Here is a 97,131-nt window from a genome sequence, read left to right on the forward strand (position 1 = left end):
ATCCTGAGCCAGGATCAAACTCTACATTCAAATTTATATCCTAACTTCATAAATGAAGTTTAGCTATCTATTAAAAGATAATTATTTTTATAGTGGTTCATTCCACTGTACACCTTAATCGATTGTTTGAAACAAGTTTCAAACGACAATTGAGTTTTTAATTTACACTTTCTTTCTCTATTTAATTGCTAATGTCCTGTTGTCTGCTTCAAAGATATTTCTCTGATGCACAAGAAGAAGTATACCGCGTTTACAGCTTTTCGTCAAGGATTTTTTTATTTTTTTATTGCTTTTTCAAAACATTTTTTAAAACAGAACTAATAAATCAAATACTTCTCTAATTTCCCTTATTTTATTGACTTACAGCCGATAAAACAAATGTGTTATCGGTTATGAAAAACATTTGAAATTATTTAGTTTTATTTTTTTAATAATTCTGTATCTTCTAACTCTTCTTTGTCATCTTCATTAATTTTCTTTATTTATAGACCTTAATTATATTGTTCGGCTTTAGATTTTTTCACTTTTCCCATGACCATATCATACATGACCCCTGTTAGTATAAGGGTACACCCTAATATTTTTTTCATTGATATATTTCCAATTATAATATATTCCATTATATTCCCTGTAACTAACTGTCCTATCATTATAAATAATGTAACATAGACCGCCGTCATCCTGGGAATAGCATAGTTACATATAGATAATATCAATATTCCCAAAATACCTCCTGCAAACATCCAAATCTGTCCATCAGAAATTTTGCTCAATCCTTCTTTAAAATTGGTTATATTAAAAACAAAAAATATTCCCATGAGCAGAGTTCCTGTAAAAAAATTATAAAATATTCCATTTAGTTTTCCTACCTTACACGAAAGTATTGAGTTCATCATCATCTGAAATATAATTATACCGCCTACCAAAAATGCTATTAAATAGTACATCCTTCACCTCTTCCTATATTCAATCGATAATTTTTATACTACCAGATATATCCCTGCAAAAATAAATACAAATCCTATTATTTTATGTAACCCTATCTTATTTTTTTCCCGGTTAAATAATCCAAAATGATCTATCAATGCCGAAAAAAAAACCTGGCCTGTCAACCCTAAAGCTATGGTATTGGAAATACCTATATTTTTAAATGTGGCCACATTACAGGCAACTACACTTACCCCTAAAAAGCCTGTAAAATAAAAATAAAAAGGCAGCTCCTTAGAATATTTTATTTTTTCTCCTTTTAGCAGTATCCCTAGACAAATCACAATAAGTCCCGTAAAATGTATTAAAAAAACAGACATATTATTACCTACAAGATTAGCCAGGCTTCCATTTATCCCCAGCATAATTGCTATGAGCATCCCTGATCCAAGTATCATAATTCCTTCCATTATTATCTCCCCCCTGTAAAGAAGTATAACAGTTTTTCAACAACAAGCAAGCGGACAATTGTCCGCAAGGAGATCTCTATGAAAAAAATACATGATATAGAAAAATTAAAATTATACATTAAAAAAGTTAATATATCCCATATATTTAAGCCAAATGCTATAGACCATCTCGAACTTCATTTTTTTGAACAAGGGGAATCTATATATTTTGCTCAGGATAGATGTGAATATCTACACGTCCTAGTTTCTGGAAAAGCTAAAGTTTTTCTTTTAAATGACGAAGGCAATTTTATGCTCTTAGATATTTCTAAACCCTATGATTTCATTGGTGATGTTGAGTTTATCCAGGAAAAGAATATCTATCATAATGTAGAAGCTATTACAGAGTGTATCCTCATCGCTATCCCCATAATTAAAATCCATGAGATCACAATTTCAGATGAACTTTATCGTCTTTTAAGTAAAGATATCTGTGATAAATTAATTAAAACCTCAAAAAAATTTTCCCAGGTCATACTCTATCCTATAAAAAACAGATTGGTTACGTGTCTTGTTGAAATTAGCGACAAGGATAGAATAAATAACTTTAAAACTCAAGAGATTGCTGATTATCTGGGAGTTACCGCCCGTCATATAAGAAGGGTCATAGGTGAATTATACGCAGAAAAGATAATCGAAAAACAGGGACAATCTATATACATATCAAATAAAAAATTACTCCATAAATATATTATAAAGGATTAATTTTTTATATTGATACTTTCTTACCGTAATAAAAAAAGGTTCTAAGAATTTTCATCTTAGAACCTTTTTTGTTTTTATATAAATCCTTTATACTCTTTCATCACTAAATGAGCATTGATTTGTTGTACAGTGTCTAATGCGACTCCTACAACGATGATTATACCTGTTCCACCAAAGAATACAGGTAACCCTGCTGCTGTGAATATAAAGGCAGGTAATACTGCGATGGCAGCTAAAAATACAGCTCCCCCCCAAGTAATTCTAGTTATTACTTTTTCTAAGTATTCCACAGTCTCATTTCCAGGTCTGATTCCAGGGATTGTTCCTCCACCCTGCTTTAAGTTGTCCGCAATTTTTTCCGGATCAAACATCATAGCCGTGTAGAAGAATGAGAAAAATATTACTAATGCTGCATATAAAATTAAATATACAGGATGATTTCTTCCCAGCATCCTATTTAGCAGAGCATAGTATGGCATAGTTGATGGTAATGAATTTACCAGTAACGACGGTATCATCATTATTACAGATGCAAAGATTACCGGCATTACCCCTGCTGAGTTTAATTTTACAGGCAAGAAGCTACTGTTTGCAGCATTTCCTTTACCTTGGAATCCTCTCCCTACATAGTGAATAGGAATCCTTCTCTGTGCCAATTGGAATATTACTATTCCTGCTACAGTTAATAGAGCTGATGCTCCTACAGCTATTAAAACAGGTATCAAGAATTTATTCCCCTGCATTGTTTGTATCGTTTGAATAACTCCTGAAGGCATTCTGGCAATTACATTTAAGAAGATGATAAGTGAGATCCCGTTACCTATTCCCTTAATAGAAATTTGCTCCCCTACCCACATAAGGAATACAGTACCGGCTGTTACTGTAATTACAGTTGTCAGCACAAACATAAATCCAGGTGTCATAACAAGTCCCATAGATTGTAACCACATAGTCACACCAAAAGCTTGTATAAAACCGATTACTATTGTTAAATATCTAGTCCATTGAGTCATCTTACTTCTTCCAGATTCTCCTTCTTTTTGAATTTCATCTAATTTCGGTATAATAACTGCTAATAAACTCATTACAATTGAAGCATTGATATACGGCATAACTCCCAGTGCAAAAATAGACACCCTTTGGAAAGCTCCTCCTGAAAACATGTTTATAAACCCTAAAACACTGTTATTATTTACCATAGAAGCTAATCTGTCCAGGTCTACTCCTGGAACTGGAATTAATGTCCCTATCCTAGCTACTAAAAACATCAACAACGTATAAATTATTCTTTTTTTAAGTTCAGGCGTATTCATTACAGCCTCGAGCTTGGCATTAAATTGATCATATAACGACATCTGTCCACCCCTTGTTGCACAATATAATTGTGTGTAGTATATATATTTCCCTAAAAATACGGATACTATAAGTATAGCACATTTTTTTTCTTTTTAATATCTTCTAAATAATCTAATTATTATTAGTTACTGAACTTTTGCGATGGTACACGCCTTTAAAACCAAGAAGTTTGACCGCATCCGGCGGGCAAACAAATCTCTACTTTCTTTAAAATCAACAAAATATTAAATTTTATATAAAATTTTAAAAAAATTAAAGCATAACCTCAATATTTACAGAGCTTTAAATAGTGCGAAACATCAGTTAGTTGTATATTACAAAAGGTCTGCAAAATTGCAGACCCTTTGGTTAAGCTAATAAAACTTATTTAGTCTTGTTAGCGTGCTTGTCAGTGTTTCCAGCTACATCTTTAAAAGTCTTAACAGCGTGAACTGTAACAGTTCCACCATTAGCTTCTACAGCTGCTTGTGCTGATGCAGATACTTTGTTAACAATAACTGATACGTTCTTGTCTAAAGTTCCGCTTCCTAATAACTTGATTCCAGATTTAACATTTTTGATTAATCCAGCTTCAACTAACATGATTGGAGAAACTTCAGTTCCTGCCTCAAATAAGTTTAAGATATCTAAATCAATGATTGCGAAATCTTTCTTGAATCTAAAGTTTGAGAATCCTCTCTTAGGAACTCTTCTGATTAAAGGCATTTGTCCACCTTCGAATCCAGCTCTTAAGCTTGATCCAGAACCAGATCTTGATTTTTGTCCGTTGTGTCCTTTTCCAGATGTTTTACCAGTACCAGAAGACATACCTCTTCCAACTCTTTTTCTATCTTTTCTAGGAACAGAAGGTTGTAATTCATTTAATTTCATTATTTTACCTCCTCAACGTTAAGCATATATCCAATTTGGTGTAATTTACCTTTGATATCTGCTGTATCGTTGTGTTCTACTACATCATCTATTTTTTTTAAACCTAAAGATTGTAATGTAGCAATGTGTCTTGGTTTTCTTCCAATCGGACTCTTAACAAGTCTAACTAATAATTTTGCCATGTCTTTGCTACCTCCTTAGTTTAATATTTCCTTAACTTCTTTTCCTCTTAATTTTGCAACTGATTCAGCTGATCTAAGAGCTTTTAATCCTTCGATAGTAGCTCTTGCAACGTTTATCTTGTTCTTAGATCCTCTGATCTTCGTTAAGATATCTGTAACTCCAACTAATTCTAAGATTTCTCTTGCTGATGATCCAGCAATTACTCCAGTACCTTCAGATGCAGGCTTCATCCACACCTTAGTACTTAAGAACACACCATCTTGTTGGTGAGGAATAGTAGCACCTCTTAAAGAGATAGTTACCATGTTCTTTTGAGCAGTAGCTATAGCTTTTTTGATAGCATCAGGAACACCGTTGGCTTTTCCTAATCCTAAACCTACTCTACCTTTTTCATCACCTATTGCTGCTAAAACTGAGAAAGATATTGATCTTCCACCTTTTGTAGTTTTAGAAACTCTAGAGATTTTTAATATTTTTTCTTTAAATTCTTTTTCTTCTCTTTTAAACTTAGACAAAATATATCCTCCTCTCTACTAGAATTTTAATCCAGCTTCTCTAGCAGCATCAGCTAATGCAGCAACTCTACCAGTGTATACATAACCACTTCTATCGAATACTACAGTTTCTAATCCTTTTGCTACAGCTAGCTCAGCAATTTTCTTACCTACTAACTTTGCTGCTTCTATGTTTCCACCGTGCTTAACTTCAGCTTTTACATCTTTAGATATAGTTGAAGTTGCAACTAATGTTACTCCATTTACATCGTCAATTAATTGAGCGAATATGTTATTGTTTGATCTAAAAACATTTAATCTTGGTCTTTCAACAGTACCAGAGATCTTGTTTCTAATAGACAATTGTTTTCTTCTTCTTAAAGCTTTTCTATTAACTTTTTTAAACAACTGACTTACCTCCTTTTAGTTAAGGTAAATTACGCTTTCTTACCTTCTTTTCTTCTTACAACTTCATCCGAGTACTTAACTCCTTTTCCTTTATAAGGTTCAGGCTTTCTGTTTGCTCTGATTTCTGCTGCTACTTGTCCAACTACTTCCTTTGATATTCCATCAATATGAATTGTAGTATTACCTTTTTCAACTGTAAATTGAATTCCTTCAACTTCAGGAACTAATACTGGATGAGAGAAACCTAATGCGATTTCTAATCCTTTTCCAGCTTCTTTAGCTCTGTATCCAACACCAACTAAGTTTAATGTTTTTCTGAATCCTTCAGTTACACCAACAAGCATGTTGTTGATGTTAGCTGATGCAGTTCCGTGCATAGCTCTTTCTGTTGGAGTGTCTCCAGCTCTTTCTACAGTTAATTCATTATTTTCAATTTTAACAGTTAAACCGTTAAAAATTTCTCTAGTTAAAGTTCCTTTAGGTCCTTTTACAGTTACTACATTTTCATTGATAGCAACCTCTACACCAGCAGGGATAACTAGGGTTTTATTACCTATTCTTGACATTTAAAATGCACCTCCTAGTTATTTCTTACCAAACGTAACAAAGTACTTCTCCACCAATATTAGTCTTTCTAGCAACTCTGTCTGTTACAAGTCCGTTAGACGTTGAAACAACAGCAATTCCTAATCCAGATAATACTCTTGGCATATCTTCAGCTGAAGAGTAAACTCTTCTTCCTGGCTTAGATATTCTTTTAATTCCTTTGATTACTTTTTCTTTTCCTACATACTTTAAATATACTCTGATGTTCTTCTTGTTTCCATCAGTGATTACTTTATAGTTAGAGATATACCCTTCTTCTTTTAATACAGCAGCTAAAGCTACCTTCATTTTTGAATGTGGAATATCTACTTTGTCGTGCATTACTGAGTTAGCATTTCTAACTCTTGTTAACATATCTGCAATTGGATCAGTTAAAAACATATCTACAAATCCTCCTTCCTAGTTTCTTATATGATGTTACGATCGAATGGATATTACCAAGATGATTTAGTTACACCTGGTATTAATCCTGCTCCAGCTAATTGTCTAAACTTAATTCTAGAGATTCCAAATTCTCTCATATATCCTCTAGGTCTTCCGTCTATTTGACATCTATTTCTTTTTCTTACTGGAGAGGCATTCTTAGGAAGCTTGTTTAATTCTGCAACAGCTTCTACGTCTCCAGCCTTAATTCTAGCTTTTAATTCTGCTCTTTTCTCAGCAAATTTATCTACTAGTTTAGCTCTTTTAACGTCTCTTGCGATCATTGACTTTTTAGCCATGTGCTTTTCCTCCTACTCCTACTTTTTAAAAGGCATACCAAATGCTTTTAGTAACGCTCTTCCTTGCTCATCAGATTTTGCTGATGAAACGATTGATATTGACATTCCGAATAACTTATCTACTTTATCGAATTCGATTTCAGGGAATACTAATTGATCTCTCATTCCAAGAGAATAGTTTCCTCTACCGTCGAATGCTTTTGCAGAAACTCCATCGAAGTCTCTTACTCTTGGTAAGATTACATTTACTAATCTATCCATGAAATCGTACATAGCTTCTCCTCTAAGAGTTACTTTTGTTCCGATTGCTTGACCTTCTCTTAATTTGAATCCAGCTTCAGACATTTTAGCTGTAATTACAACTGGCTTTTGACCAGAGATAGTTGCTAAGTCTGCTGCTGCAGCATCCATTAATTTAGAGTTTTGAGTCGCTTCTCCAACACCCATGTTTAAAACAATTTTGTTTAATTTTGGACATTCCATTATATTTGTTAATCCTAACTCTTTCATAAGAGCAGGAGCTAATTCATTTGTATACTTTGTATGACATCTAGAAACATATTTAGCCACTAGTTACCCTCCTTTCTTATAAAGTTTCTCCAGAAACTTTAGAGTATCTTACTTTTTTACCATCTACTACCTTAGATCCAATTCTAGTTGGCTTTCCAGTTTTTGCATCAAAGATCATTACCTTTGAAGAAAAAATTGGTGCTTCCATAGTTACAACTCCACCTTGTGGGTTTGCTTGGCTAGGTTTTAAATGCTTAGTAACAACATTGATTCCTTCAACTAAAACTTTACCTTTTTTAGTAAATACTTTAGTGATTTTTCCAGTTTTACCTTTATCCGATCCAGAGATTACCATTACTGTATCTCCAGTTCTAACGTGCATTTTTGTAGGCACGAATTTGATTTTAGGTTTAGCCATGATTTAAGCCTCCTTCCTTATAATACTTCAGGAGCTAAAGAAACTATTCTCATAAAGTCTTTTGCTCTTAATTCTCTAGCAACAGGTCCAAATATTCTTGTTCCTCTTGGCTCTTTTTTGTCGTTGATTACAACTGCTGCGTTGTCATCAAATTTGATATATGATCCGTCTTGTCTTCTTATTTCCTTTTTAGTTCTAACTACTACAGCTTTGATTACGTCTCCCTTTTTAACGTTTCCGCCAGGATTCGCTTCTTTAACTGAAGCTACAACTATGTCACCGATAGTTCCGAATCTTCTTACAGATCCACCTAAAACTCTGATTACCATTATTTTTTTAGCACCTGAGTTATCAGCAACATTAAGGACAGTTTGTTGTTGTACCATGTTGTACCCTCCTCTCAATCTCTAACTAATTAAGATTACTTAGCTTTTACTATTACTTCAACTAATCTCCATCTCTTATCTTTAGATAATGGCTTAGTTTCCATGATTCTTACTTTATCGCCAGTTTTAGCGATGTTGTTTTCGTCATGAGCCTTAAATTTGTTAGTTCTTTTCATTCTTTTTTTATATAAAGAGTGTAATTTCGTAGTTTCTTCCATAACAACGATAGTTTTATCCATCTTGTCCGAAACAACGATTCCTTCTCTAACTTTTCTTTCGTTTCTCAAGAACCCTACCTCCTCGTTGTACAATGAGTTACTTAACTTTATTAAGCTGTTCTCTCATTTAAAATAGTTTTGATTCTAGCGATGTTTCTTCTAACTTCTCTTATCTTAGCAGTGTTCGCTAATTGACCTAATGAAAGTTGAAACTTTAAGTTAAATAATTCTTCTTTTAATTCTTTTGCTTTCACTACTAATTCCTCAGTAGCTATTCCTCTGATTTCTTTAGCTTCCATTATTTCTCACCACCATCTTTTTTTACAATTTTACAAGCGATTGGTAATTTCATAGTAGCTTTTCTAAGAGCTTTAAGTGCCAACTCTTCAGATACTCCAGAAACCTCAAACATGATTCTTCCTGGTTTAACTACTGCAACGTAACCTTCTACGTTACCTTTACCTTTACCCATTCTAACTCCAGCAGGTCTTGCTGTGATAGGCTTGTCAGGGAATATTCTAATAAATACAGTTCCTTCTCTTTTGAAAGTTCTGTTCATAGCTACTCTACAAGATTCAATTTGTCTGTTAGTGATCCACTTTGGTTCAAGGGCTTGTAATCCCCAGTCTCCGAATGCTACAGTATTTCCTCTTTGAGCAGTTCCTTTCATTCTTCCTCTGAAACTTTTTCTATGTTTTGTTCTTTTAGGCATTAACATAATTACTTAACCCCTCCTTCCATCTTAGTTGGAAGCACTTCACCATTAAAAATCCATACCTTGATTCCTAAAGCTCCGTATGTAGTTCTAGCAGTTGCTGTTGCGTAGTCGATGTCAGCTCTTAAAGTATGTAAAGGTACTTTTCCTGCTACATTCCATTCTGCTCTAGCGATTTCTGCTCCATTAAGTCTTCCTGAAATCATTACTTTGATTCCTTTTGCTCCAGCTTTTTCAGCTCTCATGATAGCTTGGTTCATTGCTCTCTTATAAGCAACCCTCTTCTCAATTGAAGTTGCGATTCCCTCTGCTACTAAAGTTGCGTCCTTGTTGAAGTTTCTAACTTCTTGTACTTTAATGATAACTTTTTTACCAGTCATCTTAACTAACTTTGTCTTTAATGATTCGATTTCAGAACCTTTTCTTCCAATTACAATTCCAGCTTTAGCTGTGAATATTAAAACTACAACCTGCGAAGGTGAAGTTCTTTCTATTTTAACTTTAGAAATTCCTGCATGGTAGTAAGCTTTCTTTACGAAAGATCTGATTTCCATATCTTCGTGTAAGTAATTTGCGTACTCTTTTTTTCCAGCATACCAAGCTGATTCCCAAGTTCTTGTAATTCCAAGTCTTAGTCCTCTAGGATCTACTTTTTGTCCCACAGTCTTACCTCCCTGATTTACTTCTCTGATACTGCTACAACGATGTGTGCTGTAGGTTTTCTGATTATGTCTGCCTTACCCATTGCTCTTGGCTTGATTCTCTTCAATACTGGTCCTTCGTTGATCATTATTGTAGAGACAACTAATTTTTCTTCATCCATTTCATGGTTGTTAGTTGCGTTAGCGATAGCTGATGATAAAGTTTTCTTTATTGTTACTGCTGATTTCTTGTTTGCGAACTCAAGGATATCTAACGCTTCTAACGCTGATTTTCCTCTTATTAAGTCTGCTACTAATCTTGCTTTTCTTGGAGATAATCTCACATATCTAGTTATTGCTCTAGCTTCCACTAGTATAACCTCCCTTATCATATCCTAATTGATACATTATTTTTTCTTTTTCTTTTTATCTACACCATGACCGTAATAAGTTCTAGTAGGTGAAAATTCTCCTAACTTATGTCCAACCATATACTCAGTTACGTGAACAGGTACATGCTTTTTACCGTTATAAACTCCAAATGTTAATCCGATGAAGTTAGGAAATATAGTTGATCTTCTTGACCAAGTTTTGATTACCGCTTTCATGTTATCCGCCGCTACTGCTGCTTCAACTTTCTTCATTAAGTGATGATCACAAAAAGGTCCTTTTTTTAATGATCTTGCCATTAGTCAGTGCCTCCTCTCAAATTACTTTTTCTTCTTTCTTCTTACGATGAACTTATCAGATGCTTTCTTTCCTCTAGTTTTCTTACCTAAAGTAGGTTTACCCCAAGGAGTAACAGGAGATTTTCTACCGATAGGTGATCTACCTTCTCCTCCACCATGTGGATGATCACAAGGGTTCATTGCTGATCCTCTTACGTGTGGTCTTCTTCCCATGTTTCTGTTTCTACCTGCTTTACCGATTGAAACTAATTGATGTTCAGCGTTTCCGATCTCACCAATAGTTGCCATACATTCTTTATGAATTAATCTTAATTCTCCAGAAGGTAATTCGATATGACAGTAAGTTCCTTCTTTAGCAACTAATCTAGCTGAAGTTCCTGCAGATCTTACTAATTGTCCACCTTTAGCAATTTGTAATTCAATGTTATGGATTTGCGTTCCTACTGGCATATCCTTTAACTTAAGTGCGTTTCCTGGCTTGATTTCTGCGTTAGCTCCCGCCATTACAACGTCTCCAGCTACTAATCCTTTAGGAGCTAAGATATATCTCTTTTCTCCATCTACATAATGTAATAAAGCGATGTTTGCTGTTCTGTTTGGATCATATTGAATAGATGCTACCTTTGCAGGTATGTCTAATTTATTTCTTTTGAAATCAATTATTCTATACATTCTCTTATGACCTTTTTGTCTGTTTCTACCTGTTCTGTGACCGTAGTTATCTCTACCGTACGCTGAGTTTAAAGGTACAGTCAAAGATTTTTCAGGTCTAACATTTTTATCTAATTCTTCACTAACTAGGTAAGACATATGTCTCGTACCGTTAGTCATAGCTTTCATCTTTCTGATTGCCATTTCTATTAACCTCCATTGACCTATAAATATCTTATATTTTTAAAATTTTTTTCAATTAAACTGTTTCGAAGTAAGTTATTGCATTTCCTTCAGCTAATGTTACAACAGCTTTTTTCTTAGCAGCAGTCATGTACAACTTTTGTCCATGTCTAGCTGAAACTGATTTGATGTTAGATGTAGCTACATCTGTTACCTTTACATTAAAGATAGTTTCGATAGCTTTTCTTATTTCAATTTTGTTAGCCTTCTTATTTACTTCAAAAGTGAATTTATTGAATTCTCTTCTTAAAATTTCAGATTTTTCAGTGATGATAGGCTTTTTGATGATATCGTAAGCAGTCATTATCCTAGCACCTCCTCAAGAGTTGTTAAAGCATCCTTAGTAATGATTACTTGGTTTTGCTTTAATAACCAGTATACACCTAATTCATTTGGTTGTAATACAACTGCATTTTCTAGGTTTCTAGCTGATAAATATAAGTTGAAGTCTTCTTTGTTTGCTAAGTCATTTACTACGAATAATTGCTTATTAGTAGCGTTTAAAGCAGTTGTTAACGCAACGATTGTCTTTGTTCTAGGTGCATCTAATGCTGCATCTAATACTAAGATATCTCCGTTAGCTACTTTAGCTGATAAAGCTGATTTTAAAGCTAAGCTTCTTACTTTCTTATTTACTTTCTTTTCAAATGATCTTGGTGACGGACCGAATGTAACTCCTCCACCTACCATATGAGGGGCTCTGATAGTACCTTGTCTAGCTCTACCTGTTCCCTTTTGTCTGAAAGGCTTTCTTCCTCCACCTCTCACCATTCCTCTTGTCTTAGTTGATGCAGTCCCTTGTCTTGCAGCAGCTAATTCAGCAGTTAACACTTCGTGTAAAACTGTTTTATTAGGCTCAATAGCGAATACTGTATCTTTAACTTCTACAGTACCAGTTTGAGTACCTGTAACATCATATATATTTAAAACTGACATTGTCGTCCTCCTCTCTTATTTCCTTCTAAATTATTTTTTGATAGCTGGCTTAATTACGATGTATCCGTTCTTTGGTCCTGGAACCGCACCTTTTACTAATAATAAGTTGTTTTCAATATCAACTTTTACTAATTCTAAGTTTTGAACAGTTACTTGTGCATTACCATATCTTCCCATCATTTTCATACCTTTGAATACTTTAGAAGGGTTTGAAGATTGACCAATTGATCCTCCAAGTCTATGATTTCTTGAAACACCATGAGTTGCTCTGTTTCCGCTGAAGTTATGTCTCTTCATTACACCGGCAGTACCTTTACCTTTTGAAGTACCTGTGATGTCTACGAAGTTAGTACCTTCTAAAACGTCTACTTTTAACTCTTGTCCTAATTCATAACCTTCTACTGAGTCTACTTTAAGCTCTTTAACAAATCTTTGAGATTTAACTCCAGCTTTGTTGAAGATTCCCATAAGTGGCTTAGTAGTGTTCTTCTCTTTCTTTTCTCCGAAACCTAATTGAATAGCTGAGTACCCTTCTTTTTCTACAGTTTTCTTTTGTAAAACATAGTTAGGACCTGCTTCGATTACTGTTACTGGAATAGCTTTTCCATCTTCGAAGATTTGAGTCATTCCGATTTTTTTTCCTAAAATTCCTGACATATTGTGTCTACCTCCATCAAATAATATATTGGTTAGCAACTTTGCCTCGTGGTTCCCACATTTTCTTTTTACAGAAAACAGCGTATTACTGCCAACTTGTATTATTCTGTAAAGCAATCTAAAATGTGATTTTTAAATTACCCAACAAAACGAAATCATTAGTAATTAAACTTGTTTGATTTCAATACCTACACCAGCTGGTAAGTTAACTGCAGTTAAAGATGAAATAGTCTTTTGAGTAGCGTCTTTAATCTCAACCATTCTTCTGTGAACTCTCATTTCGAATTGCTCTCTAGAAGATTTGTTAACGTGAACTGATTTTAATACAGTGTGCTTTTTAATCTTTGTTGGTAAAGGCATTGGCCCAGCGATTTCCGCTCCAGATTTTTTAGCAACGTCTGCGATTTTTGCTGCTGATTGATCCAATAATTTGTGATCATAAGCGTTTAAATAGATTCTTAACTTTGATGCCATTTGTATATTGCACCTCCCGTCTTGTAATGTTTTATAGTTTTAAGGTCAACTATCTTTCACAACCCAAATAGTATATCACACTTTCTGAAAAATGCAAAATGTTTTTTGTGTTATAAACCTTTTTTGTGACTGTGGGGATTACCAAGTTTTTTTTAGCTCTCCGCTTCTTAAATACCTAGTAAGTTTATCAAAAACGAAGAGAAAGATACAGGACAAATGTCCGGTTTAGAAGTTTTTGTTTTTAGCACCTTTATTTTAATGATACTAAATTTCAAGAAACCACATTCAAGGCTTTTTTCCTCTACTCTGTTTCCATATATATAGTATGTTTTTGCAGGACTCTCCCTTTTTATAGTTTCCCGATTCACGAATACCAAAATTGATTGTAGCTAAAATAAATTTTGAATGTACGTAACCTTCATACTCCACCTGTTTCCGCCTCTAGCTTTAAAGGCGGACAAAGCTAAGTTCTGGGCTTCTATCTTCGAAGTTTATAGTCGTTGAGCTTCAACTGTAATGTTCCTACAAGAACAATCGTGACTTACTCCACTAAGACAATTATAAACCTTCTTGATCCTCTTTGGTTCTGTTTCTCAGATCAAGCTGAGAAATGAACCCGTATTAAAGAGGGACTCTTTAGAACTTCTAACTTTTGCCACCATTCTGCACCAATCATCATAAATCAATAGAACACGAATTATATCTGACTTCATCTTTCTACCCCCTCTCCCACTTCGTGGACTCTCCCCCTCAAAGGGAGAAAGAAACAAAATTCAATGCTTTCCGATACTTTTCTCTTGAAAAAAAGTAACCAAAAGTTCAAGACTTATTAAAAAATTTGATTCTGTAATAAAAAACCTCCTAAAAATTAGACCGTGAAGGTCTTCACCATAACTCTAAAAAATTTATTCCATAAATTTAGAGTTGTGAGAGAATCGACTGCCCACACTTTAGTTAGTCGTCGAATATTTTTAGGAGGCTTCTTTCGTATTTCATTTACGTTATTTTTTAATACTCATTTTCATTCTTCTCTTTTTCTTTTTTTGCTTTTCTTTTATCTTTTCAAGTATTTTTGTAATTTCATCATTACAACCTTTACAAGGCGTTCCATAACTTTCTATATCAAAATTAGAGCGTGCAATCATCTCCGCTTTACTTTCCAAAGTCAAAGTAGTGACTGATGAAAGCTTTTTTAACCCTTTTCTTCTTTTTCTATAATTATTTTTAGATAACTGCACAGCAATAATTCCCATTTTTTTATCCATATTATTTATCTCCTATTTTTTTGATTTCTTCATAAACTTTTTTTATATCTCGAAAATCTCCATTTTTTCTTTGTTTCACATAGATTTCTTTAGTACACAAGTTTTTAATTTCATGAGTATACATGCCTCGAAAATTTTTTCTGTTTAATTCTTTATTCAAATATTTTTTACAAGCATAATCATAGGCATTAAAATAATTTTCAATAACACTATCTAGTAATTCTCCATCTTTAAAATTTAAAATTTCTTTATATGCATCATCAATCCTCGCCCTAATCTGTGATTCTAGCTGTAATGCAATCAATTTATTGGCTTTCCGTATATAGCATGCTGATACTCCTGCTACAAGTGCACTGATACCTGATATTATTAACGGCATCAACTTTTCCAATTCCATAACCACACCTCCTGCATCAAACTAACCCTACTACAGTACACTTACTCCTTTCTAAGATATTTCCTTTAAAATCACTAAGCCTCTCTCCCTTTTCCTCCCCAAAAGATTTTTTAACCCCTACCGCTCCTATACCCATTATAATTTTTTCTGCTCTTTTTTCAACTATTCTTCCTTTAGATACATATTAATATTAATTTTCCCTTCCCTCAATAATACCTTCCATATAGATAATTTGTTTATCTATATGAGAAGCTGTAACTTCATTAATAATCTCATGCATTGCATCTATATTTGAATTTGAAAAATCATTTTCAAGTATTTCCTTTATAAGCCTTGGGTTAGTCACTTGAAATTCCTTACCCATTCCTACCGTCATCAAAACTATCCCAATATCTTCTCTCACTTTATAAATATCATAGAAACTAGATCTCCCTATAAATGTTGTAGCTTTTTCAAATGTTAATTCTTCTTCTCCACTTTTAAACAGCATAGAATGAAATAAAACATCATAATATACAGTATATATTTCACTCTTCCCAATAATAATCGCAAAATTATTAGGGCGAATTAAAATAATTTTTTCAAATTCATTTCCAAATCTCAATTTTCCATCAAATTCTCTAATACCTACAAGTTTTTCTTCACTAAAACTAATACTAAATATTATCATGAACATCATCGCTAATAATTTTTTCATAAAAACCTCCTATTTTTACAAACTCAATGTTAATTAAAGCTTATTTTCTATATGTTTTCTAACTCAACCTCAATTTTTTTCAGTACTTTTTCGGATTTCTCTATTATTTTAAACCCCTTGCCATTTAAATTAATGTCCAACAGATGATACTTCCACATTTCTCCCCATTTTTCTTCCCGCTGTGATCCGAGAAGTTTCTCCCCTATACCTTCTATTAATTTTTTCATTTCTTTCTCGATCTTATCAGAAGGTATTTCTCCTTCTTTAGATCTAACCATATCGTATATCTCTATATCTTTAACTTTTAATTTTTCATCGCCTTTAAGAGATTCAAATAAAACTTTTCTCCTCTTTTTATTTTTCAACAAATAATTATAATCTTCCAAAGTATCAACAAGCAATCTCTCCATTTTCAAAATATCTTCTCCAATATCTTTATCAAGCTCCATTATCACATTTAGATTATTGTCAATAAATTGATTTTTAAATTTACTAAACACTTTAGATTCTTCCTTATAACTATCCCAAGAAGTTAAATATAATAAATTAAGTTGCATGTTACGTGCACAATCATTTTTTTCTGCTCCTTTAACATTCTCCTTCAATACAAACTTCAAATATTTTAAAACCCCAAGTTTTCTATTCCTTTCGTTTCTCTTCTTTTCTTTCTCTCTTTCATTTTCTTCTTCTTTTCTGTGTTTTTCCAACCTTTGTATTTGAAACCAAACTCCTCCCAAGGTCAAAATAGCCCCTACATATCCCCCTAAAAATCCTAAGTGTTCACCATCTTTAACTATAATAAAAATAAATTTTGGTATTAACACAAATATGAATATTCCCCAAAATAGTATATATTTACGATTCTTTTTTATCCATTTAATTTCTTTAGAAAATTGATTCATCCCCACCCCTCCAAAATATCACTATAATACACTTACTATTTTCTAAGGTATTTCCTTTAAATTCACTAACCATTCTCGCTTTGGTTTCCTTTACGAAGTTCACATTTTAAATTAAGTTTTAAGTACACTTAATTTTTATAATCGTGAAAAACACCATAAAAAGGAAGAGTTAACTAAAAAAGGATTAGACTCTTTAGTCTAATCCTTTCAATACATCCAGTATATCCCCTAATTTAAAACCCCTTCTCATAAAATAGGCTACCTGCTTATCCTTCTCTTTATTTTTCACCTTATGGAGTAAATCAGAGATCATCTTCTTTTCATCTGTCTCTTCCTCACCATAGATACTGTCTATAGTGGAGGAGTCTATCCCTTTTAGATGCAGTTCATATTCTATCCTCTTTCTGCCTAAACTTTTTTTGGCACTTATATAAGATTCAGCATAACTGTAGTCATCCAAGTAACCCAATTCAGATAATTTAGAAACTACTTTCTGCAGCTGGCCTTCAACCGCGGAACTTCTCCTGTATTTCATCCTCAATTTCTGCAGAAGGTCTCTCACCGTATAATCACGTTTAGACAACAAAAAATATGACTTTGAAAGAGCTGAATCGTAGATAATATTGTGATATTCATCTACACCGATCTCACCATCAGTTTTTATCCTATACTTAGCTTTTATATCCCTGTTTATATCTATAATTTCATCATTTTCAAGATAGATCTTATTCTTCTGAAATTTCAATATCTTCATTTGCGAACTTTTCCTCTACCGGTATTACTGGATATAAAATCAGATTCACGTCTTTTTCTATCTGACTCAAAAGATCCTTATCTTCATCTAATCTGGCTTTTACATTTTCCCTACCTTGACCCAGTCTGATATCACCATAACTAAACCACGCTCCTGATTTGGCTACAATATCATTCTCAATACCTAGATCCAATATTTCTCCTACTCTGGAGATTCCCTTTCCATACATTATCTGAAAAGCAGCTTCCTTAAATGGAGGAGCTATCTTATTTTTAGTTACCTTTACCTTGGTCTCATTTCCCAAAATATCATCACCCTGTTTTACAGACCCCACTCTCTTCACTTCTAATCTTACAGACGAATAGAATTTAAGTGCTCTTCCACCTGTTGTAGTTGTTTGAGGTCCGAATCCAAACCCTCCAATTTTTTCCCTTATCTGGTTGATAAAGACCATGGTAGTTTTTGATTTATTCAGGTTAGCAGTCAATTTTCTCAATGCCTTAGACATCAATCTTGCCTGTAATCCCATCTGCTGGTCACTCATCTCACCGTCGATCTCCACCTTAGGCACCAACGCTGCTACCGAGTCAACGACTATTATATCCACAGCTCCTGACCTTACCAGCATATCTGCTATTTCTAACGCCTGTTCTCCGTAATCCGGCTGAGATATCAACAACTCCTCCACATCTACTCCCAAGGCCTTTGCATATTTAGGATCCAGAGCATGCTCTGCATCGATAAAGGCAGCTATCCCGCCTATCTTCTGCGCTTCTGCTATGGCGTGGAGAGCTATAGTAGTCTTACCTGAACTCTCAGCTCCATAGACCTCAACAACTCTCCCCCTGGGAAATCCCCCAAGTCCCAATGCTCTATCTAAATTTATACTTCCACTGGGTATTACCTCTACATTCATATGGACATTTTCTCCCATTTTCATTATAGATCCGTCCCCGTATTCTTTCTTTATCTGCTTCATCGCAAGTTCTAATGCTTTATTTTTATCTACCGATTCTTTTTTCTTAGCCATCCTTTCACCTCATTTAAAATTTCTTTTCTCTCTAAGAATAGTTTACTATATTATCCCTTTCTTTACAATTAAAGTTATATTAATTTATATATACCTTTCACCACTTAATACAGATAATCCAGGGGTTTTCATTCAAAAGTAAGACGAGAAATTAAACTTTAAATAAAAAAACCAGTCAGAAGACTGGTTCAAAATTTTATAAATTGGAGGCGACGACCAGATTCGAACTGGTGATGGAGATGTTGCAGACCTCTGCCTTACCACTTGGCGACGTCGCCGTTATTTATTATTTAATCTTATAAAATGGTGCCTTGACGCGGAATCGAACCACGGACACGAGGATTTTCAGTCCTCTGCTCTACCGACTGAGCTATCAAGGCATCATATATGGCGGGAGTGACGAGACTCGAACTCGCGACATCCTGCGTGACAGGCAGGCACTCTAACCAACTGAGCTACACCCCCATAAATGATATATAAGATTTTAAATGGTGCTCACAACTGGACTTGAACCAGTGACCCCCTGCTTGTAAGGCAGGTGCTCTCCCAACTGAGCTATGCGAGCATTCGTTTTTTCAGAACTCATTTAGTATACTACAGGTGGTTTTTGATTGCAAGGTTTTTTTTATTTATTTTTAAAAAAATATTTTTCCCTCTATCAATACAGATAAATTCTCGAATTTTTATAAGAAAAATCTACATATTTTTCTTCATCTTTTAGGTGCTCATACCCAAAGTTTTCCCCTTGTTCACCTTGCCATTTGACATTTTAAATACTATACTTGTATCAACAAAACTAGGAGGTATAGCTCATGAACTCATATATAGTCGATACTAATGTTATAATTGCCAACCCATTTTTTATGAGAGATTTCAATGATTGTGAGATAATCATTCCTATCTACGTGCTAGAAGAACTGGATAAAATTAAATCCAGGGAGGGAAACAGCGGATTTCGTGCCAGACAATTTTTTAGATTCTTTAAAGAAATTGAAAAAAACGGAAACCTTATAGAGGGAATCACAGTTGATAATAAAGTTATTTTAAAAACAGAAATTCAGGGAGACCTTTCCCTGATTCCTGCCGGTCTGGATCCACACTATGTGGACAATAAAATCTTAGCCCTTATGATGATGGAAAAATATAAGGAGAAAACTCTTCTGACCAACGATGTCAGCATGAGGGTCAAAGCTTCCTCCCTGGGGATAAAGTGCCTCATCCTGGATGCTTCCGACAAACATAAATTAGATGATCTCTATACAGGTGTTATCACTTGCGAGGTTACCTCTGAGATGGTAAAAAAATTCTATACTGCCAAGGAGATCTCCCTGGAAGATCTAAAAATTAAATCTATGTATCCCAACCAATTTTTTTATGGTTATACAGAATTTTCCTATAATCAGATTGTGGGTAAATTTGATGAGAAAAGAAATAAGGTCATAAGGTTAAAATATGATGATGCCAGACTATACGGGATCTCTCCCAGGGATGTCAGACAAAAATTTGCCATGGACGTTCTCCTTGATCCCAAAATCCCCTTTGTTACAATGACCTCCAGACAGGGGTGCGGTAAAACTCTTTTAGCAGTTGCAGGAGCCCTGGAGCAGGTACTGGAAGGAAACCGTTATGAAAAAATATTGATCGGTAAAAATACAGCACCTCTGGATAAGTGGAGTTATCAGGGATACACCACTGGAGATACAGAGGAAAAATTATTGACACATTTTGCCAACTACACCACTACCCTTGAAAATATCCAGCACCTCAGAGGAAAAAAACCTCGTAAAGGGGTGGATATCTTACAGGGTCTGATAGATCAAGATAAAGTAGAAGTCCTGGATATCTCCTCTATTCTGGGATCTAGTTTTCTCAACAAAATAGTTGTAATCGATGAATCCCAGTCATTCGATATCCATGCCATGAGATCGATGATTACAAGGATCGGAGAGGGAAGTAAGCTGATCTTGATAGGAGACATTGCCCAGCAGACAATCTCCAGATTAGATCCGGACAAATCAGGACTATACGCATCTATCGAATGGCTGAAAGAACTTCCAGAGACTGCCCACATCACATTAAATCAAGTTCATAGGAGTGAATTTGTGGATAAGGCCAGCTTGATTTTTGACCAGAAGATTTTTGGATGATTTTTGTCACAGATTACACAGATTTTAAGAAGATGATAATGTCTAGTGTTATAAAAAAAAGGAGAAATTTTAAAATTTCTCCTTTTTTTATTCCGAATATAAATTTATGCAACCTGATGCTTGAATTTTTTCTGAACGTATCCCGGTAGGGTAATCCCTATTAAAATTATTAAAATTCCAACCCATTGAATCATCGATGATCTTTCGTGCAATATCGTCGTAGAGGCCAGTATGGCTACTGGCAGCTCTACCGATGCTAGGATCGAGGTCAAACCTACTCCAACAACAGGAACCCCTATGGAAAAAAACAATGGGGGGATAATCGTTCCAAACAATGCTAATGCCACCCCGTATTTTAATAGCGGTAAAACTATTTTAACATCTCCAAGAAATGTGGGAGGAAATAAAATCACTATAAAAATAAGAGATCCTGTCAGCATTAACGCACTTCTCTCCACAGGATCCACATTTGTTGCAACCTTCCCACTGACAAAGGTGAAGGCTGTATATGAACACGCTGCAAGGAGTCCGTATATTATACCTAAAAATGTTAAACTGCTTAATCCGCCGTCAAAAATATTGGATGAAAATGCCGTCCCTATTAAAAGTAATGCAATTGATATAACCTGCGTCTTAGAAGGCAGTCTCTTTTCCAAAACACACTCCACTAAGTTCCCCATCCATGTAAACTGGAAAAGCAGTAATATAGCCATGGAAGCCGGAATCTCCTGAACAGATTTATAATAAATTATACTGGTTAATCCAATTGGAATCCCTGTCAGCATCAACTTTATTGCATCGTTTCTATTAAAATTTATCCTATACTCTTTATCTGTTAATTTTTTTAAAAAGACCATGAGCCATAAAACTAAACATCCTATTCCTGCTTGAGAAAGTACAATCTGCCCCAATGTAAACCCTTCACCATAAGCTAACTTTACAAAAGTCGAAAGAACCCCATAACTTACAGCACCCAATAGAACGAAGACTATATACTTCGTTGTTGATTCATTTTTTTTCATTTTTCCATCTCCTATTTTTTTAAATAATCCTATAAAAAAAAGGGCACACACGTGCGCCCATAGAAAGAAGATTTTCGCTCTCCTAGTAGATACTCTTTTAGCATATTTAAAAGATTATATGGAATTACTTATTTTTATATCCGTTAAAAACAGTACCATAATTTCCAAGTTTTTTCAATCCTTATGAAGCTCGGTCTTCTACTAAAAAAATTATTTCAACTTTAAATTTTTCATACTTATATCCAGTGATCTATATGAATGTGTGAGGGCTCCTGAAGATATATAATCCACTTTTAATCCTCTAATCTCTGTTATCCTGGCTTCATCCACATTCCCGGATATCTCAACTATGGCTTTCCCATCTATTATTTCAATGGCTTTTCCCATGGTTTCTACATTCATATTGTCCAGCATTATAATATCTGCCCCTGCTTCCACCGCTTCCCTTACCTGATCCAGGCTTTCAGTCTCCACCTCTATCTTCTTTACAAAGGGATGGTTATTTCTCACAGCCAGCACCGCTTTGGTCAGACTGCCCCCGGCAGCCATTATATGGTTGTCCTTTATCATAGCCATATCCATCAGATTATACCTGTGATTATTTCCCCCTCCCACTTTTACTGAATATTTTTCCAAATATCTCAAATTAGGAGTTGTCTTTCTGGTATCCATAAGTTTTATCCCTGTCCCGTCTAAGATCTTCACCATCTTATTGGTTTTAGTGGCTATCCCTGACATCCTTTGGATCAAGTTGAGAGCCACCCTCTCACCACTCAGTATATTCTTCGCTGTTCCAGATATCTTAGCTATAATCTCTTTGGGTTTCACCACCGATCCTTCAGTGGTCATAAATTGTATCTCTACACCGCCTAGGATATCAAAGGTTCTTTTGAAGATCTCTAATCCGCAGATTACCCCCTCTTCCTTTGCTATCAAATCCACCTCACATACAGCCTCGGCATCTAAGATAGAGTTCGTTGTTATGTCATCTATTACAGCATCTTCCAACAGCGCATCTTTTATCACCTTATCAATTAACAGAAAGTTCATCCTTTAAATCCTCCCTAACCTTTAATATCTCATCTATAACCAGTTTTCTATTCTCTTCCTCTATTTTTTCTATATCTATGTTTCTAGGTAATTCTTGAATCACCTCTACATTATACATTTTCAATTTTACATCTTCAATTTCTCTATTTATAGACATAGCTACCCTGTTTCCAAATACCAATCCTTCTAAAAGGGAGTTACTGGCAAGCCTGTTTCTTCCATGAAGTCCTGTAAAAGCAATCTCACCACAGGCATACAGGCCATCCAGACTGGTTTTACCGTCCATATCCACTGTGATCCCCCCCATAAAATAATGCTGGGAAGTTGTTATCGGGATCAGGTCTTTAGCCAGATCATAGCCCTTCTCCAGTAAATTTTCATATATCCCTTTAAATCTTACCTTTAAATAATCACTTTTTAATTTTGTGGCATCTAAATATACATAGGGCGATCCTATCTCTTTTTTCTTTGCTTCTATACTGGCTGCAACTACATCCCGGGGCAGGAGTTCATCTACAAATCTATTTCCTTCTAAATCCCTTAACTTTGCCCCTTCTCCCCTGAGGGATTCTGAGATTAAAAATCGTCTTTCACTCTGCGGATCATAAAATGCTGTAGGATGAAATTGGATAGCCCCTACATCGGATATCCCTACTCCGTGTTTTTTAGCCAGGGCTACCCCTATTCCCTTTAGATTTCTCATGTTGGTAGAATTTTTAAACAGTCCCCCGATGCCGCCAGTAGCCAGAACCACCTTCTCTCCCCAAAATTTCAATATGTTTTTATCTTTATCATATCCCAATACTCCGCAGGAGTTTCCATCAGAAACTATGAGATCCAGGATCTCCACTTCTGAAAATATTTCTATATTCTCTCTCTTCTTCATCTCCTCTATGAGGGTCAAAAAGATATGTTTTCCAGTTTGATCGTTGGCATACAGGATTCTTCTCTTAGAATGTGCAGCTTCCCTGGTATATAATAGGTTCCCATGATCATCTCTATTAAAGGGCACTCCCATGGATACCAGTTTTTTTATATTTTCATCTGCTTCGTCGGCTATTAATCTCACCGTTTCTAAGTTATTTTCATTTCCCCCGGCATAGAGGGTATCTTCGATAAAAGACTCTCTGTCCTCTATATTTCTCACTGTAGTTATCCCACCCTGGGCCAGATATGTATTACAGTTCTCTAATTTACCATTGGTAATTATCGCTATCTTTAAATCACTGCTTATATTAAGTGCTGTATAGATACCCGCTATCCCGCTTCCACAGATTATCACATCATAATTCATATCTATCCCCCTGCATATTTATGCATATTCAGGAGGGAAACCTTAGCTTTTTTTATGAGCTCTTCATCCATCACTATCTCGCATTTTTCATTTTCCAGGGCATCTATTATCGTCTCTATAAACACTCTTTTCATAGGCGAACATATCATATACGGGAAATAAAAACTCTTCTCCGGGCTGTCTTTTTTCAGCTGGTGCTGGATCCCTCTTTCAGTTACCACAATAAATTCTTTATTGGGAGAAGTTTTAGCATAGTTTAATATTCCGGCTGTACTTCCCACATAGGTAGAGATATCTCTTATCTCTTTCTGGCACTCCGGGTGAGCCAAAATTTCCACCTCTCCGTGTTCCTCTATTAATTTTTTTATATTCTCTAAAGTCACCTTATGATGTACATTACACTGACCATCAAATGGGATTATTTTTTTATCTGTCTGTTCCGCTACATATGAAGCCAAATTTTGATCCGGTACAAATATTATCTCATCAGCATCTATGTTTTCAACAATTTTTACAGCCGAAGAAGAGGTGCAGCAGGCATCTGACACTGCCTTTACCTCACTGGATGAGTTTATATAGGTTACTACTTTGGCATTTGGATGGTTTTTTTTCATCTCCAATACCAATCCAGGGGTAGCTTGATGTTCCATACAGCAAGTGGCATCTCCATGAGCCGGAAACAATACTTTCTTTTCAGGAGAAAGTATCTTAGCGCTTTCAGCCATGAATTTCACACCGCAATATACGATTATGTCAGCGTCACTGTCTCTTCCTACTTCACTCAGATAATAAGAATCTCCTACATAGTCAGCAACATCCTGTACATCTGCATTTTGATAATAATGTGCAAGAATTATTGCATTTTTCTCTTTTTTTAATTTTTTTAACTTCTCCAATTGATTCATAGCGTCCCCCATTTTTTTAATTTAAAATATCTGTACAATTTAAATTTTAGTACCTTTTCCCAATAATTTCAAGGGGTAAAAGCGATTAAAAACATAAGTTATTTTTTTCTCAATCTCTTCTGAAGGATAAAATTAACTTTTTCTTCGGGATAAAGAGCTACAAACTATATTAGTGAAAAAATTAACTATAACGCATTTTATTTTTACAAAAAAATTCCCAGTTATTTTTATAACCGGGAATAATCTTTATTATTTTTTACTTTTTAACTCCTCAATTTTCAGCCAGGAATCGCTTTCTATCATGGCTGCATTTATTGTTATTATCTGCCCCATCTTTGTTTTAAATTCCTTAACTACCTTTTTTTCCACTCCACCTGCATCTTTAAACCTAACCTCTATAGTATGATTAACCCCCTTTATATATTCTCTTTTTTTCTTCTTTTTCTTTATCTTAATTTCTTTTTCCCCATCCAGGATATAATAAGCATTTTTAGGAGTATATTTTTCTCCTTTATTTTCTATAAAAACTTCATGTTCCTTCCCGCTTATAAATAAAAATATTCCCAAAAGGATCATAGCCAGAATAACTCCTATTCTTGCACCAATTGTTTTCATTAGTTCTCACCTCCAGAAAGCTGCATATCCATCATTTTCTTCCTTTCAGCTTTATTTTCCTGTTCCCTTCTCCACTGGTGCAGTACCAGAGTCAGGGCTATTATTCCGTAGGAGACAAATACCCTGAAAAACTCTCCTATTTGAGCTGATCCTACCAATTCCTTTCCTGCCCTTGGTGATATCACGAACATCAGATGAAATAATATTATTCCCCCTAAGGCATTTGGTATACTGGCTTTTGCAGCTGTTGCCCCGCCTATGAGGATCGCTGCGATAGAGAACATCCCTATCTGCTCATGACTGTTATATGTATTCATAGTTCCTATATTTTGTAAAAATATTATCTGTCCGACAGAAGCTAATACAGTAGATATTACAATAGATAAGATCCTGGTTTTTTCCACTGCTATTCCCGCTGATTTTGCTATCTCCATATCCTGGCCTATAGCTCTCATATCCTGGCCTAACTTAGTTTTTCTAAACCAGACTATAAAGAAACACAGAGCAGCAATTATTGATATAGTAAAAAGAGGTACTGTGAATTCTCCTACCTTTACAACCATAGACTGGTCCAGCACCTGACGGATATTCTTCAGGTCGATGGCATTTCTAATCCCGTATCCACGACTCAATATTATTTTTTTATTTGTCATGGGAATGATATTCCCCATCCCGTATAAAACTACCAGCTGGTAGACACCATTTATAAAAAATCCCATAATTATAGAAGTTATCATCTCTCTGCCCTTGGCTTTATTTAATATATACCCGCCTAATATACCCAATAAGACAGCAATTGGTAACGAGATTAAAACGGCCAACACAATCCCTTCCATCCCCACTATCCTCCAATCGGTAATAAAGATGAGTCCCAGCTGGCCGGCCATTGCTCCTAAAACTATTCCAAAGTTCAGCCCCATTCCTGCAACTACCGGTATGATGAGAGACAGTACTAAAAACGAGTTTCTGGACAATCTGGAGATCATCTCCTGAACCAGGTATCCCCCCGACAGACCGGATATGGGAGCAGCCATGACAATCATTACTAAGATTACTATTGGCACTATGTTATTTATAAGAAATTTTTTACCTTTATTTTCCATTCTTTTTCCCCCCTTTCCTAGTCAAAGCATAGAGGATCATTCCATTTGAAATTATTATCCTCAGGGTTTCTGACATATCTGTTTTGACCAAGTTATTTATTACCGAAGGTGTCATTGTAAGGATCCCCTGGAATAAAAAAGTTCCTATCATTACATTTATTACCGTTGCTTTATTTACAGAAGCGCCCCCTATAAGGATCGCTGCGATTGCCGGAAATGCCATATAGAATGGTGCTAAGTATAGCTGGATAAATCCGAAACTCTGCTGATAGACTATTATTCCTACGGCAGCTAACATAGTAGACATTATTACCGACTTAGTTCTTACCCTGTCTATATCTACCCCTGTTGCCAGAGCAAATTTCGGATTTGCTCCTACAGCCTTCATTGCCAGACCTGACTTGGTTTTGAAGAATCCCCACATCAAAAATGCCAAAAAACCAAAAAACATTATTTCGCCAAAAGGAATCTTGTCTGCCATTGGAAAGATTCCATTGAGTGCTCCCTGCCAATATTTTTCTATACTGATAGTTGTACGGAGACCAGACCCTCCATATGCCCAGATCATATCCTGACTTTTAAAAGGCAGGATAAGCCACATGATACACATAATTGCCACTGAGGAAAATCCCACATAGGTAGCAATCATCATCTCTCCACCCTTTACTCTGTTTAATATCTGTGAATACCCCCATCCAAATATAACGGCAAATGGAATTGCCATTATGATAGCTCCCCAAAATCCAAAGACTCCGGTGAGACCCATCTCTACGCTGATTACAGCTCCTATCAATCCGGCCTCTACCCCTAAAGGCAGTCCAAAGTTTAATCCTGTTCCCGAATATATCATAGGCATAAGAGATAACACCAGGATAGCATTCATTCCAAATCTTATCAGTGTATCACTTATAGACGTTCCCAGATTTAAACCCACAAACGGAGCAGCCACATACATACTCAAAAGAAATAGCGCTATTATTACCCTGGGCCACCCCATAGTTTCAACATAACTTTTAATTTTTTCCATCGGTTCCTCTCAACTCCTCAAGTTCTGAATCAGTTCCCTCTATCCCTATCATCAATTCTCCAATTTTAATTTTGTCTGCTTCTGGAGGCAGTATTCCAGCTGTTATTGCCGCTACCCCTTCCCTGATCTCTCGGAGTTCCTTCAGCTCTGAATCTCCTCCTATCCCTACCATCAATTCCCCAAATTTAATTATGTCTGCTTCTGGAGGCAGTATCCCGGCTACTTTCCCCTCTGTTATTATAGCTATCCTGTCACTGATCCCCCGGAGCTCCTCAAGTTCCGAAGAAGTTATAATTATTGTAGTGCCATATTTTTCATTGTATTCCCGAAGGGTTTCCAAAACTAATTTTTTTGCTCCTACATCTATTCCCCTGGTTGGCTCTGAAACCATTAATAATTCAGGTTTCATGGTAAATGCCTTGGCCAGACACACTTTTTGCTGATTTCCCCCACTGAGTTCCCCAGCTGTCTGCTTAGAGCTCATACACCTGATCTCTAATTTCTTTATATATTCCAATGCATTTTTTTCCACATTTTTCTCATCGACCCATTCTACCAACCCGCCGAGATATCTTTTGATGAATTCATCCTTGATCTGGATTGCAGAGTAAGCTATATTATCTTCGATAGTCCCGTCCAGGAGCAGCCCTACCCCCTTTCTATCCTCTGAAACCAGGAAAATACCTTTTTCCAAGGGTAGTTTGGGCTGATTCAACTTCAATTTTTCACCTCTAAAAGTTATCTCTCCCCCGGTCGTATACAGCCCCATGACTCCATTAGCTATCCCTAATTTTCCCTGCCCTGCCATTCCGCCAATTCCTAAGATCTCACCTTTATATACTTTCAGGTCTAATTTTTTTACCGTTTCTCCAGGCATATCCACCCAAAGCTTATCCAGTTCCAGGAGAACTTCCTTGTTTTGAGCTGCTTTTTTTACCGTTTCCGATTCACTGAAGCTCCTGCCGATCATCCATTCTGTTATCTCATGGGAGCTGGTTTTCTTCGTTTCTATCTCCTTTATCAAGACTCCATCCCGGAGCACTACCACCTTGTCACTTATCTCCATGATCTCATTCAATCTATGGGTGATAAATACTATGGAGATCCCCTCATTGGCCAGCCGTTTCATTGTTTGCAGCAATATCTCTGCTTCCGATTCTGTAAGTACTGCTGTAGGTTCATCCAGTACCAGCAGTTTGGTGTTTTCCCTCTCTATTTCTCGGGCTATCTCTGTAAATTGTTTATGTGCCACCGGCATCTCTTTTATTATAGTTTTTGGATCCATCTTTACACCCAGATGTCCCACCGCTATCCCTGCCCTGGCTTCCATCTCCAAACTGTCCAGCTGCTTTATCCTGTCACCAAATAAGATCTCTAAAAAACTATTTTTAGTCGATTCCCTATTAAGAACTATATTTTCAGTAGCTTCAAATCCAGGTATCAGGGAAAACTCCTGGTGGACCATCCCTATCCCTGCCTCTAAAGCATCAAATGGAGATTTAAAATCTATCTCCTTCCCTTCAAACTTTATACTTCCGCCGTATCCCCCGGTTTCACGAATTACAGGCATTCCAAATATAGTTTTCATTAGAGTCGACTTTCCTGCACCATTTTCTCCTACCAGTCCTATTATCTCACCCTTGTTTATACTTATATTTATATCTTTCAATACACAATTTTCACCAAATGATTTGGATAAATTTTCTATCTTTAAAAGTAGTTCACTCACTTTTATCCCCCTGTTTTGCTGATTTAATGATAAAAAAGGGGCTTTCGCCCCTCCACCTTACCTTTTTTAGGTTCTTTAGTTGATTTCAAAATATTGTTCAGGAACTTTAAGAGCTGTCATATGAAGATATCCTTTTCCAAATACATATGTATCCTGATACACTAAGAAAAAGTTCTCTCTCTCTATACCTTCAACATCTACATATTCACTTCCGTTCCAACCTGCTCCAGGACTTTGCATTCCTAAAGATGCCATAACCTGATCAAAGTCATCTACCTCTGATCTTCCATCTATTACATCTATTACATGGGTTCCTAAAGCCACTGCTGCTGCAAAGTTATATGAGTATGCCCATGTTCCCATTCTTCCAGATCCACCAGCTTTAACAACTGACTTTTCCACTTTATTTAATATTTTAGGCCAATTTCCCTTTTCGCTCTTATCAAATTTAACCCCTAAAGCTCCAGGATATCCCATTGTTGGAGAAGGCAGATCAGCTTCTACGAAGTACCCTCCATCTTCCGCTATCCTCTTCAATAAAGGTTCAGTCTGTGCATCATTTGTTGCGAAAAATGCAGTATCCTTACCGTATTTTTCTAACCATGAAGGTACTTTTTCCAGGATAAACTGTTGAGCTCCTGCTACACCGACGTCACTTACAGGATCCGGGGCAGTCATAGTTATGAATTCCATTCCTAAGTCTGATGCCGCCTGCTTCATGATATCTCTTCTTCTAGATAAAAGTTCATAACTCATATGTCTAGGAAACGATATATGCATAAATTTCTTTGCTCCCATCTCTTGAGCTGCTTTTACAATTAAGTAACCTCTAGCCACATTATCAGGATTTAATACTAAGTCTGCTACGTCTGCAATCATCTCCGGATCTTCATGGGGACTGTTTGCAACTAATATAATATCAGGATTTTTTTCCCTTACCCTCCTGAAGGCTTCAACCGTTCCAGGAACAGCTTCTGTTATCACTATTGCTTTCATCTTGGGATCATCTGCTAAACTTACGATTTGAGAAATTGTAGTTTCCATCTCCTGCATAAAGTTGTCCGGGTAAGTTATATGGATTACTTTCCCGCCTTTCTCAGCCGCTCCAAACTTCTTTATTAATTCCTGGGCTCCTCTAAGACCATCTTCCGACTGAGATACCGTCCCAGATACTACACCAATATGGTAGTCTGCCGAAAACGCAAACGCCGACATTATAAACATTGCAACTAACAAAAATAATTTTTTCATCCTTTCATCTCCTTAAAATAAAGTTATATATAAATACCATTTGGCTGGCACTATATTTCGTTAAAGAAGTACACTTTCAAACTATTAGTATTGAGTTTACTCTAATATGAACAACCTGTCAATAGTTTCGGACATTTTATTTTAAAAAACTTAAAAAGACGCTAAAGTTTTTAGCGTCTTTTTAAGTTTTTATTGTTTTTTTAATTAATCCCTGTATATCATACTTTTATCTATCTCTTCTAAACTTCCGGCACCTGTCAGTATCATACCTTGGTACAGCTGATTCTTCAGAGTTTCCAAAGTTAATTTAACTCCTTCCCTTCTGCCTCCTACACTTCCCCAAATAATAGGTCTCCCCACCAATACACAGTGAGCTCCAAGGGCTAAGAATTTAACTATATCCATCCCTTCCCTTACTCCGCCATCAGCTATTACTACCATCTTTTCTCCTACAGCTGCAGCTATTTCAGACAGAGTCTCTACAGAACTTATAGTCCCGTTTAAAACACGGCCGCCGTGGTTCGATACTATGATCCCAGCCACTCCTGCTTCCATGGCTATCCTAGCTTCTTCTACACTGAGAATTCCCTTTAATATAAATGGTAATTTTGTTGAATCCACCAATTCCTTTAATTCTTCCACTGATTTTGGTCCTACAGGCTGTCCCATAGTACTCATAACCAATAATCCGGCCCCATCTACATCTACTCCTACTGCAAGTGCCCCTGCTTCCTCTGCCATCCTTATTCTTTTTATAATCTCAGAATTTTCACGGGGTTTGATGATAGCCACACCCTTACCGTCCACTTTTTTTATAGCTTCTATCCCCCATCTATAAAAATCCGGATTTCCTCCATCACCTATCATGGCGATAGTCCCGCATTCTATACTTCCATTTACGATATCATCTATATAGTCTTCCTCTGCTATTGCTCCTCCGGCATTATAGTTTAACCCAGTTATAGGTGCTGCCATTACCGGACTGGAAAGTACCTTCCCTAAAAAATTAAATTTAACATCCGGATCCTTGGCATCATGTAGTGTTTTCATCATAATTCTGATTTCGTTTAATTTATCATAGTTTCTCTGCATAGTTGACCCGTTTCCTGCTCCCCCCATTCCCGGTACCATCCCCCTGCACCATACACCATTACATTCACGACATATAGCACATACACCTTTCATCTTTTCCCGGGCACTATTTTTTACCTCTTTTAAGTTCATATTTTACCTCCATATTTTAATTATTTTTTATCTATATTAATTTTTTTATCTATAATATTACATGTTAAAAAGACCTTAAATTTCTCTATTTTTGTCTCCTAAATCTTACCATAAAATTATAAAAGTTATAACTTTATAAGTTATTTTTCTAGTTAAAAAAATAACTAATTTTATTGTATCTTTTTTGATTCAAAGATGCTAAAATTTATAGATTTATAGAGAATTATTCTTAAATCAATAAAATTTAAAGTTTAATCAGCTTTATTACATCGGGGGGAGGTAAAATCAAATGAAAAGACATTTAAAGGGGTTATTTTTTGATTATTTTGTTATTAATTTAGGGTTGATCTTATCAGCCATTGGGATAGGTATTTTTTTGGTCCCTGGAAAATTAGTCAGCAGCGGGGTTCCAGGGATTGCCACTATACTATTTTATGGGATGGGGATTCCCATTGGTCTTACTATTCTGGTCTTTAATATTCCTATATTTATCCTAGGTGTTAAAGTATTCGGAAAGGAATACGGATTCAAAACTTTTTTCGGAATTGTGGGGTTAGCCTTTTATACCCAAACATTTCAAACATTATTAAATAATACCTCTGTAGTGGACTATGCCAAGGGCGGAAATTTACTCTTGGCTCCTATCTTTGGTGGGCTGTTTTTAGGTGCAGGAATGGGTTTAATTTTTAAATTTGGCGGGAGTATGGGAGGAGCCGATATCCTGGGACAGGTTATCAGTAAATATTCCAAACTGCCTGTTGCCCATGCTATATTGATGCTGGATATGCTCGTAATGGGAAGCGGAATAGTAGTCTTCGGAATAGAGAAGGGACTCTATGCTATCCTGTCTGCATTTACCTGTAATCTGATCTTAAACAAGATATTTGAAGGGGTAAGTAATAGTAAGATGGTATATATCACCAGTTCAAAATATCAGGAGATCCAGGAACTCCTGACTAATGATATCCAGACTCATACCACTACTATTATGACTAAGAGCCGTATCCAGGATTCTGAAAGAAAGATGATCATGGTTATCTTAAAGAATAAACAGCTCCGTGATCTACAGGTGTTTATAAATAGAATTGATCCAAAGGCTTTCATTGTTATCTCTGAAGTATATGAAGTTTTCGGTGATCCGGAAGATGATGATTAAAAGCAGCGTGACGTTTCACCCAAATTTCTAAATTATTAGAAAAAAAACCTCCTAAAAATTAGGAGGTTTTTTTATTGGTCTATTGTCTGATCTCACCCTGATACTTTTTCTTGATAAGTCCTAAGATCTTATCGATTGCTGCAGTTACTTCGTTCTCTTCCAAAGTTCCTGTTGTTTTTCTAAGAACTATATTGATAGCTATAGATTTTTTATCTGCCTCTACTTTATCACCGGTATAGATATCAAATAAATTTACACCTTCAATGATATTTGAAGATTTTTTAATATCTCCAAGCATATCTCCAACTAATTTATCCCTGTCCATTAAGATAGCTAAATCTCTATTTACTGCCGGATATTTTACTATCTTTTCATATTTTATCTTAGTTTTTCCATATTTTACTACCTTAGCTAATTCTAACTCTGCCAGATATACTCTTTCCCTTGAGATAGACATAGCTTCAGCTACATCTGGATGGATCTCTCCAAAAGTCCCGATGTACTCTCTTCCTACGAAGATGTCTACTGCTCTACCTGGATGGTAACTTTTATTTTCAGTTCTTCTCAACTGATATTTAGTCATTCCCATAGCTGTCAGGTAGCTTTCCACATATCCCTTTAAGTCATAAAAATCATAGGCTTCAGGTTTTGCATCCCATAGATTTCTTTCCTCTCTGCCGGCTAAAGCAATTCCTACTTTTACAACTTCATCTGCTAAAGTTTCTGCCTTAGTAAATGTTCTAGATACTTCAAATATCTTCAGGTCATTAATATTTCTATTGAAATTATCCCTGATATTAGTAAGTAATCCGTACATCAAAGTAGGTCTCAGTGTTACCATATCTTCATTGATAGGATTTTTGATATCTATAGTCTCTGCTTCTACCTTTAATTTTTCCAAAATTCCCCTTGGGATAAAGCTGTAGTTTATAACTTCCTGTAAACCCATATCTCTCAGATGTTTTTTAGAAGTATCGGTAGTTTGAAATTCTTCATCTACTACACCAGCTTTGATATTCTCCACCGGCATTTTATCTTCAATGTTTTCGAATCCGTACATTCTGATGATCTCTTCATATAAGTCTGCTGATCTAGTGATATCGTTTCTATATGATGGCGGGATTACAGAAATTTTGTTTTCTCCCCTGTTTTTTATCTGCATATTCAAACTATTCAAAATCTTTCCTACTGTATCTAACTCTATTTCCTTACCTACAAATTTATTTAATCTGTTGATATCCATCGAAACTTCCCTAGGAGTATAAGGATCTGTATATACATCTGCATATTCTCCTACAACTTCACAATTAGTTATAGACTGAATCAGAGATGATGCTCTTTCCAACACAACTAAGGTATTATCTCTGTCTATTCCCCTTTCAAATCTATATGAAGAATCAGAAGATAATCCCAATGTTTTAGCTGTTTTTCTTATATTTTCAGGGGTGAAATATGCTACCTCCAATAATATCTCGGTAGTGTTTTCATCTACCTCTGTGTTTTTACCACCCATGATTCCAGCTATTGCTACAGCCTTTGCCTCATCAGCAATAACTAATTCAGAGTTATTTAATTCTCTCTCTTCACCATCTAAAGTAGTGATTTTTTCACCTTTTTCAGCTTCTCTTACAGTAATCTTCGACCCCTCTAATTTAGAATGGTCAAAAGCATGCATAGGTTGGTTATATTCAAACATAATGTAGTTAGTTATATCCACAATGTTATTTATCGGCCTGAGTCCGATAGCTTTCAATCTTCTCTTTAACCATTCTGGCGACTCTTCCACCTTTACATTTTTTAATATTCTTGAACTATATCTAGTACATCTTTTATCATCATCGATATCCACAACAATTCCAGATGGTCCTGTTAAAGTTCTGATATCAGATGCAGGATATTTTACCTTTCTCTCATAATAAGCTGCTACTTCCCTGGCAATACCTATATGAGATAAACAATCCGGTCTGTTAGGAGTGATTTCTAATTCAAAAATTACGTCATCTAATCCTAAGTGTGTTCTTATATCTTCACCGATAGGTGCATCCTCAGACAGGATAACAATTCCGTCTCCATCTGTACCCATTCCTAATTCTACCTCTGAACAAAGCATTCCGCAAGACTCTACTCCCCTTACTTTAGCTTTTTTGATCTTAAAGTTTCCAGGTAAAACAGCACCTATTTTTGCTACTATTACCTTGTCTCCCAATTTGTGATTAGGAGCTCCACAGATTATTTGTAACGGAGTTTCCTCCCCTACATTTACCTTTAACAGTGATAATTTATCTGCATCAGGATGCTGACCATATTCTACAATATGCCCTACCACTACGTTATCTAGATGTTGTCCCTGCTCTTCTATTGCCTCGACCTCTTGTCCGATCATAGTCAGGGCATTTTCAAGCTCTTTAACATCTTCATTTATCTCTACATATTCCTTTAACCATTCTAAAGATATTAACATTTTTTCCTCCAAATTCTTTTTGTTACTTTCCCGATCCACGAGTACTTAATTTATTTCTATTTAGAAAAAAGTAACCAAAGTTCAAGTCTGTAAAAAATATTTATTATATAATCAAAGAAATTTAAAAAAATCGAAACTCACTTTACTTAAACAATCGAATATTTTTCAAAATTTCTTTTTTCTATTTCATTTACAATATTTTTTTAATGACATTTTTTTAATATTATTTTAATAACTATCTGTAATTTTATTCATCTTCTCCCTACGAGGTAGAAGATATATAGATGAGGGTCTCCTAAAAGTTAAACTGCTTTAAGAATCTCAGGTCATTGTCATAAAATGCTCTTAAGTCATCTATTCCGTGTCTTAACATAGCAATTCTTTCTATACCCATTCCAAATGCAAATCCGCTTATCTTATCTGCATCATAATCTACACTTTTCAGTACTTCAGGATCTACCATTCCGCATCCCATTATTTCCAGCCAACCTGTATTTTTACAAAGTCTGCATCCTTTTCCTTTACAGATTACACACTCTACATCCATCTCTGCTGATGGTTCTGTAAATGGGAAAAAATGAGGTCTAAACCTTACATTAGTTTCTCCAAATACCTTGTTTACAAATTCTGTTAAAATTGCTTTTAAGTTAGCAAATGATATATTTTCTCCTACCATCAATCCTTCCATTTGGTGGAACATCGGCGTATGAGATACATCGTAATCAGATCTATATACCTTTCCTGGACACACCATTCTAAACGGTGCTGTTTTATTCTGCATATATCTAATTTGTACTGGTGATGTATGCGTTCTAAGTACCGTATTATCATCGATATAGAAAGTATCCTGCAGATCTCTCGATGGATGAGTTTCCGGTATATTTAATGCATCAAAGTTGTTAAATGTAGTCTCTAATTCTGGTCCTGCTGCTACATCAAATCCCATCTCTATAAATATATTTTTTAAGAAATCCATAGTTTCTGTTATAGGATGCAGTCTTCCAGTTCCTGTTTCTCTTCCTGGTAAACTAATATCTATAGTTTCGTTGTTCATCCTAATCGTTTTTTCTGTGTCCTTTAGCTCAGTCATCTTAGTTTCAATTTCATTTGTAATAAAATCCCTAACTTCATTAGCTAATTGCCCAATAACAGGTCTTTCTTCCTTAGATAAATTTCTCATACCTTTCATGATGTCTGTTAATTTACCTTTTTTCCCCAAGATCTCTATTTTTAGATCTTCTAGTTCTTTTACACTAGTTGTAGAAGTTAAGCTGATAGCCACCTCATCCTTTAGAGCGTTTATTATCCCTTTCATCTTGCCTCCTAAAAACTTCTCGCAATATTCTATATTTATAAAATAATAGTATATTGGTGATGCCCTTTACGGGTACTTATATCATTAATCTCATAGTATTTTATCAAATTTTTGATAATTATCATACTTTTTTTTGCTTTACAGCTTCCTGTGCTCTATATTAATTTTATCATTATTTATCTCCAATATCCCGTACAGCCCGTCTTTTACTGCTCCCGGATTAAATAAAATCATTCCCTCTTCCTCTAAATAAGGAATATGTGTATGACCAAAGATACACAGGTCTGTTCCTCTGTCATTTGCCTCCATCCTCAGATAATCATAACTTGTCTTAACTCCGTATAGGTGACCGTGAGTTAAAAAAATCTTTTTATCCGAGAGTTCAAATTCTAAATTATCCTCTGTATTGTTATCCATATAGTCGCAGTTTCCTCTGACTATATAATACTCTGAATCTTCATATATATATGATAATTCTTCCACATCTTTGCTGTAGTCTCCAGCTGAGATCACCACATCTGGAACTTCTTTTTCCCATATTTTCATCAAATTGTCCAGCCTCGAGTGACTATCCGATACTATTAACACTTTCATAACGACTCCTTTCTCACTCTTCCTTTTGACATTGTAAATTTCTTATAGCTAGAAAAAATTTTCGTACTCGTCAATCGAGGAAAGAGTCTAGATTAATTTAGGAGGAGAACACCAGTTCTCCTCCTAAAAACTTTTTTGCTCTTATAAAGTATTATCCTATATAGATAGGAATCTCTATATTTTCCAATAATTTTAAACCTGTATTTCCTGTGAGTTTCTCCAACAGGAAGGAATGTTTAAGGTCTCCCATAATTAAAATATCAAATTCTTCACTCTTTTCAGAAATTATATCTATAGGTTTCCCCTCTAATTCCAAAGAATTCAATGTTTTTCCTGCTATCTCCATATATTTTGAAAATTCATCATCGGTTTCATCCTCTAAATTTACAGCTACAGAGGTAAAATCATCTAATTTGTGAAACATATTTAAGAAAGCAAAAATCGATTTATTTACCCTTTCACTCTTATCGTTGGCAATCATCACTTTTTCTATCTTTAAATTATTTTTTTCAGAGATCAATAGAACAGGTTTATAATGATGTCTGAGGATATCTTTTTGATTCGCTGTAATGGTCTTTGATTTCTCCACTATTACCAGATCAAACCCCAGCATTTTTTCCTGTACAATCTCCTGGGTAATCCCCTCTTCTATCAACAGATGCTCCACTGGAAAATAATTTTTAAATACTTTCTTTAGTTCTTCCACCTGAATATTTTCTGATTTCTCCCACTCTCTAATCAGGAAATTAGCTGAATTATCCACAACCAATCCCTCTACTGTAGGAGGGAGCACCTCATACTTTCTTATATCTCTAATGTATAGCCCGTATACTTCTGTTCCGTATTTTTCTTTTAAATACTGTCCTGTTTTAAGTAAGTTATTTTTGTCCAGTTCATTCCCGAATAAAATTAAAATTCTATTTAACATAAGTACCCCCCTATTTGAATAATTAATAATAAACAATTATTAATTATTTCTAATTGCTTAGTACTTATGTTTTTCTACAAAACTATATATCTTCCTTTTTTCTTATTTTTTTTCTTCTGTTATCTCTAAAAGTTCCTCTTCAATAAGTTCTTCCAGATTTCTTTTTACCTTTATAGTCGAAACTACATGTTCCGAATCCTCTACTCTCATGATTTTTACACCTTGAGTTGCTCTTCCAATTAAAGATATATCCTCCACCGGAGTTCTGATTACTACCCCATTTGAAGTGATAGCCAATAATTCTTCATCATCAGTTACAGATTTGACATCTACAACCTTTCCGTTTCTGGCACTTACCCTGATATTGATTACACCTTTTCCACCTCTGGATTGGCTGGTGTAACCGCTTATTCTCGTTCTTTTTCCATATCCATTTTCAGTTATAGTCAGGATCTTAGCATCTTCACGTTCAACTATTACTCCTGATACTACCTCATCTTCTGGACGCAGAGTGATTCCTTTTACACCTGTGGCGGATCTTCCCATAGATCTTACATTATCCTGCGGGAACTTTATAGAATACCCCAGTCTTGTAGCTACGAATACCTGACTTTCTTTGGTATCTACTAACCCAACGAAGATCAGATCGTCATCATCTTTTAAGTTGATGGCACGTAAACCAGATTTATTGATATTTTTAAACTGGCTCAGGTTGGTTTTCTTTACTATACCATTTCTAGTCAGGAAGAATACTTCATGTTCTTCAGAAAAATCTCTAACTTTTATTATAGATCTTACCTTCTCATCTTCTCCTAAATTAATCATATTTTCAATTAATTTACCTCTGGCCTGTTTAGAAAATTCTGGGATTTCATATACTTTTAAGCTGTATACCTTTCCGCTGTCTGTATAGATCATCATGGTATCAAGATTAGAAGCAGCATACATGTTTTCTACGAAGTCACCCTCTACGGTATTTTGGCTGCTTACACCCTTTCCGCCTCTTTTCTGTGCTTTATACTTATCCTGGCTTATTCTCTTTACATAACCTTTGTTAGTCAGAGTTACGATTACCTTCTCATCTGCAATTAAGTCCTCTATATTGATATCTAATCTAGATTCTTCTATTTGAGTTCTTCTTTCATCTGAATAGTTTTCTTTGATCTCTTCTAATTCCTCTGTTATTATCTCATATACCTTATTTTCATTGTTTAAAATAAAGTTTAATTCTTTGATTATTTCAATCAGAGCATTGTATTCATTTTCTATTTTATCTCTCTCTAATCCGGTTAATCTTTGTAATTTCATATCCAGGATCGATCTTGTCTGGGCTTCACTAAATGAATACCCTTCCATAAGAGTGTCCTTAGCTGTATTAGCATCTTTTGATCCCCTGATTATTTTGATTATCTCTCCGATATTATCCAGAGCAATCCTGAATCCTTCTAAGATATGAGATCTTTTTTCAGCCTTTTCCAATTCAAACTTAGTTCTTCTTGTTATTACATCAAATCTATGGTTGATATAGTGATCTAATATCTCTTTCAAGTTCAATACTTTTGGTACATTATCAACTAAAGCCAGCATGATGATTCCAAAGGTATTTTGTAATTCAGTATATTTATATAGTTTATTTAGGATTAATTCAGGTTCTTCTCCCCTCTTCGTTTCTATGACTACTCTTATACCGTTTCTATCAGATTCATCTCTAAGGTCGGTTATTCCTGTAACCTTTTTTTCCTTCACAAGGTTAGCGATCTTTTCTATCATCCTGGCCTTATTTACCTGGAATGGCACTTCATTGATTATTATAGAACTTTTCCCATTCTTATGCTCTTCAATCTTTACCTTACCTCTTACTCTTACCCTACCTCTTCCAGTAGTATAAGCATCGTAGATCCCTTTTTTCCCGTCGATTATTCCACCGGTCGGGAAGTCAGGTCCACTTATATATTCAATCAGATCTCTTGAAGTTATCCTAGCTGCTCCTCCTAAGATCTCTGAAATCACCTCTTTTACCTCTCTAAAAGTTGATAAAGATAACTCTCCATCTACAACTATTGATTCTTCACCTTCATTTGCTTCTCTTTCTTTTTGAAGTTTAAGGTTTAGTGCTTCGTTTTCTTCTATTGATTTTTCTACAACAGCCTTTATCTTTTCAACGGTATTCAATAATTTGTTTTCATCCGATACTTCAGCTTTTGAGATCATCTTTTCAATTCTTTCAAAAGCAATCTCTGCATCGATCTTTTCTGAAGAATTAGTGATTAATCCCTTTATCTTCTCAAATCCTTCTACTATCCCGTCTTTTTTACCCTTTATCTCCAGCCTGTTATTTATAACAGCCAGGATTCCATCTACTAATTCTCCTAAGTTATGAGGAGGTATGTTTGTCGCCATTCCAACTGCGATACCAGTTGCTCCATTTAATAACAGGTTAGGTAGTTTTGCAGGTAATACAATGGGTTCATCCAATGAATCATCAAAGTTTTTTCTATAATCTATGGTATTTTTGTCTAAATCTACCAATAATTCTCTGGTAATTTTAGCCATTCTTGCTTCTGTATATCTCATGGCTGCCGCCGAATCTCCATCTATCGATCCAAAGTTTCCATGCCCGTCTATCAGCTCATATCTATAGTTAAAATCCTGAGCCATTCTAACCATGGTATTATAAACAGCCGAATCTCCATGGGGATGATACTTACCCAGTACTTCTCCGACAATTCTAGCCGATTTTTTATGTGGTTTATCACTGGTCATTCCCAGTTCATTCATGGCAAAAAGAATTCTTCTATGAACCGGCTTTAATCCGTCTTTTACATCCGGTAATGCTCTACTTACGATTACACTCATAGAGTAGTCCAAATATGATTCTTTCATCTCTTGTTCTATATATCTAGTTATTATATTTGACATCTAATCCTCCTAAATCACTTTCTACCCTCACCGGTCCTATCGGACACCCTCTCCCTTGACATTGGGAGAGGGAAGGTTATTTATAAGAGATAGAATTCAAAGAATTCTATCTCTTGCTATTTTTTATTTTTAAATTAAATACTCTATTTCAACCTATATATCCAAGTTCTTTACGAATTCGGCTCCTTCTTCGATAAATTTCTTTCTAGGTTCTACCTTGTCACCCATTAATTTATCGAATAACTTATCAGCTTCTACAGCGTCATCTATACTTACCTGCAATAGTGTTCTTGTATCTGGATCCATTGTCGTTTCCCATAATTGTTCTGGATTCATCTCTCCCAATCCCTTATATCTTTGAAGGGTAAATCTTCTATTTTCTATATTAAGCAGATCTGTTGCATCCTTCATCTGTTTGTCTGTATAAGCATACTGTACCGATCTTCCTGCTGTTATCTTAAATAACGGAGGCTGGGCGATATATATGTTTCCATTTGTTATTAAATCATGCATATATCTAAATAAGAATGTTAGAATTAAAGTTCTTATATGAGCTCCATCTACATCGGCATCGGTCATGATTATGATCTTATGATATCTTAATTTATCAAGATTCATTTCATCGTTCATTCCGGCACCAAATGCTGTTATCATAGCTCTTACCTCTGTATTTTCAAGGGCTCTATGTAATCCAGCTTTTTCTACATTTAATATTTTTCCACGGAGCGGTAAGATAGCCTGGGTATGTCTGTCTCTTCCCTGCTTTGCTGATCCCCCTGCTGAGTCTCCCTCTACTATATAAACTTCAGATTCCTCAGGTTTTTTAGATGAACAGTCTGCAAGTTTTCCAGGTAATGATCCAACTTCTAAAGCTGATTTTCTCATTACTAATTCCCTTGCTTTTTTAGCTGCTTCCCTTGCTTTTTTAGACATCAAAATCTTCTCGATTACATTTCTTGCATCTGCAGGAGTATCTTCTAAATGCATTTTTAGATACTTACCTACAATTCCAGAAACTATACTGGTAACTTCCGAACTTCCTAATTTAGTCTTAGTCTGTCCTTCAAATTGCGGGTCTGGTACCTTTAGAGATATAATCGCCGTCATACCCTCTCTGATATCACTACCTTGGAAGTTCCCATCTCTTTCTTTTACAAGTCCCATAGTTTTAGCTACATCATTTACTACACGAGTAAGAGCTGTTCTAAATCCACTTACATGGGTCCCCCCTTCATGGGTATTTATATTATTAACAAATGAAAATATGCTTTCCCTTTGTTTTATTGTGTAGGTCATAGCAATCTCTACGATTACCCCTTCGGCCTCTCCATTCATGTAGATAGGCTCTTTAATTAATTTTTCATTCCCATCTTCTAATTCAGCCAGGAAATCGATTATACCACCATCAAATTTTAATGTTTCTTCTACTTTTTCTTCTTTTCTGGAATCGGTAAGTACTATCTCTAAGCCTTTATTTAAATATGCCAGTTCTTTTAATCTGTTTTTTAAAGTTTCAAAACTATAGATTAAAGTTTCAAAGATCTCATCATCAGCTTTAAAAACTATCCTGGTACCTGTTTCCTTAGTTTTACCTATTGTTTTTACATCAAACATAGGTTTTCCTCTTTCCAGTCTTTGATGGAAAATTTCTCCTTCCCTCTTTACGTAGACTTCCATCCATTCAGAGAGGGCATTTACCACTGAGATTCCCACTCCGTGAAGTCCCCCTGATACCTTATAGTTATCGTTTTCAAACTTACCACCAGCATGCAGAACTGTCAATACTATCTCCAGTGCTGATTTTCCATGTTTAGGATGCATTCCTGTGGGAATTCCCCTTCCATTATCAATTACCTCAATTACATTGTCTTCCAGTACATTTATGGTTATCTTGTCACAGTGGCCTGCCAAGGCTTCATCTACTGAGTTATCTACTACTTCCCATACAAGATGGTGTAATCCCCTTTCAGATGTAGAACCAATATACATTCCCGGTCTTTTTCTAACGGCTTCCAGTCCTTCTAAAACCGTTATATCTTCCGCTTTATAATTATTACTCATCTAACTTACCCTCCTAAATCTTATTTCTTTAACAGTTGTATAAATTCCTCTGCTCTTCTCTCTATATATTCATCCTCTAACCCACCTAAATCTATTGTAAAATATAGTTTAGACAGCTCAAAAGCCAGATTATCCTTCCCGTCCCTCAGGTAGATATCTATATTTTTTTTTATCTTGGATAGTTTTTTTAATTTTATCCTGTTATATTCCTTTTCTGTCAGGGTTTCTATCTCCCTTACAGCCTGGGAGTATTTCAGCATCTTCCTGTTTTTAAATGCTCTCATGAGAGTTTCTTCTAATTTTAAAACCTCTTTATTCATACATATGGCACACATCGGCTCGGTTGAACTATAATAGATCCCACACTTACACTGCCTATATCCATGAAGTTTCAGATATTTTTTTCGTTTATATGATTTTTCCAAAACAACCCTTGTCTGCTTCTTTATGAGATCATTCTCAATCCCCACAAGCTCCTCTTCCATCTGTAAATATTCTTCATGGGTTAAAGTCAAACTGTCCAGGTCTATGGAATCATCTCTTTCTTTTTTCTTTAAAAAATAATCTTTAGTATCTTTTTTTCCAATTTTAAAGATTATCTCGCTTACATAATCTCCACCTAAAAACTCATTGGTTTTCTTTATGATAGATTGTTTTTGAAAATTCATCTGCTGAATCCAGATAGAATTTTCTACCCCTACAAAAAGCTTTCCCTGTTTCAAGAAAATAACAAAACTTTTTTTTGAGAGTTCCCCCACTATCTTATCCCATTCTGATTTTAAAATACCTTCCTTCAGGAGCCGGCTCTTAGTTATAGCTGTTCCCATGAGATCACTGACATCTACCAGATTTTTAACCATCTATTCCACCTCTGTGTATATGAAATCTTTTAGCCTCTATCTCTAAGTCCGAGGTAGAACTAATAAATAACTGGATCTCCCTCTTTTGAAAATATTTCAATATATTTCCCTTTCTTATGGAGTCAAAATAAGATGATATATCATCTATTATAAAGATAGGTGTTTCTTTTTTTTCCTTTATTATCATGTCTATTTCAGATATTTTCAGGGCAAATACTATGGATTTCTTCTCCCCTTGGGAGGAATAGGATTTAGCTTCCTTATTATCCAGCAAAAAGATGAAATCATCTCTCTGGGGACCAATGAGGGAGTACCCATATCGCAGTTCACGATCCCTTACCTCTTCATAACTTTTCCTAATCTTCCCCCCTATCTCCTCTAAAGTAGGAGATTTCAGTTCTCCTAAAAAGGATTTATACCCCAGGGTCAGCTCTTTTTCCCCATCAAACAGCTTTCGATAGTTTAAGGACAGCAATCTCGAAACATTTTTTATATAATCAATCCTTTTTTTCACTACTAATGATGCATATTTTATAAACTCCAAGTTATAGATCTCAAACATTGGATCTTTAGTATTTCTATCCTTTAGATATTTGTTTCTGAATTTTAACAGCTTGGATACCGACTTTAAGTAAAGATAGTACTCTGGATCTGCCTGAGCTATCTCATAGTCAAAGAACGATCTCCTCACACTGGGTGACCCAATAATAAGCTCTATATCTTCTGGTATAAAAGATATAATATTTAATTTTCCCAAAAATTCATCATACTTAATAGGTTTCCTGTTGTAGGAATATCTTTTCTTCTTTTCATCTACCTTTACCGATATGGATTTCAGTGCTATCCTATCCTCGTAATTTACAAAAGCTCCCATTTTATGGCGACCGTATTTTATCATTTCCTTATTTTTACTGGTTCGAAAACTCTTCCCCGTAACCGTAAAATAAATAGCCTCCAATATACTGGTTTTTCCCTGGCCGTTTTTACCTAAAAATAAGTTAAATCTGCGATCAAATTCCAAATGTTCATCATCTAAGTTTCTAAAATTGATCATATTCATATCTAGGATTTGCATCTGGGCACCTCTTACGCTATTACTTCTATCTTTTTACCTTCAAATTCTACGATATCTCCTACACGGATCTTCTTTCCTCTTCTAGTTTCTATCTCACCATTTACTTTAACCATCTCTTCAGTAATTACGTGTTTCGCATCCGATCCGCTTCCTACTACGTTAGCCCACTTCAACAATTGATCTAATTTAATATATTCCGTTGTGATTTGTATCTTTTCCATGTTTTTACCTCCAAGTTAATTGAATATCGTCTAAACCAACTTAATCTCTATCCCTTTGAATTTTTTCCAAAGTAAGGATTAATTTTAATAAAATTCAGATCTCCTATTCAATATAATTACACATTATATTTTATCATATTTACCCTTTATTATCAATTAAAACGGGTTCTTGACAATCAATCTTAATCCCGCCATTAAAAAGTTTTTAAACCATCCTTATTTGACAGATTAGAGGGTCTCAGAAATAAAAAAATAGAACTCGAAAGTTCTATTTTTTTAAGTCTTACTATTTTTTTATAAAAACTTTATCTCTCATGGGATTTTTTATGTCCAATACAAAGTCTTTAAACTCTCTATACTCCTCTTTTTTTACTATTCCAACAGGGATATAGATCTCTCTGGTTATATCTATAATATTTTTATCCTGTTTTGAGATAAATTTATATTTTGCAGTTCTGTCTCCTATCTTAAATTCCTTTATAATATTCAGCCCATTGATAAATTTAGAAGTCTTTAGGATATTTTTTTTCTGACCGAGATCTATCCTAAAGGTTTCCTTGGTGGATATTTCATCGTATATTTGGTAATCATGATCTCTCTTATCCAAAGATAAACTTAAGTTGATTTCCACAGAGGGTATTGTAAAGTATAAATATTTATCCTGGTCTATCACAAAATTATCCGCCTTTAAACCATATGACATTTTCATAGGTTCTTTATAGTCCAGAAAATCACTGAATTTGGTTTCTCCTACTATCGTAGTCGATGAACTGCCAAAATCTTGATCTATAAGATTTTTCCTCTGAGCAGGAAGCATTTCTCCATAATACCTTATAAAATAATCTCTTATCCCCTTAAATTCAAGGTTTACATCTATCTTTGCATCGCCATCTTCTAACTTATAGAGATAGTTTTTATTCTCCTTATAATCTATTTTTGGTTCATAAACCTGGGGCAGATAGTTATTTTTTTTAGAGATATAATTTGTTTTTTCATCAAATGCATCCAGATAGTTCCCTCTACTATTTAATCGAACTATTCTCCCCTCAACATATGTTCCAACAGTATATATAGAATTATTCATAGGATATTTTATCTGATAAGGAGAACTTTTATCGTATGAGTCTAATATGATCACAGGATAGACATCATTGATATTTTGTGCCCTAACTAAGCCTACAAACAATGCATTCAAATCGATTTTAGAACCGTATTTTTGATAGATAATCCGGTCTAAATTTAACGGTTTAAAATCCGACTGGGATAAATATATTTTTTGGGCAGTAAAATTATTTATCACATATGAATATATTTTAGCTACTTTGTCTATTTTTTCTTCGGTATCTCCTACTATTTTATTGGAAAGCTCCCTGACCTCAGGGGTGATCTCGATATTGTCCATAGATTGTATTTTTTCTTTACCGAGATCTGACCAGTCTTTATAAAAAGAATATACAACTTTATTTATATCCAACAAGAGATTTACAGGCATCTCCTCCTCCCTCTTTAAAACTTTTGCATTCTTCGAACTAAAGGTAAGGATATTTCTGTCACCTAAAACTTTTTTATCCTCAACTATATTATCCCCTGCAACCTCATACTTTAACTCCATAGATTTTGGATAATCTATTGTTCTAGTTTTATTCACAGAGGGGATTTTAGTGTCAAAAGGTTCATTCCCACCCAGCGGATAAGTATACTTAGTTTTAATAGTATAGTCTGTTACAATATATGTCCCTGGTTCTACTTGAGGGAAATTAATTATCCTATTTTTATTGTGAACATATGTAGGCGAGTATATCGCCAGTTCATCATCTTGTTCGATGCTTTGGTTTTTAGGTATTGAAATCTTTTTATAATCTTTTGTCACTGTATACATTTCTCCCAAGATCAATTTTTCATTGGTCGGGTCATAATTTATAACTATATCTGAATTTTTTTTCTTTCCTTCATAGTTGATTATCTGAGTAATATAAAAATAATGGACTTCGCTGCTTCCATCCTCGTGGACAGTTGTTTTTTTATTGTTTACCAAATCAACTGCTCCTAATTCATTATACTCCTCAGGAAGTTTATTGTTATTTTTAATAATCTCTATAACTTCACTAAATTTATATCCTATCTTATCTGAATTTTCACCGTTTTCCAACTTAGATTTCGTACACCCTATAAAAATAAGGGCAGTCAAAGTTAAACATAGAAATAATTTTATTTTATTTTTCATCTATTTTCACCTCTTTTATCAAGAATAAATTGTTATTATTTGAAAGTTCCCCTATCTCTTTTTTTATGTCCTGATATTTTTCTTTGGGAAAATGAATCTTTGAATTTTCCAGATAATAAGTGGTATCCAATGTATTGTTTTTTACTTTGGAAGTAAACACAGTTTTAAACCCGGCATAGTTAATGGTCTTAGGTTTTGGTATGGAGATATTTGAAATACTTTCCGGAAATTCCAAACGATAGTTCACGGTGAAACTTGTGGGTGAATTTAATTTAAAATCATATTTCCTGTCGGCTAACGAAAATGGGTATGAAATTGATCCCTCATACATAAAATGGATACTGGGATCGGCACCACTAAAAGGGATGAATATATAGTCATTGATCTTTTTTCCGTATTCAGGTATCTCAATATCAGCTTTTATAGTATATTTAGAATCCATATTTTTAGGATCTGAAGTTATAATATTTGTCGTTATTATGCCGGGATTAACCCTGTTGATCAGCCTGGTTATCAATTTATCCAAATCATATTTATTCATCCTCATAGATGCCGATCTAAAATCACCATCAGCTATCCCTGAAAATATAAATTCAATAGTTCCTACAGCATTATAGTCACTGTCCAGCTTTAGATCTATAGCTGCACTGGAGTTATTCTCTATAGCCGGCGACACGGGAGTACTCCTCAGTCTATCTCCATCTCTACTAGATATCAGATAGGAATTATCCTCCTCATATTTAGGTAAAAAATCCTTAGTGGTTTCGTTTGTCGGATCCAGGATATGCAATGGTTCACCGCTTTCATCATAGGCCATCGTTATCATATGATTAAACAAGTCGATCGGAACCTCAGGGCTAATACGTGATCCCGAGCTTATAAGAACCGTATCTGACTTAATTCCAGCTTCATTCAGCATAGCACTCAAAAGGGTCGCTTTATCTCTGCATACTCCCCCTCTGGTTTTAAATGTATAAGATATATCATGGGGCTCCAGACCAGGTCTGTTCTTTTCGCCGTCTACACCCAGATACCTTATGTTTCTGGCCACCCAGTAGAAGATATTCTCTATTTTTTCATCCCTTGTTTTAGCATCTTTGGTCAGTTCACGAACTTTCTCTCTGATATCATCATCCATGGTAAGGTGAGGTGTCACCAGTTCATAGGACCATTTGGATATATACTCCCAATTTGGTATGGTTGTATACTCAATATGATTTAAAGAAAATGAAGCATCATCCATATTGGGCTCCGGAGTCACCAGCGGATTATCCCTTATGTTCCATTCATATATCTGTTTATCCCCGGCTACAGTTCTTTTTTGATCATACTTAAACCCCTTCTTATTCAACTCATGGACATACAATTTTATGTCCTTAGGAAATGTAAGTTTTTCATAGTTATTTATAAATTTGTTAGAATTTTCCAGGGTAATTCCCCCTGAAAAATGCCCTTCTATCCTTGCTTTTTTTATAGTTTCAACAGCTTTGGTATATATTATATCTCCTATCTCCAGATTTGGTAAATTCCCGGATAAAGTTTTTGCTTGAGTTGTATATATGTTCTTTTTTTGAGAAGCTCCATTTATTTTTTCTTCCAATATTTTTTTCGGATCTAATTTGATTACCTTTCCATCTGCTTTAATCAGCTCTATTGCAGCTATATCTAAACTGCTGTAATTGGCATCATAATCAAAGTAAAGAGAGTTATCTTTTTTAGAAGTGGTATTCAAGACTTTTTTATAAATTTCGGTCGTTATAGTCCCTCCTCCCAACTCATCCCTTTCTGTCAGTGAGTTAACTATATAAACCTCATTATATTCAGCATAGTCCTCAGCTGCTATAGGTGATAAGATTTTAATAGCTTCATTTTTCGGGATATAAGCAGAAAAACTTATCGATGAAAACCATATTGACAATAAAATTACAAGTTTCTTGATCATTTCTATTCCTCCATTTTAATATTTTTTTACTTCTAATTTAAGTAAAATTTAGTTCTGCCACCCTACAATAATAGTTCTTAATTTTGATAAAGTCAATTTTTTTGATATTTAAATACTATTTTTTATAACAACAAAAAATAGAACCCGAAGATTCTATTTTTATCCGAATATTTTTGTCTATCCATACATATCTAATTAAATATCCTTCTTCCCGCGAACTAAAATTCCCTTGGTTTTAGATGAACTGTTATAGCTTTTTTCCTCCATCACTTCTACCTTGGTAAAGCCGGCGTCTTCCAACATCTTCAGAAAAACCTTTTCCGATACAGCTCCTCCCTCTCATTGAAACCAGCTGTCGACCCTGTCTCTGTGATCTTTAATTTTTCCACCTGTAAATAATTGATCCACTACCATTAGTTTTCCCTTTGGTTTTAACACTCTATACAGCTCTTTAAACAGAAATTCTTTATTTGGAACCAGGTTAAAAACACTGTTAGAGATTATTGTATCAAAGGTGGCATCAGGAAATATCAAATTATCATCCTTGGATAATACCAGACTGGTATTTTTCAGATTTAATTTATCTATATTTTTCTTTGCTCTCCCTAACATCTCAGGAATAAGATCCAGCCCGACCACCCTGCCTTGATCTCCTACTAATTTAGAGGCAAAAATCAGATCGATTCCCGCTCCGCATCCAAAATCCAGGATGATTTCTCCATCTTTTATCTCTCCTAATAAAAATGGATTTCCTGTTCCACAGTAGGCATCAGCTACCATTTCAGGGAGCTGTTCCATTATATTTCTGTCATATTTTAAAAACTCCAGTGCTTTACGCCCTGTAGTATACCTGAATTGTCCCGCAGGATTAATAGCAACCTTGGAGTACTTTTTTTCTATATCCTTCTGTATCCTGACCCTATCATCTATTGAAAAAAAATCTTTCATCTTTTCCCTCCAACTAAATATTTATTCTCTCATTAAAGTATAGTATTAATTTTTCCATCTATCAATATCTAAATATCTAAAAAAAACTGCAGAGAATTCCCTGCAGTTTTTCTTATTTTAACTTTATCCTTAGAAGTTATAGAACACCTTATAAGCTCTATAAATTTCATATACATCATATTTTGAAGCTAACTCCATCGGTGAATGCATAGATAATAGTGCAGCTCCTGCATCAATAGTTCTAATACCATAGTGAGCCAGGAACATAGCTACAGTTCCTCCTCCACCTTCGTCTACCTTTCCAAGCATTCCAGTCTGCCATTTGATATTTGCCTCATCAAATATAGATCTGAGTTCCGCTACATATTCTGCATCTGCGTCAGATGATCCGCCTTTTCCGCCAGACCCGGTATACTTAGTAAGAACTATTCCATATCCTAATTTACTTGCATTTTGCTCATCATGAACAGATTTAAACAATGGATTAAGACCCGCATTTACGTCGGATGACAGTGCATGGGAGTTCCACAATACTTTTCTTAACAGATGATCATTGAACTTGTCTCCTAAAATTTTATAGATGATGTCACCCATAAAATAATCTAAATATCTGGATTGTAATCCTGTAGACCCCATAGACCCTACCTCTTCCTTATCTGCTAAATAGCAGATAGAAGTTCTTCTGGGAGTTCCCTCTAGATCAAACATAGAAATCATTGAAGTATATCCGCAGATTCTGTCGTCATGACCATATGCCCCTACTATAGCTCTATCCATACCGATGTCTCTGGCTTTCTCTGCCGGCACCAGCTGTAATTCAGCCGAGATAAAGTCCTCTTCCACTATCCCGTAATCATCGTTTAATTTCTTTAAGATAGTATACTTAAAGTGTTCCTTCATCTCACCATCTTTCATCGTTGTAGGAGTAGATCCTACTAAGATATTCATTTCCTCACCTTTCAACACTTCATTGGCTTTTCTTTCCCTTTGTACATGTCTATCTAAATGAGGCAGCAGGTCAGGGATTACAAATACAGGATCGGTCGGATCTTCACCGATAACTATGTCTATTAATTTACCATCTTTTAAAGCCACTACACCGTGTAGTGATAATGCTCTGGATGCCCATTGATATTTCTTTATCCCGCCATAGTAGTGAGTTTTTAAAAGTGCAAAATCACCGTCTTCATAGAGTGGGCTTTGTTTTAAGTCCAATCTAGGAGAATCTACATGGGATACTACAAAATTAGCTCCCTTTAATATGTCATCAGTTCCAATAACTGCTAAAATAAGGTTCTTCCCTCTGTTATTGTAGAAAACCTTGTCTCCTGCTTTTAACGTTTCCACAGATTCTGCATCTACGAAACCATTAGCTTCGGCCATCTTTTGAGAATAAGTAATCACTTCTCTCTCTGTCTTGGCTGTATCTAAAAATTCTTTATACCCTTCCGAAAAATCCATTACATTTTTTTTAACAGATTCCTCAATATCTTTCCATCCATTTTCTTTTTTGTAAAACATCATTTCCTCCCCTTTTTAAAACCCTCAATAAAATGAGTTCATCATATAATTGCTTTTAACTGTTTTCTATCAACGTTATACTAAAATACAGCTAAAACACACTTAATAGTACCACATTTTTAAGCTTTTTTATCGATAAAGTTAAGTTTTATTTTTCATAATTTTCCGTCAACTCTAAAAATAATTCTATATCTTCTTTCACCTGATCCAAGGAGCTTCTCCAAAATGAAATATCGGTTACATCTATATCCGCTAATCTGGCTACATCCTCTACACTTTTTTTCCCTGTTTCTTTCAATAAATTGTCGTATTTCGGTAAAAACTCCTCTTTATTTAAAAGGTATTGTGAATACAGGCCACGTCCAAATAAAGCTCCAAAGGCATATGGAAAATTATAAAAACTGAGGCTTGGAATATAATAATGACCTTTATTTATCCACATATAAGGATGCAAAGTATCTTCATCTAAACCATCACCATAAGATTCTTTCTGTGCCTCTATCATAATTTCCTTTAATTCTTCCGGGCTTAAGATACTGTCCTTTCTTTTATCAAATACTGTTTCCTCAAATATATACCTGCTCAATATATCCACCGCTACCTGGGTTATATCCTGCAGAGAACTCTCTAAAAGAAATGTTTTTTCTTCATTAGCAGCATCTATAAGTGCATTTTTCATCACTATAGTTTCACACAAAATTGATGCTGTCTCTGCCACAGGCATAGTGTACCTGGTGTTTAGTATACTTTCATCGAAGATACAATCACCGTGATAAGCATGTCCCAATTCATGAGCCAGAGTCAATACCCCGGAAAACGAACCTGTAAAATTATGCATTATCCTACTTTGCTTTATGGGCTGGATATTAGAGCAAAAAGCTCCTCCCCTTTTTCCTTTTTTAGGAGAATAATCAATCCAGTTCTCATTGAATGCTCTCTCTGCTACTTCCCTTAATTTTGGAGAAAATGAGCCAAAATTTTTCAATACATAATCCTGTGCCTCTTCAATGGTAAATACTTTATCTGCACTGCCAATTGGAGCAAATAAATCATAAAAAGGCAGCCCGTTCTCATGCCCTAACATCTCAGCTTTTCTTCTTAAATATTTTCTGAAATATGGCAGATATTCTCTGATCCCGTTTAATAAGGCATCCAAAGTTTCTTTAGACATCCTGGAGTCTGCCAATGTTTTTGAAATAGGGGAATCATATCCTCTTGCCTCATTTATGGTATTTACCTGTCCTTTTATAGAGTTCAAAGAATAAGCTATTGTTTTTTCTATTTTTTCATAAGCTTTTATCTCTGCTTCAAATGCTGTTTTTCTGACATTTGGATCTTTGTCATGAGCCAGATTTCTTACTTCCGGTAAAGTTATCACTTTTTTTTCACCATTTAATTCTATCTCTACATCTAAGGTAGAGGTTAATAGTCCATGAAGATCACTCCAAGCTGTTGCTCCGGTTTGATCTAATTTTGATAACAAAAGTTCTGTCTGTTCATCTAAAGTATATTGATCCTTCTCCTTTATTTCCTTCAGGAAAAAATAATGTTCCTTATAGAATTCATTTTCTTCTGCTAATTTTTCTATATCTAACCCGGTAATCCATTTATTAGCCAAGGTCACCGCTTCTGTTATTTCAGAATATTTGTTAGATAAAGTGTTTAAATATTTTATTGCATCTTTATTTGTGGCGTCTGTTGCTTTGGACAGGGAACAAAATGCTCCTAAAGTTCCATTTACGACAAAATACTCTATCAATGTCTTTAAATAATTTTCCAGGTTCCCGCCATTTGGATCAAATTGCCCTTTAAAATCATTTAACCTTTCTATAACCTCATCCATTTTTTCTAAATCAGCTTTAAATTTTTCCGATTCAAATGACGGATATAACTTATCCAGATTCCAATTATTCATAATTCCTCCCTAATAAAAGGAGCTTATCCACCCTAAGATGAATAAACTCCTTTTTTACACCCAGCCTTTAAAATTTAAATATAAATTTTATAAGCAGATAAAATAATAAACAGGCTATCAAGACTACCGGTACGATAGTTGTCAGTGCTGCAATTATAAGTGCTTTAGCATCGTTCTTTTCAAATTTCGTTTCATCTATCAATTTTTTTAATTCCTCATCTTCTCGTCTGAGTTTTTCTTTTTTAGAAATAAGATCTTCCATACTCCCTTTTTCTTTATCTTTAAACAAGTTCCGCACCCTTATAGTGACAGGCTACAAAATGACCTTCCGATACCTCTTCCCATTTGGGAACTTCTGCCTTACAGACATCCTTAGCTATTGGGCATCTTGTATGAAACTTACATCCAGCTGGAGGTGTTACATTTGATGGAATATCTCCTTCTAATACAATTCTCTTTCTATTTTTTATTATATCCAGATCTGTTTCCGGGATGGAAGATAATAATGCTTTGGTATATGGATGTTGAGGACTTGCATATAGATTTTTTTTAGGAGCTAATTCCACCATGTTCCCCAAATACATTACCCCTATCCTGTCAGAAATATGTTTCACCACTGACAGATCATGAGATATAAACAGGTATGACATTCCAAATTCATTTTTTAAGTCATTCAATAAGTTTATTACCTGTGATTGAATAGATACATCAAGTGCAGATACAGCTTCATCACAGACGATAAATTTAGGTTTTAGTGCCAGAGATCTGGCTATCCCGATCCTTTGCCTCTGCCCCCCGCTGAACTCATGAGGAAATCTATAGATCATATAGTCATCCAGTCCGCAGGTTTTCATTATTTTTTTTACATATGTTTCAAGTTCCTTGGACCCGGCCTTATATATCTTGTGCTCTACCAGAGCTTCTCCGATTATATTTCCCACTGTCATCCTGGGATTTAATGATGAATACGGGTCCTGGAATATTATCTGCATCTCACGTCTTAGAGGAACCATCTGTTTAACAGACAGATCCGTTATATCTTTACCGTCATAGATTATTTGTCCCGCTGTCGGGTCATATAACTTAAGGAGACTTCTTCCAAAGGTGGATTTTCCGCAGCCTGATTCTCCTACTATTCCTATGGTTTCCCCTTCGTATAACACCATGTCTATCCCGTCGTTTGCCTTAACAAATAATTTTTCACCATTTTTTCTTTTCCCGGTAGGAAAATATTGTTTAAGCCCTTTAGTTTCTAATATTATTTTTCTATTTTCCATCTCTCTGCTCCTTATTTGGATAGAAACATCTGATCAGATGATTAGGTTCTACCTCTACAAGATTTGGTTTTTCATCGATACATTTTTGGGTAGCAAACTTGCAACGGGGTGCAAACCTGCAGCCTATTGGAAGGTTAAGTGGATGGGGCACACTTCCATCTATCTGGTCCAGGTATTCCACTTCCTCATTTAATTTGGGAATGGAATTGAGTAACCCTTCCTTATACGGGTGGGAAAACTTTGAAATTTTTGAGAATAATACCTCTACCGGAGCTTTTTCTACCGCTTCTCCTGTATACATTACCACTACATCATCAGCCAGTTCCGCTATGGCTCCTAAGTCATGAGTTATAAATAATATAGCTGTATTATGCTTTTTCTTCAGGTCATTCATAAGGTTAAATATCTGTGCCTGAATAGTTACATCCAGGGCAGTTGTAGGTTCGTCAGCTATAAGGAGTTTGGGTTCACAGGCTAGTGCCATGGCTATCATTACCCTTTGTCTCATCCCCCCTGATAACTGGTGGGGATAGTTATGTACCACACCTTCAGGTTCAGGTATTTTTACCTCCCTCAGGAGTTCTACCGATCTTTCCCAGGCTTCTTTTTTATCCATACCCTGGTGGAGGATCAACGGTTCTCCCAATTGTTCCCCTATCTTTAATACAGGGTTCAGACTTGTCATAGGTTCCTGGAATATCATAGATATCTCATTTCCCCTGATAGCCCTCATCTCATCCTCTGTATAGTCCAACAATTCCTGCCCGTCAAACATTATACTTCCATCTACAATATCACCCGGATCATCTATAAGTCTCAGGATACTAAATGAAGTTATGGATTTTCCCGATCCTGATTCTCCTACAACTCCCAAAGTTCTACCCCTTTGAATCTCCATATCTACGCCGTTTACGGCTTTTATAGTTCCCTTGTTGGTAAAGAAATAAGTATGCAGATTTCTTATTTCAAGTAAATTTTCATTAGTTTTCATCTACATCGCCGCCCTTGCTAATTTTCTTCTTTTTTGTCTTTCTTTCTCTCTTTTTCTCTTCTCTTTAAGTCTTATTCTCTGTTCCTTGGTAACATATTGGGATTTTGGATCCACAGCATCTCTCAGCCCTTCACCTATTACATTGATACTCATGATCAAAATAAATAATGCCAATCCCGGGAAGATCCAGGTCCACCAGTAATTTGTCATTACAATAGCATTCTTAGCAGACAGACTGATAAGTCTTCCCCATGTAGGGATAGGTTCTGTAACCGACAGCCCTAAATATGACAGGGAAGATTCAGTAAGGATTGCTCCTGCAAATGTCAGAGTTCCGCTTACGATTACATATGTCAGTACGTTGGGGATCAAATGCTTGGTTATTTGATTGAAACTGCTGATTCCCAATGCCCTTGTAGCTACTATAAATTCCTGTTCTCTCAGGGATAAGATCTGTCCCCTTACCATCCTTGCTAACCCGGTCCATCTTAAGAATCCCAGAATGAAGATTATCAGATATAACCTAAGCTGGGCATCTAAATCCATAAATATAGCTGATATAGTCATTGCAATAGCTAAAAATGGAAATGATGATACAATCTCTGTTCCCCTCATGATCAGCGTATCCACCTTTCCGCCAAAGAAACCTGCTGTAGCTCCTATAGATACACCTAATACTATGGATAATACCGTAGATAAAAGTCCTACCTGGATGGAGATCCATCCCCCTGCTAATACCCTCAAAAACAGGTCTCTTCCCTGGGCATCTGTTCCAAACAGATGCTGCATACTGGGTTTCATATATTTCTGGGATATATCTACATGGGCCAGATCATAGTTAGTCAGGTGAACGTAAACCTGGGCTCCTACTATGACCAACAGCAGTAATCCAAATGAAATAAACCCTGCCATAGCCAGTTTATTATGTTTAAATTTTTCTATTATCTGCCTTGTAGGAGAAATAATTTTTTCATGCTCTTTATTTAATTTATCGTTATTGCTCATTATTTTATCCTCCTTGCTTTTATTCTAGGGTCTACCAGTGCATAACCTACATCAACAAACAGGTTGGCAAAAAGTGTCAGCACTGCAAAGAATAACAATACAGTGGATAGAACTCCCCTGTCTTTAAATTGATACGCCTGGTTCATCAAAAGTCCCATTCCGGGCCATGCAAATATCTTCTCTACGATGATAGACCCGCCAAATAATGCAGGTATCCAGAATCCAATAATTGTAATTACAGGAATCAATGCATTTTTAAATGCATGTCTGTAGATAACTACTTTTTCTGCTAACCCCTTTGCTCTGGAAGTTCTGATATAATCAGCTTTCAGAACTTCTATCATGGCATTTCTGATATACCTGATGAGACTCGCAAGAGATGACAGTACTATTACTGAAACCGGCAGGATATAATATACATATTCAGGTCTTACACCCCTGGGGTCTACCATCCCTGAAAATGGCAGGATTCGGAGTACTGCAGAAAATAGTAGTACCAATAACAGTGCCATAAAGAATGAAGGCAGGGAAATTCCTATCATAGATACCACAGTTACTATCTTATCGTACCTGGTATTTTTCCTTACTGCTGATTTAATTCCGATAGGGATAGCAATTAAAAAGGCTATAATAAAGCCTACAATATTAACTTTGAATGAATTCATAATATAACTTCCGATGAATTCATTGATGGGTTTATTAAGTGCTACCGAATAACCAAAGTTAGCAGTCAGTACATCTTTCCACCATAAAAAATACCTCACTATAACCGGTTTATCGTATCCCAATACTTTTCTCATGGTTTCTATATATGCTATCCTTTGTTCCTCTGTCATATTGGCTGTTGTCTCTGGATTGATCATGGCGAGGATAGGGTCTCCCGGCATAAGCTGTATCAATGTGAATATAACTATTGAAATTATAATTACAACCGGCAATAAGTGTAACAATCTGTTTCCTATGTATTTTATATAAGGAAATACTGTATCAAATAGAGTTCTCAGTTTTCCTTGCTGTTTTTCATCTTCCACATTTACCTCCAATAAATAAGCAGAGACTATGCTCTGCTTATTTTATTCTATTTATTATTTTTTGAAATTTGCTTTTATTATTGCATAAGGCCATGTCCATAGAGCGTTTGTCTCAAAGTTTTCCACCTTATTTGTGTAAACATCGTAGTAGTTATTTGAGTATAGTGGTAATTGCGGCAGATCTTCATTAACTTCTACAATCCATTTTCTCCAGTTAGCTTTGTAGCTGGCAGTTCCTTCATCGGTTGACGGGTTAGAGAATCTGATCTCATCAAGTAATTTTTCATCCCCAACATATCTTGTACTGTTACTTGATGATCCTTTTCCAAATGGTAAGATTTTCGTACTAGACCAGTTAGCATATGGATCATACTCAATACTGTAAGAAGTTCCACCTGTAAACATATGGTATTTTCTTTCACTTAAAGCAGAGTTCCCATATAAGTTGTTGGCCATGATAGACCAGTCCATAGAATCTACATTGATCTTCATTCCAAATTTATCCTGAACTTCTTTAGTCAGAGTAAGGTTGATTGCATCTGTCCATGCTGATGTGATAGCCAGGTTAAGAGCAAGCTCCTTCCCTTCCCATAGATAATTTCCATCTGCATCCTTGGTTAATTTTGCATATAATCCATCTGTTTTAGCTGCAGCCTGATCCAATAACTTATGAGCTTCCTTTAAGTTAGCCTCTTCATCCCAGTTACCATCTGCATCTAAAATATCATAACTTGTCAATGATTTTTCAAATTTCCCCTCTGTTCCGAACTGCTCACCATCTTCATACATCATCCACATATTTCTAGAGTATGGTGCATTGGATGAAATCCCGTATTTTCCCAAGAAAATATTTCTAAATTTAATTCTGTCAAACTCATAGGCGAAAGCTTTTCTTACTTCCGGCAGCTGTGCCGGTCCAAAATCATTATGGAATGTGATCTGTCCTCCCCCATGACGGAAATAGTTATTAGTTGACAATGTTGCTGTCTCTGCTAATACTGCATCTACATTTTCCTCTTTCCCGATATTTGCAAGCCCGTCGATCTCACCGGTAACTAACTGAGTTATCTTAGTTTCCTCCGGTATATTTTGAACGATAAGGGTATCTATGCTGGGCTTATCTCCCTCAAAGTTACCCTGGTAGTTTTCGTTTATAGATAATTTTACATATTGTGACTCCACATATTCATCGATCTTATATGCTCCATATCCAACTGGTGTAGACATATTAGCCTTTACCCACTGCTGGGGAGTAACCCCATCTTTTTCTGCTCCAGCAAGAATCATTGTTGAATCCAAAATAGACTGATCTTCAGAAAACACAGAAGAACCTATTGTATACATTGTACGTTTTAAATAAAATACTACAGTATTATTAGCTTCATCCAATTCTACCCTGTCAACATATTCAGATACACTGCTTGTTCCACCTGTAGCTGCTAAAGCCTCTTTATCCATATAAAAGTCATATGTAAACTTTACATCCTTAGCTGTCAATGGATCTCCATTTGAAAACTTCATCCCATCTTTAATCTTAAATGTCCATATATCCTCACTCTCTTTGGATGGATCGGATTTTGACAATACTTTGCTCTCTACAAACGAAGTAAGAGCTAATTCCCCCTTGTCTGTTTGTGATAAAAGCCCTCCACCCCAAACTAATCTTCTGATATTTGCATCATATGCCGAATTTGTCCACCCATAATAGAAGTCACCGTTAAAGTTAGCCGATCCCATTACAAAGGTTGTTGGTTTATCTGCCCCCCCTGCTGTTCCTGTTGTTTCCTTCTCCGATCCTCCACAGCCTGTAAATAATAAAGCTGCTAACACTCCCAGTATTAATAATTTTTTCTTCATTCTTTCCTCCCTGGTTTTATTTTTTCAATATAAACATTATATATACTAATGTAATACTATAATTTCCTTGATTTTAAAAATTTTAATTCGAAATTTCGTTAATTTTTGTTAAAGTTTAAGTTTTTTTTAATTCAAGTTATGAAAATTCAGTGCAACTATGCTTTTAATATGGTATAAAAAAATTAGAATATTCTTAAAAAAATATGAACCTTTCTAATGAAAAGTCTTTATATTTTAGTATTGTATGTTTTTTAAACATCGATAAAACTATAAACTATTTATAATTTTTATGAATATTTTTTATCCTATAGTATAGACAATCCTTCTTTACACAAACGGACTATAATAACAATACCGTTATACTAAAAAGACAATAATTGTAACAATATTATACTAAAAAAATAATAATAACAAAAATATCTAAATGATATTGTATTAATATAATATACATATAACTTTCCTTATTGTATTTTGAAATTTCACAAAATTTGTACAAGTCCAGAATATTCGAGTAAAAAAAATAGGAAAATCCGAAGATTTTCCTAAAATTTTATCAATTATTATTTCAATTATTTTACTGCTATTACTTCGATCTCAACTTTAACATCTTTTGGTAATCTAGCTACTTCTACACAAGCTCTAGCAGGCTTTGTATCTGTAAAGTATTGTGCATAGATCTCATTGATCTTTCCAAAGTCATTCATATCTTTGATGAAAACTCCAGCCTTTACAACATCGGCTAAAGAATATCCAGCTTCAGTAAGGATAGCCTTTACGTTTTCTAATGATTGTTTAGTCTGCTCCTGTACATCTTCAGATACTAATTCCATTGTAGTTGGTACGAATGGGATTTGTCCCGAAACATATAATGTTCCGTTTACTTCTACCGCTTGTGAATATGGCCCTAATGCAGCTGGTGCATTTTCTGTATGAATGTATTTTTTTGACATGATTTTACCTCCATTTTTTTTATTTATAATTATTGCTATTTAAATTATACAAGGTTTAAATTTTATGTCAACAAAAATAAAAAAATAATTTTTGTCCAATTTTTCAGTACAAATATCTGTATTTTTCAGCTTCCCTTTGCAAATACAAGGCTATATATATGTGTACCGTATGTTATCAAAACACTATATCCTGTTTTAATTCTAAAAAGATCAAAAAAAAGCTTTTTTTGGTTGACTTTTTCATCGTTTTTAAAGTATAATCAATTATATGTACTAAAAATATAGTAACTTAGGAGTTTAAAATGCTAAAAGATAATAGAATCAGAATTATTTGTGGTCACTACGGAAGTGGTAAAACCGAATTTGCAATCAACTATTCTTTAGCTCTTAAGGAATCTCAAGACAAAGTTGCCATTGCTGATATGGATGTAGTTAACCCGTATTTTAGAAGCAGGGAAAAAGCTGAAATTTTAAGAGAACAAGGAATTAAAGTCATATATAGTTCTCTCGACGGAACAGCTCTGGATATTCCTGCTGTCAGCGGGGAAGTCGGAACATTAATCGTAGGTAATGAATGGAACTTAATTTTAGATGTTGGAGGAGATAATGTAGGAGCCAGGGCTTTGGCACGTCACTCCAAGGATATCAGGCCTGATGATTATGACATGTTCTTCGTTATCAATACTTACAGACCTGAAACACAGAATGCAGCAGATATTATATCTCACCTGCAGGCTATCGAGGAAACTACCGGAATGAAAGTTACCGGATTAGTAAATAATACTCATATGATGAGAAACACTACATTGGAAGATGTTTTATTTGGTCAAAAAATTTCTGAGGAAGTTTCGAAAAAATTGAATCTTCCAATTAAATATATATCATGTATCGAAGAAGTAGCAGAACAGCTGCCTCAAAAATTAAAAGATATCTGTATCACCACCTCTCTAATAATGAGAGAAAATTGGATGAGCTAAAAAGCTACTTATAACTTATAACCGATAAGTTTAATATAAGGATAAATGTTAAAATGAGTTAAACATAAGGGTAGTGTTTTGTGGCTGCCCCATGAAAATACAAATTAGTAGGAGGTTTAGAATGGCTAAAGGAATGGTTACTTTTAATTCAGATCGTTGCAAAGGTTGTGAACTATGTGTGTCTGTCTGTCCGGTTAAGATAATTGAATTAGATAGAAGCACTACAAACTCAAAGGGGTATAACCCGGCTCACGTAAGTGAAGCAAATAAGGATAAATGTATCGGTTGTGCTCAATGTGGTCTTATGTGTCCAGATTCTGTTATCACAGTTGAAAGAAATTAATAAAGGGGGACTAAAATAATGTCTAAAGTACTTATGAAAGGTAACGAAGCCGTTGGTGCAGCAGCTATTAAAGCTGGATGTAAATATTTCTTCGGTTATCCTATCACGCCACAAAATGAAATTCCAGAATATATGTCTAAAAAACTTCCTGAAGTTGGAGGAGAATTTGTTCAAGCTGAATCTGAAGTAGCTGCTATAAACATGGTTTACGGTGCTGCTGGATGTGGAGCAAGAGTAATGACTTCGTCTTCTTCGCCCGGTATGGCACTTAAGCAAGAGGGAATCTCTTACTTAGTTGGAGCAGAATTACCAGCTGTTCTAGTAAATATGATGAGAGGGGGTCCTGGTTTAGGAGGGATTCAACCTGCTCAATCTGACTATTTCATGTCAGTTAAAGGTGGAGGTAATGGAGACTACTTCATGCCGGTATATGCTCCTGCATCTATTCAAGAAACAGTTGATCTGATTCAAGAAGCTTTCGACGTAGCTGATCAATACAGAACTCCAGTTATGGTAATAGCTGATGGTATGATCGGTCAAATGATGGAGCCTGTAGAATTTAAAGATGTTACTCATAGAAAATTAGAGGAAAAAACTTGGGCAACTGACGGAACTAAAGAAGAGAGAAAACCTAATGTTATCAATTCTTTATTCTTAGATGCTCAAGACTTAGAAGATCATATTCTTAAATTAGAAGAAAAATATAACTTAATGGCAGAAAACGAATGCAGATGGGAAGAATATAAGTTAGAAGGTGCTGAAATAGTAATCGCTGCTTATGGAACTACTGCTAGAATCGTAAAAAATGCTATCGATATTTTAGAAAAAGATGGAATCAAGGTAGGATTAATCAGACCAATTACATTATGGCCATTCCCTGATAAGGCATTTGATCACATTGATTCTACTACAAAAACTGTATTAACAGTTGAGATGAGTAGAGGACAAATGATCGAAGATGTTAGATTAGCTTTAAATGGTAAATTACCTACTGCATTCTACGGAAGAACTGGGGGAGTTATCCCAACTCCTGCTGGCGTTGTAGAAGCAGTTAAGAAACTTGTTGGAGGTGCTAAATAATGGCAGTTGTTTTTAAAGAAACAAAGGGACTTACAGATGCTAAAACTCACTATTGTCCTGGATGTACCCACGGAATTGTTCATAGATTAGTTGGAGAAGTTTTAGAAGAATTAGGAGTATTAGGAGAAGCTATCGGTGTTGCACCAGTTGGATGTTCTGTACTTGCATATAAATATTTTAATTGTGATGTCCATCAAGCTGCCCATGGAAGAGCTCCAGCTGTAGCTACTGGTATCAGAAGAGTTCATCCTGATAAAGTAGTATTTACTTATCAAGGAGATGGAGATTTAGCTTCTATCGGTGCTGCTGAGATCGTTCATGCTGCTGCTAGAGGAGAAAAATTCACAACTATATTCATCAACAATGCTATCTATGGAATGACTGGTGGGCAAATGGCTCCTACTACTTTAGTAGGTCAAAAAGCTACTACAGCTCCATTAGGTAGAGATCCTAAAAAAGTTGGAATGCCTATGAGAGTCTCTGAGATGTTAGCTACTTTAGACGGTGCTAAATTCGTAGAAAGATGTACTGTTCATAATCCAGCTGGCGTTAGAAAGACTAAAACTGCCATCAAAAAAGCTTTTGAAATGCAAATGCGTGGAGAAGGTTTTGGAATCGTAGAAATATTATCTACATGTCCTACAAACTGGGGAATGACTCCTGTTGATTCATTAAAATGGTTAGAAGAAAATATGATTCCATATTACCCATTAGGTAATATCAGAACTCCTGAAGGAGGGGATAAATAATGAATGAGAAAGTAATCGCTGCCGGATTTGGTGGACAAGGTGTAATGTCTTTAGGTCAATTATTAGCATACGCTGGAATGATAGAAGAGAAACAAGTTTCATGGTTACCATCTTATGGTCCTGAAATGAGAGGAGGAACTGCTAACTGTGGTGTTATCGTTTCTGATGGTCTTATTGGATCACCTGTAGTTGTAGGAGATGCCACATGTTTAATAGCTATGAATAAGCCTTCTTTAGATAAATTTGAAGTAGATGTAATTTCTGGGGGGAAAATACTTATCAACTCATCTTTAATCAAGGAAAAAACAACTAGAACCGATGTTGATGCATACTATATCGATGCAAATGCAATCGCTGAATCTTGTGGAACTGTTAAAGCAGCTAACATGGTTATGTTAGGAGCTTTCTTAGAACTTACTAAAACTGTAGACCACGATAGTGTTTTACAAGCTTTCGTAAAAGTATTCGGAGAAAATAAAGCTAAATTTGTTCCTATGAACAGAGAAGCTTTAAATAAAGGTGCAGAAGCAGTAAAATAAGCTTTTTTCTATATAATTCAATTTAAAAGGAGTCGGGAACATAGTTCTCAACTCCTTTTTTTAATTTTTTATCACAAAGAAATGAGATAAAGAGGCTCACCAAGTTAAGCAATTCTAAGTTCCGAATTCAAAACTTAAAATTATTTTCTCCGTGGACCTTTGTGTACTCTTTTCTTTGTGCTGAATACGAGTTATTAGTTTGTCAACGAGATATCATCATCTACATCTCCAAAACTTCTCTTTCTTACCATAATTTCTGATAACTGCATGTGTAACTTTATGAAGTTCTCCATCTTTTCTATATCTTTTTCTTTCCCATTGGAATCTATATTTTTTAATGTTTTCCTATCTTTAAGGGTAAATTTTCTTCCATTTTTTTCATAGTAGTAATCTTTATATATAATTACTGCTTTTTCAAATTTTTTAGGAGATTTTGCGTAAGCCATCCTCTCCCCATCTTTTGCATCGAGAAGATCCTTTCCCCATGACGCGTTCTTATACAATCCGCCTAAATAACCCATAATTGTCGGCAGGATATCTACCTGTGCTCCTACACTATCTACCCTCTGAGGTTTCAATGACCCGTCTGGAGTATAGAGAAATAATGGAATATTATGATATAATCCACTAAAAGAATGGTCCCCTACAATTACAAAAAGTGTATCCATATACCAGGGTTCATCCTTGATACTCTCAAAAAATTCCTCAAAGGCTGTATCCATATATCTATAGGCATTATATCTCATCATAAGGGAGTCATCGTTATCTGGGTTAGGGTCTCTTTCCCCATATTTTTTTCTATACTCCTCCAGCCTGTCGTATTCATTTGGTATTTCAAATGGACTGTGGTTGGATATAGTCAGTATCTCTGCAAAGAACGGTTCCTTTAATTTTTTTATCTCTTTGACACTTCTGTCAAACAACACTGTATCCGGTGCACCCCAGTGGTATTTGGAAGTTATTTCTTTGGGAAAATCTTTTTTTCCTGTAAAATTATCCATCCCGTTAGTCAGAAGAACTCCCTGCATATTATCAAAATTTAATCTGGATCCGTGGTAAAAATTAGTGTTATAACCCCTGTCTTTTAATATTCTGGGCAGACCATAAAATGGTTTCTGCACAGCCGGGTCACGCATGAGATCCCTTCCTACCTGTACCGGGAAAGATACATTGGTAGACAACACGCCATTTCTGGTTCTTGTCCCATTTCCATAGAAGCTGGTAAATAAGACTCCTTTTTTAGATAGCTCACTAAAATAAGGTGCCAGGTCAGGATCGTTGTGCCCCAGTGCTCCTACGTATTGTCCTGAGAAACTTTCAGCTATGATCAGAACTACATTTTTATTTCGGAGAGGTCTTTTTGTATCTGTAATTCTAAGTAGAGGATTTTGATCACTTAAAAATTCATTATTTTCGGTTCCCACTAATTCCCTGCTCCTTTTAATCAATTCATCGTTATCAAAAAACTCTAATTTTTTCATATCAATATTTTTAAACTCTATCTGTCTTTCTATAGAATGGATCAGAGACAGCATCCCGTTTTGTGTCATTTGGTTAGCTAAAAGTTTCTTAGAAAAGAATCCATGTTCTACATTTCTAGGTCTATTCTGTAACCCTCTTATTCCGACAAATACAATTAAAATCAAAATTATAAAACTTAAAATATTCTTCTTTGTCTTTCCCAGCCTGTCGGTTAAATAAATTTCTTTTAAATTTTTATAAGACAGACATAGGTTTATTATTGTCAGTATACATATCAACCCGTATATCAAAGGAAGGTTGAAGATAGCTCCCATATTTCCATAGATCTCACTATCCCCTGCATATTCAAAGATCGATGCATCTAGCTGGGTCTTAAATTCCCTGAAATAATAAACATTTCCTGCTGAAAAAAATATGGTTATAAACATTAAAATTCCATAGATTCCCATGGAAATTTTAAACCAGATTTTTTTTAATGGTATTATCCTGGAAACTAAAAATAATAATAGTAAACCAGCCATTACCATTCCTCCGACGGAGGCATCAAACTTAACCCCTATATAAAACCCCTTAAAAATTTCATCCCATGTGAGACCCCCATTATTGTTTACATTTAAAAACCAAATTCTTGTAAAACATAAGGTAATCAATATTAAAATATATTGATTCATGAAACTCTTTAATATTCCTTTTTTTTTCATTTAAGCTCCCCTTTAAAAAAATTTATTTACCCTTTAATTTTTTTCTTACCCTTCCCCACCAATGAAGAAAATTATTTAATCCTTTAGCTCCCCTGTAATAAATATCATTTTTTTCATAGTCTATATCTCCGGGACAGCTCTCCTCCAAATATATATATTCATACCTGGCTCCAAACTTTCCATATTTATTTTTTGAAAATTTTGAATCTATAATATAGACATGTTTGTTATCAATAATAAAATTAACCAGCTGGGAATCCCCGTGTAAATATCCCGACCGATGAATTTTATCCAGTTCATTTTTAATAACCTTTAAATGTTTTATCGATCCTGTTTCCCCCGAAAGATATCCGCATATAAAATACGAATCCACCACAAATCCATATTTTCTTTTTTCGAAAGCTAAAATAGGTTTATACGTCAGCAGTCCTGCCTTATGAATTTTTTCTGCCTGTATAAACTCACGATAAGATTCCGCCCCCCTGAAGATAGAAAGAAATCTCTGCCATTTCCGGCTGTTTTTTTCCCTGGGAACTTTAAATACTAATTTCTCTCCTTCAAAAGTAAATAAACTAACCTTACTTCTATTGTCATCTTTAAATACCTTCTCTATCTTTAATTTTTCCAAATTATCTAATATTTTCAGATATTTTTCATCTTTATAGTAAATAGTAATATCATTATTTTTTTTTGTTTTCATAAGACCTCTTTTTTATCACGAATAAAAACCATTTTTGACACAGATTTCCAGTACGGGCAATTCATGAATTACCCCTTCATAAATTCAAATTCATTCTATTCGCGACTCTTTTTTAGTTAAAATACTCCTGTATTTTATCGTACACCACTTCCGGCTTAATCTCCAGCATACACTTAAAATGTCCTTTAGGACATTTATCTCCTCCATGTAATCCGCAAGGTCTGCAGTCTAAATCATTGTTTTCCAAGACCTCTGAGTTTTTCGACCACGGAAAGAATCCCAGCTCCCTGGTCGTTGCTCCAAAAATAGCTATTATATGTAACTTTTCAAAGGCTGAAGCTATGTGGATAGGAGAGCTGTCATTGGTAACGATTATATCACCTCTCCTGCAAAGTTCTGCCACGTCCAAGAGACTGGTTTTCCCCATCAAGTTTATTATATTTTTGTCTATATACATATTAAGCATAGACTCTTCATGCCCTCCAATAAGGATAACCCTGTATTCACTTTTTACAGCCAGCTTTTTTAGAAGTTCGTTGAAATATTCCAGGGGCCATCTCTTGGTAAACCATTTACTCCCAGGGGCTAGTAAAATTATTTTTTTCCCCTCTAAATTATTCTTTTTCCATATCTCATCTATCTTTTCCTTCTCCATCTCACTGGGATAGAGAGATAGCTGGTCATCAGCAAAACTATCTAATTCTACAAATGACAGTAATTTTTCTACCTCATGCTTGGATTTATCGTAGGGAATTTTTTTAGTCAGTAAAAAACCTCCACTGGCATTGTCATATCCAATCCTTTTAGGAGCTCCAGTCAATCTGCCCAAGATAGAGCTTCTCAAATATCTATGAGGAATTATCACCTCATCAAACCCCTTATAATTGAGTCTTTTCCCCAGCAGATAAAGCCCCTTAAATCCTTTATGAGCCCCTCTTTTGTCATAGGCTATGATTTCATCCAGATCTGGATTATTTTTCAATACACTGGCTCCTGCCGGAGTAGTTACATAGGTTATACTGCATCCTTCATCTATATATTTAGCCTTTAATTTTTTTATTAGAGGAGTTGATAAAATTATATCTCCAATAAATGCCGTATGTATTATTAATATTTTTTTCAAACTAAAGCCTCCTCTATGATTTTATTTTTGTTCGTATACATAATCGCTTATTATTATAACATATTTAATAAAATATATAAAAGGAGAAAGAAATTCTTTCTCCTTTACACCTGTTAATATTTTTAATTTATATAGCTGCCCATCATCTCATCTATTATAGGCAGGACCCTTTCGGGAGTTATCAATTCATACTCCTCTTTATGAGTCTCCGGCCTCTCTATCTTCAGTTCCCTGATAATATCATCTGGTTCTATCCCACGATGCCTGTCATTGGCATTGGACAGCCATTCTTTTTTTTCTGCCCTGGGTGAAAATATAGCAAAACTAGGGATATCAAGTCCCTGAGCAATATGCCTTGGTCCCCCTTCGTTTCCTACAAACATATCACAATTAGAAAGCAGCATAGCTAATTCCCTTATGGATCTTGTTGTTACATTGGAAAAAATATCTTCTCTGTCTCCTAATTCTCTATGTATATTTTTGGCAAATTCTTTCTCTGCCGGTGAATAATAAAATATTCCCTGGGCATTGTATTTATCCAAAATAGTTATAATCAATTTTTTCATATTTTCAGGATTCCATATTTTTTCGGGTCTTCTGCTGTTTATGGCAAATGCAAAAATAGGCTTATTAAAATCTATCCCCGCCTCTGTCATCCTTTCCTTCATCATCTTTTTTTCATTATCTGTGAGCACTACCCTGTAGGTAGTATCATATTTTATATCTATTCCGGAATCTTCCAATGGTTTCAGCATATGTAAAAATTTATCCACCTTATCACGAGATACCTCAGGCTCTTTCACTGAATGAGTATAAGTGTATCCTCTTTTGGGTTTCCATCTTCCTATACGATATTCTGCCGATCTGCCAAACAGAGTAAACAACTCGGATTTAGGAGTAGACATAATATCTATGATAATATCGTATTTTAATCTGGTTACCTTCCATACCTTAGCCGCATATTTAAAAGGATTCTTTCTTTCTTCCTTAGTTATAGATATTACATTATCTATTGCAGGGTGACCCTCAAATAAAGGCGCTATATGATCATAGACTACATAATCTATCCTGGCATGCGGATAAGTTTTCCTCAGGGATTCACATATTGGTGTAGCCAATAGTGAATCACCAATTTGTTTAAATCTTACTATTAATATTTTTTTCATATCTTCCACCCTTGATCTCTTTTCTTTTTCTTCCACTTTTTTATTTTTTCAACGTATTTATTTTTCTTCCCGTATTTAACAAAATACGCTAAGTAATACCATATATTCTTAGGATAGTTAAATAATTCTATTCCATTTAACTTATATTCTAAAGCCAAGCGATCTTCAGAAAATGTAAATACCTCATAATATTTTCTATACTCTCCAAGCCAATATTTTTTTCCCTGCGTATCGATAGTTCTCAACTTACCGTCTTTCATCATAAAATTAGAAGTATTTGCGTCACCATGATAATGTTTAGATTTATGTAATTTTTTTAAGAATTCTACTGCTGTAAATATATCTTTTTTTTCTAATGATGATCCTTCTGCATATTCCATAACTAAGTAACTATCCACTATCATCCCGTTTTTTCTTTTAACTATGGCCATCAACGGTCTCACAAATTCATCAAAATTATGTTCATCGATCAAAGTATTTACATTTTTTAAGGTCGATAAGGATTCTCCACCTTTAAACATGGTAAAAAATTTTCTTTGAGGAATACGATGCTCATTTCTAGGAGATTTTAAAATATATTTTTCAGTTTCAAACTCAAGCCCGACAACATAGTTTCGTTTTGTAACTTTAAATTCTTGAAACATTTCTATATCTGTGTCTACTATATTTTTCCCCAACTTTAAAAAGTTTTTATTTTTTTCTAGATAAAATATTTTATAATCTTTATATTCTGCTCTCTTTATAATCATTATTTTCCTCTTTTATAATTTCTTTTTTATCCTCTATTCCATAATTAATAACACTGTACAATATAAAATACATCACATATACATATGCATTTTTATTCATATTCGACTCAAATATGCCTAAAAATAAAAGTACTGTAGTTATAGGGAGTAAAATATTTAGTTTATTTTTTTTATAAGCTTCCTTTAACATCAATACAAACATTGATAAAAACCCTATAAATCCTACAACTCCGGTTTCACATAATAACCCTAAATAATCACTGTGTGCACTATAGTATCTGCCTCCAGGCTTAGTCTTGTAATTTTTTCGTGAAGCACGATCATAGTTTGATATCCCTACTCCTAAGATTGGATTTTCCTTAAATATATTATAAGCATCTGTCCATACTTCAAATCTCCCTAAATTACTTCTATTCTTCTTTATATCAACTATTGTTTGAGCTTTTGATATATACCTTTGTATTATAGGGGTATCCTTAAATGAAAATATCAATACCGAACTCAATATAAGTAGTATTAAAATCTCTTTTATTTTTTTATTTATTAATAAAGCCACAAATATTCCTATCACCATCGCCAACCATGCCGATCTGGTATTTGATAGTAGTACAGCAAACATTGTTGTTAAACTAATGATCAATAACAATATTTTTTTCCTTTTTTCTTCTTCTAATATAAATAAATTAAAAATATATACTGAAATAAATGTTATATAATAAGAGTAGTGCCAAATTCCATATCCGCCATCTATTCTTAGATGGTTTCCACCCTTATATGGAATTAATTCAAAGAAATATTGAGATATTCCCATACACGCAAATATTAATCCCCCTAAAACAAACCCATAATCAAAATATTTTTTCTTCATGGGCAAAAAATTAAATATAATCACAGGTGCTATTACAGCTCGTATGATCCTATTAAAATGGGTCAGTGATGCCTCTCTATCAATAGAAGTTATAAAAGATAACCCTATTAATAATAAAAATATTAATATTCCAATATGCTCTTTCTCTAGCTTAAATTTTTCTTTATATTTAATTTTTCTATATACAACGCTAATAAATAATATCGATAATATCGGTACGACTCCCTTAAAAGCTAATATTACCAATAATCCTAATAGAGCAATAACTAAATTTATATACACCCTTCTCTCTCCTTTTATAATTTAATTATTTTTTTAATCTCTCCTATATAGATCTCTTGTATAAACTTTCTCCTCTACATCGACTAAAGCATCACATAATCTATTAGCTACAATAACATCTGATATTTTTTTAAATTCTTCTAAATTTTTTATAACTCTTGAATGAAAGAAATTTTCTTCTTTTAATACTGGTTCATAAACTACTACTTCTATACCCTTAGCTTTTATCCTCTTCATTATACCCTGAATGGCTGATGCTCTAAAGTTATCTGAATCGGTTTTCATTGTTAATCTATAGATACCTACTATTTTAGGATTTTTTGCTAATATTCTATCTGCAATAAAATCTTTTCTTGTGGTATTTGCATCTACTATAGCTTGAATTATATTGTTGGGTACTTCGGAATAATTAGCTCTAAGCTGTTTGGTATCCTTTGGTAAACAATATCCACCATATCCAAATGAAGGATTATTATAATGATTCCCTATCCTCGGATCTAAACCTACTCCCTCTATAATTTGTTTACTGTCCAACCCATGAGCTTCTGCATATGAATCTAATTCATTAAAATATGCTACCCTCATAGCTAGGTATGTATTAGAAAATAATTTTATAGCTTCTGCCTCTGTAGATTCGGTAAATAATACAGATATTTCTTCCCTAATAGCCCCTTCTTTAAGTAAATCAGCAAAAATTGCAGCCCTTTCAGATTTTTCACCTACAATTATTCTCGAAGGATGAAGGTTGTCATAAAGTGCCTTCCCTTCCCTTAAAAATTCAGGAGAAAAGATGATATTATCTATTCCAAATTTTTCCTTAATACTTTTTGTATATCCCACTGGTACGGTTGATTTAATTACCATAGTTGCATTGGGGTTTATCTCAAGCACATCTTTAATTACCGATTCTACAGACTCGGTATTAAAATAATTTGTTTCTGTATCATAATCTGTAGGAGTAGCTATAATTATGTATTCTGCTTCTTCATAAGCTTCTTTTTTATCTAAAGTGGCTTTTAAGTTCAAATCTTTATTTTTTAAATATTCTGAAATTTCTCTGTCCACTATTGGTGATTTTTTTTTATTAATCATGTTCACTTTTTCTTCTACTACATCTAATGCAACTACTTCATTATTTTGAGCTAAAAGTATTGCATTAGATAAGCCAACATATCCTGTTCCTGCTACCGCTATCTTCATTATTTACCTCTCTTTCATTAATAATTTAATTCTATCTCTTAGTTTACCGACACTTTTTTCCCATAAAAAATTATCTGAATGTTTTATAGTTTTATCATATTTATCTTCTAAATCTATTTTCCCATCAATTACTTCTTGAATATATTTTGAATATCCTTCCAGATCTTTTTGCTCAATGATTTTCCCGCTCATTTGATGGTTTGTTAAGTCTTCTGCTCCGCTTACACGACTAACTACTATATGCTCGCCAAAATACATGGCTTCTAAAAATACATTAGCAAAGGATTCCCATCTAGAAGTCATCATAAATATTTTTGCTTTATTATGATAGCTGTACAGCAAAGCCTTATCAGTTACATACCCTAAAAACTTAACCCTTTCTTTATGTTGTGGGTTTTCCTTATAAAATTTATTGATAGTTTCTTTAAATTCTTCTTCAACCGGTCCTGCCAGTACCACTTTCCAATTTTTAAGGTCAACATTATTTAATACTTCTAAGAAAAATTCAGTATTCTTTTGTTCAGTTCCTAACCTACAAGCAGTAAAAATTATATTTTCTTTCTCTTCATATGATTTTCTTTGAATATTTAGTTTTTCTAATGACTTCAGGTCAAATCCATTTGGAATATGTAATAATTTATTTGAAACATCTACTCCTGCATATCCATTTTTTAGCAATCCTTCATATGCATTTTCTGCTTCTACACTATATATATCTATTGTTTCTGCCAATTTTTTTCTTTTTTTAAATTCATTTTTCCATTTCCTTTTCTTAAAGAACTCTTTTATCGTTTTAGGGTTCTTTGTTAACCATTTTACCTCATTTTGAAATATAGAATATTCAAAATCTCCTTTAATGAAAATTAAACCATTTGGATTTGATAATTTATAAAAAAATGCATTCCAATAACTACACTTTGTTAAATGGTATAACATTAATACATCTATTTTTTTAGCTTCTTTATAAATTTTTATATACAAAGGTATTCTTTTTATAAATTTTGTTATATTTTCATTGGGTAAAAATGAAAATAATTGTTTTATTTGTTTTATTTTTACCTTTTTATGTTCTTCAGGCAAATCTTTTTTTAAATTATAAGTTATCACTTCTGATTCCCAACCAAAATAATTCATATATGCTGGATACATCATTTGAGGTTTTCCTAATTTCATATGGTCTAATTCTTCATATATAATAGTAAATTTTTTCATCTAATTACCTCTCAATTATTTTAACATCTCAATAAATTGTTTTATTATTTTTTCTATTGAAAAATCTAATACTCTATTTTTAGAATTTTTCATATAATTTTCTAAACTTTTAGGATTTTTTAGTGTTTCATATACTAATTCTGTAAATTTTTCTATATCTCCTACATTTACTAAACCGCCACTTTTCCCGTCTTCCAATATTTCTTTTGGACCTGTAGGACAATCATATGCTATTACCGGTGTTCCACAGACCATTGATTCTGCTAGTACTAATCCAAAACCTTCTCCATATGATGGGTGTAAAAAAAGTGATGCATTTCTCATCCAAACGTATGGATTAGATTTTTGCCCTAGTAAAAAAACTTCTTTTTTTAATCCTAATTCTTCTATTAGCTTTTCTAACTTTTCTTTTTCAGGACCTTCACCTAATATATATAACTTTTCTTTAATCCCTAAAACTTTTAACTTTGCATATATTTTTATAAGATCCTCTCGTCCTTTACCATGAACTAACCTAGATACACCTATTAAATATTTTTCTTTAATTAAATTTTTTTCCTCATTGTTAAGATTTTTCATATCTTGTGACGTAGTTTTTACCTCATCTATATCTAAAGGATTATAAAGTCTTATAACTTTTTCTATCTCTGCTGGATAAATTTCTCTCAATTCTTCTGTCATCTCATCACAAATTGTTACCAATTTATCGTATCCTTTTAACCGTTCTCTTCGTCTTTCTCTTTTTTTCCCTTTTTTTGCTGCAATACTATAATGAAACCATCCTATTTTTTTTGAAGTTTTTATTTTATCTAAATATTTTCCTAAACTCATATCAAAATCAATAACTACATCGATATCGTCATTCTTTTGAAAAAAAGATTTTAAAAATATTTTCATTTGTATTTTTTCTATCTCCCTCATTATTTGATAAATTATATTGTAGAATATGTTTTTCCTTTTCGATGACATTTTTTCCCTAAAATTAACCATTTTCCTACTTTTAATAAAAGTACACTTTAAGTTTTTAGGTAATTCTTTGTATAAAACATTTTTTTCTGGATCATTTTCTTTTATAAGTAATTCTATCTCTAAATCTTCTTGAAGACTTAATGCATGAAGATATCTAGTCAATACTTTTTCTATTCCACCCATGAATAATTGTCCGTTATATATTAATACTTTTTTTTTCATAATTTATCTCCTAAAATAATTTATCTATTTATTTTTGAATACCCTTTCTAAAAACTTATCTATTCTTTCCGCTTTTAACTCAACTCTATTTCCTCAACATGAAATTCATTTATATCAGCTTCTTCGTTTTCTCCTAAACTTGGTTCAGCATATATCTGCTTTACTTTAGGTGAGTTAGCTCCCCACACAAGGCTGTTTAACTCCCCAGACCCTTCATCTGACCTATAGATGGCTGCCATTTTTTTATCTAAAGCGACTCCTAAATGAACTATAGAAGTATCTGGCGTAATTATTAAATCAGATACCTTGATAATTGATGCAGTATCTAATATTGTAAATATTTTTTCATTTAGGTAGACCCTCTCTAAATTTATTTCTTCTGCTATTTTTTTCAATTCTACTAATTTATCCGGCGAATACACAAAAGTTACTGCAGTATCTTCTTCTTTTAATATTTCCCCTACTATTTCCTTAATTTTCTTTTCATTTAAAGTCCTGTATTTGCTCGCCCCATATGGGTTTATACAGATCAATTTTTTTTCTTTTATTCTCTCTCTGAATTCTATTCCGAATTTTAAATTTTCTTCTGAAAGGTGTATATCATAGGATAGATTTGGATTTTTTATTCCTAATATTTTTAAATATTCTTTATATCTATTAGTTATATGCTTTTCTCCGTCTATATACTCCACAGACACATCAAATAAGTTCCAATCATCCTTATTGAGTCCCATATTGACCCTAGCCATGCAAAGGTTAATAAACTTCATCTGCTTAACTCTCAGAATTTCTGAAAAATCAATTAAAAGATCATATTTTTCTTCCATTATCTTATGAGCTAAGTTTTTTAATTCCCTGTCGGATTTACTGTAATCATAGATCGCATCCACATGGGGATTATTCACTATAACCTGTTTATTGGCTCCTCTGGTGACTACTCCGATCTTTACCCCTGGATATACCTTCTTAATTTCACGAAACATCAAGGTATTGATGATCATATCCCCGATCTTCCCGTCATTTCTTATAAATAAAATAGACCTTATATTTTCTTCTTTGATTAAATTATTATGCTTTATCTTCTTTAGCTCCAACCTCGGTTTCTCTTTATTAAAGAGAAACCATAAAAAAGAAGAGTTATTTTTTCTATCCCACAAAAACCTTCCCAAAGCCAATCTTTTAGGTCTCAAAAAATCCTGTAATTTTCTATTTAATTCCCTAATTCCCATTATTCCCCCCTACATTTTTACTATATATATCGGTCTAATATTTCATCTAATTCATTTATTTCAGTTCTGTTTCCACCCATATGAATCACACTGTCAAAGACATAGTTTTTCATTCTTTTACTGATCTTACTCCTAATTCTTTTCTTTAATTCAACCATCTCTATTAAAAATCCTTTTTCTCTTTTACTTAGATTAGTTTCGGCCCATAATACAATTATTTTTAATTCTTCATCCTTTATCCTGTCCCATTTTTGTTGTACTCTGCCAAAAATGTTATTTCCACTGCAATAAACTTCTTCTAAAAATTGCTTTAATTCATTTTGGGTATCAAACTCTAAAACAACCTCTTTAGTAATATATGATTTTGTGGAAATTTCTTTTTTTATATTCTTTAAATATTTATGAGCTGGAGCCCAGATAAGCATATTAGTTTGCGGATAAAATTTTTTTCTCAAATTATTATATTCTTCTAGAATGATCTCTATATTATTTTGATTAAAATTATTTTTTAACCAATTAAAATCGTAGTCAGCTTCATGTTTTTTTCGAAAATCATATTTAACATCTACTCTTTTCTTTCCCTTATATAAAGCCATTGATAATTTAAAAACCTCATCTTTTAATATTTTTTCACCATTAGATATCAATATAGGCTGCTTTTCATTTTTTTCTTTTATTTTTTTTTCTAATTCTTTTTTATTTATAAAGTTTTCTATTATCTTTAAATACTCATCATTCTTTTCTTCAATACCTTTTATTCCCATATAATTCAAAATCACATCATATCTTAGATACCTTCCATTTAATACGTCTATATTATTTAAAAATAATTCTTCACTATCGATATATAATTTTAAATTATCATATCTTTGAAAATCATTAAATTTTCTAGGAAAAAATATAAATAGATTAAATATCGTTATTAGCTTCTCTAACCTTTTTTCTAAACTATTAAATAATTTTTCTCTTAAACTTTTTTTTCTCATATTAACTTACCGCCTTTATGATTAAAATTATTTTTTACTCGATATCAATCTTTTCTAAGTTTAAGTGTTATGGCTTTCACTATCTCTTCCCTTGTCTCATCTGTATAGCTGTCAAAAAATTTATGTTTATAGTTTTCTTTTTTATCCCTGTCAGGAATTATATAGGTTACATCCCTATGCCCGAATACTCCCCATCTCAGAGGTGCCTGGGTTTTTTTATTGGGATAGATAGCCACAATACTCTTTTTCAATGATCCAGCTATATGGGTCGGCCCTGTTGATCCGCCAAAATATACATCTGCTCTATCTATCATAGCAGCCAGGTTTAGGAGATCTCCTCCATTGGCATACAGGTATCCCCTCTGATTTCCTATACCATCTAAGATCCTCTGTCCTCTGTCTTCTTCCGATATATGACACGTCAATACTACATTTATATTTTCAGCCTTATCCAGTACGGCCTTTATTAACTCTACATATTCTTCATCACTTATATTTTTGGCACTCCCACCCATAAATGGATTGATTACCAATAGTGGAGATTTTATCTCCTTTTCTGCTATGAATATTTCTACTGCTTTTTTATGTTTTTCCTCATAACAGATCTCGGTATTTAACTCAAATAAATCATCAAATTTTTTAGGATCTAATTTTTTCACCAAATCTAAATTATACTCAGCTTCATTTTTGATGGACTTGGATCTTTTCTGTAAAACGCCTTTATTGTATGTAAAAAACGATTTTATTTTTGATAATGGACCTATTTTAATGGGTGCACCGCTGGCTTTAGCCAATTGCATCACAAATTCATCGTTATACAGTGCTATAAATACATCTGCTTTAAAATATTTTATTTTTTCTATTAATTCTACCCTTCTATAATCATCTATTTTAACTACTCTATCAATATAAGGTAAATTTTTTACTATCTCATAGTTATATTTTCTTACCAAAACTGTTATTTCGGCATTGGGATACATTTTTTTTACCATAAAAAAACTGGGGATCGACAATACCAAATCCCCTATCTTATCTGTTCTGGATATTATGATCCTTTTTATATCTTTCATAAGCCACGTCCTTATTTTCACAATTTTACTAATATTTAAAATCCTTTTTTTTTGACACAGATTACACAGATAGGTTATATGAATATCAAAATCAAGTATAATTAAAACTTAATTTTAAATGCATTCTGATTTCCACAGATTTAGAACCTAATCTTTGCCACTAATCTACACTAATTGATATACGATGTGTATACGAGTATTAATTTTGTTCATATTTAATAAAAAAAATTAAATATATAAATTTCTCTATCACTTAATAAAAAAATTTAAATGTATCTAATTTTATTAGTGAAAATTAGTGTTCATTGGTGGTTAAGTTTTTTTCTTCTCCATTGTATATTCTAAATTAGAAAACCATCTGCGATTATCTTTATTTTATCCGTGTATGCACAGCATCAACGTTCTATTCTTGGGATTAATTCGCGGTCTAGTTATTAGTTGCTCTTTTTCTCCAACTCCCTTAACTTAAAATATTTGGCCATAGTATACATCCCACTAAACAACGCTATTATCAAACCTTCTACACCATCTAAAAATCCCAACCTAAATATATACATCCTTATAAATTTAAAAAATGGGTTGATTACTATATTAAAAAAACTGGATTTTTTCCCCCTTTTGAGATATTCCTCTGCCCCCAAGGTAGTATATCTGTCAAATCTGGTTATATAAGCACTCAAAGTCAGATATGTATGGTGGTATATCTTCTCTTTTATCCTTCCCTTAACCGATCCTGTTTCAAATTCTTCATGGACTAGGTTATCACTTACCTTTACAAGGCCATTTTTCCACAATCTGGTAGCATATTGATTGGACCACCCGCCATATTTCAGTTCCTTTCCAAAACATACCGAACATCTGTTTATCTCATAGACTTCATATTGATTTTTTCCGTCTATTATCGTTTTAATTCTTTCTTTTAATTCTTCACTTATTACTTCATCTGCATCAATTAGAAGGATCCATTCGCCCTTACATTTTTCTATTACAGAGTTTTTTTGAGGACCGAATCCCTTCCAATCTTCAGTGTAAACTGTAGCTCCTTTGGATTCAGCTATCTCTACAGTCTTATCCGAACTATTGCTGTCTACAATTATTATCTCGTCAGCCAGTTCCCTTACAGCTTCTAAAGTTTTTCCCAAAATTCGTTCTTCATTATATGTTATTATTCCTACCGATAACTTCATATTTATTCACTCCAATTTTTTTCATCATTCTTTAGATTATACCATATATATATTCAAATTTATATATACAAAAAAACACCCCGAAGGGTGTTAAAATTTATAGTTGGCTGGGCTGGCAGGATTCGAACCTGCGCATGACGCAGTCAAAGTGCGTTGCCTTACCGCTTGGCGACAGCCCAACAAGTTACTATATATATGGTGCCGCTTATCGGAGTCGAACCAATCACCTACTGATTACAAGTCAGTTGCTCTACCAGATGAGCTAAAGCGGCATACATATGTTTATAATTTAATGGCGGGAGTGACGAGACTCGAACTCGCGACATCCTGCGTGACAGGCAGGCACTCTAACCAACTGAGCTACACCCCCATAAATTATAAAGTTTTAAATGGTGCTCACAACTGGACTTGAACCAGTGACCCCCTGCTTGTAAGGCAGGTGCTCTCCCAACTGAGCTATGCGAGCTTATTACAATTTGGTACTCCGTAGGGGAGTTGAACCCCTCCCGCTTGAGTGAAAACCAAGAATCCTAACCGATAGACGAACGGAGCAAATTGTAATGGTGCCTTGAAATGGATTCGAACCATCGACCGCTCGGGTATGAACCGAGTGCTCTAGCCAACTGAGCTATCAAGGCATATTTTGGTGGAGATAAGCGGGGTCGAACCGCTGACCTCCGCAGTGCAAGTGCGGCGCTCTCCCAACTGAGCTATATCCCCAAAATGGTACGCCTAAGTGGACTTGAACCACCGACCTCACGCTTATCAGGCGTGCGCTCTAACCAGCTGAGCTATAGGCGTAGATGGTGGTTGGAGAAGGATTTGAACCTTCGAAGGCTGAGCCGGCAGATTTACAGTCTGCTCCCTTTGACCACTCGGGAATCCAACCACACAATGTGTGTATAAATTGTTTTAAATGGTGCCTAGGGCGGGACTTGAACCCGCACGTCCACAGAGGACACGGGATTTTAAGTCCCGTGCGTCTACCGATTCCGCCACCCAGGCATAATCATTTAGAACAATTATTTAATTTTTTTATTTCAGTATGGTACTCCGTAGGGGAGTTGAACCCCTCCCGCTTGAGTGAAAACCAAGAATCCTAACCGATAGACGAACGGAGCACACTTGAAATAAATGGTGGATCTAGCTGGAGTTGAACCAGCGACCACTCGGTTATGAGCCGAGTGCTCTAACCAACTGAGCTATAGATCCATATATGGTGAACCTGAAGGGATTTGAACCCCTGACCCACGCCTTAGAAGGGCGTTGCTCTATCCAGCTGAGCTACAGATTCATATATGGTGCGCCACACAGGGTTTGAACCTGTGACAACTCGATTAAAAGTCGAGTGCTCTACCAGCTGAGCTAGTGGCGCTTATGGAGCGGGAAACCAGGTTCGAACTGGCGACATTCAGCTTGGAAGGCTGACGCTCTACCAACTGAGCTATTCCCGCATACATATATGGTTATTCAATTGTTTTGGTGGCGGGAGCAAGATTTGAACTTACGACCTTCGGGTTATGAGCCCGACGAGCTACCAGGCTGCTCTATCCCGCGACATGGATTTGTGTTTTAAATGGTGCCTAGGGCGGGACTTGAACCCGCACGTCCACAGAGGACACGGGATTTTAAGTCCCGTGCGTCTACCGATTCCGCCACCCAGGCATAATCATTTAAAACGTTTATTCTTTTCGTCTGTGAGTTCGTTGCGTTTTTCGCTTTCCCTCGCGGACAAGAAGAAGTATACCGTGTTTACAAGTTTTCGTCAACACTTTTTTTTATTTTTTGTGAAGTTTTTTTGATTTTTTTTTTACAGAAGCTCTCAAACCCACATTTTAAACAGGTTTCATCGTTTTTTGATGCAAAAAAATTTTTATTTTTTTTTATTTCACCTATTTTTTTTTTAAATATTTTTTTATTTTTTTCATGTTTTTTTTCATTATATTCTATAAAAATTTTGTTTTTAGGGTAATTTAATTGAAAATATTCCATACTGATATCTTCTATTTTCATCTTTGGAAAAATTTTTTTCAAATTTTCTCCTAAAAGAAACATATAAACTTTTGTCTGAATATTCTCCTCCACAACTCCTACGTTATATGGATTTTTATTTGTTTTAAAATCCACGATCTTTATTTTGTTGTCTTCTATAATAAGTAAATCGTATTTTGCCATAAGCTTAATTTCATCTTTATCCTGCCTTATCTCAAATTCACTCCTGCAATCTATATCTTCGGGATATTTTTCTTCCAATACAGCCATCCACTCCAAAAGCTGTTCATCTTCTATATAGAAGAAATCTTTCATCCCATTAAAATACCTTTCAGCCAGGATATGAAAATTCGTCCCCCTCTCCACACTCTTCTTCAATTCAGGATCTATTCCCTTTCCCGATATACCGTCTATATAGATATATTCAAACATCTTTGGACATCGTTCAAATATACCCAATGAATTTTGACTGTAATAAAAATTTTCTTTCATATGTTTCAACTCCCTTCTTTTCCAAAATTCCCTTGCGCTAGGGGTAATTCATGAATTACCCCTAACTTCAAGAATTGACCCTGCTCTTTACAAACTTTTCTATCTCCCCTAAATAATATACTCCATTTTCTGCATTCCCGCTGATCATGAGATATTCCCTGGCTCTGGTTATCCCCACATAGAGCAGCCTTGTATTTTCTGCTATCTTCTCCAGTTTATTGTTTACTACCCCGATCTCTGTATTTCTATCCACAAACTCCCTCACGAACTCTTTTTCTGTAAAAATTTGAGGATATTCATATTCTTTCTTCAGATAATAACATTGACCATAGTTAGTTTCGTTCAGGTGTACAGGAAAAGTTCTATTGTCCACTCCTGCCAAATAAACAAAATCCCATTCCATCCCCTTACTCCTGTGGTAGCTGGACAGGGTCACCTTAAATTTTTCCTTATTTTCTAAAACCCCTTCCTCTTCCACGGCCTTGGCCATATAACTGAATTCACTATTCTTTGCTTTCTTTAAATTAGAAGCCAGATCCAGTAAACTCCATTTAGGGTTATATTTCAATATTTTTTTCAGGTCATAGGATATTTTTTCTATCAACAGCCTTTTTTCATCATGAATTTCAAATATTTCTCCTATAAAGACTATCACCTTTTCCAGGGAACTCTGGTTTAAGTCCAATACAGCCCGGATTTTTTTTAAAATAGCTTTATATTTTTTCAATGAAAATTTATCCAATCTTGGATTTCCCTCTCCATAAAGAACATCTTCTAAAAGATTGGATCTTATAAATTTTGAGATTATTTCCCTGACCTCCCTTTCGTCATCCACAAAAAAATTATCTTCCAGGAGTTTAACCAGTCTTTTATTTTCAAAGGGCCGGGCCAGATATTCTAAAAAATCTCCTAAAAAATTCATGAGTTCCAGCAGACTCTCAGGAATATCGCTGAGGATCTGAAAATCTATCTTTTTTCTCCTAAATATCCTGGCTATCTCATCGATCCTATAATTAGTAGGTAGGAGAATTCCTACACTTTTCTCGGGATATTTTTTAATAAATCCTTCTATCCCTCTTATCAGCCTGTCTTTTTCCTCTTCCCAGCCCAAAACTTTTATAGTTTTCACCCCATATCCATCTATCTTTGGATTAGAAGGTATCTCACCCTCCAATACAGGTTTTATAAACTGTGGCTGCAGAGCTGTCCTAACCTTTTCAAGGGGATGTCTCATGGTTACAATTTCTACCAGATAATTAGCTACCTCTATTATGCCCCTTGTACTTCTGCCGGCAGTAAACATCTCCACCTTTGGATTAGATCTTATAAATTTTTTAAAGATCTCTGGGGAACTGGAAGTAAATGTCCCCAATATACTCTGGTTAGGATCTCCTACTTTGACCAGATTTCCGTTAAATATCAGATTTATTATCTTATTTTGGAGGGTGTTGCTGTCCTGAGCTTCATCTTCGAATATATATCTATATTTCAATTTAAGTTCTTCCGTCAGGACAGGGGTTTGTTTCAATAATTTATATGTATAAAATAAGATATCATCATAATCCAAGAGTCCGTCTTTTTTACACTCCAGGTCGTATCTGTAAAACAGCTCTCCCACGACCCTCAACAAGCTGTCTTTTCTATATTTTTTACTGCGGCTATACAGTCTTTTAGCAGTCATCCCTTTATTTTTCATCACACCGATCATCTTCAAGGTTAAGTTGACCAGTTCCTTGTCCCACCTGACCTGTATCCCAGTCCCACCATATTTGGCATCTAAAAATGAATCCAAATCTCCAGGTTTTTCCCTCCTATAATTCATCACAACCAGACTCATCAAATAATATTTATTGGCATCTGTCATAGTCTGGAACCCCTCTGTAATGCCCACACTATCCCCATGCTCCCTCAGAAGATCCGATCCTAGCTTATGGATGGTTTTTATTTGAAACTTCCTGTACAGTTCATATTCGTCTCTTTTTTGCAGCAATTCCATTATTCTATGTTTAAAATTATTTACAGATGAATTCATATAGGTCAGGATCAAAATTTCCTCTTCCCCTTCCAATTCTTTTACTAATTTAGCAGCTAACCTGCTGAGGATAAAAGTCTTCCCCCCTCCGGGAACTGCCGGGATAGCCATTTTCCCTCCAGTGTAGTTCATTATCAGCTCCTGTTCCCGTCTATATCTAATCTCTTCCATAAACTCCTCCTGCCTGCTTTCTTTTTTTTATTATATATTTTTTTTATTCCAACTCCTAATTTTTAATTTCCACCTTCCAAAAACGACTCCCTTTTAACCATCAAAAAGTTAAATTTTACGCTTGAATTTTAATCGTCAATATTATATACTGTCTTTGAAAATAAAGAGAAAAAAATCACAAATCAAATTAATGGGAGAGAAATAATATGAGATATAGAGTTGTTTTAGAGGAAATGAATAAGAAAAAGAATAAAGTTGAAGTGAAAACCGTAACTTGCCATGTAGGAGTAAAGGGTAATATTGAGGAATACGCTAACTATTATTCGTATGACAATAAGTCAACAATTGTAAGTATCTATAAGTAGATTATTATAAGGGGCTCTGCCTCTTTTTTTATTATTTGGGAAATTATACCGCAAGAGGCATCAAAATATTCGAAATGGGATACTTTGGTTGTGACTAATTGGACGCAGCATAACGTTGCTTTTTTTTATTTTAAAAAGGAAATTTAAATTTTTGTTTAATAAAGTTATGGTATATACTTAGAGTATTGTTTATATTTTAACTCGGAAATTCAAGGAGGAATTTATGAAAAAAATTATATTTTTATTTTTAATTATCTTTAGTGTTATAACCTTTGGAAAGAAGCCGCTAGTGGTTGGAATGGAACTGGCTTATCCCCCATTTGAAACTACCGATAAATATGGCAATCCAAGTGGTTTTAGTGTAGATATGGCTACAGATTTAGGCAAGTATCTGGGTAGAGAAGTTGTCATAGAGAATATGGGATATGGAGGTCTTATCCCCGCATTAAAAACTAAAAAAATCGATATTATCTTATCATCTATGAGTATCACAGAGAGAAGAAAGAGATCTATCAACTTTTCCACCCCCTATGCAAAATCAAATCTTGCAATTTTAGCCAACCAAAAGAGCGGGATAAAGGATCCCATGGATCTGAATAAAGAAGGCAGGAAAATAGCCGTAAAGAAAGGAACTACCGGCCATGTAGTAGCTATGAAGGTTTTCCCAAAGGCTGATATTTTAGTCTTTGATAAAGAAAGTGCCTGCATCCTGGAAGTTACCCAGGGAAAGGTGGATGGTTTTATATATGACCCACTGACAATTTTAAAAAATTGGAAGAAAAACAAAAATACTACTGAACCTATCTTAAAACCCTTTGAGGAAACTCCTCAATATTGGGCCATTGCATACAACAAAAATAACAATGAATTAGGGAAACAAATAAATAAGTTTATAGAGAGTTATAAGAAAAATGGAAGTTTAGATAGATTAGCTGACAAATATCTTGCTGAACCTAAAGAGGAATTTGAAAAAAGAAATATCCCTTTTTTCTTTTAAAATATGAAAATTAAGGATTTATTCTATGCCAAAGATGAGAAATTCAACATAACTTTGTCAGCAAAAATAGTTAATATTACACTCCTCTTAATCATAGGAATTATATTTTGGAACTATGCTTTCAGCAGATTAAATTACGAATCCCAGGGATTTTCTGTCTTTTTAGAGTTCAAATATAAATTTATCTTTGGTTTTTTTATAACCATTATGATCTCTATATTTTCTTTGATTTGCAGTCTGATCATCGGCAGCCTTTTAGCTATGGGTCAAAAAAGCAGATTTCTGCCCCTTCATTATTTTACCAAGATTTTTATTGAGATAATAAGAGGGACCCCTCTTATTGTCCAAGTTTATCTTTTTTTCTATGTGGTTGGAACAGCCTTAGATATAAATAACCGGTACCTTATGGGGGTCCTTATTATGGCTACCTTTTCTGGTGCATACGTTGCAGAGATTATCAGAGGCGGGATCGACAGCATCGACAAAACACAGATTGAATCAGCCAAAGCTTTGGGCTTTACCAATTTTCAAAAATATAGATATATCATCCTGCCACAGGTTATAAAGAGGGTTATGCCTCCCCTTGCAGGACAGTTTGCATCCCTTATCAAGGATTCATCCCTTCTATCTATAATTGCAGTAAATGAATTCACAAAAAATGTCCAAGAGGTGGATTCCATCACATTTACTCCCATTGAAAATTATGCCGTCTTAGCTGTGGGATATATCTTGTTGACTTATCCTATCTCCCACCTGTCAAAAAAATTAGAAAAGAGGTTTTCATATGGAGATTAATATATCAAATTTAAAAAAAATATACGGTGATCAGGTTGTTCTAAATAATTTGGAATTAGATATAAAAGGTGTCCATTCCTTAGTCATCATAGGTCCTTCCGGGGGTGGAAAATCCACCCTCCTGCGGATCTTAGCAGGCTTAGAAATTCCCGAAGAAGGAAATATCACCATAAACAACAGACCCCTGTCATTTAAGGAAGCAGATCTTTGCAACTACAGGAAAACTATCGGAATGGTATTCCAGGCATTTAATCTTTTCCCCCACCTGTCAGCCATGAACAACATCACCCTGCCACTGGAAAAAGTACATAAAATAAAGAAGGATGAAGCTAACCTTCGTGCCAGAACTCTATTGGACAGATTTCAATTGGGAGAACATGGTCATAAATATCCTTCCCAGCTATCAGGGGGACAGCAACAACGGGTAGCTATAGCACGTGCTGTTGCTCTTGATTCTCAATTTTTGCTTTTAGATGAGCCTACTTCAGCATTGGACCCGGCTCTGACCTCTGAGGTCTTAGACAGCATTTTAGAATTGAAAAAAGAGAAAAAAGATTTGATCTTAGTCACCCATGAGATGGGGTTTGCCAGAAATGTAGCTGACTATATTCTCTTTATCGACCAAGGGAAAGTTTTAGAAGCAGGAGAGGCTGGCCCACTCTTTAGCAATCCTCAGACACCGGAATTAAAAGAATTTTTAGGAAAAACATTGAAATATTAAAAAAAAGGATACTTTTTCATTGAGAATGAAAAAGTATCCTTTTTTTATTCCAATCCCCTATGACAGCTTTTTTATCTCTATCCCCTTCTCCTCATATATTAATCTAGCCAGATATTCCCTGTCTGTATAAAATAACACCTTCTTCTTTTTAGTGTGTTTTTTTATAAAATATTCTACCCTGCAGGCCTGGGATTTCGTTTTTGTCTCCCAGAGAGAAAAGAGCTCAAAGGGTCCCCTTCCCCGGGTGTATTTAGCACCCTCTCCGCGCCTATGAGCCTCCATTCTTTTCTCTACATCATTGGTTATCCCTGTGTAGACACTTCCATCTCCACACCCCAGCATATACACAAAATACATCCATTCACCTCTGTTTTTCAACTAAATTTTTACAAAAACATCCATTACTTAAGTTTTTCCCACTGTTTTTTTATCGACAAATAAAGTATAATATAAGTCTATACCAATTGTAAAGATTGGGGTTTATTGTATTTTATCAGGAGGATTTTTTATGGATGAATTTAGCTGCGGGAGGCTGCAGAAAGCTAAAAATTTAACCCTTATATTGGCTTTTGCCGTTTTAAGCGTTTTTACCTATTTTGTTATTATCGACAAGACAAACATTATTATCGGATTAAAAAATATAGTTACATCCCCTTCAACACTCATAACAGATTTCTTGGTTATCGGCGGGTTAGGAGCTACATTTTTAAATGCATTTAGTTTATTTATTTTTAACTTTATCTTGATTAAAAGTTTCAGAGTAAAGATCAGTGGATTGGTTCTGGCTGCCTTTTTTACAGTCTTTGGATTCTCATTCTTTGGAAAAAATATATTTAATGTCCTGCCTATCTATCTCGGCGGAATCATGTATGCCAAGTTTGAGCATTTAGATTTTAAAACAGTCTTACCCACAATCATGTTTACCAGTGCATTGGCACCATTTATCAGTGCCATGGCATTTAGTTCAGGATCATTTGAGGAGGCCTATCTTTTAGCTATGATCTTAGGAATAGTTATAGGATTTATCGCCACTCCCCTAGCCAAAAAGATGGTTTCATTTCATGAAGGATTCAACCTTTATAATTTGGGATTTACCGGCGGACTGTTGGGAGCAGTTATCACCTCCGTCCTCAAGGCTTATGATTTTAATATCGAGCCTCAAAAGCTAATTTCTACTAAATATCATATGGTGCTGTTGATCACTTGTTCCATGGTCTTTTTACTTATGATCTCGGTGGGATTCTATATCAACAAGAATAGTTTTAGTGGTTATAAAGAACTATTAAAATGTGATGGTTTAAAGTCTGATTTTGTAGAAAAATATGGATACGGACTTTCATTTATCAATATGGGAATCAATGGATTTATCTCCATCACCTTCATCCTCCTTGTAGGAGAAACTTTGAGCGGACCCCTCTTAGCAGGGATCTTAACTATCGTTGGTTTTTCTGCCTTTGGAAAACACCCTCTAAACATTACGCCTATCCTGTTTGGTGTTTGGTTAGCCGGTGCAACCACCCAAGTGGATAAATTCGTTTTGGTTCTTTCAGCTCTATTTGGTACTGCCATGGCTCCAATTTCAGGAGTATATGGCCCTCTTTGGGGTGTCGTTGCAGGATGGCTTCATATGTCGGTTGTTAGAAACATTGGTGTTGTTCATGGTGGATTAAACCTATATAACAATGGTTTTTCTGCGGGTATAGTTGCAGGTGTTTTATTACCTGTCATCCGTACTTTTACAAATAGAAAAAATAAGTTTAAAGATAAATATCTCTTAAAACGTCAGGAACTTTATAAAAATCTATATTCAGAAGAAGATTTAGACTGATCTCTTGTTTTTTTCATATATTTAATCTATACTCATACTAATAACCGGGGTTTTATTAAAATAATAAAAAATCTCAGTCAATAATTTTTTTATAGGAGGAGTTTATGGAATTTAAAATTATAGGAATCAAACTGGAAAACAGGAATGAAGCTGCCATCCCTGTGCAAAATACCCTTACAGAATACGGTTGTTATATCAAGGTGAGGTTAGGGCTTCATGATATAGGAGATAACACCTGCTCCCAAGATGGTTTAATTTTATTGGAATTAATTGCTGAAAATCATATCATCGATGAATTTTTAGAAAAATTAAACTCTATTGACGGAACAACAGCTAAAAAAATGTTCATATAAAAATTAAAATAAAAAAGAGGTAGCTATCAAGTAGAAAACTTGATAGCTATCTCTTTTAAGTTAATGTCTTTCCTCTCTCAATGTATTTAGTGTGAAGAAGTTTATGCGCCTTATGCCCTCCAGGGCCATCGGTTAAAAATTTCCCGTATAACTCTATTACAGCTTCATTTTTATAAGATTTTTTTATCTCAGAATCCCTGTCTTCCCCATAAATTGCCCTGGCTCTAGCCTTTCTTATCTCCTCATTTGTAGGTATAGGCTGGCCACCACCACCCAGACACCCTCCCGGACAAGCCATAAATTCTATAAAATGACATTCACTGAACTCTCCCCCAGCTTCTATATTTTCCAGAACTCTTTTAGCATTGGCAGTCCCATGGCACACAGCTACCTTCAGGGTAACTCCCTTTAAAAACTCAAAATCTTCAAAATGAGATTTTAGTAGTTCCGGGACTTCTCCCACCCTGTCAATAGTCAACTCTGCATACTTTATTTTATCAAACCCACGTACTACCTTGATCTCTCCAGCTTCAAATACCGATTCTATCTCTCTTCCTGTAACCAACTCGTAGATGGTTCTTATGCCAGATTCCATCACTCCACCAGTAGCTCCAAAAATAACTCCTGAACCGCTTATACCACCAAAAGGATCATCAAATTCTGATTTTTCTAAGTTAGGCAGATCTAATCCTACCTCCTTAAACATCTTTCCCAGTTCCCTGGTGGTCAATCCATAATCTATGTCCCTGTACCCTGAATCACACATCTCTTCTCTGCCAGCTTCAAATTTTTTAGCTGTACACGGCATCAGAGCTACTGTCACCACATCTTTTGGATCGATATTATTTTTCTCACAATAATAAGTTTTTATGATACTTCCAAACATCTGCTGAGGGCTCTTGGCAGTGGATAGATTGTCTATATATTTGGGATTGAAATGTTCCAAATATTTTACCCATCCTGGAGAACATGACGTAAACTGCGGTAAAGCTTCATCTCCCCCCTCCGTTAAATTTTTTTTCAGCCTCAAAAGAAGTTCCAGTCCCTCCTCTATGATGGTCAGGTCGGCACTAAAACAAGTATCAAATACCATGTCAAATCCGCAATATTTCAGTCCTGTATTCATTTCTAAAGTCAAGCTTTTACCAGGAGCCACTCCAAACAACTCTCCTATTCCTGCTCTAGGAGCCGGGGCTGTTTGGATAACCACATGTTTATTTTTATCTTCCAATGCCTTCCAGACTTCTTCAGTTTGATCTTTTTCATGGAGGGCTCCAGTAGGACACCGATTTACACATTGCCCGCAATTAATGCAAATTACATTCTCCATATTTCTGTCTCCAAAGGTAGAGATGTAAGACCTGTCTCCCCGTTCTTTCACCCCAAAAACTCCTACCTCCTGCAGATCCACACAGCTCCTCACACACCTTCTGCAGAGGATACACTTATCCATATCCCTGACTATAGACATGCTGCTGCAATCCACCGGTTTTACATTTTTATTTGGGTGCCCAAAGGGATATTCTGTGATTCCATAATCTTCCGCTAGATCCTGCAGCTCACAGTTCCCGTTCCTTATACAGGAATAACATTCTCCCACATGGTTAGCCAGCATAAGATCCAGTATATGTCTTCTGGCTTTTCTGATTTTATGGCTGTGTGTTTTTACCTCTATGGCCCTTTCAATAGAGTAGGAACAGGATGCCTGTAAGGTTTCCATTCCTACCACTTCTACCAGACAAATCCTGCAGATCCCTGCAATACAAAGATCATCGTGATAACATAGAGTGGGTATTTTTATCCCCAAAGATTTAGCTACCTCCAAAATAGTTGTTCCTTTTTTTACTGTTCGTTTCCTTCCATCTATAATTATATCTACCAATTCTTCTTCACAGGCCTGCTCTTTATTTTCACAGGCCAGCCTTATTTTTTCAGCCTTGCTTGCCCTACACTCACTCATCACTTCCCCCCCTCGGTAACCTTCCTAAGATTTCATCCTTAAAATTTTCTATGATAGATATAAATGCATTGGGACTGGACTGTCCCAGTCCGCATTTAGAAGAAATTTTTATAGTTTCAGCCAGATCCATCAATTCCTCTAAATATGTTATGGGACACCTTCCCTCTTTCAGGAGTTTCAATCCATTGGATAATTTTCTATTTCCCTCCCGGCAGGGGGTGCACTGACCACAACTTTCATCCACAAAAAAATCCATAAAATTTTGAGCCACTTCCAGCATATCCCTATCCTCATTAAATAAGATGATAGAGCCCCCTGTAGGTACTGCCTCAAAAGCTATCCTGTTTTTAAAATCTCCTGCCTTGACACATCGGCCTGCTGCTCCCCCTATCTGTACCGCCTTTATATTTTCAGCTCCTACTTTTTCTATTAATTTTTCTATGGTTATCCCAAAGGGCAGTTCATATATCCCTTCAGCCTGGCAGTCCCCAGAAATACTGAAAAATTTAGTTCCTGTAGATTTAGAAGTCCCGTATGTTTTAAAAAATTCTACACCATTTTTAAAGATTAAATTTATATCTAAAAATGTTTCCACATTGTTTACTATGGTAGGTTTATCATAAAAACCTGTATCCACAGGATAGGGCGGCCTGTTTCTAGGCTCCCCCCTCATCCCTTCCAATGACTCGATAAGAGCTGTTTCCTCCCCGCATATATAAGCTCCTGCCCCCATCCTTATTTCAATCTCAAAATCAAATCCATCTACTCCCAAAATGTCCTTTCCCAGTAATCCGGCTTTTTTTCTATTTTTTAAGATTTTTTCAATAATTTCTTTTAAATAAAAATATTCTCCCCTGAGATAGATAAAACCCTTACTAGCTTTTATTATATAAGAGGCTATAGTCATCCCTTCTATAACTTTATTACAGTGTTTGTGCAGGATATACCTGTCTTTAAATGTTCCCGGTTCTCCTTCATCTGCATTACAGACTACATATTTAGGAGTTTTCTCCTGCTTATAGGCCAATTTCCATTTTAAAGAAGTAGGAAATCCTGCTCCTCCCCGCCCCCTGAGATTAGCCTTCTCTATATCCGAAAGAAGGTCCTCAGATTGCCTTCCTATTACCTTTTTAATTACCTCCCCATCCTCAAATTCACCCTTGAGCAGGGGTCCCTCTATTTGAACATTTGAAATTATTGTATCTTCAAATTTTTCATCTAAATTATTATTTTTACAGGCATTTATTATTATTGGAATATCTGCAGGTTTCACCCTTGAGATTAATTTTTTATCTACCATCAAAACTGGTCCTCTGTCACACATTCCCAAACAATTACAATACTCCAGTGAAAATAATCCATCCTGTGTAGTCTCACCAAATTTTATTCCTAACTCATTTATTAGTTGTTTTTCCAACCTTTTCTTTCCCTTTAAATCACATGAAATTGTTTGGCACAAACGAATCACATGTTTTCCCCTTTTTTTATTTAAAAAACTATAGAAAGAATAAACTTCCTCTATTTCTGTTGGATGGATTTCCAAACTATGAGCCAGCTCCTCCATCAGATCTTCTCCTACCTCTCCATATTCATCCTGTAATTCATTCAATATAGGAAGTATTGAAGATTTTTCTAAAGAATATTTTTTTATCAATTCTTTCAATGATCTTTTCATTGCTTCTTTTTTTAATTTTTCCATATATCCTCCTTGTTATATTTCTCCATGGGTCCATTTTTTTTATAGTGTCTTAAAGAACAAAGAAATTTATCTGCAAACTCCTCCATCCTTTCCATGTGCCCCCCTTTCCAATAAATTTTTTTACACATAGTACACCTTAAAAATTCATTGTAATATTTTCTTGTAAGGGGCTCAAGTTCTTCCATTATTTCTCCCTTGCTTACCCTTTCCAATATGCCATTACAGCTGATACACCTTAAAAATGGTTTAATCTCCGGCAAAAGATGAAAGTTTAAGAATATCTCCCTTAACTGCTCCTTGGAGTCATTTGATTTAATTAAATAACCATACCTTACTACTCTTCTTTTTAGTATCCCCCTATCCCTTGTGAGAATCACCCTTCCTTCTTTCAGTGCTGTTTCCACAATTTCTTTATCGGAATAATAATTTTGATACAGGGTGTCTATACCAAAAATCCTCAAGTACTTAGCAAGCCTTCCAAGATGCACATCTAGAATAAATTTTTTAGGGTAGTTTATCAAATTTTGAAATTTTGGTTCCTCCACATGATTAAATGCGGGATATACTTCAATCTCCTGACCATCTTTTAATATAAATGAAAATTCCTCCTTCTTACCATCTATGATTATCATCCCCACCTCTGTATGGGGTATCCCCTGTGCCTCGATGAGATCTTTTACACTCTGCCTTAACTTTAACTCCAAAGATAATTTTTTACCCCTTTTATCTTTTTTAAGCAGCTTATTTAAAGAATCATAAAATTTAATATTTATCCGATCCATAGATCCTCCTTTAGCAGGTTAAATGAAAGGCTCCCACCTTTTTTTTCGAATCAATTTTATTAAATATCTCCACTGCCCTGCTGCTTTTTTCAATATAATACTTTATTCCGGCTGCTTCAAGCTCTTTTTTAACCTCATCTGCCACATCCATACAACCTGAATATCCCGTTCCTATAACCAAAACCTCTGGCTGATAATCTAAAACTTCACCTAAATCCCTCACTTGCAGGTAGTGTCCCTGAACCCTCCACCAACTCGACACAATCTTTTCTGGAAAAATTATGAGATCTGAGTCAAAACCAATACCGTCCACCTTCATCCTTCCAAAGGAATAACTTTCAATTATCATGGCACCCACCCTTAAAACTTTTTTTATTTATTTTTATTTATTCTAAAAACCCTCCCTGATTCCTTCAATAAAGAAAAATTGTTAATTTTATATAAAAAAAAACGGAGGGGAATCCTCCATTTTTATCTATGATCTTGTCCGAATATTGTTTTTATTTTTGTTCATATACATATAGTAGATTAGTATGCTCTTCATGTCCGTTGTAATTTTTTCCATTTCGTCCAACTTTACCCACTTAGTTGTAAGATCCTCCGTTTCATCTAACTCTAAATCCAATGGTTTTGTCTCATTGCTTTTTAATTTAACCATATAAATATATAATTGTTCAGTAGTATATCCCGGTGATGATGCCAGAGCTTCCCTGGATTCGTATATTATTTCTACATCATCCATTGTATATCCTGTTTCTTCCCTTAACTCTCTTTCTAAAGTTGATTTAGCGGTTTCTCCTTCTTCTATTATTCCTGCCGGTATCTCCAATAGATGCGAGTTGGTTCCAGGCCTGTATTGATCTACCAGGAGAGTTTTTTCCTCCTTTTCATCTAATACCAATACACCTATGGCATTGGGTTTATTTATATACTCCATTTTCAATTCCCTGGTAGGATGATCTTTTAGTTCTATTTTTAAAAACTTTAAATCCGATAATTTCATAAAATTTTCTCCTTGTATTTTGATATTTATATTGCCCAGTTTCCATTTCTGAATATTGGTGTCAGAGCTCCATTCTCATCGATTCCATCAATGGATAGATCCTCTGAACCTACCATGAAATCCACATGTACCAGACTATCGTTTACACCATTTTTCTCCAATTCCTCCAATGTCATCTCTGTTCCCCCCTCTATACAGCTTCTATAAGCCGTTCCAAATGCAAAGTGACATGAGGCATTCTCATCAAATAATGTGTTATAAAAAATAGTGTTGGTATTGGATATAGGTGAATCTACAGGAACCAGTGCTATCTCCCCTAGATATTTAGCCCCTTCATCTGTTTCCAATAAGTTTTTCAAAATTTCATAACCTGTTTCAGCTGTAAATTCTACTATTTTCCCATCTTTAAATGTCAATTTAAAGTTATCTATTAGGTTGCCGCCGTAGTTTAATGGCATTGTACTGGACAAAACTCCATTGACCCCGTCTTTTTTCGGCATAGAAAATACTTCCTCTGTAGGTATATTCGGGCTGAATTCCACACCACCTTTAGTTATAGAAGCACCTGCTTTCCATATTTGTTTAGGAGACATTTCCACATATAGATCTGTGCCTTTTGATTTATAGTGTAAAGTTTTAAATTTCTTAAGATTTAATATCTCGACCTTATTCTTTAAATTTATATCATGATTTTTCCAATCTTCTACAGATTTGCCCTCTTCTACCCTTGCTACAGAAAATATACTCTTCCACAGTTTATCTACAGCTTCATCTTTGTTCAAATCAGGATATACTTTTTTTGCCCAATTTTCAGACGGCACTGCCAAAACACACCAAGCATTCTCATCACTCATCACTTTTTCTCTATACTTTTTTAGTGCAATGGAATTTGACTTAGCTGCTGCTGCAACCTTTTTAGGATCTACATCTTTAAGTAATTCAGGATCCGGAGAGATTATATGTAAAAATGCAGCTCCCTCTTCAGCCAGATCTTCCATCTGCTTTATCGTCCATTCAGGAAAGTCTTCCAAAGTTTCCATAGATACATTTTTAAATCTGGTATAACTCAATATATCATCATTCCAACTGTAGATAACATCTTTAACACCCATTTCATAAGCCTTCTTAGCTATTATCCTTGTAAATTCCACCGCATGTATAGGGGTATTAATAAATAATTTTTGCCCCTCCTGTATATTTACACCTATTTTTAGTGCCAATTCCGCGTATTCTTCCAATTTCTTTCTCATAAATATCTCCCCCTTTTTTTTATTAACTATATTATATAGTAATATTATATTTTTGTATCAATTTTTTTCTCCACCATCAAAAAAAGTCATCAACATTAATTGATGACTCCTCCTGATTTTTTAATTTTTTCTCTTTGTCGCAGATTACACAGATTTATTTTGACCTTTCCTCTTGAAGTTTATAGTCGTTGAGCTTCAACAGTACTGTTCCTACAATGACGATTGTGACTTACTCCACTAAGACAGCATGTAAACTTCTTGACCTTCTTTCGTCTATTTCTTGTGTCAAGACAAGAAACAGACCCGTATTAAAGATGGAATCTTTAGAATCTATTCACCCTCTCTTTTTGTCTCTCTCCATTTGCTTTGTTACTCCAATATCAGAAGAAGAGGGTAAACCTTCTTGAATTTTTGGTTACTACAGATATTTAAAAGGTGTAGATGTAAATTAATTTTCCCTTTATTTTTGATGATGTACATAAAAAAAGAGCCATCAAAATTAATTGATGACCCTTTCTTCTTTTTGAATTTCTTCAAAAAATAAAAAAGACTTGGCAAGTTCCTATCCTCCCAAGGGGCTGCCCCCTAAGTACTTTCGGCGTTTACGGACTTAACTTCTGGGTTCGGAATGTGACCAGGTGTACCCCCGTAGCTTTTCTTACCAAGCTTACTTTCTTATGAATGTTGTACATTCAAAACTATATAATAATGTTTTTTAAATTAACTCTTTTCTTCTAAATCATTTTGCTTTAGGTTAAGTGTTCGTCATATTAGTATTGGTCAGCTAAAGACTTCACAGCCCTTACACCCCCAACCTATCAACCTCGTAGTCTCCAAGGTGACTTATCAATGATAGAATACTTATCTCTGAGTTGG

Annotated in this window: 97 protein-coding genes, 21 tRNA genes, 2 rRNA genes and 1 riboswitch; of the genes, 14 read left to right on the forward strand and 106 right to left on the reverse strand. The window is 34.8% G+C overall.

Going from position 1 to position 97,131, the window contains the following annotated elements; all coding sequences use genetic code 11:
• Window positions 1-491 precede the first annotated feature (491 nt).
• Window positions 492-947 (reverse strand): DMT family transporter, encoded by a 456-nt coding sequence (locus DYH56_RS07335; RefSeq protein WP_114642222.1) that lies wholly within the window; start codon window positions 945-947, stop codon window positions 492-494.
• Window positions 948-980: 33 nt separating this feature from the next.
• Window positions 981-1,397 (reverse strand): DMT family transporter, encoded by a 417-nt coding sequence (locus DYH56_RS07340; protein WP_114642223.1) that lies wholly within the window; start codon window positions 1,395-1,397, stop codon window positions 981-983.
• Between the two features lie 78 nt (window positions 1,398-1,475).
• Between DYH56_RS07340 and DYH56_RS07345 the strand changes: the two genes are divergently transcribed.
• Entirely contained in the window at window positions 1,476-2,141 is a 666-nt protein-coding gene (locus tag DYH56_RS07345) for a Crp/Fnr family transcriptional regulator (protein WP_114642224.1), read from the forward strand.
• A 74-nt stretch (window positions 2,142-2,215) separates the two neighbouring features.
• On the opposite strand, the gene secY is transcribed toward DYH56_RS07345, so the two are convergent.
• The 32 genes from secY to DYH56_RS07505 form a co-directional block, all read right to left on the reverse strand.
• Window positions 2,216-3,496, reverse strand: coding sequence for a preprotein translocase subunit SecY (secY, locus tag DYH56_RS07350; RefSeq protein ID WP_114642225.1), 1,281 nt, complete (start codon window positions 3,494-3,496; stop codon window positions 2,216-2,218).
• A 364-nt stretch (window positions 3,497-3,860) separates the two neighbouring features.
• Window positions 3,861-4,367, reverse strand: a complete 507-nt coding sequence (gene rplO / locus DYH56_RS07355; protein ID WP_114642226.1) for a 50S ribosomal protein L15 — start codon at window positions 4,365-4,367, stop codon at window positions 3,861-3,863.
• Window positions 4,367-4,549: a 50S ribosomal protein L30 gene (gene rpmD, locus DYH56_RS07360; RefSeq protein WP_028854854.1), complete on the reverse strand. Its 183-nt coding sequence runs from the start codon at window positions 4,547-4,549 to the stop codon at window positions 4,367-4,369. The genes rplO and rpmD overlap by 1 nt, the downstream gene beginning before the upstream one ends.
• Before the next feature lie 15 nt (window positions 4,550-4,564).
• Entirely contained in the window at window positions 4,565-5,065 is a 501-nt protein-coding gene (gene rpsE, locus DYH56_RS07365; RefSeq protein WP_114642227.1) for a 30S ribosomal protein S5, read from the reverse strand.
• Window positions 5,066-5,083: 18 nt separating this feature from the next.
• Window positions 5,084-5,452: a 50S ribosomal protein L18 gene (gene rplR / locus DYH56_RS07370; RefSeq protein ID WP_028854856.1), complete on the reverse strand. Its 369-nt coding sequence runs from the start codon at window positions 5,450-5,452 to the stop codon at window positions 5,084-5,086.
• A 29-nt stretch (window positions 5,453-5,481) separates the two neighbouring features.
• Window positions 5,482-6,018 carry a 50S ribosomal protein L6 gene (rplF, locus tag DYH56_RS07375; RefSeq protein ID WP_114642228.1) on the reverse strand — a complete coding sequence of 179 codons (537 nt, stop codon included), beginning with the start codon at window positions 6,016-6,018 and terminating at the stop codon, window positions 5,482-5,484.
• Window positions 6,019-6,043: 25 nt separating this feature from the next.
• Complete coding sequence (gene rpsH, locus DYH56_RS07380) at window positions 6,044-6,439, reverse strand: 30S ribosomal protein S8 (protein ID WP_114642229.1); 396 nt, start codon at window positions 6,437-6,439, stop codon at window positions 6,044-6,046.
• A gap of 53 nt (window positions 6,440-6,492) precedes the next feature.
• Window positions 6,493-6,780: a 30S ribosomal protein S14 gene (rpsN, locus tag DYH56_RS07385; protein WP_114642230.1), complete on the reverse strand. Its 288-nt coding sequence runs from the start codon at window positions 6,778-6,780 to the stop codon at window positions 6,493-6,495.
• Window positions 6,781-6,798: 18 nt separating this feature from the next.
• Entirely contained in the window at window positions 6,799-7,350 is a 552-nt protein-coding gene (rplE, locus tag DYH56_RS07390; RefSeq protein WP_114642231.1) for a 50S ribosomal protein L5, read from the reverse strand.
• A 16-nt stretch (window positions 7,351-7,366) separates the two neighbouring features.
• On the reverse strand, window positions 7,367-7,708 hold the full coding sequence (rplX, locus tag DYH56_RS07395; protein ID WP_114642232.1) for a 50S ribosomal protein L24: 342 nt from the start codon (window positions 7,706-7,708) through the stop codon (window positions 7,367-7,369).
• Between the two features lie 17 nt (window positions 7,709-7,725).
• The gene (gene rplN / locus DYH56_RS07400; RefSeq protein WP_114642233.1) at window positions 7,726-8,094 is read right to left on the reverse strand and encodes a 50S ribosomal protein L14; all 369 of its coding nucleotides are present in this window, start codon (window positions 8,092-8,094) and stop codon (window positions 7,726-7,728) included.
• A gap of 35 nt (window positions 8,095-8,129) precedes the next feature.
• Window positions 8,130-8,381 carry a 30S ribosomal protein S17 gene (gene rpsQ / locus DYH56_RS07405; protein WP_114642234.1) on the reverse strand — a complete coding sequence of 84 codons (252 nt, stop codon included), beginning with the start codon at window positions 8,379-8,381 and terminating at the stop codon, window positions 8,130-8,132.
• Window positions 8,382-8,422: 41 nt separating this feature from the next.
• Complete coding sequence (gene rpmC / locus DYH56_RS07410; RefSeq protein WP_028854864.1) at window positions 8,423-8,611, reverse strand: 50S ribosomal protein L29; 189 nt, start codon at window positions 8,609-8,611, stop codon at window positions 8,423-8,425.
• Complete coding sequence (gene rplP, locus DYH56_RS07415) at window positions 8,611-9,030, reverse strand: 50S ribosomal protein L16 (protein WP_114642235.1); 420 nt, start codon at window positions 9,028-9,030, stop codon at window positions 8,611-8,613. Before rplP ends, rpmC begins: the two co-directional genes overlap by 1 nt.
• A gap of 2 nt (window positions 9,031-9,032) precedes the next feature.
• Complete coding sequence (gene rpsC / locus DYH56_RS07420) at window positions 9,033-9,689, reverse strand: 30S ribosomal protein S3 (RefSeq protein ID WP_114642236.1); 657 nt, start codon at window positions 9,687-9,689, stop codon at window positions 9,033-9,035.
• A gap of 17 nt (window positions 9,690-9,706) precedes the next feature.
• Window positions 9,707-10,039 carry a 50S ribosomal protein L22 gene (gene rplV / locus DYH56_RS07425; RefSeq protein ID WP_028854867.1) on the reverse strand — a complete coding sequence of 111 codons (333 nt, stop codon included), beginning with the start codon at window positions 10,037-10,039 and terminating at the stop codon, window positions 9,707-9,709.
• 36 nt (window positions 10,040-10,075) lie between these two features.
• The gene (gene rpsS, locus DYH56_RS07430; protein WP_028854868.1) at window positions 10,076-10,357 is read right to left on the reverse strand and encodes a 30S ribosomal protein S19; all 282 of its coding nucleotides are present in this window, start codon (window positions 10,355-10,357) and stop codon (window positions 10,076-10,078) included.
• Window positions 10,358-10,378: 21 nt separating this feature from the next.
• Window positions 10,379-11,212 (reverse strand): 50S ribosomal protein L2, encoded by an 834-nt coding sequence (gene rplB / locus DYH56_RS07435; protein WP_114642237.1) that lies wholly within the window; start codon window positions 11,210-11,212, stop codon window positions 10,379-10,381.
• A gap of 55 nt (window positions 11,213-11,267) precedes the next feature.
• On the reverse strand, window positions 11,268-11,555 hold the full coding sequence (gene rplW, locus DYH56_RS07440) for a 50S ribosomal protein L23 (RefSeq protein WP_114642238.1): 288 nt from the start codon (window positions 11,553-11,555) through the stop codon (window positions 11,268-11,270).
• Window positions 11,555-12,187 (reverse strand): 50S ribosomal protein L4, encoded by a 633-nt coding sequence (gene rplD, locus DYH56_RS07445; protein ID WP_114642239.1) that lies wholly within the window; start codon window positions 12,185-12,187, stop codon window positions 11,555-11,557. The genes rplW and rplD overlap by 1 nt, the downstream gene beginning before the upstream one ends.
• Window positions 12,188-12,217: 30 nt before the next feature.
• The gene (gene rplC / locus DYH56_RS07450; RefSeq protein WP_114642240.1) at window positions 12,218-12,844 is read right to left on the reverse strand and encodes a 50S ribosomal protein L3; all 627 of its coding nucleotides are present in this window, start codon (window positions 12,842-12,844) and stop codon (window positions 12,218-12,220) included.
• Window positions 12,845-13,009: 165 nt separating this feature from the next.
• On the reverse strand, window positions 13,010-13,318 hold the full coding sequence (gene rpsJ, locus DYH56_RS07455; protein WP_114642241.1) for a 30S ribosomal protein S10: 309 nt from the start codon (window positions 13,316-13,318) through the stop codon (window positions 13,010-13,012).
• A gap of 1,001 nt (window positions 13,319-14,319) precedes the next feature.
• Window positions 14,320-14,583 (reverse strand): hypothetical protein, encoded by a 264-nt coding sequence (locus DYH56_RS07460; RefSeq protein WP_114642242.1) that lies wholly within the window; start codon window positions 14,581-14,583, stop codon window positions 14,320-14,322.
• Window position 14,584: 1 nt separating this feature from the next.
• Window positions 14,585-14,980, reverse strand: a complete 396-nt coding sequence (locus DYH56_RS07465) for a hypothetical protein (protein WP_114642243.1) — start codon at window positions 14,978-14,980, stop codon at window positions 14,585-14,587.
• Window positions 14,981-15,170: 190 nt separating this feature from the next.
• On the reverse strand, window positions 15,171-15,677 hold the full coding sequence (locus DYH56_RS07470; protein ID WP_114642244.1) for a hypothetical protein: 507 nt from the start codon (window positions 15,675-15,677) through the stop codon (window positions 15,171-15,173).
• Window positions 15,678-15,724: 47 nt separating this feature from the next.
• The gene (locus DYH56_RS07475) at window positions 15,725-16,579 is read right to left on the reverse strand and encodes a hypothetical protein (RefSeq protein ID WP_114642245.1); all 855 of its coding nucleotides are present in this window, start codon (window positions 16,577-16,579) and stop codon (window positions 15,725-15,727) included.
• Between the two features lie 193 nt (window positions 16,580-16,772).
• Window positions 16,773-17,333 (reverse strand): regulatory protein RecX, encoded by a 561-nt coding sequence (locus DYH56_RS07480; protein WP_114642246.1) that lies wholly within the window; start codon window positions 17,331-17,333, stop codon window positions 16,773-16,775.
• Window positions 17,305-18,363: a recombinase RecA gene (recA, locus tag DYH56_RS07485; protein ID WP_114642247.1), complete on the reverse strand. Its 1,059-nt coding sequence runs from the start codon at window positions 18,361-18,363 to the stop codon at window positions 17,305-17,307. The genes DYH56_RS07480 and recA overlap by 29 nt, the downstream gene beginning before the upstream one ends.
• A 204-nt stretch (window positions 18,364-18,567) precedes the next feature.
• A tRNA-Cys gene (locus DYH56_RS07490) sits at window positions 18,568-18,641 on the reverse strand.
• A gap of 26 nt (window positions 18,642-18,667) precedes the next feature.
• Window positions 18,668-18,743, reverse strand: a tRNA-Phe gene (locus DYH56_RS07495).
• An 8-nt stretch (window positions 18,744-18,751) separates the two neighbouring features.
• Window positions 18,752-18,828: transfer RNA gene (locus DYH56_RS07500), tRNA-Asp, on the reverse strand.
• 24 nt (window positions 18,829-18,852) lie between these two features.
• Window positions 18,853-18,928, reverse strand: a tRNA-Val gene (locus DYH56_RS07505).
• A 247-nt stretch (window positions 18,929-19,175) separates the two neighbouring features.
• On the opposite strand from DYH56_RS07505, the gene DYH56_RS07510 reads away from it, so the two are divergent.
• Window positions 19,176-20,510 (forward strand): PhoH family protein, encoded by a 1,335-nt coding sequence (locus tag DYH56_RS07510; protein ID WP_114642248.1) that lies wholly within the window; start codon window positions 19,176-19,178, stop codon window positions 20,508-20,510.
• A 104-nt stretch (window positions 20,511-20,614) separates the two neighbouring features.
• Here DYH56_RS07510 and DYH56_RS15785 read toward each other — a convergent pair whose 3' ends face one another.
• The 10 genes from DYH56_RS15785 to DYH56_RS07560 form a co-directional block, all read right to left on the reverse strand.
• Window positions 20,615-21,532 (reverse strand): EamA family transporter, encoded by a 918-nt coding sequence (locus DYH56_RS15785; protein WP_147269601.1) that lies wholly within the window; start codon window positions 21,530-21,532, stop codon window positions 20,615-20,617.
• Between the two features lie 40 nt (window positions 21,533-21,572).
• Window positions 21,573-21,674, reverse strand: a riboswitch (purine riboswitch).
• A 68-nt stretch (window positions 21,675-21,742) separates the two neighbouring features.
• The gene (gene nadC, locus DYH56_RS07520) at window positions 21,743-22,582 is read right to left on the reverse strand and encodes a carboxylating nicotinate-nucleotide diphosphorylase (RefSeq protein WP_114642249.1); all 840 of its coding nucleotides are present in this window, start codon (window positions 22,580-22,582) and stop codon (window positions 21,743-21,745) included.
• Complete coding sequence (locus DYH56_RS07525) at window positions 22,563-23,876, reverse strand: L-aspartate oxidase (protein ID WP_199532990.1); 1,314 nt, start codon at window positions 23,874-23,876, stop codon at window positions 22,563-22,565. Before DYH56_RS07525 ends, nadC begins: the two co-directional genes overlap by 20 nt.
• Before the next feature lie 2 nt (window positions 23,877-23,878).
• On the reverse strand, window positions 23,879-24,781 hold the full coding sequence (gene nadA, locus DYH56_RS07530) for a quinolinate synthase NadA (protein WP_114642251.1): 903 nt from the start codon (window positions 24,779-24,781) through the stop codon (window positions 23,879-23,881).
• A gap of 249 nt (window positions 24,782-25,030) precedes the next feature.
• Window positions 25,031-25,396, reverse strand: coding sequence for a DUF6672 family protein (locus DYH56_RS07535; protein WP_114642252.1), 366 nt, complete (start codon window positions 25,394-25,396; stop codon window positions 25,031-25,033).
• A complete protein-coding gene (locus DYH56_RS07540; protein WP_114642253.1) occupies window positions 25,396-26,499 on the reverse strand; it encodes an ABC transporter permease in 1,104 nt (367 codons plus the stop codon). The genes DYH56_RS07535 and DYH56_RS07540 overlap by 1 nt, the downstream gene beginning before the upstream one ends.
• Window positions 26,489-27,526 (reverse strand): ABC transporter permease subunit, encoded by a 1,038-nt coding sequence (locus DYH56_RS07545; protein ID WP_114642254.1) that lies wholly within the window; start codon window positions 27,524-27,526, stop codon window positions 26,489-26,491. Before DYH56_RS07545 ends, DYH56_RS07540 begins: the two co-directional genes overlap by 11 nt.
• Entirely contained in the window at window positions 27,513-29,255 is a 1,743-nt protein-coding gene (locus DYH56_RS07550; protein ID WP_114642255.1) for a sugar ABC transporter ATP-binding protein, read from the reverse strand. Before DYH56_RS07550 ends, DYH56_RS07545 begins: the two co-directional genes overlap by 14 nt.
• Window positions 29,256-29,330: 75 nt before the next feature.
• Window positions 29,331-30,506 carry a DUF3798 domain-containing protein gene (locus tag DYH56_RS07555; RefSeq protein WP_114642256.1) on the reverse strand — a complete coding sequence of 392 codons (1,176 nt, stop codon included), beginning with the start codon at window positions 30,504-30,506 and terminating at the stop codon, window positions 29,331-29,333.
• Between the two features lie 204 nt (window positions 30,507-30,710).
• Window positions 30,711-31,730, reverse strand: a complete 1,020-nt coding sequence (locus DYH56_RS07560) for an alpha-hydroxy-acid oxidizing protein (RefSeq protein ID WP_114642257.1) — start codon at window positions 31,728-31,730, stop codon at window positions 30,711-30,713.
• 289 nt (window positions 31,731-32,019) lie between these two features.
• On the opposite strand from DYH56_RS07560, the gene DYH56_RS07565 reads away from it, so the two are divergent.
• Window positions 32,020-32,886, forward strand: coding sequence for a YitT family protein (locus DYH56_RS07565; RefSeq protein ID WP_114642258.1), 867 nt, complete (start codon window positions 32,020-32,022; stop codon window positions 32,884-32,886).
• A 79-nt stretch (window positions 32,887-32,965) separates the two neighbouring features.
• Here the strand turns inward: DYH56_RS07565 and pheT are convergent, their stop codons facing one another.
• The 21 genes from pheT to DYH56_RS07670 all read right to left on the reverse strand — a co-directional run bounded on the left by pheT (window position 32,966) and on the right by DYH56_RS07670 (window position 60,981).
• Window positions 32,966-35,347, reverse strand: a complete 2,382-nt coding sequence (gene pheT / locus DYH56_RS07570) for a phenylalanine--tRNA ligase subunit beta (protein WP_114642259.1) — start codon at window positions 35,345-35,347, stop codon at window positions 32,966-32,968.
• Window positions 35,348-35,642: 295 nt separating this feature from the next.
• Window positions 35,643-36,662, reverse strand: coding sequence for a phenylalanine--tRNA ligase subunit alpha (gene pheS, locus DYH56_RS07575; RefSeq protein WP_114642260.1), 1,020 nt, complete (start codon window positions 36,660-36,662; stop codon window positions 35,643-35,645).
• Between the two features lie 138 nt (window positions 36,663-36,800).
• Window positions 36,801-37,256 carry a metallophosphoesterase family protein gene (locus DYH56_RS07580; protein WP_114642261.1) on the reverse strand — a complete coding sequence of 152 codons (456 nt, stop codon included), beginning with the start codon at window positions 37,254-37,256 and terminating at the stop codon, window positions 36,801-36,803.
• A 151-nt stretch (window positions 37,257-37,407) separates the two neighbouring features.
• Window positions 37,408-38,184, reverse strand: a complete 777-nt coding sequence (locus tag DYH56_RS07585; protein ID WP_114642262.1) for an adenine nucleotide alpha hydrolase family protein — start codon at window positions 38,182-38,184, stop codon at window positions 37,408-37,410.
• A gap of 102 nt (window positions 38,185-38,286) precedes the next feature.
• A complete protein-coding gene (locus DYH56_RS07590; RefSeq protein WP_233500011.1) occupies window positions 38,287-41,103 on the reverse strand; it encodes a DNA gyrase subunit A in 2,817 nt (938 codons plus the stop codon).
• Between the two features lie 153 nt (window positions 41,104-41,256).
• Window positions 41,257-43,164: a DNA topoisomerase (ATP-hydrolyzing) subunit B gene (gene gyrB / locus DYH56_RS07595; RefSeq protein WP_114642263.1), complete on the reverse strand. Its 1,908-nt coding sequence runs from the start codon at window positions 43,162-43,164 to the stop codon at window positions 41,257-41,259.
• Window positions 43,165-43,184: 20 nt separating this feature from the next.
• Complete coding sequence (locus DYH56_RS07600; RefSeq protein ID WP_114642264.1) at window positions 43,185-44,024, reverse strand: DciA family protein; 840 nt, start codon at window positions 44,022-44,024, stop codon at window positions 43,185-43,187.
• Entirely contained in the window at window positions 44,017-45,099 is a 1,083-nt protein-coding gene (gene recF / locus DYH56_RS07605; protein WP_114642265.1) for a DNA replication/repair protein RecF, read from the reverse strand. The genes DYH56_RS07600 and recF overlap by 8 nt, the downstream gene beginning before the upstream one ends.
• Window positions 45,100-45,110: 11 nt before the next feature.
• Window positions 45,111-45,320 (reverse strand): S4 domain-containing protein YaaA, encoded by a 210-nt coding sequence (gene yaaA / locus DYH56_RS07610; protein ID WP_114642266.1) that lies wholly within the window; start codon window positions 45,318-45,320, stop codon window positions 45,111-45,113.
• A gap of 286 nt (window positions 45,321-45,606) precedes the next feature.
• Complete coding sequence (locus DYH56_RS07615) at window positions 45,607-47,544, reverse strand: DUF3857 domain-containing protein (protein ID WP_114642267.1); 1,938 nt, start codon at window positions 47,542-47,544, stop codon at window positions 45,607-45,609.
• A complete protein-coding gene (locus tag DYH56_RS07620; protein WP_114642268.1) occupies window positions 47,534-49,486 on the reverse strand; it encodes a DUF3857 domain-containing transglutaminase family protein in 1,953 nt (650 codons plus the stop codon). Before DYH56_RS07620 ends, DYH56_RS07615 begins: the two co-directional genes overlap by 11 nt.
• 339 nt (window positions 49,487-49,825) lie before the next feature.
• Window positions 49,826-50,434, reverse strand: a complete 609-nt coding sequence (locus tag DYH56_RS07625; RefSeq protein ID WP_114642269.1) for a methyltransferase domain-containing protein — start codon at window positions 50,432-50,434, stop codon at window positions 49,826-49,828.
• A gap of 129 nt (window positions 50,435-50,563) precedes the next feature.
• A complete protein-coding gene (locus tag DYH56_RS07630; protein WP_114642270.1) occupies window positions 50,564-51,955 on the reverse strand; it encodes an aminopeptidase in 1,392 nt (463 codons plus the stop codon).
• Window positions 51,956-52,103: 148 nt separating this feature from the next.
• Complete coding sequence (locus tag DYH56_RS07635) at window positions 52,104-53,870, reverse strand: M3 family oligoendopeptidase (RefSeq protein WP_114642271.1); 1,767 nt, start codon at window positions 53,868-53,870, stop codon at window positions 52,104-52,106.
• 67 nt (window positions 53,871-53,937) lie between these two features.
• Window positions 53,938-54,159, reverse strand: coding sequence for a hypothetical protein (locus tag DYH56_RS07640; protein WP_114642272.1), 222 nt, complete (start codon window positions 54,157-54,159; stop codon window positions 53,938-53,940).
• Window positions 54,152-55,147 (reverse strand): ABC transporter ATP-binding protein, encoded by a 996-nt coding sequence (locus DYH56_RS07645; protein WP_114642273.1) that lies wholly within the window; start codon window positions 55,145-55,147, stop codon window positions 54,152-54,154. Before DYH56_RS07645 ends, DYH56_RS07640 begins: the two co-directional genes overlap by 8 nt.
• The gene (locus tag DYH56_RS07650; RefSeq protein WP_114642274.1) at window positions 55,137-56,138 is read right to left on the reverse strand and encodes an ABC transporter ATP-binding protein; all 1,002 of its coding nucleotides are present in this window, start codon (window positions 56,136-56,138) and stop codon (window positions 55,137-55,139) included. Before DYH56_RS07650 ends, DYH56_RS07645 begins: the two co-directional genes overlap by 11 nt.
• Window positions 56,139-57,143, reverse strand: a complete 1,005-nt coding sequence (locus DYH56_RS07655) for an ABC transporter permease (RefSeq protein WP_114642275.1) — start codon at window positions 57,141-57,143, stop codon at window positions 56,139-56,141.
• Window positions 57,143-58,174, reverse strand: a complete 1,032-nt coding sequence (locus DYH56_RS07660; RefSeq protein ID WP_199532991.1) for an ABC transporter permease — start codon at window positions 58,172-58,174, stop codon at window positions 57,143-57,145. The genes DYH56_RS07655 and DYH56_RS07660 overlap by 1 nt, the downstream gene beginning before the upstream one ends.
• A 54-nt stretch (window positions 58,175-58,228) precedes the next feature.
• Window positions 58,229-60,031 (reverse strand): ABC transporter substrate-binding protein, encoded by a 1,803-nt coding sequence (locus DYH56_RS07665; RefSeq protein ID WP_114642276.1) that lies wholly within the window; start codon window positions 60,029-60,031, stop codon window positions 58,229-58,231.
• Window positions 60,032-60,600: 569 nt separating this feature from the next.
• On the reverse strand, window positions 60,601-60,981 hold the full coding sequence (locus DYH56_RS07670; protein ID WP_114642277.1) for a RidA family protein: 381 nt from the start codon (window positions 60,979-60,981) through the stop codon (window positions 60,601-60,603).
• Between the two features lie 302 nt (window positions 60,982-61,283).
• On the opposite strand from DYH56_RS07670, the gene DYH56_RS07675 reads away from it, so the two are divergent.
• From DYH56_RS07675 to DYH56_RS07695, 5 genes are all read left to right on the forward strand, one after another.
• Window positions 61,284-61,958 (forward strand): ATP-binding protein, encoded by a 675-nt coding sequence (locus DYH56_RS07675; RefSeq protein WP_114642278.1) that lies wholly within the window; start codon window positions 61,284-61,286, stop codon window positions 61,956-61,958.
• Between the two features lie 121 nt (window positions 61,959-62,079).
• The gene (locus DYH56_RS07680) at window positions 62,080-62,301 is read left to right on the forward strand and encodes a 4Fe-4S dicluster domain-containing protein (RefSeq protein WP_114642279.1); all 222 of its coding nucleotides are present in this window, start codon (window positions 62,080-62,082) and stop codon (window positions 62,299-62,301) included.
• A gap of 18 nt (window positions 62,302-62,319) precedes the next feature.
• On the forward strand, window positions 62,320-63,381 hold the full coding sequence (locus tag DYH56_RS07685; RefSeq protein WP_114642280.1) for a 3-methyl-2-oxobutanoate dehydrogenase subunit VorB: 1,062 nt from the start codon (window positions 62,320-62,322) through the stop codon (window positions 63,379-63,381).
• Window positions 63,381-64,130 carry a thiamine pyrophosphate-dependent enzyme gene (locus DYH56_RS07690; protein WP_114642281.1) on the forward strand — a complete coding sequence of 250 codons (750 nt, stop codon included), beginning with the start codon at window positions 63,381-63,383 and terminating at the stop codon, window positions 64,128-64,130. The genes DYH56_RS07685 and DYH56_RS07690 overlap by 1 nt, the downstream gene beginning before the upstream one ends.
• Window positions 64,130-64,669 carry a 2-oxoacid:ferredoxin oxidoreductase subunit gamma family protein gene (locus tag DYH56_RS07695; protein ID WP_199532992.1) on the forward strand — a complete coding sequence of 180 codons (540 nt, stop codon included), beginning with the start codon at window positions 64,130-64,132 and terminating at the stop codon, window positions 64,667-64,669. Before DYH56_RS07690 ends, DYH56_RS07695 begins: the two co-directional genes overlap by 1 nt.
• Window positions 64,670-64,863: 194 nt before the next feature.
• Here the strand turns inward: DYH56_RS07695 and DYH56_RS07700 are convergent, their stop codons facing one another.
• The 32 genes from DYH56_RS07700 to DYH56_RS07855 form a co-directional block, all read right to left on the reverse strand.
• On the reverse strand, window positions 64,864-66,852 hold the full coding sequence (locus DYH56_RS07700; RefSeq protein WP_114642283.1) for an LTA synthase family protein: 1,989 nt from the start codon (window positions 66,850-66,852) through the stop codon (window positions 64,864-64,866).
• Window positions 66,853-66,874: 22 nt separating this feature from the next.
• On the reverse strand, window positions 66,875-67,552 hold the full coding sequence (locus DYH56_RS07705; RefSeq protein ID WP_114642284.1) for a lipopolysaccharide core heptose(II) kinase RfaY: 678 nt from the start codon (window positions 67,550-67,552) through the stop codon (window positions 66,875-66,877).
• 112 nt (window positions 67,553-67,664) lie between these two features.
• Window positions 67,665-68,675, reverse strand: a complete 1,011-nt coding sequence (gene waaF, locus DYH56_RS07710; RefSeq protein WP_114642285.1) for a lipopolysaccharide heptosyltransferase II — start codon at window positions 68,673-68,675, stop codon at window positions 67,665-67,667.
• Between the two features lie 122 nt (window positions 68,676-68,797).
• Window positions 68,798-69,841, reverse strand: a complete 1,044-nt coding sequence (locus DYH56_RS07715) for a glycosyltransferase family 9 protein (protein ID WP_114642286.1) — start codon at window positions 69,839-69,841, stop codon at window positions 68,798-68,800.
• A complete protein-coding gene (locus DYH56_RS07720; RefSeq protein ID WP_114642287.1) occupies window positions 69,838-70,590 on the reverse strand; it encodes a lipopolysaccharide core heptose(II) kinase RfaY in 753 nt (250 codons plus the stop codon). The genes DYH56_RS07715 and DYH56_RS07720 overlap by 4 nt, the downstream gene beginning before the upstream one ends.
• Window positions 70,565-71,740 carry an O-antigen ligase family protein gene (locus DYH56_RS07725; RefSeq protein WP_114642288.1) on the reverse strand — a complete coding sequence of 392 codons (1,176 nt, stop codon included), beginning with the start codon at window positions 71,738-71,740 and terminating at the stop codon, window positions 70,565-70,567. The genes DYH56_RS07720 and DYH56_RS07725 overlap by 26 nt, the downstream gene beginning before the upstream one ends.
• A gap of 33 nt (window positions 71,741-71,773) precedes the next feature.
• Entirely contained in the window at window positions 71,774-72,940 is a 1,167-nt protein-coding gene (locus tag DYH56_RS07730) for a nucleotide sugar dehydrogenase (protein WP_114642289.1), read from the reverse strand.
• A 3-nt stretch (window positions 72,941-72,943) separates the two neighbouring features.
• Window positions 72,944-74,152 (reverse strand): glycosyltransferase family 4 protein, encoded by a 1,209-nt coding sequence (locus DYH56_RS07735; protein WP_114642290.1) that lies wholly within the window; start codon window positions 74,150-74,152, stop codon window positions 72,944-72,946.
• Window positions 74,153-74,167: 15 nt separating this feature from the next.
• Window positions 74,168-75,343 carry a glycosyltransferase gene (locus DYH56_RS07740; protein ID WP_114642291.1) on the reverse strand — a complete coding sequence of 392 codons (1,176 nt, stop codon included), beginning with the start codon at window positions 75,341-75,343 and terminating at the stop codon, window positions 74,168-74,170.
• Between the two features lie 74 nt (window positions 75,344-75,417).
• Entirely contained in the window at window positions 75,418-76,572 is a 1,155-nt protein-coding gene (locus DYH56_RS07745; RefSeq protein WP_114642292.1) for a glycosyltransferase family 9 protein, read from the reverse strand.
• Between the two features lie 20 nt (window positions 76,573-76,592).
• The gene (locus tag DYH56_RS07750; protein ID WP_114642293.1) at window positions 76,593-77,558 is read right to left on the reverse strand and encodes a hypothetical protein; all 966 of its coding nucleotides are present in this window, start codon (window positions 77,556-77,558) and stop codon (window positions 76,593-76,595) included.
• Between the two features lie 44 nt (window positions 77,559-77,602).
• Window positions 77,603-78,628, reverse strand: a complete 1,026-nt coding sequence (locus DYH56_RS07755; RefSeq protein WP_114642294.1) for a glycosyltransferase family 9 protein — start codon at window positions 78,626-78,628, stop codon at window positions 77,603-77,605.
• Window positions 78,629-79,062: 434 nt separating this feature from the next.
• Entirely contained in the window at window positions 79,063-79,815 is a 753-nt protein-coding gene (locus tag DYH56_RS07760) for a glycosyltransferase family 2 protein (RefSeq protein WP_114642295.1), read from the reverse strand.
• Between the two features lie 104 nt (window positions 79,816-79,919).
• Window positions 79,920-79,994, reverse strand: a tRNA-Gln gene (locus DYH56_RS07765).
• A gap of 17 nt (window positions 79,995-80,011) precedes the next feature.
• Window positions 80,012-80,087: transfer RNA gene (locus DYH56_RS07770), tRNA-Thr, on the reverse strand.
• A gap of 21 nt (window positions 80,088-80,108) precedes the next feature.
• Window positions 80,109-80,185: transfer RNA gene (locus DYH56_RS07775), tRNA-Asp, on the reverse strand.
• A 20-nt stretch (window positions 80,186-80,205) separates the two neighbouring features.
• Window positions 80,206-80,281, reverse strand: a tRNA-Val gene (locus DYH56_RS07780).
• A gap of 11 nt (window positions 80,282-80,292) precedes the next feature.
• A tRNA-Glu gene (locus DYH56_RS07785) sits at window positions 80,293-80,367 on the reverse strand.
• A gap of 9 nt (window positions 80,368-80,376) precedes the next feature.
• Window positions 80,377-80,453, reverse strand: a tRNA-Met gene (locus tag DYH56_RS07790).
• A gap of 6 nt (window positions 80,454-80,459) precedes the next feature.
• Window positions 80,460-80,535, reverse strand: a tRNA-Ala gene (locus DYH56_RS07795).
• Window positions 80,536-80,539: 4 nt separating this feature from the next.
• Window positions 80,540-80,616: transfer RNA gene (locus DYH56_RS07800), tRNA-Ile, on the reverse strand.
• Window positions 80,617-80,619: 3 nt separating this feature from the next.
• Window positions 80,620-80,704: transfer RNA gene (locus tag DYH56_RS07805), tRNA-Tyr, on the reverse strand.
• Window positions 80,705-80,732: 28 nt separating this feature from the next.
• Window positions 80,733-80,820: transfer RNA gene (locus DYH56_RS07810), tRNA-Leu, on the reverse strand.
• Between the two features lie 41 nt (window positions 80,821-80,861).
• Window positions 80,862-80,936, reverse strand: a tRNA-Glu gene (locus DYH56_RS07815).
• Between the two features lie 14 nt (window positions 80,937-80,950).
• Window positions 80,951-81,027: transfer RNA gene (locus DYH56_RS07820), tRNA-Ile, on the reverse strand.
• Between the two features lie 5 nt (window positions 81,028-81,032).
• Window positions 81,033-81,109, reverse strand: a tRNA-Arg gene (locus DYH56_RS07825).
• Between the two features lie 5 nt (window positions 81,110-81,114).
• A tRNA-Lys gene (locus tag DYH56_RS07830) sits at window positions 81,115-81,190 on the reverse strand.
• A 3-nt stretch (window positions 81,191-81,193) separates the two neighbouring features.
• A tRNA-Gly gene (locus DYH56_RS07835) sits at window positions 81,194-81,269 on the reverse strand.
• 26 nt (window positions 81,270-81,295) lie between these two features.
• Window positions 81,296-81,372: transfer RNA gene (locus DYH56_RS07840), tRNA-Met, on the reverse strand.
• A gap of 20 nt (window positions 81,373-81,392) precedes the next feature.
• Window positions 81,393-81,480, reverse strand: a tRNA-Leu gene (locus DYH56_RS07845).
• 87 nt (window positions 81,481-81,567) lie between these two features.
• Window positions 81,568-82,299 carry a PD-(D/E)XK nuclease family protein gene (locus DYH56_RS07850; protein ID WP_114642296.1) on the reverse strand — a complete coding sequence of 244 codons (732 nt, stop codon included), beginning with the start codon at window positions 82,297-82,299 and terminating at the stop codon, window positions 81,568-81,570.
• A gap of 67 nt (window positions 82,300-82,366) precedes the next feature.
• Window positions 82,367-84,502 carry a UvrD-helicase domain-containing protein gene (locus DYH56_RS07855; RefSeq protein ID WP_114642297.1) on the reverse strand — a complete coding sequence of 712 codons (2,136 nt, stop codon included), beginning with the start codon at window positions 84,500-84,502 and terminating at the stop codon, window positions 82,367-82,369.
• Between the two features lie 206 nt (window positions 84,503-84,708).
• On the opposite strand from DYH56_RS07855, the gene DYH56_RS15965 reads away from it, so the two are divergent.
• The 4 genes from DYH56_RS15965 to DYH56_RS07870 all read left to right on the forward strand — a co-directional run bounded on the left by DYH56_RS15965 (window position 84,709) and on the right by DYH56_RS07870 (window position 87,380).
• Entirely contained in the window at window positions 84,709-84,867 is a 159-nt protein-coding gene (locus DYH56_RS15965) for a hypothetical protein (protein ID WP_158539095.1), read from the forward strand.
• Between the two features lie 223 nt (window positions 84,868-85,090).
• A complete protein-coding gene (locus tag DYH56_RS07860) occupies window positions 85,091-85,864 on the forward strand; it encodes a transporter substrate-binding domain-containing protein (protein ID WP_114642298.1) in 774 nt (257 codons plus the stop codon).
• A 3-nt stretch (window positions 85,865-85,867) separates the two neighbouring features.
• Window positions 85,868-86,659, forward strand: coding sequence for an amino acid ABC transporter permease (locus DYH56_RS07865; protein ID WP_114642299.1), 792 nt, complete (start codon window positions 85,868-85,870; stop codon window positions 86,657-86,659).
• Window positions 86,649-87,380, forward strand: coding sequence for an amino acid ABC transporter ATP-binding protein (locus DYH56_RS07870; protein ID WP_114642300.1), 732 nt, complete (start codon window positions 86,649-86,651; stop codon window positions 87,378-87,380). The genes DYH56_RS07865 and DYH56_RS07870 overlap by 11 nt, the downstream gene beginning before the upstream one ends.
• 57 nt (window positions 87,381-87,437) lie before the next feature.
• On the opposite strand, the gene DYH56_RS07875 is transcribed toward DYH56_RS07870, so the two are convergent.
• Entirely contained in the window at window positions 87,438-87,737 is a 300-nt protein-coding gene (locus DYH56_RS07875) for a GIY-YIG nuclease family protein (RefSeq protein WP_114642301.1), read from the reverse strand.
• Window positions 87,738-87,888: 151 nt separating this feature from the next.
• On the opposite strand from DYH56_RS07875, the gene DYH56_RS07880 reads away from it, so the two are divergent.
• Entirely contained in the window at window positions 87,889-89,208 is a 1,320-nt protein-coding gene (locus DYH56_RS07880) for a DUF1576 domain-containing protein (protein WP_114642302.1), read from the forward strand.
• A gap of 104 nt (window positions 89,209-89,312) precedes the next feature.
• Window positions 89,313-89,561 (forward strand): CPF_0552 family protein, encoded by a 249-nt coding sequence (locus DYH56_RS07885; RefSeq protein ID WP_114642303.1) that lies wholly within the window; start codon window positions 89,313-89,315, stop codon window positions 89,559-89,561.
• 55 nt (window positions 89,562-89,616) lie between these two features.
• On the opposite strand, the gene DYH56_RS07890 is transcribed toward DYH56_RS07885, so the two are convergent.
• The 8 genes from DYH56_RS07890 to DYH56_RS07925 all read right to left on the reverse strand — a co-directional run.
• Window positions 89,617-91,521 carry a [FeFe] hydrogenase, group A gene (locus DYH56_RS07890; RefSeq protein WP_114642304.1) on the reverse strand — a complete coding sequence of 635 codons (1,905 nt, stop codon included), beginning with the start codon at window positions 91,519-91,521 and terminating at the stop codon, window positions 89,617-89,619.
• Complete coding sequence (locus DYH56_RS07895; RefSeq protein WP_114642305.1) at window positions 91,514-93,220, reverse strand: NAD(P)H-dependent oxidoreductase subunit E; 1,707 nt, start codon at window positions 93,218-93,220, stop codon at window positions 91,514-91,516. Before DYH56_RS07895 ends, DYH56_RS07890 begins: the two co-directional genes overlap by 8 nt.
• The gene (locus tag DYH56_RS07900; protein WP_114642306.1) at window positions 93,208-94,002 is read right to left on the reverse strand and encodes a Mut7-C RNAse domain-containing protein; all 795 of its coding nucleotides are present in this window, start codon (window positions 94,000-94,002) and stop codon (window positions 93,208-93,210) included. The genes DYH56_RS07895 and DYH56_RS07900 overlap by 13 nt, the downstream gene beginning before the upstream one ends.
• Before the next feature lie 10 nt (window positions 94,003-94,012).
• On the reverse strand, window positions 94,013-94,351 hold the full coding sequence (locus DYH56_RS07905) for an Mth938-like domain-containing protein (protein WP_114642307.1): 339 nt from the start codon (window positions 94,349-94,351) through the stop codon (window positions 94,013-94,015).
• Between the two features lie 126 nt (window positions 94,352-94,477).
• Window positions 94,478-95,005 carry an NUDIX hydrolase gene (locus DYH56_RS07910; protein WP_114642308.1) on the reverse strand — a complete coding sequence of 176 codons (528 nt, stop codon included), beginning with the start codon at window positions 95,003-95,005 and terminating at the stop codon, window positions 94,478-94,480.
• Between the two features lie 26 nt (window positions 95,006-95,031).
• Complete coding sequence (locus DYH56_RS07915) at window positions 95,032-96,255, reverse strand: aminopeptidase (RefSeq protein ID WP_114642309.1); 1,224 nt, start codon at window positions 96,253-96,255, stop codon at window positions 95,032-95,034.
• A gap of 549 nt (window positions 96,256-96,804) precedes the next feature.
• Window positions 96,805-96,921 (reverse strand): 5S ribosomal RNA (gene rrf / locus DYH56_RS07920).
• A gap of 84 nt (window positions 96,922-97,005) precedes the next feature.
• Window positions 97,006-97,131: ribosomal RNA gene (locus DYH56_RS07925) — 23S ribosomal RNA — on the reverse strand; the annotation flags it as partial.

It is taken from the genome of Psychrilyobacter piezotolerans (genome assembly GCF_003391055.1).
Classification (GTDB): domain Bacteria; phylum Fusobacteriota; class Fusobacteriia; order Fusobacteriales; family Fusobacteriaceae; genus Psychrilyobacter; species Psychrilyobacter piezotolerans.

Coding starts and splice junctions, on each gene's coding strand:
- DYH56_RS07335 (WP_114642222.1), bottom strand. CDS start 947: ATGTACTATTTAATAGCATTTTTGGTAGGCGGTATAATTATATTTCAG.
- DYH56_RS07340 (WP_114642223.1), bottom strand. CDS start 1,397: ATGGAAGGAATTATGATACTTGGATCAGGGATGCTCATAGCAATTATG.
- DYH56_RS07345 (WP_114642224.1), top strand. CDS start 1,476: ATGAAAAAAATACATGATATAGAAAAATTAAAATTATACATTAAAAAA.
- secY (WP_114642225.1), bottom strand. CDS start 3,496: ATGTCGTTATATGATCAATTTAATGCCAAGCTCGAGGCTGTAATGAAT.
- rplO (WP_114642226.1), bottom strand. CDS start 4,367: ATGAAATTAAATGAATTACAACCTTCTGTTCCTAGAAAAGATAGAAAA.
- rpmD (WP_028854854.1), bottom strand. CDS start 4,549: ATGGCAAAATTATTAGTTAGACTTGTTAAGAGTCCGATTGGAAGAAAA.
- rplF (WP_114642228.1), bottom strand. CDS start 6,018: ATGTCAAGAATAGGTAATAAAACCCTAGTTATCCCTGCTGGTGTAGAG.
- rpsH (WP_114642229.1), bottom strand. CDS start 6,439: ATGTTTTTAACTGATCCAATTGCAGATATGTTAACAAGAGTTAGAAAT.
- rpsN (WP_114642230.1), bottom strand. CDS start 6,780: ATGGCTAAAAAGTCAATGATCGCAAGAGACGTTAAAAGAGCTAAACTA.
- rplX (WP_114642232.1), bottom strand. CDS start 7,708: ATGGCTAAACCTAAAATCAAATTCGTGCCTACAAAAATGCACGTTAGA.
- rplN (WP_114642233.1), bottom strand. CDS start 8,094: ATGGTACAACAACAAACTGTCCTTAATGTTGCTGATAACTCAGGTGCT.
- rpmC (WP_028854864.1), bottom strand. CDS start 8,611: ATGGAAGCTAAAGAAATCAGAGGAATAGCTACTGAGGAATTAGTAGTG.
- rplP (WP_114642235.1), bottom strand. CDS start 9,030: ATGTTAATGCCTAAAAGAACAAAACATAGAAAAAGTTTCAGAGGAAGA.
- rpsS (WP_028854868.1), bottom strand. CDS start 10,357: ATGGCAAGATCATTAAAAAAAGGACCTTTTTGTGATCATCACTTAATG.
- rplB (WP_114642237.1), bottom strand. CDS start 11,212: ATGGCAATCAGAAAGATGAAAGCTATGACTAACGGTACGAGACATATG.
- rplW (WP_114642238.1), bottom strand. CDS start 11,555: ATGACTGCTTACGATATCATCAAAAAGCCTATCATCACTGAAAAATCT.
- rplD (WP_114642239.1), bottom strand. CDS start 12,187: ATGTCAGTTTTAAATATATATGATGTTACAGGTACTCAAACTGGTACT.
- rplC (WP_114642240.1), bottom strand. CDS start 12,844: ATGTCAGGAATTTTAGGAAAAAAAATCGGAATGACTCAAATCTTCGAA.
- rpsJ (WP_114642241.1), bottom strand. CDS start 13,318: ATGGCATCAAAGTTAAGAATCTATTTAAACGCTTATGATCACAAATTA.
- DYH56_RS07460 (WP_114642242.1), bottom strand. CDS start 14,583: ATGGATAAAAAAATGGGAATTATTGCTGTGCAGTTATCTAAAAATAAT.
- DYH56_RS07465 (WP_114642243.1), bottom strand. CDS start 14,980: ATGGAATTGGAAAAGTTGATGCCGTTAATAATATCAGGTATCAGTGCA.
- DYH56_RS07470 (WP_114642244.1), bottom strand. CDS start 15,677: ATGAAAAAATTATTAGCGATGATGTTCATGATAATATTTAGTATTAGT.
- DYH56_RS07475 (WP_114642245.1), bottom strand. CDS start 16,579: ATGAATCAATTTTCTAAAGAAATTAAATGGATAAAAAAGAATCGTAAA.
- DYH56_RS07480 (WP_114642246.1), bottom strand. CDS start 17,333: ATGAAGATATTGAAATTTCAGAAGAATAAGATCTATCTTGAAAATGAT.
- recA (WP_114642247.1), bottom strand. CDS start 18,363: ATGGCTAAGAAAAAAGAATCGGTAGATAAAAATAAAGCATTAGAACTT.
- DYH56_RS07510 (WP_114642248.1), top strand. CDS start 19,176: ATGAACTCATATATAGTCGATACTAATGTTATAATTGCCAACCCATTT.
- DYH56_RS15785 (WP_147269601.1), bottom strand. CDS start 21,532: ATGAAAAAAAATGAATCAACAACGAAGTATATAGTCTTCGTTCTATTG.
- nadC (WP_114642249.1), bottom strand. CDS start 22,582: ATGAACTTTCTGTTAATTGATAAGGTGATAAAAGATGCGCTGTTGGAA.
- DYH56_RS07525 (WP_199532990.1), bottom strand. CDS start 23,876: ATGAATTATGATGTGATAATCTGTGGAAGCGGGATAGCGGGTATCTAT.
- nadA (WP_114642251.1), bottom strand. CDS start 24,781: ATGAATCAATTGGAGAAGTTAAAAAAATTAAAAAAAGAGAAAAATGCA.
- DYH56_RS07535 (WP_114642252.1), bottom strand. CDS start 25,396: ATGAAAACAATTGGTGCAAGAATAGGAGTTATTCTGGCTATGATCCTT.
- DYH56_RS07540 (WP_114642253.1), bottom strand. CDS start 26,499: ATGGAAAATAAAGGTAAAAAATTTCTTATAAATAACATAGTGCCAATA.
- DYH56_RS07545 (WP_114642254.1), bottom strand. CDS start 27,526: ATGGAAAAAATTAAAAGTTATGTTGAAACTATGGGGTGGCCCAGGGTA.
- DYH56_RS07555 (WP_114642256.1), bottom strand. CDS start 30,506: ATGAAAAAATTATTTTTGTTAGTTGCAATGTTTATAATGTCGGCGTTT.
- DYH56_RS07560 (WP_114642257.1), bottom strand. CDS start 31,730: ATGAACTTAAAAGAGGTAAAAAATAGTGCCCGGGAAAAGATGAAAGGT.
- DYH56_RS07565 (WP_114642258.1), top strand. CDS start 32,020: ATGAAAAGACATTTAAAGGGGTTATTTTTTGATTATTTTGTTATTAAT.
- pheT (WP_114642259.1), bottom strand. CDS start 35,347: ATGTTAATATCTTTAGAATGGTTAAAGGAATATGTAGAGATAAATGAA.
- pheS (WP_114642260.1), bottom strand. CDS start 36,662: ATGAAAGGGATAATAAACGCTCTAAAGGATGAGGTGGCTATCAGCTTA.
- DYH56_RS07580 (WP_114642261.1), bottom strand. CDS start 37,256: ATGAAAGTGTTAATAGTATCGGATAGTCACTCGAGGCTGGACAATTTG.
- DYH56_RS07585 (WP_114642262.1), bottom strand. CDS start 38,184: ATGTTAAATAGAATTTTAATTTTATTCGGGAATGAACTGGACAAAAAT.
- DYH56_RS07590 (WP_233500011.1), bottom strand. CDS start 41,103: ATGTCAAATATAATAACTAGATATATAGAACAAGAGATGAAAGAATCA.
- gyrB (WP_114642263.1), bottom strand. CDS start 43,164: ATGAGTAATAATTATAAAGCGGAAGATATAACGGTTTTAGAAGGACTG.
- DYH56_RS07600 (WP_114642264.1), bottom strand. CDS start 44,024: ATGGTTAAAAATCTGGTAGATGTCAGTGATCTCATGGGAACAGCTATA.
- recF (WP_114642265.1), bottom strand. CDS start 45,099: ATGCAAATCCTAGATATGAATATGATCAATTTTAGAAACTTAGATGAT.
- yaaA (WP_114642266.1), bottom strand. CDS start 45,320: ATGGAAAAGATACAAATCACAACGGAATATATTAAATTAGATCAATTG.
- DYH56_RS07615 (WP_114642267.1), bottom strand. CDS start 47,544: ATGAAAAATAAAATAAAATTATTTCTATGTTTAACTTTGACTGCCCTT.
- DYH56_RS07620 (WP_114642268.1), bottom strand. CDS start 49,486: ATGATCAAGAAACTTGTAATTTTATTGTCAATATGGTTTTCATCGATA.
- DYH56_RS07625 (WP_114642269.1), bottom strand. CDS start 50,434: ATGAAAGATTTTTTTTCAATAGATGATAGGGTCAGGATACAGAAGGAT.
- DYH56_RS07630 (WP_114642270.1), bottom strand. CDS start 51,955: ATGTTTTACAAAAAAGAAAATGGATGGAAAGATATTGAGGAATCTGTT.
- DYH56_RS07635 (WP_114642271.1), bottom strand. CDS start 53,870: ATGAATAATTGGAATCTGGATAAGTTATATCCGTCATTTGAATCGGAA.
- DYH56_RS07645 (WP_114642273.1), bottom strand. CDS start 55,147: ATGGAAAATAGAAAAATAATATTAGAAACTAAAGGGCTTAAACAATAT.
- DYH56_RS07650 (WP_114642274.1), bottom strand. CDS start 56,138: ATGAAAACTAATGAAAATTTACTTGAAATAAGAAATCTGCATACTTAT.
- DYH56_RS07655 (WP_114642275.1), bottom strand. CDS start 57,143: ATGAGCAATAACGATAAATTAAATAAAGAGCATGAAAAAATTATTTCT.
- DYH56_RS07665 (WP_114642276.1), bottom strand. CDS start 60,031: ATGAAGAAAAAATTATTAATACTGGGAGTGTTAGCAGCTTTATTATTT.
- DYH56_RS07670 (WP_114642277.1), bottom strand. CDS start 60,981: ATGTCAAAAAAATACATTCATACAGAAAATGCACCAGCTGCATTAGGG.
- DYH56_RS07675 (WP_114642278.1), top strand. CDS start 61,284: ATGCTAAAAGATAATAGAATCAGAATTATTTGTGGTCACTACGGAAGT.
- DYH56_RS07680 (WP_114642279.1), top strand. CDS start 62,080: ATGGCTAAAGGAATGGTTACTTTTAATTCAGATCGTTGCAAAGGTTGT.
- DYH56_RS07685 (WP_114642280.1), top strand. CDS start 62,320: ATGTCTAAAGTACTTATGAAAGGTAACGAAGCCGTTGGTGCAGCAGCT.
- DYH56_RS07690 (WP_114642281.1), top strand. CDS start 63,381: ATGGCAGTTGTTTTTAAAGAAACAAAGGGACTTACAGATGCTAAAACT.
- DYH56_RS07695 (WP_199532992.1), top strand. CDS start 64,130: ATGAATGAGAAAGTAATCGCTGCCGGATTTGGTGGACAAGGTGTAATG.
- DYH56_RS07700 (WP_114642283.1), bottom strand. CDS start 66,852: ATGAAAAAAAAAGGAATATTAAAGAGTTTCATGAATCAATATATTTTA.
- DYH56_RS07705 (WP_114642284.1), bottom strand. CDS start 67,552: ATGAAAACAAAAAAAAATAATGATATTACTATTTACTATAAAGATGAA.
- DYH56_RS07715 (WP_114642286.1), bottom strand. CDS start 69,841: ATGAAAAAAATATTAATAGTAAGATTTAAACAAATTGGTGATTCACTA.
- DYH56_RS07720 (WP_114642287.1), bottom strand. CDS start 70,590: ATGATTATAAAGAGAGCAGAATATAAAGATTATAAAATATTTTATCTA.
- DYH56_RS07730 (WP_114642289.1), bottom strand. CDS start 72,940: ATGAAGATAGCGGTAGCAGGAACAGGATATGTTGGCTTATCTAATGCA.
- DYH56_RS07735 (WP_114642290.1), bottom strand. CDS start 74,152: ATGAAAAAATTTACTATTATATATGAAGAATTAGACCATATGAAATTA.
- DYH56_RS07740 (WP_114642291.1), bottom strand. CDS start 75,343: ATGAAAAAAAAAGTATTAATATATAACGGACAATTATTCATGGGTGGA.
- DYH56_RS07745 (WP_114642292.1), bottom strand. CDS start 76,572: ATGGGAATTAGGGAATTAAATAGAAAATTACAGGATTTTTTGAGACCT.
- DYH56_RS07750 (WP_114642293.1), bottom strand. CDS start 77,558: ATGAGAAAAAAAAGTTTAAGAGAAAAATTATTTAATAGTTTAGAAAAA.
- DYH56_RS07755 (WP_114642294.1), bottom strand. CDS start 78,628: ATGAAAGATATAAAAAGGATCATAATATCCAGAACAGATAAGATAGGG.
- DYH56_RS07760 (WP_114642295.1), bottom strand. CDS start 79,815: ATGAAGTTATCGGTAGGAATAATAACATATAATGAAGAACGAATTTTG.
- DYH56_RS07850 (WP_114642296.1), bottom strand. CDS start 82,299: ATGAAAGAAAATTTTTATTACAGTCAAAATTCATTGGGTATATTTGAA.
- DYH56_RS07855 (WP_114642297.1), bottom strand. CDS start 84,502: ATGGAAGAGATTAGATATAGACGGGAACAGGAGCTGATAATGAACTAC.
- DYH56_RS15965 (WP_158539095.1), top strand. CDS start 84,709: ATGAGATATAGAGTTGTTTTAGAGGAAATGAATAAGAAAAAGAATAAA.
- DYH56_RS07860 (WP_114642298.1), top strand. CDS start 85,091: ATGAAAAAAATTATATTTTTATTTTTAATTATCTTTAGTGTTATAACC.
- DYH56_RS07865 (WP_114642299.1), top strand. CDS start 85,868: ATGAAAATTAAGGATTTATTCTATGCCAAAGATGAGAAATTCAACATA.
- DYH56_RS07870 (WP_114642300.1), top strand. CDS start 86,649: ATGGAGATTAATATATCAAATTTAAAAAAAATATACGGTGATCAGGTT.
- DYH56_RS07875 (WP_114642301.1), bottom strand. CDS start 87,737: ATGTATTTTGTGTATATGCTGGGGTGTGGAGATGGAAGTGTCTACACA.
- DYH56_RS07880 (WP_114642302.1), top strand. CDS start 87,889: ATGGATGAATTTAGCTGCGGGAGGCTGCAGAAAGCTAAAAATTTAACC.
- DYH56_RS07885 (WP_114642303.1), top strand. CDS start 89,313: ATGGAATTTAAAATTATAGGAATCAAACTGGAAAACAGGAATGAAGCT.
- DYH56_RS07890 (WP_114642304.1), bottom strand. CDS start 91,521: ATGAGTGAGTGTAGGGCAAGCAAGGCTGAAAAAATAAGGCTGGCCTGT.
- DYH56_RS07895 (WP_114642305.1), bottom strand. CDS start 93,220: ATGGAAAAATTAAAAAAAGAAGCAATGAAAAGATCATTGAAAGAATTG.
- DYH56_RS07900 (WP_114642306.1), bottom strand. CDS start 94,002: ATGGATCGGATAAATATTAAATTTTATGATTCTTTAAATAAGCTGCTT.
- DYH56_RS07905 (WP_114642307.1), bottom strand. CDS start 94,351: ATGATAATTGAAAGTTATTCCTTTGGAAGGATGAAGGTGGACGGTATT.
- DYH56_RS07910 (WP_114642308.1), bottom strand. CDS start 95,005: ATGAAATTATCGGATTTAAAGTTTTTAAAAATAGAACTAAAAGATCAT.
- DYH56_RS07915 (WP_114642309.1), bottom strand. CDS start 96,255: ATGAGAAAGAAATTGGAAGAATACGCGGAATTGGCACTAAAAATAGGT.